Source organism: Kribbella sp. NBC_00382, assembly GCF_036067295.1.
Taxonomy (GTDB): Bacteria; Actinomycetota; Actinomycetes; order Propionibacteriales; family Kribbellaceae; genus Kribbella.
In genome coordinates, this window is record NZ_CP107954.1 from 8,012,267 (window position 1) to 8,125,085 (window position 112,819).

Below are 112,819 nucleotides of genomic sequence, written 5' to 3' on the forward strand. Positions count from 1 at the left end.
GCCGAAGCCACCGGCGTACACCTGCTCGCTGGCGATCGCGGCGTACAGAGAATCGATGTCAGAGGCAACGAGTCGGTCCAGCCGGACGATGCCACCGTGGAGGGGGCGGCCGTCGGGTGCGATGGTCATACCGCCATGCAACCCGGCGCCGCCGCATTCGTCAAACGAGTAGATGTAGCAACAGCCAGACCGCCGGAGCCGTTGCCAGCAAGGAATCCAGCCGATCCATCACGCCGCCGTGGCCGGGCAGCAGGTTCGACATGTCCTTGATCCCGAGGTCGCGCTTGATCATCGACTCGGCCAGATCGCCGACCGTCGCGGTCAGCACCGCGATCCCACCGATGATCGCGCCGACCCACCAGTGGCCGTCGAGCAGCCAGACCACGGAGCCGATGCCGGCGCCGATACAGGCCAGAGTGGAGCCGGCGAACCCTTCCCAGGACTTCTTCGGGCTGATCGTCGGCGCCATCGGGTGCTTGCCGAACAGAACGCCGGCCACGTAGCCACCGACATCGCTGGCCACCACGACCAGGAAGAAGGTCACCACGCGCTGCGGGCCGTCGTCGTCCGGCTGGACGAGCAGGATCGCGAACCCGGCCAGCAGCGGCACGTAGCCGATCAGGAAGACGTTGGTGGTGATGTCGCGGACGAAGCCGATCGATCCGCCCGGCATCCGCCAGAAGATCGTCGCCAGCACGGTCAGCGCCATCGCGATCAGCAGCGCCAGCGGGCCGCCGTAGTACGCGGTGATGAGCATCGCCGTCGTACCGATGAACAGCGGGATCCGGGACAGCTTGGCGCCGCTGGCGTGGAACACCCGGACCAGCTCGTCGACGGCCGCGATGACCGCGGCCAGCACGACGAGCACGAACAGAGCCTTGTACCAGAAGAGCGAACCGATGATGACCGCACCGAGACCGACCCCGACACCGATCGCCGCGGGCAGGTTGCGCCCGGCGCGGCTCGGCGCGGGGGTGCTCTGGTCGACGCCCATCACACCTCGAGCAGTTCGGCTTCCTTGTGCTTGAGCAGCTGGTCGATCGAGTCGACGTACTTCTTCGTCATCCCGTCCAGCCGCTTCTCAGCACTCTTGCCCTCGTCCTCGCCCGCTTCGCCGTCCTTGACCGACTTGCCGATCGAGTCCATGGCGTGCCGGCGGATGCTGCGGACCGAGATCTTCGCGTCCTCGCCCTTGGTCTTGGCGACCTTGATGTACTCCTTGCGGCGGTCCTCGGTGAGCTGCGGCATCGTCACCCGGATGACCGAGCCGTCGTTACCCGGGTTGACCCCCAGGTCGGAGTCGCGGATCGCCTTCTCGATCGCCGCCATCGCGCCCTTGTCGTACGGGGAGATGAGGACGGTACGGGGGTCCGGCACCTGGAAGCCGGCCAGCTGCTGCAGCGGCGTCGGCGAACCGTAGTAGTCCGCCACGATGTTCGAGAACATCGACGGGTGCGCGCGGCCGGTGCGGATCGCGGCGAAATCGTCCTTGGCGACCTCCACGGCCTTCGCCATCTTCTGCTCGGCTTCGCGGAGTGCTTCGTCGATCACGACATTCCTCGCTTCCTCGGGGCCGCGTCGGTGCGGCCTGATCCAACCCTACGAACGCTGGTGTACCACTCCACGGACCTGCGCCCGTGTGTTGGCCGTGATCTTAGTGGGTGCGCTACTGCCCCGGGGAGACGACCGTGCCGATCTTCTCACCACGGACGACGCGGGCGATGTTGCCCTCCTCGAGTCCGAAGATCACGATCGGCAGCGCGTTGTCCCGGGCCAGGCTGATCGCGGTCGCGTCGGCGACCCGCAGGCCGCGGGCCAGGAAGTCGTCGTACGACAGCTGGTCGAACTTGACCGCGTCGGGGTTCTTCTTGGGGTCGGAGTCGTAGACCCCGTCGACACCCTGCTTGCCCATCAGCAGCGTCTCGGCGCCGATCTCCAGCGCGCGCTGGGCGGCGACCGTGTCGGTGGAGAAGTACGGCATGCCGGAACCGGCGCCGAAGATCACCACGCGGCCCTTGGACAGGTGCCGGTCGGCCTTGCGCGGGATGTACGGCTCGGCGACCTGGCCCATCGTGATGGCGGTCTGGACCCGGGTCTCGACGCCCAGCTTCTCCAGGAAGTCCTGCAGCGCCAGGCAGTTCATCACCGTGCCGAGCATGCCCATGTAGTCGGCGCGGTTGCGCTCCATCCCGCGCTGCTGCAGCTCGGCGCCGCGGAAGAAGTTGCCACCGCCGACCACCACGGCGACCTGTACGCCGGAGCGCACGACCTCCGCGATCTGCTTGGCGATGGAGTTGACCACGTCGGGGTCGACGCCGAGCTTGCCACCGCCGAACACCTCACCCGACAACTTCAGCAGCACCCGGCGATAGGCCGGGTCGAACGGCTCAGAGGCCGGATTCGTCTCGGTACCCAGGGTTTCCGTCACGACTCCGGCCTCCTCGTCGACTGCTTTTATTGGTGTGGTCGGGGAACCGTCAGGCTCCGACCTCGAAGCGAGCGAACCGCTTGACGGTCACGCCGGCCTCGTCGAGGACCGCCTTCACGGTCTTCTTGTTCTCCTGCACCGACGACTGCTCGAGCAGCACGACCTCCTTGAAGAAGCCGTTCACCCGGCCTTCGATGATCTTCGGCAGTGCCTGCTCCGGCTTGCCCTCTTCGCGGGCGGTGGCCTCGGCGATCCGCTTCTCGCTCTCGACCGTCTCGGCCGGGACCTCGTCGCGGGTGGTGTAGAGCGGACGCATCGCGGCGGCCTGCATGGCAGCGCCACGGGCGGCCTCGGCGTTGTCGCCCTCGAACTCGACCAGCACGCCGACCTGGGCCGGGAGGTCGGCGGCACGCTTGTGCATGTACGCGGCGACCTTGCCGTCGAAGACGGCGACCTTGCCGAGCTCGAGCTTCTCACCGATCACCGCGGCCAGCGCCTCGATGTTCTCGGCGACGCTCTTGCCGTCGGCCAGCTTCTCGCCGAGCAGACCCTCGACGTCGCCGACCTTGCTGGCCGACGCGTGCGCGACGATGTCGGCCGCGAGCTGCTGGAACTGCTCGTTCTTGGCGACGAAGTCGGTCTCGCAGTTGAACTGGACCATCGCGTTCTCCGCGGCGGCGACCAGGCCGTTGGTGGCGGAGCGCTCGGCGCCACGCTTGGCGGCCTTGGCGGCGCCGTGGATGCGCAGCTCCTCGATCGCCTTCTCGAAGTCACCGTCGGTGGTCTCGAGTGCCTTCTTCGCGTCCATCATGCCCGCGCCGGTGGCGTCGCGGAGCCGCTTCACGTCTGCGGCGGTGTAGTTCGCCATTCCTCGATCTCTCAGTCTTGTGTGGTGCGTCAGCTGATGGGATTCGCCGCTCGGACTGCGCCGGCGGCTATGTCATCGCCGGGCGCGGGGCCGGGGTGCCGTAATACGGCGACCGGCCTCCGCGCCCAGCGGATGACAGAGCGGTCAGGCCTTCGGAGCCTCGTCCGCGGCCGGTGCCTCGGTCGCCTCGGCGGCCGGAGCCTCGACAGCGGCCTCCTCGGCAGCCGGAGCCTCAACCTCAGCGGCCGGAGCCTCAGCGGCGGGGGCCTCGACAGCAGCCTCGGCGGCGGGCGCCTCGACAGCGGCAGCCTCAGCGGCGGGGGCCTCGTCGGCCTTCGCCTCCGTGGTGGCGCCGTTCTGGCTCTCCAGCAGCTCGCGCTCCCAAGCGGCCAGCGGCTCCTCGGCACCCAGCTCCTCGCCGGCCGCGGCCGCACCCTGGCCACCGCGCGACATCAGACCATCGGCGACGGCGTCGGCGACCACGCGGGTCAGCAGGCCGACCGAACGGATCGCGTCGTCGTTGCCCGGGATCGGGAAGTCGACCTCGTCCGGGTCGCAGTTGGTGTCCAGGATGCCGATGATCGGCAGCTTGAGCTTGCGCGCCTCGTCAACGGCGAGGTGCTCCTTCTTGGTGTCGACGATCCAGACAGCGGCCGGAACCCGGCCCATGTCGCGGATGCCGCCGAGGGTCTTGAGCAGCTTGTCGTGCTCGCGACGCTTCTGCAGCAGCTCCTTCTTCGTCACACCGGAGGCGGCGACGTCGTCGAAGTCGAGCAGCTCGAGCTCCTTGAGACGCTGGAGCCGCTTGTTGACGGTCTGGAAGTTGGTGAGCATGCCGCCCAGCCAGCGCTGGTTCACGTAGGGCATGCCGACCCGGGTCGCCTGCTCGGCGATCGCTTCCTGGGCCTGCTTCTTGGTACCGACGAACAGGATCGCGCCGCCGGAGGCGACGGTGCTCCGGACGAACTCGTAGGCGCGGTCGATGTACGACAGCGACTGCTGCAGGTCGATGATGTAGATGCCGTTGCGCTCGGTGAAGATGAATCGCTTCATCTTCGGGTTCCAGCGACGGGTCTGGTGCCCGAAGTGGACGCCGCTCTCGAGCAGCTGCTTCATGGTCACGACGGCCATGAGGTTCCTCCTGTCGTGCCGGCCCGGCGTTGCACACTCGGACGGCACAGTCTCGGTTGGTCCGCAGCGGACCGGGTTTGGTCCGTTGCGCCTGACGCCAGCGCGCACCGACCCCGGAAAACCGGGACCGAGTGGTGCGCCCCCACCGCCTCCAGTCAGTACTGAAGTCAGGTTCGGGGCATGCGGGCGTGCGAAGTCGCCCCACTCACGTGGGACGCCACCAAAAGTCTACGGGAAACCCGCCACCCAAACCTAACCGGCCCCACTTGTCCACACCCCACCAATTCCCCACCCGCATCCCACCCTCCCAACGGCACATTCCTTGTATGACCCCTTTCCTCCTCGCCGCCGCCTTCCTCCTGCCCTCAACCGCCCCCTCCACGCCACCGACCGCCGGTCCGCCAACCCCGCTGACCGCCGCCCCGGCGCAGCCGGGCGCGGTGTGGCCGCTCACCCCTCGACCCGAGGTCGTCCGCGGCTTCGAACCACCGCCCAAGCCCTGGCTCCCCGGCCACCGCGGCCTAGACCTGCGCGGCTCCCCCGGCCAGCAGGTCCGCTCCGCCACCTCCGGCACGGTCACGTACGCCGGCCCCCTCGCCGGCCGCGGCGTCATCGTCATTACCGACGGCCCACTCCGCACCACCTACGAACCGGTCATCCCCACAGTCCGCAAAGGCACCCACGTCACCCCAGGCACCCCGCTAGGCCACCTCTCAGCAGCCGCCTCGCACTGCACCCCAGCAACTTGCCTCCACTGGGGCCTACTCCAAGCAACCACCTACCTCAACCCACTAACCCTGCTCCCCCACCGCCCAGTCCGCCTACTCCCGAACACTCCACACAGAGCTCCGCCACTCCACCCCACCAACACGCCGACCGACCCTGCCGACACTCAGCCGAGCGGCACCCCACAACCACGCCCACCTCAGCGCACCCAGCCGACGGCGCAAGCCTCTCCCCAAGGCGGCCTCGCCTCGACCGTGGTCGTCGGCCTGGCAGCCGCGGCCACCCTCATCGGCAGCATTCTCATCAGGCGGCACTGATGCCCCGCCAAATCGACCCCGGATCAGCTGCCCGGGACTCGTGCCTGCCAGGCGTCTTCGTCTTTCGAGCGGCGCTCGACACCGGCCGGCAGCTTGCCCTTGGCCAGGTCGGTCAGCGTCGTGTGCTCCAACACGTCCCGCAGGCTCGCCCGCGCCGCGATCCACACCCGCTGCAGCACGACAGCCCGCTCGTTGTACGCCACGCTCTCCGGCCGAACCCCCGAAATGCTCACGATCGGCCCGTCCACCGCCCGCATGACGTCGGCCACCGACACCTCGTTCGGGTCGACGGCGAGCTTCCACCCGCCGGACTGACCGCGCTGGCTCGACAACACGCCGGCCCGCCGCAGGTCGGCGAGGATCCCCTGCAGGAAGCCGTGCGGAATCCCCTGCGCCCGACTCAACTCCTCGGCCGACACCACCGAAGGATCGTCGGCCACCCACCGCTGGGTGATCTCGATCAGCGCCCGCAACGCATAGTCAGACTTCGCCGAAACCCGCATACTCCGCAGTCTGCCGTATCGAGGCCCTCGGTCAGGCCCGTGGATGCGCTTGTTCGTAGGCGCGTCGCAATCGATCCCCCGACACGTGGGTGTAGATCTGCGTGGTCGCCAGCGAAGCGTGACCGAGCAACTCCTGCACGCTGCGCAGGTCCGCACCGCCTTCGAGCAGGTGCGTCGCCGCCGTATGCCGCATGCCGTGCGGCGAGAGATCCGCGTCGACCGCCTCCATCCGGGCATGCACGAGCCGCCGCACGGTCCGCTGGTCGATCCGAGCCCCGCGCGCTCCGAGGAACAGCGCAGGCCCACTTCCCGGCCGGAACAACTTCGGCCGCGCCCCGTCCAGCCACCCGTCCAGAGCAACCCCAGCCGGTACGCCATACGGCACCGAGCGTTCCTTGCGGCCCTTGCCGAAGACGCGGATCACCCGCCGGCCCGCGTCGACGTCGTCGACATCGATCGCGCACAACTCCCCGACCCGGATACCCGTTGCATAGAGCAACTCCATGATCGCCAGATCACGAAGCCCGACCGGGCTCCCGTCATCGGCGGCGACCGCCGCGGCGTCGAGCACCGCCCGCGTGTCGGCCTGCCCCAGTACGCCGGGCAACGACTTGTGCGGTTTCGGGCTGGCGAGCAACGCGCCGGGATCGGTCTCGATCCGCCCGGTCCGCTGCGCCCAGGCGGTGAAGACCCGGGCGGCGGTCGCGCGCCTCGCCATCGTGCTGCGCGACTTGCCGAGGCTCTGCTGCTTGGCCAGCCAGGACCGCAGACCACGGATGTCGAGCCCGCTCAGATCATCGTGACCAAGCCGAGTCAAATGCTCGATTAAATCCATCACATCGCCCATGTAGGCTCGGACCGAGTGTTTGCTGAGGTCTCTTTCCGCCGTCAGATGCCGTTCGTAGTCAGCCAGTAACACAGCGAAATCTTCCCGCCTGGAAGGCGTTGCACTGACCTCGTCCGGCACCATGTGCTGACCATGCGGGAGTGGCCACGGCATCGCAAGCCACCGCGCGGCAGAACCGAGGAGGTCTGGCCCGAATCCCCACTGGTCGACTACTGTTCGGCCCGATTGCCCTAGTAGCAACGGAGGCACCCCTGACCATGGCCCCCTCAGCGAACGGACAGACCGTAGGCCGGCGCCTGCCGGTCGAGTCGGCGTTCACTCGAGTCGAGGATGCGCGGCACCGTCTGCCGCGCTTGTTCGGTCGTCGCGACCTAGTCGTACTTGGACTGGGTGTGATGATCGGGTCCGGCATTTTCAGTCTCAGCGGTAAGCAGGCGGCGAACGTCGCCGGCCCCGCCGTGATTGTGTCGTTCCTGATCGCGGCGGTGGTTTGCGTATTGGCTGCGGCCTGTTACGCGGAACTGTCGTCGACGATCCCCGTCTCAGGTAGCGCGTACACCTTCAGCTATGTGACCTTTGGCGAGATGTGGGCCTGGCTGGTCGGCTGGGCCCTGGTGCTCGAGCTCGTCACCGCCGCCGCCATCGTGGCGCGGGTCTGGTCGGCGTACTTCCTCGCGACCCTGGACGGGTTCGGCGTCAGCTTGCCCGCCAGCGTGGCCCAGTTCTTCGGCCCCGACGCCAAGCTGAACCTGGTCGCGCCGCTGTTGCTGCTGGTGCTGACCGCGCTGATCGTCACCGGCACCAAATTGTCGTCCCGCGTGCTCACCGTCGTCGTGATGGCGAAGGTGGCCGTGATCCTGCTGGTCGTCGTCGTCGGCGCCACGCACATCAACTTCGACAACTACAAGCCGTTCGTCCCGGACGCGCGCCCCGCACCGGCGACGGCCAGCCCCACTCTGCTGAGCTGGATCCTGGACTCCTCGTTCGGCTCGTTCGGCCTGATGGGCATCTTCACCGCGGCCAGCTCGATCGTCTTCGCCTTCATCGGCTTCGACCTGATCGCGACCGCGTCCGAGGACGCCCGCAGCCCGCGCAAGACCGTGCCGCAGGGCATGCTGCTCGGCGTCGGCGCCGTCACGATCCTGTACGTCGCGATGGCGGTCGTCCTGGTCGGAATGCGCCCGTCCAGCCAGCTGGGCGGCGCCGCGCCGGTGTCGGAGGCGATGTCGGCCGTCGGCGAGGGCTGGGCGGCGAACGTGGTCAATCTCGGGGCCTTGCTCGCGTTGATGACGGTGATCATGGTCGTGTTGATCGCGCAGAGCCGGGTGCTCTTCAACATGGGCCGTGACGGCCTGCTGCCGAAGAGCCTGGGCCGGGTCAGCCGGGTCTACTCCTCGCCCGCCCGTGCGGCCACCGCGGCGGGAGCGGCGGCGATCGCGCTGACGCTGTACCCGAAGGTGCTCGACCTCGAAGAGCTGCTCGTCATCGGTGCGCTGTTCTGCTTCGCGTTCTGTGCCGTCGGAGTGCTGACGCTGCGCCGGACCGAGCCGAACCTGGAGCGTGGCTTCCGGGTCCCGATGGTGCCGCTGATCCCGCTGCTGTCGCTGGCCGCGACACTGTGGCTGATGCTCAACCTGCGGACCAGTACGTGGACGAAGTTCGCGATCTGGATGGCGGTCGGCCTAGCGATCTACGGCCTGTACGGCCGCTGGCACAGCCGGCTGGCGAACGAGGACAGCTGGGACTTCGACATCGGCGACACGGACCCGGGCACGGGCGGTCTGCAGGCGATCCGGAGCGAGTCCGACACCGGCGAACTCCGGGCGATCCGGACGCCACCACCGTCGAAGCAGTCGACGCGCGGCAAACACATGCGGAACTGACGACTTCGGGGCCTGTTATCCACAGGCCCCGAAGTCGTTTTCGCGATCGGTACGAACCTCGGCATGTTCTTCAGCCGGAGGTGGTCATCGATGCGAACCACGGATGCGGTCGGGAAGTACGGCGAAGATCTCGCCGCCAGGTACCTCGTGGAGAACGGCTTCACGATCCTGGAGCGCAACTGGCGCTGCGGCCAGGGCGAGATCGACATCGTCGCCAGGGAGCACCGGACCCTCGTCGTCTGCGAGGTGAAGACCCGGCGCGGGCTGGGCTACGGCAGCCCGCTCGAATCCATCACGTACCGCAAGCTCAGCAAGCTGCGCCAACTGGTCGGCCACTGGCTGCGGGAGCACGACGTGCGGCCCGGCGAGGTCCGGATCGACGTCGTCGCCGTGCTCCTCCCGTACCGCGGCGCGCCGAGCGTCGACCACGTCAGGGGCGTGGCCTGATGCCGCTCGCCCAGGCCTGGTCGGTGGCCCTCGTCGGCCTGGAGGGCCACCTCGTCGAGATCGAGGCCGACATCGCGCAAGGCTTACCGAAGACCACGCTGATCGGCCTGCCCGACACCTCGCTGTCCGAGGCGCGCGACCGCGTCCGGGCAGCCGTCGTCAACAGCGGCGAGAAGTTCCCGGACCGCAAGGTGACCATCGGCCTCTCCCCCGCGACCTTGCCGAAGACGGGGTCGCACTACGACGTCGCTATCGCAGTCGCCCTGCTCGCAGCCGCCGGCGTCGTCGACAACGAGCGCCTGCGCCACGTGGCGATCATCGGCGAGCTCGGCCTGGACGGCCGGATGCGGGAGGTGCGCGGCGCGCTCGCGATGACCCTGGCCGCCTCCCGGTCCGGCTTCGAACGCGTCGTCGTCCCCGAGCTGAATGCGGGCGAGGCGCGGCTGGTGCCGGGGATCGAGGTCTACGGGATGCGATCCCTGCGCCAGGTGCTCGCGTTACTCCGCCAGACCGAGATGCCCGACGAGGACCCGCCACGGGCGGAGCCTCGGCTCATCTCCGAATCGCTGACGCGGGTTCCCGAGGTCGATCTGCACGACGTCCTCGGCCAGCGCGAAGGGCGCAAGGCGATCGAGGCGAGCGCCGCCGGCGGCCACCACATCTTCCTGCACGGCCCGCCTGGCTCAGGCAAGACGATGCTCGCCGAACGCCTGGCCGGCCTGTTGCCGGATCTCAGCACTGACGACTCGCTCGAGGTGTCCGCGGTCCATTCGCTGGCCGGGCTACTCACCAACGACGCCGAACTCGTCGTGCGGCCGCCCTTCATCGCTCCCCACCACACCGCGTCCTTGCCCAGCCTGATCGGCGGCGGCTCCGGCATGCCACGCCCCGGCGCGATCAGCTGCGCCCATCGAGGGATCCTCTTCATCGACGAAGCACCCGAGATGCATCCACTGACGCTCGACACGCTGCGCCAGCCACTCGAGTCGGGCTTCATCGAGGTGCACCGGGCGGCAGCGGTCGCGAAGTTCCCAGCCCGCTTCCTGCTGGTCCTCGCGGCCAACCCCTGCCCCTGCGGCCTCGCCGGCACGCCGAACAACATCTGCAACTGCACACCGCAGAACCTGAAGCGCTATCGCCAGCGGATCAGCGGCCCGATCAAGGACCGCCTCGACATCCAGCGCCAGATCCTCCCCGCCGCCCGAGGCGAAGGCGAGGGCGACCGCCCCGAATCCACCGCCGAGGTCGCAGCCCGGGTCCGCCTTGCCCGCGAACGCCAAGCCCACCGCTACCAAGGCACGTCCTGGTCCCTGAACAGCGAGATCCCCGGCCCGATCCTCCGCCGCGAATACCCCATCGACGAAGCCAGCCAACGCCTCCTGGAAGACCTCTACGCCGACGGCCGCCTCACCGCCCGAGGCTTCGACCGAGTCTCCCGCCTCGCCTGGACCCTCGCCGACCTGGCCGGCGCCCCCATCCCCACAGTCCCCCTAACCCACACAGCCTTCCAACTCCGCACCGGCGCCCCACTAACCCCCTTAACCGACGAACGCCCCCTCAGAAAGCCCACCTCATGAACACGTCTACGCAGTTCTCGTCAGTCAACTCCTCGGATGCAAGGTACGAAGCAGAGCGGTTGGCTCGGGCTGGGTTGGTTCGGGTGGTGGAGCCGGGGGATCCGGCGGCGGCTTCCGCGTTTGAGGGGATGGAGGTGGTGGAGCTGTGGGAGGCGTTGCAGGAGGGGCGGCCGATGTTCGAGCGGTGGTCGGCTCGGGTGGCGGAGGCGCGGCCGGAGGTTGATCTCGAGCGCGCGGCGGCGGCTGGGGCACGGTTCGTCATCCCAGGTGATGACGAATGGCCGGAGCAGGTGGAGGTGCTGGCCGACGCCGGTCTGCAGAGCCGTCGGGGCGGGGTGCCGTTCGGGCTGTGGGTTCGGGGCCCTGCGCAACTGCGGGAGACGCTCGCGAAGTCTGTTGCCGTGGTGGGCGCTCGTGCCTGTTCGGCGTACGGGGAGAACGCGGCCTCCGAATTGGCTGCGGGGCTTGCTGATGAGGGCGTGACGGTGGTCTCCGGAGGCGCTTATGGCATCGATGCCGCGGCGCATCGCGGAGCCCTCGCGAGTGGCGGTCCGACCGTGGCGGTGCTCGCTTGTGGAGTCGATGTCAGCTATCCGAAAAGCAACACGGCTCTGTTCGACCGGATCGCCGAAACAGGCTTGCTGGTCAGCGAACTTCCGCCCCGGTGCTCGCCCACCAAGCTACGTTTCCTCGCCCGCAACAGACTCATCGCGGCCACCACTCTCGGCACCGTCGTCGTCGAGGCGGCCATCCGGAGCGGCGCATTGAACAGCGCAGGCTGGGCCGAGCAATGTGGCCGCCAGGTACTAGCCGTCCCCGGCCCGATCACCTCCCGGATGTCCGAGGGTGTCCACCTCCTCATCCGCGAACGCAACGCCGCCCTAGCCACCAACGTCGCCGACATCCTCGAAGCCATCTCCCCCATCGGCACCCACACCAGCACCTATCCCCACGCGCCAGCCACCATCACCGACCACCTGGACCACGACCTCAACCGCACCCTCGACGCCGTCCCCGTTCTCCGCCCCGCCGACGCCACCCGCATAGCCACCACAGCCGGCCTCGACGTGGACACCACCCAGGAATGCCTAGAAACCCTCGCCGAGTCCGACCTCATCGAGTACACCCCCACCGGCTGGCGCCTCTCCCCCACCCACCGACAATCCCTCTAACAAGAGCTATGGGGCTTGGACACCGCCTCACTTGGTCGGATCGCGTTGCGCTATTCGAAGTGCAGGTCTAGTTCGGCCTTGAGATTAGGGAGGTGGGTGGCGACGGCTTTGATGAGGGCTTCGCCGACGGCGCCGGCGGAGGCGCGGTCGATCGTGATGGGCAGCGACCTGTCCGACAGGCCGGGGAACGCCGCACGGGCGGGGACCTTCGCCACCGCGGGGTTGCTGGTCGTCAGGTTGACGATCAGGCCGGCCTGGGGCGCGGGGGCGGGCAGGCAGAGGATCAGGGTGACTTTGTCCTTTCCGCTGGGTACCCGCCGCGACGGAGCGCCCTTGAAGGACATAGGCGCTGAGAGCACCTGGATCTGGAGAGTGTCCCGGATCCGGGCGATGGGAACTGCGTAGCCCTTGCTGTAGTCCTCCGTCGCCGCCACCAGGAGTCCGACCACCTGATTGTTGAGGTTCACCACGACCGAGCCCGAATCACCGTGCTCGGCGAACGGTCCCTCGTTCGCGGTGATCTCGAGCAGGCCGGTGAGTTCATATGTCCGGTCGCCGTCGACGAACGACACGGTCTGATGGCTAGCGGTGACCTTCCCGTGCGTGATGCCGGTCTCCGAACCGCGCTTGCTGACCGGGTAGTGCCCGACCTCGTCGTCACTGACGTCGTGCTCACCCAGCACAACTCCCAGCCCGATGATCTGTGCCAGGAACTTGTCGTCGTACTGCAGCAGATCGCGAAGTCCCCGTGCTCGTCCTCCTTGCCGCTGACGGCAAGCTGCACCCAGCCGATCCGGTCGTTGTCGATGTCGTACGGCTGACCGACCCCCGTACCGATTGCCCCAATGACGTGCTCGGCGGACAAGGCGTACGTACCGCCGTGCTTCAGCGCCGCGTTGTTCCCGTCCGGCCCGCCGTCGGGTCCGGCGTATGTCACCGCGCAACCAAGACTTCCGTAGATGATGTCCACCCCGGACACCCGCTCGGTATAACAGCCACCCTGCAGCGGCCGGATCTTGTCCTTGTCGTAGTACGCGTCCACCTCGACAACGTCCTCAACACCCACGGGCTAGGTTCGACGAGTGGCGACTTATGGGGATCTGCCAGTGGAGCTGGAGACCGAGCGGTTGCGGTTGCGGCGGTGGGTGGTGGCGGACGCTGAGGAGTACCGGGGGTTGTGGCTTGAGCGGGATCCACGGGCGGTACGGCGGATCGATGCGGAGGGGCGGCCGACGGTTGAGGAGATTCGGGGGTGGCTGCTCGAGAATCCGCTGGCGGCGGAGCCGGGGTTGGGGTTGTTGGTGGTCGAGCGGCGCGATAACGGGGAGTTCGTCGGGTACTGCGGGCTGACCGTGGGACGCGGGTCGTTCGAGGAGCCTGAGATCGCGTACGAGTTGGCTCGGCGGGCTCACGGGCAGGGGTATGCGACGGAGGCGGCATGGGCGATTGTCGAGGCCGCGGCGGCGACGGGGCGGCTTCGGCTGTGGGCGACTGTGCGGGAGTGGAATGCGGCGTCGTTCCGGGTGCTGGAGAAGCTCGAATTCCAGGGCAGCGGGCGGGTCGACGAGGACGCCGAGCGCGGCGACACGATCTGGATGACTCGCGAACTCGCCGGCCATAACCGGTGACCTTGAACAGGTTCTGGTGACCTTGGACAAGTTATTTCTTGTTCAAGGTCACCAGAGGGTGTTCAAGGTCACCGGTTACGGCTGGTCAGCGGCCGAAGTCGCTGTCTTTGGGGACTTCCAGGTCTGACTTGGCGAGTTCTTCGATGTTGACGTCGCGGAAGGTGACTACCTTGGCGTTCTTCACGAAGCGGGCCGAGCGGTAGACGTCCCAGACCCAGGCGTCGGCCATGGTGACTTCGAAGTAGACGTCGCCGCCTTCGGTGCGGACCTTCAGGTCCACCGCGTTGCACAGGTAGAAGCGCCGTTCGGTCTCCACGACGTACTTGAAGATCCCGACGACGTCCTTGTACTCCCGATAGAGCTGTAGCTCCATATCGGTTTCGTACTTCTCAAGGTCGTCTGCACTCATCGGCTCTCCGCTCCGGTGGGACTGGACACATTCTGTCCCATATCGGGCCGCATACTGCGGCGGACATTCTCGAACCGCCGTCGATGTTGTGGACACGGGCCGTATTCGTCCAGCGCCGCCTGGTGTTCAGGGGTGCAGTACCCCTTGTGAATCGCGAAATCGTACTGCGGGTACACGTCGTGCCAGTGCTGCATGATCCGGTCCCGGGTCACCTTGGCGATCACCGAGGCCGCCGCGATACACGCCGCCACCCGGTCCCCCTTCCAAACTGCCAGACCTGGTACGCCGAGCCCGTCCACCCCGAAGCCGTCCGTCAGCACGTACTGCGGGCGCAGGTCGAGCAGGAAGATCGCCCGGCGGAGCGCCTCCACGTTGGCGACGTGCATGCCCAGCCGGTCGCATTCGGCCGCCTCGATCGAGACCACCGACCAGGCCAGGGCGCGTGACCGGATCTGCTCGTAGCACCGGTCACGTGCCTTCGCCGTCAGCAACTTGGAGTCGGCGAGCTCGGGGATCTGACCGCGCTTGCCGTCCGGCAGGATCACCGCGGCCGCGACCAGCGGGCCGGCACACGGTCCGCGGCCGGCCTCGTCGACGCCTGCGATCGGGTCGAGGCCGACCCGGCGCAGGGCACGTTCGTACCCGTAGAGCCCGGCGTCACGCCGGATGGTGCTGCCGCGCGGTAGAGCGCTCATCCATCAACTCACTCGAGAGGCGGTCGCCAGCGAGAGGCTCACTGGTGAGGCGGATAGCTCACTTGGGAGGTGGTGTGAGGGAGATCGAGGGTTTGTCGGGGGCCGGACCGGGTGCCGGTATCGCCTTGAAGGTATCCGGTACTTCGAGTTTGTCGAACCGGTTGGCCGGCCAAACCACCAGAATGGCCCGCCCGGTGATCTTGTCCATCGGTACGAAGGCAGCGTCCCCCGGATTGCCACCGTCGGGACCGGTGTCGCTCAGGTGCACCCGGGAGTCACCCGACTCGGACCGGTGGTCGCCCATCACGAAGACCCGGCCGGCCGGAACGGTGACCTGGAACTCCATCGCCGACGGCGCGTCACCCGGATACAGGTAGGTGCCCTCTTCGAGCGGCTGGCCGTTCACCATCAGCCGGCCCTTGGAGTCGCAGCAGGCGACCTTGTCCCCCGGCATCCCGATCAGGCGCTTGATCAGGTGACCGTGGCTGGAGTCCGGCAGCAGGCCGACGACCTCGAAGAACCGGCCGATCGACCCACGCTTCTGGCCGCTCTCCTCGTCGCCCAGCCAGCCGCCCGGATCCTCGAACACGACCACGTCGCCGCGTTTCACGTCGGTCAGTTTCTCGACCACGACGCGGTCGCCGACGAGCAGCGTGTTCTGCATCGACTCGCTCGGGATGATGAACATCTGGCCGACGAAGGCCCGCAGGATCGACGAGACGATCAGAGCACCGACCACGATCAGCACGAACTCGCGAGCAGCTGCCGCGAGGCCTGAGCGGTGGGCGGGTTTCTCTTTCGTCGCGGTCGGTGTCTCAGTCACTTCTTCAGCCCCGGCTTCTTGAAGGTTTCCGGAGGACGCAGCATCGTCATCCGGTCAGACGGCCAGATTACGCAACAGGCACGGCCAACCACGTTGTCGACAGGGACGAACCCGCCGCCGGGCCCGCCCATGTGGGCGCGGGAGTCCGCGGATTCGGCCCGGTTGTCACCCATGACCCACAGTGAACCAGGCGGCACAACGACGCTGAACGTCGTGGTGGACGGTTTGGCGTCCTTGAGCAGGTACTCGCGCTCGTCGAGCGGGATCCCGTTGACCGTGATCCGGCCCGCCTTGTCGCAGCAGACCACCTTGTCGCCGGCCACGCCGATCACCCGCTTGACCAGGTGACCCTCACCGCTGCGCGGCAGGATGCCGACGAACTCGCCGACCTGCCGCAGCGTGCCGGGCTCCTTCTGCTCCTCGTTCAGCCAGTGGCCGGGGTCCTTGAAGACGATGATGTCGCCCCGGTCCACGTCACGGTGCAGATAGCTGACCTTCTCGGCCAGGATCCGGTCGTTCGTGGTGAGCGTGTCGTACATCGACTCCGAGGGCACGTAGAAAGCCTCGGCTACGAAGAGTCGCAGCACGACGGTGATGACCAGCGCGAGCACTGTCACGGTGGTCATCTCCAGCAGCAGGCTCATCAGCGGGTTGCGCTGTTTGAGCCTGCGGTGTCGTCCTTTACTGCGACGAGCCCTCCTGGCTGGCGGGCGAGCGCGCGTCGCGGTGCTCGGCGCCATTCCTGACCGTCGTCAGTAGACGATCAGGAGGCCGGGATGTCCCGCTTCTCCTTGATCTTGGCTGCCTTGCCGCGCAGCTCGCGCAGGTAGTACAGCTTGGCGCGGCGCACGTCGCCGCGGGTGACGACCTCGACCTTGTCGACGATCGGGGTGTGCAGCGGGAAGGTGCGCTCGACACCGACGCCGAAGCTGACCTTGCGGACCGTGAAGGTCTCCTGCAGGCCACCACCGTGGCGACGGATCACGACGCCCTTGAACACCTGTACGCGGGAGCGGTTGCCTTCGACGACCTTGACGTGCACGTTGACCGTGTCGCCGGCGCGGAAGGCGGGGATGTCGTCACGCTTGCTCGCGTTGTCGAGCTCGTTCAGGATGTTGCTCATCAGGTGTCTCTTCCTCGCGCGTGCCACAGGTCACCCACGAATGCTCGTTTGTGAGAGTCGAAGATTGTTGTCATGCGGTGGTCACCCCCTGTGGCAGGAGCACCGAACGGCAACAGCGACCAAGTTTGCCACACGGCGCTCACGCCACGAAATCAGCCCGGGCTCAGCGCCGCCGGCGACGCTTGGCGAGCAGGACCAGCACGACCTTGTCCGTCTGCTGTTCGCGCCCGGTCTCGCGGTAGCCGGCGTTGCGGTACAGCTGCAGGTTGCGCTCACTCTCCGCGCCCGTGGTCAGCTCGTACGTCGTGACTTCGGCCGGAGCCGTCTTCTCGGCCACCTGCAGCAACTTGGCGGCGATCCCCTGCCGCTGCCAGTCCGGAGCGACCATCAGCCGTCCGATACGGCCCACTGAGCCGTCTATGCCCAGTTGGACCGACCCGACGATCCTGCTTCCCGCCATGGCCTTCCAGACCGGCCCCTGGGCGAAGCGGGCGACACACTCCTCGAGAGACTCCTGCAGGGGCGGAATGCGGAGGTCGCCGTAGACCTGTGCCTCGGTGATGAAGGCGGCCCGCTGCAACGTCAGCAGCTCCCCCGCGTCCTCCGGAGTCGCCGGGAGCACCCGCACCTGCGCAGCCGGGTCATCCTCAGCAGGCATGGAGCTGCCCCAGGCGGCCAGCAGGTCAGGCCTGCGCTCGGCAGTACGGCGTACGGACTCGTCGTGGCGCCATTCGGAGATCAGCTTGTGGTTGCCGGACAGGAGGATCTCCGGTACTTCGTGCCCGCGCCAAGCCGGTGGCTTCGTGTAGACCGGGTACTCGAGCAGGCCATGCCCTGAGTGCGACTCCTCGGCCAGCGACTCCGGGTTGCCGATCACCCCAGGCAGTAGGCGAGCAATCGCCTCCACCATGACCAGTACTGCGACCTCCCCGCCATTGAGCACGTAGTCCCCGATGGAGACCTCATCAACGCGCATCCGCTCAGCAGCGTGCGCAGCGACTCGCCCATCGATCCCTTCGTACCGTCCGCAGGCGAAGGCCAGCCACGGCTCCGCCGCGAGCTCGTACGCCAGGTCCTGACTGAAGGGCCGACCAGCAGGCGTAGGCACGATCAACCGCGGCTGCGACGGACCATCACCGGGCATGACCGTGTCAAACGCCTCGCCCCACGGATCCGGCTTCATCACCATGCCCGCGCCACCGCCGTAAGGGGTGTCGTCGACAGTGCGGTGCCGGTCGTGGGTCCAGTCGCGCAGGTCGTGCACACGGACGTCCAGCAGACCGCTCTTGGCCGCCTTGCCGACCAGCGAGACGTCCAGCGCCGCCAGGTACTCCGGGAAGATCGAGAAGACGTCCAGCCTCATCGGCCCGAGTCTCCAGGCTCCGACGGGACCACCTCAGCACCCTCGGGATCGAGCAGGCCGGGCCGGTCAGCCACCACCACGTAGCCGGTGTCGAGGTCGATCGACGGGACCAGCTCCTCGACCAGTGGGACCAGTACTGCGTTGCCGGCCGGCCGACGGATCTCCAGCAAGTCCTGCGAGGGCAGGTGGATCACATCGATGACCTCACCGGCCTCCACCCCATCGGTGGTCCGCACCTTCAGGCCGATCAGCTCGCGGTCGTAGTACTCCTCCGGGTCCTCGGGCCGCTCGTCCTCGGCGATCTCGGCCTGTACTTCCAGGTTCCGCAGGTTTTCGGCGGCGGTACGGTCGGGCGACCCGACGAACTTCACCAGCAGCCGCCCACTGTGCCAGCGACTCGACTCCACGGTCAGCGTCCGCGGCGGCGTCGAGACCGTGACGAGCTGCGCGCCGTCCGCGAACCGCAGATCGGGGTCGTCCGTCCGGACGATCATGCCGACCGCGCCCTTGATCCCATGCGCCCGGCCGATCCGGCCGACAATCACCAGCACTTGCGGTTCCTACTTTCCAGAAGAGCAGTGAAGGGCCGCACCCAGTGGGTACGGCCCTTCAGGGACTGAGTGAGGGTGTCTGGGAACTCCGCGCCGTAGCGAGCATGTGCTCGGTGCGGTAGCTCGCCGTGCTGGAGGGAAGGCCTCGATGTTTTTCCATCGTGGCCTTTGCTCCAGTGCGGCGAGGTGCCGTGCCGAGTGCAGCGCAGTAGGCGCGGAGTCCCCAGACACCCTCAAAGTTCAGCGGCGCGGGCGCCGGTTGAACTCGTCGACGAAGTCGATGCGGACCGACTGCTCGGAGCTGAGCGCCCCGACCACGGTACGGATCGCCGTCGCCGTCCGGCCGTTGCGGCCGATCACCTTGCCGATGTCGTCGGGGTGCACGTGCACCTCGAGAGTGCGTCCACGCCGCAGGTTGCGCGACCGGACGCTGACCTCGTCAGGGTTGTCCACGATGCCTCGGACCAGGTGCTCGAGCGCCTCGGTCTCCATCATCGTCAGGCCTTGGCGTCGTCGGCCGGAGCCTCGGCGGCAACCTCAGCGGCCGGAGCCTCTTCGGTCTTCGCCTCGACGGCGTCGTCCTTCTTATCAGCCTTGGCCTCGGCCTTGTCAGCCTTCGGCTCCGCCTTCTTGGCGGCGGCCTTCTTGGTCGTGACGGCCTCGGTCTTCAGCGTGCCGTGCGCCTCGGCGAGGGCCTCGTTGAAGATCTCCTGCTTGTCGCGCTTGGGCTCCTTGACCCGCAGCGGCGCCGGGGCGTCGAGGCCCTTGAACTTCTGCCAGTCACCGCTGGCCTTGAAGATGGCCGCGACGGCCTCGGTCGGCTGCGCGCCGACGCCCAGCCAGTACTGCGCCCGGTCCGACTCGACGTGGATGAACGACGGCTCAGCCTTCGGGTTGTACTTGCCGATCTCCTCGATGGCGCGACCGTCACGCTTGGCGCGGGCGTCCATCACGACGATGCGGTAGTGCGGCGCACGCTTCTTGCCGATGCGCTTCAAACGGATCTTGACTGCCACGTTTGTGGTGTCTCCCTCGGGATTCATGTCTTGGTTGAGCGGCACACCGGCGTCGTGGGGACAACGGGTGACCACTCGGATGGGCCGAACCGGGACGTGGAGTTAGAGGGCTGCACGCGATCCGGACGGACTCAGCCCATCATTCTGCCAGATCAGCCGCCCGGCGACCAATCCGCCCCAGCCCCGAAACGCCCGGGCGCGGGGTACGGGCTCTCAGGCGGCACGGAGTCGCCGGTACTACGGCCCGTCAGGCGCGGAACGCGGCCAGCTCGGGGAGCTGGTCGACGTACCCGTCGAGGAGCTGGTGAGCCGCCGTGACCGAGTCGATCAAAGGGTGCCAGGCGAAGGCCCGGATCGCCGCCGAGCGGGAGCCGGAGGTAGCCGCCTCGATCGTCGAGCGTTCGACGGCCTTCACCGCGCAGACCAGCCCGGCCTGGTGGTCGGTGAACTGCGAGACGGTCACCGGCCGCGCGCCGTTGGCGTCGACCGTACAAGGGATCTCCACGACCGCATCCGCGTCCAGATGATGCAGAGTGCCCCGATTGCGGACGTTCAGGATCAGCGATGCCCGCTCGTTGTGCGCGATCGCCCGCATCAGCGACAGCGCGACCTGCTCATACCCACCCGCTGACATGTCCCGCTCGTCGCGCTCCCCCGCGTCGGCGATCTCGCGACTCTCGACCATGTACGTCGATTCGCGCTCGGCCCGCGTCTTCTGCCACAACTCCAAGGCGTTGCCCGGCTGCTCCGCCGTCTCCGCATAGAACCGTGACTGCTGCTCCAGCAAGAACGTCCCCCGCGTCTGCTCCACCGCCTGTACCGCGGCCAGCGTCTCGCGAGCGAAGTAGTAATAGTGCAGATACTCGTTGGGGATCGACCCCAGCGACCGCAGCCACTCGACCCCGAAGAGCCGCCCCTCCTCGAAGTCGCCGAGCGCTGCCGGGTCAGCCAGCAACGCCGGCAGATGATCGACCCCACCCGACTCCAGTCCGCGAAGCCAGCCCAGATGGTTCAGCCCTGCGTAGTCGTAGAAGACCGACGAAGGGTCCAGCCCTAAGGACAGAGCGGCCCGGCGCCCGAGCCCGGACGGCGAGTCGCAGATCCCGATCACGCGATCACCCAGGTACGGGATCATCGCCTCGGTCACCATCCCGGCCGGGTTGGTGAAGTTGATGACCCATGCCTCCGGCGCCAGCGCGGCGATCCGCTGGGCGATGGCGGTCGCCACCGGCAACGTCCTCAACGCATAGGCGATCCCACCGGCACCGACGGTCTCCTGACCCAGTACGCCGAGATCGAGCGCGACCCGTTCGTCGATCGTGCGCCCTTCGAGCCCACCGACCCGGATCGCGGAGAAGACGAAATCGGCGCCCCGGATCGCCTCGTCGAGGTCGGTCGTCTCGGTCACCACCGGCGCATCGGAGTACAGCGCGGCCTGCTGGCGGAGTACCGACCCGATCGATGCCAACCGCGAACGATCGGTGTCGTAGAGCACGACGGAGGTGATCCGGCCGTCGCCGCGATCGCCGAGCAATGCCTGATAAACAAGGGGAACCCGGAACCCGCCGCCCCCCAGAATGGTCAGTCTCACGCGAGCACCACCTCGACCCCTGCCTCGACTAGTTGGGCCCGGGTCGCCGGATCGGCGTCGGGCTCGGTCACCACCATGGAAAGTTCGGTCGGCTCGCACACCTTGGCGACGCCGTGGCCGGGGAACTTGGTCGCGTCGGCCAGCAGCACCACCCGGTCGGCGGCCTTGATCATCGCCCGCTTCACCGGTACTTCGATCATCGTGCTGTCCATCACCCGGCCGTCGGGGCGCACCCCGCTGGTACCGAGGAACAGCCAGTCGACATGGATCTGGCGCAGCGACTCCTCCGTCAGGTATCCGACGAGTGACCGGTAGCTGCGCCGGACGAAGCCGCCCAGGATGATCAGCTCGATCTGCTCGTCGTTCTGCAACTCCTCCAGGACGGCGAGGTTGCTCGTCACGACGGTCAGTGAGCGGCCGTGCAGCTGCTGGGCGACGCGCAGCGCCGTAGTACCGATGTCGAGCAGCAGTGACTCGCCGTCTGCGACCAGGGCGGCCGCGCGGCGGGCGATCCGGTCCTTCTCCGTGGCGTGCACGGCGCTGACCTCGGCGAACGGCTCGTCACCGCCGTCGACGGCGAGCGCTCCGCCGTACACCCGGGTCAGCCGGCCCTGCTCGTGCAGTTGCTCGAGATCGCGCCGGATCGTCGCCTCGCTGACCCCGAGCTGGGCAGCCAGCACTTTCACACCCCCGGCCCCGTCGGCCCGAAGCGCGCGAACGATCTGGTCCTGCCGCTGCTTTGGCAACACACGGAGACGGTATCACGCAAACTCCGTCACACTCGCGCATCAATTTGCAGAGGTATTGCGTAGTTTGCTCAAACGATCCACACTGGCTGCACGAATTTGAGCGACCCTGCAGGAGTGTGCTGCTGATGAGTGAGCTGGACGTGGTGGTGTCCGGCCTGGTCTTCCACGACCTGGTGCTCGGGCTGCCGTCTGCGCCGCGCCCCGGCACCGAGGTCTGGGCGGACGCCTCCGCCGAGAGCCCGGGCGGGATCGCCAACTTCGCGGTCGCGCTGGCCCGGCTCGGGCTGCGCACCGGACTGGCCGCGACCTTCGGCGCCGACGATCTCGGCGGCCGGCTCTGGGACCGGCTGACGCAGGGCGAAGGCATCGATCTGACCCTCTCCCGCAAGCTCGACGGCTGGCAGACCCCCCTCACGGTGGCCCTTGCCTACGACAACGACCGGGCACTGGTCACCAGGGGTACCCCTCCCCCACTGTCGGCCGACGAGCTGCTCACCACGCCGCCGGCGGCCAGGGCCGTCGCCGCTCACATCGGTCCCTGGCCGAACGAGTGGCTCGCCAAGGCCCGGGCGGCCGGCAGCGTGGTCTTCGCCGACGTCGGCTGGGACCCCACCGAGCAGTGGGACCCCGCAGTACTCGACCAACTGGAGCACTGCGACGTGTTCCTCCCTAATGCGGGCGAGGCGATGAGTTACACCCGCACGAGTACGCCGACCGAGGCGCTCGAGCGGCTGGCCGAGAAGGTACCCCTGGTGGTCGTCTCCGACGGCGCCAACGGAGCACTCGCGCTCGACGCGGGCTCCGGCGAGCGGGTCGTAGTACCGGCCGTACAGGTCTCGGCGGCGGACACCACCGGGGCGGGTGATGTGTTCGCCGCCGGGTTCATCGCGGCGACCCTGTGGGAGCTCCCACTCGCGGAGCGCCTCAGGTTCGCCGCACTCGCCGCGGCGCTGTCCGTCACCAAGCTGGGCGGCGCCGACGCGGCCCCGACCTGGGCCGACCTCAGGGCCTGGCACCAGCAGCACCCAACAGAACAATCTCTTTCAGGTCAATCCCTTGCCGCGCTGATCAGCGCACACTTCGGTCCCGCACCGCTGCGCGACCAGTCAGGAAGGTAGAACCATGGAGCTATCCCGTCGGACGCTGCTCGCCGGAGGCTTCGCGGCCATGCTCGGCAGCACAGTCGTCGGCTGCTCGTCGAGCATCAACACCGGCTCGACCAAGAAGAACGCGACCGGCAACATCGCGCTCTGGTGCTGGCCGGGCGGCCTGGGCAAGTCGGTCCTGGACGACACGATCGCGCACTTCCCCGACCAGCACATCAAGTACTCCGAGGTCGGCGGCGACTTCAAGCAGAAGCTGCTCACCACCTTCAACGGCGGGACGTCGATCCCCGACATCACCGGCGTCAAGGGTGAGGACATCGCCTCCCTGCTGCCGCAGGCCGACCGGTTCGTCGACCTGAAGACGATCGGCGCCGACTCGATCCTGGGCGACTACCTGGAGTGGAAGGTCAAGCAGGCCACCACGTTGGACGGCAAGGTGATCGGCATCCCGATCGACATCGGGCCGACCGCGCTGTTCTACCGCGAGGACGTCTTCACCGCCGGCGGGCTGCCCGGCGACCCGGCCAAGGTGGCCGAGCAGCTGAAGACCTGGGACGACTTCCTGGCCGCCGGTGTCGAGCTGAAGAAGTCCAACCCGAAGGCGCCGATCGTCGCCGACGCCACCGACCTGTACGGCACGATCGTCAATCAGGGCACGGCGCGGTACATCGACAAGGACAACAAGTTCATCGGCGACCAGGACCACATCCGCAGGGCGTGGGACATCGCGGTGAAGGCGGTCACGCTGAAGGTCGACGGCAAGGTGCTGGGCGGTTCGGCGGACTGGAACGCCGGCCTCGACCAGGGCACGGTGCCGACCATCGTCGGCGCGGCCTGGGTCGCACTGGACATCAAGTCCGCGTGCAAGACGAGCGTCGGCAAGTGGCGGGTCGCCGCGACGCCGAGCGGCCCGGCCAACTTCGGCGGCTCCTTCCTCACCATCACCAAGAACGCCGCCGATCCGGCCGCCGCGCTCGAGGTGATCAAGTACATGCTGAGCCCGGACAACCAGGCCAAGGCGTTCGCGGACGCGCAGATCTTCCCGTCCGCGCCGGCCGCCTACGACAAGCCGCAGCTCAAGGCGGCCGACCCGTTCTTCGGTGGGCAGGTGCCGATCGAGGTCTTCGGCCCGGCGGCGAAGGCGATCCCGATCGCGTACGAGGCTCCCCTCGACAGCGCACTCGCCACCCCGTTCACCGACGGGCTCAAGCTCGTCCAGGCCGGCAAGAAGACGTCGGACGCGGCCTGGGCGGAGGCCGTCTCGAAGGCGAAGCAGATCGGCAAGCGTCAGGGCGTGCAGTGACTCTGACCGCGACAGCCCCCAGCAGACCGGCCGGTACTACGAAACCGCGGCGCCGGCGCAGCATCCGGTCGTACTGGCGCTTCTACCTGGCGCTGTCGCCGTTCTACGTGATCTTCATCGTCTTCGGGCTGTACCCGGTCGCGTCGACGATCCTGCTCGCGTTCCAGAAGTGGGACGGCCTCGGCCCGCGGACGATGGTCGGGTTCCAGAACTTCCGCTTCCTGGCCGAGGACAGCACGTTCTGGCTCGCGCTGTGGAACACGGTCGTGCTGTTCGTCATGTCGACCGTGCCCACGCTGGTGATCGCGATGGCGCTCGCGGTGATGCTGCATTCGGCGGTCCGGTTCAAGGGCGTCTACCGGATCGCGTACTTCATCCCGAACATCACCTCGCTGGTGGCGGCGGCGATCTTCTTCGCCGCTGTCTTCAGCACGAACTTCGGCCTGATCAACTCGATCCTGCGGTCCCTCGGGCTGCCGACCGAGGACTGGCTGCGACAACCGTGGGGGATCAAGATCGCGATCTCCACGATGATCGTGTGGCAGTGGGCCGGGTACAACACGATCATCTATCTGGCCGGGTTGCAGGCGATCCCGACCGAGCAGTACGAGGCCGCGAAGGTCGACGGCGCCGGACCGTTCCGGACGTTCTTCTTGATCACGCTGCCGCAGCTCCGGCCGGTCGTGCTGTTCACGGTGATCATGTCGACGATCGGCGGGCTGCAGACCTTCACGGAGCCACAGGTGATGGTCGGCAACACCGGTGGTACCGGGCAGAGCGGCATGACGGTGGTCATGTACTTCTACCAACAGGCCTTCTTCGCCAACGACTACGGGTACGCCGGGGCGATCGCGTTGAGCATCTTCATGCTGGTGCTGCTCTTCACGGCGATCAACTGGAAGCTGCTCGGCGGAAGGGGACGCCAGTGAAATCGCGGATTCGTTGGCCTGGGCTGATCATGCATGTGGTGCTGGCGATCGCGGGGCTGCTGTGCCTGTTCCCGTTCTATTGGACGCTGGTGATGGCGACCAATACGACGTCGGACATCTATCGGTACCCGCCGAAGTTCACCTTCGGGTCGCAGCTCGACGACAACATCCACGAAGTCCTGCAGAACGTTGCGTTCTTCTCGTCGATGGCGAACACGCTGGTGGTGGCGGTCTCGACGACATTGCTGGTGCTGTTCTTCGATTCGCTGGCGGCGTTCACGTTCGCGAAGTTCCGGTTCCCGGGGCGGAACGCGTTGTTCGTGATCCTGCTGGCGACGATGCTGCTGCCGGCGCAGCTGGGCGCGGTACCGCAGTTCCAGACGATGGCGGCGTTCGGCTGGGTCGGGTCGTTGAAGGCGCTGATCATCCCGGCGTCGGCGAACGCGTTCGGGATCTTCTGGTTGCGGCAGTACTTCCAGAACTCGATCCACGACGAGTTGGTGGAGGCGGCGACGCTCGATGGCTGCGGGTTCTTCGGGATCTACCGGAATGTGGCGTTGCCGTCGGCGCGGCCGGCCTTGGCGTTCCTCGGGATCTTCACCTTCGTGGCTTCGTGGAACGACTACTTCTGGCCGTTGATCGTGCTCACCAATCCCGATCACCTGACGCTGCAGGTGGCGTTGTCGTCGCTGAACCGCAGCCACGGGGTCGACTACAGCATGGTGATGACGGGTGCGCTGATGGCGATGGTGCCGCTGATCATCGTCTTCGTGATCTTCGCCCGGCAGTTCATCAAGGGCGCGACAGAAGGAGCTATTCGAGGATGAATGGGCGGCGGGTTGCGTAGGCGACTCCGGCGATGACGAGCAGGTTGCCGAACAGACCGGCGAGCAGGTCGGACGCCGACTTGCCTTCGGTCAACGCCGGTACCGCGGCGACCATGCTGATGACGGCGTAGGTGACCGCGGTGGCGGTGAGCCAGCTCCTGGTCCGCGCCTCGATGGCGGCGATGGCGAGCCAGCCGAGCGCCACGATGACGAACGGCTCCAGCAGGGCGAGCTTGGTGACGGTGGAGAAGGAGATGCCGTCGTTGTGCTGGACCAACGTCCCCAGCAACAAAACGATGCCACCAGCAACGATCAACGCGAAGGCGGGCGCCCGGACCGGCCACGGTCGCGGCTGTGGTTTGAGCACGACGACGATGGCCACCGCCAGGATGAGCGCGACGAAGCCGGCGACGAGCCACTCGGCGGTCTCCTCCGCGGCCAGCCCGCCGGCCAGGAACAGGAAGGCATCCTCGCCGATCGACAGGACCGCACCCAGCGCGATGCCCATCGCAACCGGCATCCACCGCGCCGCCAGACCCGCGGCCAGCACGACGACCGAGGCAAGAATCTCCGGATCGAACCAACTCCGGTAAACCCGCCACCCGGTATTCGAGTCATCCGACCAGATCCGCCGAGAATCAACAGCCCCCGGCCAGTTGACGATCACCAGCACCACCGCCCCCACCACCAAAACAACAACCACCCACCACGGAACCACCGAGGATGCCGGTGCCGCCGCCGCGGGTGCTGGAGTCGCCGCCGCGGCGGGTGGCGTGGTCGTCGAGGCAGGTTTGGGGAGGGGGTGGGCGTTGGCTAGGTCTCGTAGTGCCTGTTGGTTGCGTTGGGCCTTTGCGTGTTGCTGGGCGGCGTACGAAGGTGGTGGTGCGGGCGGAGCAGCGGCGGGCGCGGCTGCCGGCGGTACGGGCTTGTTGGGCTGGGCTGAGCCTCGTACTAGGTCTTGTAGGGCGGGTGGGGTGTCGGTCAGCGCTCGGGTGGCGGCTTCGGAGACCTTGCGGCTGTCGTCGTTCGTCAGTTGTGTGAGGGCTTGGTAGGCGGCAAGAGCCAGGCCCTGGTCCTCGCTGGTGAGGCGTTCGCGGAGGTAGTCGACTACGCCGAAGCGGGCGGCCGACAGGGGGCTTGCCATCGCTTCGAGCAGCTCGGGAGCCAGTAGCCGCGGGGTGATTCTGTTGGAGCGGGCGATCAGGAGTTCGCCTTGGGAGCCGAAGGTCCACATCTGGGGATTCTGGTTCGGGGTGATGCGGTGGACCTGGTCCGTCACGTAGCCGACCAGTTCGGTGAGGCCTACCCAGCCGTCGCCGTCCTTGTCCGCATCGCCGGACTTGAGGCCGTCCACGACAGCACTGGTGAAGACGGACGGCTTCGGCGTACCGGCAGCCAACTGCCCATCCTCGAAGGCGTACTCCATCGCGCTCGACGCAGTGACGACCACCCGCCCGCGCCCGCCACCAACCCGATCCTGACCGGCGAACGCGTCGCGCACCTGCGCCTCACCCGTCGCGCGCACAACCAGTCCGCGCGGGAATGCACCGCCGTAGCAACAATCCAGGAACAACGCGATCCGCTGCGCCCGACTGTCTGCCATCTGCCGGTTCACGAAGTCCGCGGCAACCGCCGTCGACGCCAGCCGCGTCGGCTTGGTATCCGCGACCGCCAGGAACAACTCACCGGCCGCGTTCTTCACCCCGTGGCAGGAGAAATGCAGCAACAGCAGATCCTCCGGCGACCGATCCGAGAAGAAGTCCTCGACGGCGTACCGGATCGTCTGCGCCGACTCGTTCTGCAACACCCGCACGTCGAACCCGCCGACCTCCGGATCCCCCAGTACGCCGGCCAGCGCAGCCGCATCCCGGGCCGGCGCCATCAGCCGGCTCAACCCGGGATCGTTGTACTCCGCGTTCGCGATCACCAACGCGATCCGCGCCCCACCCATGTCAAGCCCTCCCCGTCCCCCTCCCCAGGTCGACACTCCAACAATGCGCCGGTGTCAGCCTCGACCACAAGGCGTGACGCCTGTCCGAGCCAGGAAGGGGCCGAGGCGGGCTCCGGGCGAACTAAGCTGCGGGAACCGTTTGGTGCAGGGGTTACGTCGGAGGGGCGTCATGGTTGGCAAGCGAGGGCGCGTGATCGGCCGGATCGCACCGGGAATCGTCGGCGAGGTGATGTTGCCGGTCCGCGGTGCCACCGAGGCCTTCTACGCTTACCCCGCGACCGACGAAGTGATCGAGGTCGGCACCCCGATCGTGGTGGTCGAGTACGACCCACCACGCACGGTCTACGTCGCCCGCGCCATCTGAAGAATTCTGTTCCCTGGAGGGGAAATGCTCTGGACGTACCTGATCACCGGCGCCGTCGCGCTGGTGGTCCTCCTGATCCTGTTCCGGATGGTCTGGCGGGTGGCAGAGCCGAACGAGGCGCTGATCATCTCCGGCCTCGGCGCGCACTCGAGCCAGGAGCAGATCAACGAGACGCTCGGCTTCAAGATCGTCGTCGGCCGCGGTACCGCCGTGCTGCCCGGCTTCCAGACCGTTCGCCGGCTGCCGCTCGACATCCGGGCCACGCCGCTGACGGTCACCTGCGTGTCGAGTCAGGGCATTCCGCTGCACATCAAGGGCGTCACGGCGTACAAGGTCGGTGACGACTACGGCTCGATCGCGAACGCGGCCCGGCGGTTCCTGGAGCAGAGCGACGAGCAGGTGATGAGCACGATCCACGAGCTGTTCGCCGGTCACCTGCGGGCGATCGTCGGTTCGACCACGGTCGAGGAGATGCTGCACGACCGGGAGACGCTGACCACGAACATCCGCGGCTCGCTGGCCGGTGACATGGAGAAGCTCGGCCTGGTGGTCGACTCGCTGCAGATCCAGGAGATCGACGACGAGTCCGGCTACATCAAGAACCTCGGCCGTCCGCAGGCCGCAGCCGTCGAGGCAGCGGCCCGGATCGCCTGGGCCGAGCGGGACCGGGAAGCCACCGAGCGCGAGCAGGTCGCCGAGGCGGCCAAGGCGGCTGCAGTACGGCAGAGCTCGATCGCCCGCGCCGGGTACCAGGCCGAGGTCGACCAGGCGAACTCGAAGGCGTCGCAGTCCGGCCCGCTGGCCGAGGCGCTGGCCCGCCAGGAGGTCGTGGTCGCCGAGACGGAGACCGCGAAGCTGAACGCGTCGCTGGCCGAGAAGCAGCTGGAGTCGTCGGTACTGAAGCCGGCCGATGCCGAGGCGTACAGGCAGCGCACGCTGGCCGCCGCCGACCGCGACGCTCAGATCGCCGCTGCCGAGGCGCAGGCTCGCGAGGTCACCCTTCGCGGTGAGGCGCAGGCGAAGGCGACCGAGCTGAACGGTAAGGCCGAGGCGCTCGCCGTCCAGGCCAAGGCGATGGCCGAGGCGGCCGGTATCAAGGCACGGGCCGAGGCCCTGGCCACGAACACCGACGCCGTCGTCGCGCAGCAGCTCGCCGAGGCCTACCCGGAGATCGTTCGCGCGGCCGCGTCGTCCTTCGAGAAGGTTGGCAACATGGTCGTGCTGAACGGTGCCCAGGGCATCGAGGACACCCTGGTCAAGACGATCACCATGGGCGGCTCGGGCTTCGCGCTGGCCAAGCAGCTGATCGAGTCGCTGTCCAGCAACGGCAAGACGCCGACGCTCGAAGCGGTACCGGACGAGAACACCCCGGCCTGACACCTGTGGGAAGCCTTTCGACCACAGGTTAATCACTAACGATTCACCCGCGTGATCAGTTCCTAAGTCACGAAACCTGCGTTAGCTTGTGAGCACATCACTCCAAGCGTCAGGGATCTCACCATCCGTGACAGGTCGCCCCGAAGGACTGATCACCGTGCCCGTCCGACGAATTCTCGCTGTTCTAGCCTCGCTCCTGGTCGGTGCCGCCACCCTGGTGGCGGTACCGACCGAGGCGATGGCCGCGCCGAACTTCAAGGCCCCGTTCCCGTGTGGCCAGCAATGGACCTACAGCCACCACTCGGCCGAGGTCCGCCGCGCGCTCGACTTCATCCGCTCCGACGGCGGAGTCACCAACGGGACTCCCGTACTGGCCTCCGCGGCCGGCACCGCGCACCGGTTCTCCCAGCCCAGTGGAGCCGGCAACTACATCGCCGTCGAGCACGGCGGCGGCTGGAAGACCTACTACTTCCACCTCTCCTCGTACTCCGTTGCCGAGGGCGCCCAGGTCTCCCAGGGCCAGCAGATCGGCGTGACCGGTGCCACCGGCAACGTCACCGGCCCGCACATCCACTACGAGCAACTGCTCAACGGGGTCGGCCAGAACATCGTCATCAACGGAACGGGCCTGTCCTACCCCGGCTCGTACGGCTCGGCCTTCCTGACCAGTGACAACGGTTGCGGCAGCCAGCCCGGCAAGCCCTTCATGACCTGGGGTTCCGGCGTCCGGGTCCGCTCCGACGCGCACCTGAGCTCGCCGGTCGTCGCCACCCTGAGCGGTCCGACCTCGGTCCGGGTCCTTTGCCAGAAGCAAGGAGACACGGTCAACGCGGAGGGCTACACGAACAACTGGTGGGCCAAGCTCGCCAGCCCGGCCGGGTACATCAGCAACATCTACATCGACGATCCGAACGCGGTACTGCCAGGCGTTCCGACCTGTTGAGTTGAGGCGGGCCGGGCCCACACCCTGGGGGTGGGCCCGGCCATCCTGCTATGCGGTGTGCAGTGTGAGCCCGTACGTGCTCAGGATCTCGTTGACCGGCTGGAACCAGGTCTCACCACCGCTGCTGCAGTTGCCCCAGCCACCAGAGGTCACGCCCTGGGCCTGGTCACCGGTGATGAACGAGCCACCCGAGTCGCCGGGCTCGGCGCACACGTTGGTCCTGGTGGCGCCGTAGAAGAGCTGGCCGTTGCCGTAGTTCACGGTCTCGTTCTTGCCCGTGACGGTGCCGCAGTGCCAGTGCGAGGTAGAGCCGCTGCGGCAGACCGACGTACCGATCGGAGCTTCCCAGGAGCCGCGGACCAGCGCGTCGCTGACCTGTCCCCAGCCGAGCACTACCGGTACGGTCCACCAGCCACTGTCGATCTGAACCCACGAGTAGTCGTTACCGGGGAAGGACGAGCCCCGGAAGACGCCCTGGTTCGAGTGATCCCAGCCGAACGTCCTGGCGCCGACACCAGGCGAGCAGTGGCCGGCCGAGACGAATCCGCCGTACACGGAGAAGCCGATCGAGCAGCGGACGTTGCCGGTGTAGTACGGGTCTCCCCCGACCGTACCGGCGGCGAAGGTACGCGGCGCCTGGGCCGTGACCTCTTGGACAGTGACCGCTCCGGCCTTCGACAGCTTGACCACGAACGCATTGACGGCCTGGGAACGCTTACCTGCTTGGACATTCACGACGACACTGCCTGTACGAGGGTCAGCAGCCCAGCCACTCACTGCGGCCGGTACTGCCTTCCCAGCCAGCTTGTCGACAGCAGCCTTGCGCTGGTCGAGCTGCTTCGCAGTAGCCGGTACTACCGACACGTCGGCGCCAGTAGCCCGTACTGCGTCCGCTACGGCTGAGCTGGTCACTCCGACGACCAGTCGCTGCCGAGCGGCGTCGTACCAGGTACCACCGAAAGCGGCTCCCGCTGCGCGCTGGGCGAGCGGGACGAGCTTGGTGGCGACCGACTCGGCCTTGAGCCGGTCCTTGGCCTGCTGCTCGGTCAGACCGAGGTCAGCCTGCATGGCGGTCGCCTGCTGCGGTACTGCGAGTGGCTGGTCAGGCGATGCGGCCATCGCTTGGGATGGGACGGCTACCGCGCTCGCTACAAGCACGGCGACAGCAAATACCTTCATCGGACTCTCCTCACCTAGGGGCGGTTCGGTGCGGTGAGAGCGCTCTCGAAACCGAGAGTGTCCTAGTGATTACAAGTCGTCAAGGTGTTGACCGAAAGCGGTCAGAGTCCCAGGTGGGCGAGGACGGCGAGGACGCGGCGGTGACCCGAGTCGGTCGGCGGCAGGTCGAGCTTGAGGAAAACGTTGCCGACGTGTTTGTGGACGGCGCCTTCGCTGATCACCAGCTTCTGCCCGATCGCGGTGTTGCCGAGCCCCTCGGCCATCAGCGCGAGCACCTCGCGTTCGCGCGGCGTCAGGCGTTCCAGCGGGTCGCTGCGCTTCACCATCAACTGGCTGACGACCTCGGGGTCGAGGACCGTGCCGCCGGCGGCGACCCGGCGTACGGCCTCCATGAACTCGTCCACCCGGGAGACCCGGTCCTTGAGCAGGTAGCCGACTCCCTCGCTCCCGGCGGCCAGGAGCTCGGCGGCGTACACCTCCTCGACGTACTGCGAGAAGACGAGTACCGGGAAGCCAGGTCGCAGCCGGCGCGCCTCGATCGCGGCGCGCAGCCCCTCGTCGGTGAAGGTCGGTGGCAGCCGGACGTCGACCACCGCGATGTCCGGCTGGTGCTCGGCCACCGCCTTGGCGAACTCGTCCGCGTCACCCGCGACAGCGGCCACCTCGAACCCGGAGTTGCCCAGCAGCAGGCCGAGCCCCTTGGCAAGGATCGGGTTGTCCTCGAGGATCACTACGCGCACGGCAGGATCACCTCGACCGTCGTCGGCCCACCGATGGGGCTCTGCAGTTCGATCTGACCGTCGATGGCTTCCACGCGATGCACCATGCCACGCAGCCCGCTCCCCCGGCCCAGCAGGTCGGCCTCCTCGTTGATCCGGGCGCCGCCGATGCCGTCGTCCGTGACGGCCAGGTAGAGCTCAGGGCCGCGCCGCTCCAGCAGTACGTCGACATGGCCGGCCGCGGAGTGCTTGGTGATGTTGGTGAGGGATTCGGCGACTACGAAGTACGCAGCGGCCTCTACTGGCGCCGGGACCGTGCCGAGTTCGCCTACGCGCAGTTCAACCGGGATGGGGCTGCGGGCGCACAGTGCAGCGACCGCACCGGCCAGACCGCGGTCGGCCAGGATCGGCGGGTACATGGTTCGCAGTACGCCGCGTAGCTCGGTCATTGCTTGCTCTGCACCGTCCCTGGCATCGTCGAGGATCTTGGCGGCCTTCTCCGGGTCGTCTGCCATTACCTGCTTGGCGACCCCGATCCGCATGGCCAGCGAGACCAACTGCGCCTGCGTACCATCGTGGAGGTCCCGCTCGATCCGGCGCAGCTCAGCGCCGTGCGAGTCGACAGCACCGGCCCTGGTGCGGGTCAGCTCCTCCACCCGCTGGCTGAGCCTCGCCGTCTCCAGCTCCTGGGCACTGGGCGCCAGCAGGCCGAGTACTGCCTTGGCATGACCGCGTGCGGTGGCCGGGGCGACCCAGCCGAGGAAGGCGATCCCGACCAGGATCTGCAGCGGGCCGAAGGTCAGCGCCTTCCACCAGGAGTCGATCGGGACGCCCAGAATGTCGGCGTCTCCGCCGGCGAACGGCCAGATCACCATGCTGATCACCGCTGACGGCACCGAGAAGATCGCGAAGATCGCCACGAAGAACTCGACGATCACCACTGGGGGCATCAGCAGGAGCCGCAGGCTGCGGATGAACGACTTGTCCTTGAACAAGGTCACCACATCGCCTGGCTGCCGCGGCAGAGCGTCAGGCAACGAAACGGCGTCCGGCAGCTTGAGGTAGCGCGACGCCCGGTACCGCTCGCTGTTCGCCAGCTTGACCAGCCCGGCGGTGGCGCCGGGGATGAACCAGCCCAGCAGCAGGCTGATCGGGAGTGCGGCGAGCAGCGTGATGCCCTTCAGGTACCGGATGAGCAGGTACCCACTGGCCGGCCCACCGCGGGCCAGGATCTTCGTCAGCATCACAGGAGCCTTTCCGTCGTCGTCAGTATCGATCCTGACGCAACAGGGCGGCTCACGTCGGTACAGCAGGCTCTACTCTTCACCCGGGTGCCCGGGGCCCCATCATGCCTGGGACCCCGGGACCGGCGGTGCTACGCGCAGACAGGAACCCCAGGAAGTTTCGGGTTCGGGTCGGAGATGTAGATGTTGGACATATAGCCGCCCTGGTCGCGCAGCTTGGCCCACCAGTTGTTGGTGGTGCCCTCCGCGGTGACCGTGTCGCCCTGCTTCTGGCAGGTCACGAAGACCTGGGTCGGGCCGGGCAGTTCCGTGATGATCGAGGCGGTCAGCTTCGGCTCCGTACGGACCCGGACGCCGGAGCCGTAGGTGGTGAAGTTGTACGTCGGCGGGTTGCCGCCGTTGACCAGCTGCATGTAGTAGGTCCAGTTCCAGTTCGGACCGGGGTCCGTGTGGGTCTGGTTCGGCAGCTCGGAGTGACCCTTGATGTGGGCCCGATCCTTCGGGATGCCCCGGCGCTCGGCGATGTTCCTGGTCACTGCCGCCGACGAGCGGTACATGGCGTCGGTGAACCAGGACGGCTGGTCCACGAAGCCCTCGTGCTCGATCCCGATCGAGTACCCGTTCTCGGAGCCGACGTGCCAGGCGGTGTCCTTCTCGGCCACCATCTGGGTGACCTGGCCGTCGCTGGACCGGATCACGTAGTGCGCGCTCACCTGGGCCGCGGAGTTCTTGAACCAGCTGATGGTTCCGGCGTACGAGCCCTGGGTGACGTGGATGACGATCGTGGTGATCGCCTTGGTCCGGCCGACCCGGTAGTTGCAGGTGCAGGCCGCGTTCCAGATCGCGCCCGGGTAGTCGACCGCCTGGATCGACGACGGGCTCTTGGTGCCGAGCGGGGCCACCTTGGCGTACGCGCCGCGGTCCGGGGTGACCTTCTTGGGCTGGGTGCCGACCGAGCCGACGCCCTCACCGATGATCCGGTAGACCTCGTCGGTGTAGAGCCGGCCGGTCGGTGCGTCGGCGGAGTGCGAGTACTTCGCGACGACGGAGTACCACTTGGCCAGGTCGGTGCGGGCATTCCCGCTGAGGCCGGCCTGGTCGGCGTACGAGTCGAGGACGGCAGCGGCGCCGGTGATGTTGGCCGCCGAGTCCTTGGACAGCTGCTCGACCGGCAGGCCGGTCAGCTTGGCCGCCTCGGACAGCGTCGGGTTCTGCGGGTTGCTGGCCAGGTGCATCAGGCCGTAGCCGTTGTCCTGGCTGGGCAGGCCGTTGTGGCCGTCCAGGTGGGACTCGGCATAGCCGATGCTGACGAGTACTTCACGGGGTACGTCGTACTTGATGGCGGCTGCGTTGAAGGCCTGCGCCAGGTCACCTGGCACAGCCGATCCGGTCTGGGGGCCGGTTGGTTCGGGCGCTGGTGCGGCAGTGCTTGGGAGCGCGCCGCTGAGGGCGATGGCTCCGGCAGCGGCTGCGGCGAGCAGCGCGGTCAGTCTGGGCACTCGGGCGGTCTTACCCATGGGGGTTCGTTCCTTCCCTTGCGACGTCCACCGCGCCTCCCGCGACGGACGTCCCACCGAGGGGCGTCGGCGGGTGCGACTCACGGTAGGGCAAAAACTTCCGTCGCGGCCAGTAGTTACGTGAATATTTCCCGTCACGGGGTGAAATTGTTCGATCACTCAGCTGTTTCGCCGTGATCCTGCCACTTTTGCGTGTCAGGGGCGGTAGACGCGGCCGCGCAGGACGATGCACTCGGGGTGGCTGAGGACGGCCGGGTTGGCGCGCGGGTCCTCGGCGTACACGACGAGGTCGGCCGGGTTGCCGGGGGTGAGGTCGGCGGGGGCGCCTAGCCAGGTACGGGCGGCCCAGGAGCCGGCGGCGAGGGCCTGTTCGCCGGACAGGCCGATGGTGGTGAGGGCCTGGATCTCCTGGGCGACCAGGCCGTGCCCGAGTACGCCGCCTGCGTCGGTCCCCGCGTAGACGGGCACCCCTGCCTCTACGGCGGAGCGCAGGGTGTCGCGGCGACGGGCGTACAGGTCACGCATGTGGTCGGCGTACACGGGGAACTTGCCGGCGGCCTGGTCGGCGTACAGGGGGAAGTTCTCGAGCTGGATGAGCGTCGGGACGACGGCAACGCCACGGGCGGCCATGTCGTCGAGCATGTCGGGCAGTAGGCCGGTGCCGTGCTCGATGCAGTCGATGCCTGCGGCCAGCAGGTCGGGTAGGGCGTGTTCGCCGAAGACGTGCGCGGTCACCCGGGCGTTGAGCTCATGGGCCCGAGTGATCGCTGCAGTGAGCGCCTCCAGCGGCCAGCAGGCGGTCAGGTCGCCCGCGTCGCGGTCGATCCAGTCCCCCACCAGCTTGACCCAGCCGTCGCCGCGGCGGGCCTCCTGCTCGACGTACGCGACCAGCTCCTCCGGCTCGATCTCCCAGCCGTAGTTGCGGATGTAGCGCTTGGATCGGGCGATGTGCCGGCCGGCCCGGATGATCTTGGGCAGGTCCTCCCGCTCGTCGATCCAGCGGGTATCAGCGGCCGAGCCCGCGTCCCGGACCAGCAGGGCCCCGGCATCCCGGTCGACAGTCGCCTGCTGCTCCTGTACGTCCCGGTCGACCGGGCCATGGCTGTCCAGGCCGATGTGGCAGTGCGCGTCCACCAGGCCGGGCACGATCCAGCCGCCCGTACTGACGGTGGTGACATCAGCAGTGGCGGGCCGGTCGACGACCAGCCCGCCACTGAGGTGAAGCTCTTGCTGCTCACCGGCCGGCAGTACCGTGCCGGCGAGCCGTAGTACACCGGTCTCGGTCATTGCCAGACCGTAACCGGTACTGCGTTATCCGTGCGAGCCGCTGCCCTGGGTGCAGGGCGTGGGGTTGGTCTCGGCCGCGCAGGGCGAGCCGGACGGGGTCTCGGTCGGGGTCGGCGTCTCTGTCGGGGTGGGCGTGGGGGTCGGAGTCGGGGTCGGCGTCGGAGTCGGCGTCGGGGTGTCCGTCGTCGGCGGCGGCGTCGGCTTGCCGGTCGGCGTGTGCGTCGGACGGCTCGTCGGGCGGCCGGTCGGCGTCGCGATCGGGTCCGGGATCGTCGGCGGCTTGTCGGTCGACGCCGGCACGCTCGGCTTCGTGGTCGGCGGTACGGGGGTGGTCGGGTCGTCCGGCACCTCCGGCACCTCGCGCGGGTCCACGTTGGTCTCCACGTTGCCGGTCGTCTTGGGCGTGGCCAGTTTGCCGGTGAGGTTCGGCACCAGGACCGCGCTCTTGCTGTAGACGCGCATCCAGCGCAGGACGGTGGCGACGAAGTCCTTGGAGTGCTGGTACCGCAGCAGCGAGGCGACCAGATCGCGCGGGCGCTTCAGGTCGTCGCCCTCGGAGCACAGGTAGACCGCGACGGTGGTGACGGCGTCGTACACGTTGTTCGGGTTGCGGAAGCCGTCGCCGTTGCCGTCAGCCCCGAACTCGTTCCAGACGCCCGGCACGATCTGCATCGGGCCGACGGCGCGGTCCCAGACCAGGTCGGCGTCGTACCGGCCCTTGTCGGTGTCCTTGATCCGGCCGATGCCGCGCTTGCCGTTCAGCACCGGGCCGAGCAGCTTGCCACGGGTGGTGCCGGCCACGTCGACCCGGCCACCGGAGGCGTGGTCGGACTCGACCTTGCCGATCCCGGCCAGCAACGGCCAGGTGAGCCCACAGTTGGGGCGGACCACGGCGAGATTCGCGGTGGCGCGGCGGTAGGCGGGGAAGACCCCGCGGGGGATGCCGTTCACGGCACCGGGTCGTCCCGGCCGGACCACGGACCGGCCGTCGGTGGCTCCCTGGACGGGCACGTCGGCCCGGGCAGGTTTGTCAGATCCGATCCGGCCGTCCACTCCTGGACGCTGCGGGACGATCATGGTCAGTTCGTCGAATTCACCGCTGTTCAGTCCGGCCCCAGGCGAAGGGGCGACCGGGCTGTCCGCCGCGAGCTGGCCGGAGGCACCGGCTCCGCCCGAAGCGACTGTGACGATCGCCCCTACCAGCAGGGGGGCCGTGCACAGTGAAGCGATGATTATTTTGACCCGACGGTTTCCACTACGGGTTAGGCGCATAGTTCCCCCAACGACCCACGCGCCAGAAAGTTACCGAGAGTCGACGGAAAGTTACCTGAGCCGATAGCCCAGCGGTCCGAGATTTGCGCCGAACGGCTGACCGTCACGCTCAGCAGGGCCCTGTCAGACCCTACGGATCAGCCCCAGCGATGGGAAATCTTAACGGTTCACGACCCGATTCCGGTCTCAGGGACCGGTCAGCGGGCCGTTTCGGGCCCCGGCCCGGCCTGCGAACTCAGGCCTCGGTCGCAGCCTCAGGCCGGGTGCAGCCTTGCGAGTTCAGGCCGGGGTGGAGGTCAGTGAGCTCGCCGGACTCGGTGAGCCCGTCTCCGACGGCGCCGGGGTCGGCGAGTCGCTGTCCTGCGGGGCCGGGGTGGTCGGCGGCACGGTGCAGGTCGGGTCCGGCGCTGGCGGCGCGGTCGGCGGCGGTGTCTCGTCCGGCTTGCACGGAGTCGGCGTCGGGGTGGGAGTCGGCGTCGGGGTCGGCGTGGGCGTGTCCGTCGGCGGCGTCGTCGGTTGAGTGGGCGGCGTCGTCGGCTTGGTCGGCGGCGACGTGGGCGAGGTCGGCGTCGTCGGCCTGGTCGGCTGAGTCGTCGGCCTGCTCGAAGTACCGCCGTTCGGGCCCTTCGTCGGCTGGGTCGTCTTGGTCGGGCTCGGGGTCGGCGTCAGCGTCGGGGTCTTGCTCGGCGTCGTGGCCGGGGTGGTCGGCGGCGTCGTCACCGGGGTGTTCGGCGGCGGGGTCGGGTCGTTCTGCACGTTCCCGTTGTCGTCCGGCGGGGCGATCGGGTCGGTGCTGTCCGGGATGGTCACGGGGGTCGCGCTGTAGGTCTGCATCCAGCGGAGCACGGTGGACACGTAGTCCATCGAGTGGTTGTAGCGCAGTACCGCCTGGACCAGGCCCTCCGGGTCCTTCAGGTTCGCGCCGCCGGCGCAGAGGTAGTCACCAGCCGCACGGGCCGCGTCGAAGATGTTGTGCGGGTCCTTGACGCCGTCGCCGTTGCCGTCCGCGCCGAAGGACTTCCAGGTCCCCGGGATGAACTGCATCGGGCCGACTGCGCGGTCCCACTTGGTGTCACCGTCGTAGACGCCCTGGTCGGTATCGGCGATCGCCGACATCCCCGGGCCGCCGTCGAGCACCGGGCCGAGGATCTTGCCGCGGGTGAGACCGTTCGCGTCGACCCGGCCACCGCTCGCGTGAGCGGACTCGACCTTGCCGATGCCGGCCAGCAGCGGCCAGGTGATCCCGCAGTTGGGCTGCGCCACGGCCAGGTCGTTCGCTGCCTTCTGGTACGCCGCCAGCACGGTGCCCGGGATGCCCGATACGTCGCCCGTGACGCCGGTGGTCGGCTGCTGCGGGCTGTCCACTGCTCCGGTGACCGGAACCTCGATCTGGGACCGCTGCTCGGTCGGGATGCTGCCGTCGACGCCCGGGCCGGATGGCAAGGTACCGGCCAGCTCGTCGAAGACGGTGTCCTGGCGCGGCTGACTCAGCGCCTGGGCGTCGACGATGAACGTGTTCGAAGTGACTCCACCGGCCACGAACACGACGACCAAGGCGGTCGGCGGCGCAATACAGACCCAGACGGCGGTCAACTTACCCCGCCACGTGTCCAGGTTCTTGAACTGCTGCCTCATCCGAACCGTCCCTCACGACGTAGTCCGCAGTACATCAGTGCTTCGGGCGTAGTGATGATCTTAGCGGTCGGTGGGGCCTGGGCAACCGGGGACGATCGGGCCCGTGTTGCTGGCCGATCGGAGACTTGCGCTCTGTAACCGATCGTGCGGGCGGAGCGGGCGGCTACCTGGCGTGGCGGTCGCCCGCTCCCGGTCAGTTCCCGCCCAGCATCTTCTTCAGGTCGTCGGGCAGCTCGAAGTTCCCGTCCTTACCGCCTCCGCCGAAGGCCGCCGGGAGCTGACCGGCCGCAGGTGCGGCGGGCTCGCTCGGGCCCTGGTTGGCGCGCTTGGCCGGGTTGCCCGAACCGCGCTTGGGCTTGCCCTTCTTGGCCTGCTGCTTGGCCTTCTTCCCACCGCCGGCACCACCCATGCCAGGCATCCCGGGCATACCGGGCATTCCCTTGCCGGACGCCATCGCGGACATCATCTTGCGGGCCTCGAAGAACCGCTCGACCAGGCCGCTGACGGTGGCCACCTCGGTGCCCGAGCCGTTCGCGATCCGGAGCCGGCGGGACCCGTTGATGATGTTCGGGTCGGTCCGCTCGGCCGGGGTCATCGAGTGGATGACCGCCTCGATCCGGTCGATCTCGCGCTCGTCGAAGTTCTCCAACTGGTCCTTGAACTGGGCCGCGCCGGGCAGCATGCCGAAGATCTTGGTCAGCGGGCCCATCTTGCGCACCGACTGCATCTGGGCGAGGAAGTCGTCCAGGGTGAAGTCCTTGCCGCCCTTCTTCTGCAGCTTGGCGGCGGTCTTGGCCGCCTCCTCGGCGTCGAACGACTTCTCCGCCTGCTCGATCAGGCTCATCACGTCGCCCATGCCGAGGATGCGGGACGCCATCCGGTCGGGGTGGAAGACGTCGAAGTCCTCGAGCTTCTCGCCGTTGCTGGCGAACATCACCTGGCGGCCGGTGACCTGCGCGATCGACAGCGCGGCACCACCACGGGCGTCACCGTCGAGCTTGGACAGCACCACGCCGTCGAAGCCGACGCCGTCGAGGAAGGCCTGCGCGGTGGTGACCGCGTCCTGGCCGATCATCGCGTCGACGACGAACAGGATCTCGTCCGGGGTGACCGCGTCGCGGATGTCCGCGGCCTGCTTCATCAGCTCCTCGTCGACACCCAGCCGGCCGGCCGTGTCGACGATGACGACGCTGTACTGCTTGCTCTTGGCCTCGGCCATCGCCTGCCGGGCGACGTCGACCGGGTCACCGACACCGTTCCCCGGCTCGGGCGCGAACACCGGTACGCCCGCCCGGTCGCCGACCACCTGGAGCTGGGTCACCGCGTTCGGGCGCTGGAGGTCGGCCGCGACCAGCATCGGGGTCTGGTGCTTGGTCTCCTTCAGCCACTTCGCCAGCTTGCCGGCCAGCGTCGTCTTACCGGCGCCCTGCAGACCCGCGAGCATGATCACCGTCGGCGGCCGCTTGGCCATCCGCAGCTCACGCGTCTGGCCACCGAGGATCGTGACGAGCTCCTCGTTCACGATCTTGATCACCTGCTGCGCCGGGTTCAGCCCGCCGCGCACGTCGGCGCCGCTGGCCCGCTCCTTGACCGCCGCGATGAAGTCCTTCACCACCGGCAGCGCGACATCGGCCTCCAGCAACGCGATCCGGATCTCCCGGGCGGTCGCGTCGATGTCGGCGTCGGTCAGCTTGCCCTTGCCGCGCAGATTCTTGAAGGCGGCGGACAGGCGATCAGAAAGCGTGTCGAACACGAGAACACAGTCCGTTTCTTCCGGTGGAGCAGAACGTCACCAGTACCCCTCAGGCAACTCCCCGAGTCTACCGGCCCCGGTAGTACCTCCGCCGTCCCGGCATCCTGTGGATAACAAACGGCGCCGATCGACGGCGGTCGCTAGCCTCTCAGGACACACGAGTTGGACCAGCAGGGGTGACCGACGATGCTCGGCGACGAGTTCAGCCTGCACTACGTGATGGCGTTCCAAGCGCTACAAGTCACGGTGATGACCGAACTGCTGCAGGTCCAACGCGAACTGCTGGACCTGGCAGACACCCTGTCGGATGAGACAGATCGGTCATATGCCCTCGAACGAGTACATCAGCTGGCCGAGGATTTCGGACTGAAACGGATGAGCCTGGAGCGGCGCGAGGCCGAAATCGTGCTGTACTCCATGGACCATCGTGCTGGAACCAAGGCTGAACGACTGGCCACGATTGCTTCCACGCGTCAGAAGATCTGGGAAATCGCCGACCGGGCCGGCGATGACGCACACGCGATCCGCTATATGACTCGCACCCTCGATGGACTGGAAACGACATCGAGTTCAGCAGCAGCTCCCCCTGGAACGACGACTACGACCCACGAGACGTCTACAACCCGCCGCTGCGCCCTGTGGATAACTCCAACCACTCCTCAGAGCCCGCCGATATCGTGTCCCCCATGCCACTGGACATCGCCGCGTTCAATTCGGCGTTCTCGCGTGCCCGGGACAAGATCAGGACGGAGCCGGAGACGGACATCGCCGCGCAGCAGGCTGCACTTCGCCTGCTGGTGCCAGATGACGCGTCCGAGCACGATCGCTCGTGGACCAAGATCCTGATCGACCGACTGGCCGAGCCGCCTGACCCAGAGCCGGAGTGGAGTGCTCTTTACCACGAAGCCGGACAGGTTCACGCGGATGCCTATCGCTTCGGTGCTCCGGTGGAGGAACAGATCGCGGCGCTGGAGGAAGCCCGCCGCAAGATCTTCGAGATCGCCGACCGGGCGGTACCGGAGGAGGCACCTCATATCCGCGCGATGACGCGGTCGCTGGAGCACATCGAGCGAGAGTTGCGCGAGCCCAGTTGGCCCGTGCAGCCCACGCCCGATCAGACGGAGTAGCCGATGGCGGATGTCGGCGACCTGGTAGCGCGAGACTCCGCCGTCTACCAGGAATTCGCGCGGCTGTATCAGCTGGCGCGGGATCTGCGGCCCACCGGCACCGATCGCTGGAGCGGCAACCTCTATGCGACGCCAGGTGGAAGCTGGGGCGGCTACAACCCCAGCACTGGCGACATTCGCTTGTCCGGTCCGCTCGTACTTCGCCATCTCGTCGACCCGTCCTCGACCGCACAGGAGCGTGCCGAGGCGATCGCGACCGTGCTGCATGAGGCAACTCACGCTGGGATGGCCGTGGACGCGCCGAACGAACCGAACGCGGTACGGACCGAGCACTCGATCGGCGCCATCGAGGGATTCGCCGAGCTCCGGACGATGAGCGATTTCGACCTGTACGCCGCCCAGGCGGGGTACCCGGAGCTGAAGCTACGCAAGCCCCAGTACCCCGGCGCCTTCGCCGCGATGGACAGCCTCGCCGAGCAGGCTTCCGGACCGGCGAAGGATCGTGACGCCTTCATCGCTGAGGGCACTCGCGGGCCGGGAGTCATGCATTTCGATCAGTTGGCTGATGGAGTGGTGCGTAACCGGTTGGCCGAGGTCGTTCCCTTTCATGAAGAGCATCGGCGCGCGGTACGGGCGGCGTTGATCGGGGCGATGTTGCATCGAGGATGGCCGGTGCTCAAGCACATGCCGGCCGAGACCGGGGTGACCATCGCTGGGGAGATTCGGCAGAAGCTGAATTCGAAGGTTGATGAGATTCGGCGGCATTACCGCGCATCGCCTGGGGAGGTGTTTCCGGTGGATGCTCCTAATGCGCAGGTGGGGCGGGAGAGGGTGCTTGATCGGGCGAAGGGTGGGGCGGGTCCGCGGAGGCAGGTGGATGGGGCTGGTCGCGCAGGATCTGCCAAGACCGGGCCGGGGAACACGGGACCGAGGAATACGGGGCCGGGAAATACGGGGCCGGGGAACGCCGTGGCTGGGAAGGGAGATCCGGGTGTGGGGCATCCGAGTCTGCGGTTTTTGAGTGGGCAGGCTGGGGCGGCGGGGGCTGTTCGGGGGCGGCCGGTGTTGGGGGATGGGGCTCGGGGGCGTGGGACTGGTGGCGGGCCTGGGCAGGGGCGGGGTGAGCCGGAGCGGGGGTAGGGTCTCTGCTAACCGGAAGATTTGGGTTAGTGGTTAGGGAGGGTGTTGTGGGGCGGGACAGGGTTGTGGTGGATGGGCCTTCTAATTTGGGGTTGCGGCCGCCGGTTTCGGGGGCGGTGCCGGGGTGTTACAAGTTGGCGGGGGCAGTTCGGGATCAGGGGTTTTTGGGGCGGATCGGGGCGGGGGACGCGGGGGTTGTGACGCCGCCTCGGTATGACCGGGGGGATTGGCAGCCTGGGGATGGGGTGTTCAACGCGGCGGCGATGGCGGGCTACACGGTCAAGTTGGCTGATCGGGTTGGTGCGTTGGTTGATGAGGGCAAGTTCGTGGTGTTGCTTGGTGGGGAGTGCAGCAACCTGCTCGGGCCGACGCTCGCGTTGCGGCGGCGGGGGCGGTACGGGGTGGTTTATCTGGACGGGCATTCGGATTTCCGTACCGTCGACAACGACGCGTATGTCGGGGCCGCCGGGGGCGAGGCGCTCGCGTTGGTGACCGGGCGCGGGCAGGACGATCTCACCGATCTCGAGAACCTCAAGCCATACGTGCGCGACACCGACGCCGTGATGCTCGGCTATCGCGAGGACGAGGCCTACCTGGACAGCCTCAGAGCAGCGGGCATCCCGGACTGGTCGGCTCGCACGATCATCGACAACCCGTCAGCCGCGGCGATCGGCGTGCTCAAGCATCTCGAGCGCGATGACCTGGACGGCTTCTGGGTTCACCTCGACGTCGACATCCTCGACGCGGAGGTGATGCCAGCCGTCGACAGTCCGGACCCAGGTGGGCTGCAGCACGAACACCTGCGCCAGCTCCTCAGGCCGATCCTCGCCTCGCCGAAATGCGTCGGCTTCGACATCGGCATCTTCGACCCGGACCTGGACCCCGACGGCCGCTACTCCGCGGAGCTCACCGACACCCTGGTCGCAGTACTGACGGACTAGAAGGCCCGCCATCCACGGAAGAACTCAGAACCTCCAACACCCTCCGGTGACCTTGAACACGAAATAACGTGTCCGAGGTCGCCACGAGGTGTTCAAGGTCGCCACAACTCCCTCCCTCGGTACGGGGTGGCATGGCGGTGGTGAGTCGGAGGCTCATTCCCAGCGGACCGGTAGGCCGTGTGCGCCCGAGCTGCCCAGGACCTGCCGCGAACCGCCCGGCCAGGTCTCGAGCACGATCAGGAACTCGACCTCCGAGTCGGGTGTACGCCGGTCGTGCTCGAGCCGTAGATGCGCGAGCGGCGCCGAGTCGCGAGCCTGCTCCCCCAGAGCCGCGATCAGCCCGAGAGCCTCCGTCTGCTCCTCAGCCCGAAGGTAGAACCACATGACCGAGTGCCAGATGACCGTGACGTGCCCCTCGGACAGTTCGACGTTGCGCAGGAACGACACCGCATCCTCACGCCGTACGTCGGCAGGCACCGACCGGGCGATCGCCAAAGCACCCCGCAGCCGCTCCAACCGCTCAAGCTGATCAGGCCACACGTAGGAGGTCAGCGTCAGCGCACCGTCCTCACTCAACGCATCCACCGGAGCAACGTCGCTACCGACCCGCTCAGCGATCCGCAACCCCGGTGCGGGCACCATCGCCCGCCCCGACCAGGCATCCGCAAACACCACCGGGCTATCCGCCTGCCCGAAGCTAACCCCATTCACCAGGTAGCAGTACTGGTCCGCCCGCAGGTTGAGCCCAGCACTGGACCCGATCTCCAACAGCCGCACCGGCAACTGCACATCCTCCAGCAACCGGAGCAACCCACCGTAGAGAGCGATAGACCGCCCGACCTCGTTCGTCTGCGGCACCTGGCTCAACAGGCTGCGTAGCTCCGGCACCCGCGCAGATAGCAGCTGCTCGAACGCCTCCCAGCCGAGCACGGGGTCCCACTCGCCCCCGACGCTCGGGTAGAACACTGCAAGCTCAGGAGCCTCCCTTGCCAGCACCATGCGATGCACGGCGCCCAGCAAAGGCAGCGCGACCACGTAGTCCTGTGGCAGGTCCTCGCAGCCGGCCAGGATCCGGCTGGACACGCCACCGAGCTCATAGTCGTCCACGACCCGCCGGAGCAGGTCCGCGTACATAGGCGAGCCAAGCTCTTCGAACTGCTCGATCTGGCGCTGGAAGTTCGCTACGAGGTCCACCTGGACGAGACTAGAAGCTCAAGCGATCCAGCACCGACTTGGCCGTCGTGCGCGCGTCCTCGTCCTCCAACGGCGAGCCATCGCGATCAGTCAGGTAGAAGACGTCCACACACTCCGCACCGAGTGTGCTCACGTGCGCCGACCTCACGTCCGCCCCTGTCGCGGCAATGGCGGCAGTGACGTCGTAGAGCAGCCCTGGCCGGTCATGCGCCCGCACCTGCAGCACAGTCGCCGTCTCGGATGCCCCTGGCAACAAGTCGACTCGGGAGGCTGCACTCTTGCCCCGGGAGGCGTCCCGCGCGGCCAACCGGCGTACGAGATCGCTGTCGTCTCGCAGAGCCACCGCAAGCCGGTCCCGCAACCGCACTGGGTCAGGTGCCGCACCAGCGACGGACCACTGCGAGATCCCCAGCCCCTCAACAGACGTAACAACAGCAGACCGTACTGCGAGACGCTCCACCGCGAGCACTCCGGCCACCGTCGACAAGGTCCCCACCTGGTCGGGTACGGCGACGTTGACCCGAACATCGCCACGATGCTCCGACACCGTCACACCCAGCCGTCCCACACCGACCACCTGGTGCAACTCGGGCACCGGGATCGGCGGAGCGTCGGTCCACAACCCAGCCCCTCCCCCGGACAACTCACCACGCACGCGCCGAGCCAACTCGCCCACCAACCGCATCCGCCAAGGCGAGGCGGCAGCCGGACCGGCAGCCCGTGCATCGGCGTAGGTGAGAGCTTCCAGCAGGTCAAGCGTCTCGGTGTCGCCCACGATGCCCGCGACCAGCTCCACGGTCATCGGATCGTCCAGGTCGCGCCGAGTTGCCACCTGCGCCAGCACCAAGTGCTGCCGGACAAGCAGGGTGATCGTGTCGACGTCCGCCTCAGCAAAGCCCAGCCGGCGAGCGACAGTGGTTGCGATGACCGCTCCGGTAACACTGTGGTCGCCCTCGACCGCCTTGCCGAGGTCATGGACCAGTGCAGCGACCAGTAGTAGGTCAGGGCGCCGTACATCCCGAACCATCTTGGATGCCTCGACACAGGTCTCCAGCAAGTGCCGGTCAACCGTGTAGCGGTGCACTGCCGACTGCGGCGGCCGGAAGCGAACCAGGTCCCACTCGGGCAGGATCCGCGTGATGTACCCAGCCTGGTCCAACGCCTCCCAGACCTCCAGGAGACCCGACCCAGCTCCGATCAGCGCACAGAGCAGCCGCCGAGCCTCAGCAGGCCAGGGCTCCGGCAACAGCGCAGCAGTGCCCGCCAGGCGAGCACAGACGGCCGGAGACAGCACGAGGTCCCTGTCGGCAGCCACAGCCGCAGCACGCAGTCCAAGCGCCGGATCCCTTTCAGGGCGGGCATCCGGCATCAGGACGACCTCGCCCTCGTGCTGCCCGACTCCCTCGTCCAGTGCCAGCAGCAACGGTCCACCGGTGCGGTTACGGCGTCGTGAGCGAGGCGGACGGGCCATCAGGCTCTCGATCCGCCGCCACGACACATCGCACACGTGCGCCAGGGTCCTGCCGGTCGAATAGATGTGCCGCAGCAGGGCATCGCGATCCGGCAGGCCAAGCCCAGCAGCGACTTCACCAGCCAGGTCAGCGACCACCCGGTCCGTTGCGCGGCCGGCGACGGAGTGCAGCTCGTCCCTGATGTTCAGCAGGTCCAACCGGGCCCGCTCAACCACCGGATGCGGTACGTCGATAAGCCAGGAGGCGACCAATGCCCGCAGCACGACGGCGTCCCGCAGCCCGCCGTACGCTTCCTTCAAGTCAGGCTCTGCGAGGTGGGCGAGCTCCCCGACCGTGTTGGCCCGGTCCCGGCACGCCTCGGCCAGCGCGGGCAGCCGCGTCTTCGCAGTACGACGCCAGTCCGCCATCAGCAGCGACCGGAGCTGCAGTGTGAGGTGTGAGTCGCCCGCAACGTGCCGCGCGTCCAGCAGCCCCAGGGCGACTCGTACATCATCCGCTGCGGCCGACGAAGCCTCAGCGATGGTCCGGACGCTGTGGTCCAGCTTGGTCCGCGAGTCCCAGAGCGGGTACCAGATCTGGGCGGCCAGTTCGTCGATCTGCGGGTATCCCTCGGTGTGCAGAAGCATCACGTCGAGATCGCTGTACGGCGAGAGCTCCTCCCGGCCGTAGCCGCCAACTGCGACCAGGGCAACGCCCTCGGTAGGAGTACCGAGGGCGTCACACGCCTTGGAGAGGAGCAGGTACAGCAGCGCGTCGGCCTCTTCGGCACGCACGCGCCGCTGTGCTGCTCGATCAACCATCTACAGCGCGTCTCCGTCCAGCTCACCGGTACGGACCCGGACGATCGTCTCGACCGGGGTCACCCAGACCTTGCCGTCACCGATCTTGCCGGTCTGCGCGGCCTTCACGATCACGTCCACCACGTCGGCGCCGTCACCGTCCTCGACGACCACCTCGAGCCGGACCTTCGGGACCAGGTCCACCTCGTACTCCGCACCTCGGTAGACCTCGGTGTGGCCCTTCTGCCGGCCGTAGCCGCTCGCCTCGGTGACCGTCATGCCGGTCACCCCGAACGTCTCCAGCGCGGCCCGGACGTCTTCCAGCTTGTGCGGCTTGACCACCGCGGTGATCAGCTTCATACGTTCGCACCTTCCTTCTCAGCAGCGTCGGTCTCGGTCTCGGCGGCCACCGGCCGGGCGATCGCACTGTGCCCCCGCAGCCCGGAACCCGCGGCCAGGAAGTCGTACGCCGTCTCCGCGTGCTCGACCTGGTCGACACCGGCGACCTCGTCGTCCTCGCTGAGCCGGAAGCCGATCGTCTTGTCGATCACCTTGCCGAGGATGAACGCCACTGTGAACGAGTAGACACCGACGACCACGTTCGCCAGCGCCTGCTTGCCGAGCTGGCTCACGCCACCACCGTAGAACAGGCCGTTCACCGCGGACGGCGCCGCGGCGCTGCCCAGGAAGCCGATCGCCAGCGAGCCGAACAGACCGCCGACCAGGTGCACGCCGACCACGTCGAGCGAGTCGTCGAAGCCCAGCTTGTACTTCAGCGAGACCGCGAAGGCGCAGATGGCGCCGGCGAGCACGCCGAGGATGATCGCGCCGACCGGCGTGACCGCACCACAGGACGGGGTGATCGCGACCAGACCTGCCACAGCACCGGACGCCATCCCCAGCGTGGTCGCCTTGCCGTGCCGGATCCGTTCCACGATCAGCCAGCCGATCACGGCGGCGGCCGTGGCGACCTGCGTGTTGACGAAGGTGACCGCGGCGGTCGTACCGGCGCTCAGCGCCGAGCCCGCGTTGAAGCCGAACCAGCCGAACCACAGCAGGCCGGCGCCGAGGATGACCAGCGGCAGGCTGTGTGGACGCATCGGGTCCTTGCGCCACCCCACCCGGCGCCCGAGCACGAGGGCCAGCGCCAGCGCGGCGGCACCCGCGTTCACGTGGACCGCGGTACCACCAGCGAAGTCGATCGCTTTCAGCTTGTCGCCGATCCAGCCGCCGTTGCCGTCGTCGAGGAACCAGACGGAGTGCGCGACCGGGAAGTACACCAGGCAGGTCCAGCCCGCGACGAAGGCGATCCAGCCCCGGAAGGTGGCCCGGTCTGCGATCGCACCCGAGATCAGCGCCGGGGTGATGATCGCGAACATCAACTGGAAGGCGACGAAGGCGAGCGTCGGAATCGTGCCACTGACCGCGTCGGGAGCGATCAGGCCCTTCAGGCCGACCGCCGAGAAGTCACCGATCACGTGCCCGTTGTCACCGGTGAAGGTCAGCGAGAAGCCGACCACCACCCACAAGATGGTGACGACGGCGATGGTGATGGCACTCATCATCATCATGTTCAGCACGCTCTTCACGCGCACCATGCCGCCATAGAAGAAAGCCAGGCCCGGTGTCATCAAGAACACCAGCGCGGCACTTACCAAGACCCAGGCGGTATCGCCGGCGTTGATCTCCATCAACGTCATCCCTTCCATCGATCTGGGGGGTGGCCCGCGTCCTCATCAGGGGGAGCTCCACAACGCCGGGAAGCCCGCGCACGGCCACACCGCAAACGGTGTCGGCGCGCCGTTTCAGAAGATCGGTCCTGATGTTTCAGGGATGTGACAAAGCGCCGCCTTAAGTGACATCGGCGTGACATCGGCCGTCTTGTGGCACTCTGGCCTCACCACACGGCCCGCAGCCGCGCCACTGCGACCGTCCGAAGCTGGGGAAGTACGAAATGGGGAACAACAGCGGGGAGAGGCCACGTCGAGGCAGGCCGCGGGACCCGGACGCCGAACCGAGGATCCGCCGGTACGCCGTGCAGTTGCTGCTGGAGCGCGGGTTCGACGGGATGACCGTCGACGACGTTGCCGAGGCGGCCGGCGTCGGCAAGGCAACGATCTACCGGCGATGGGCGAGCAAAGAGCTCCTCGCCAACGACGCGATGGCCCAACTGTTCGACATCGAGATCCCGGACGCCGATACCGGGTCGATCGCGGGTGACCTGCGCCAGGTCTACCGCGACGCCTTGATGTTCGTGAACACCAAGGAAGGCGTCGCGCTGATCCGGCTCGCCGTCACCGAGATGAACCGCGACGAGCAGTTCACCGTGTTCTACCGGGCGTTCCTGCAGAACCGGATCGCCTTGACGGCGGCCGCTCTGGAGCGGGCCCGGCAGCGCGGTGAGCAGATCCGGCCCGGGGCCGATCCGGTCCTGATGGTGCAGTGGCTGGCCGGCGTCCTGATCCTGCGGGCGATGACTGGTGAGCCGATGCCGGCCGTCGAGGACACCGACCACCTGGTCGAGATGACGATGAGGTCGATCGTGGACGGTTAGAACAAGCTCACAGCCGCAGACGGTCAGCCTCGGATGCCTGGTCCGAGGGCGAGGCCGTCGAGGTTGAGTTCGGTGACCCGGAGGACCTGGCCGGTCCGCAGGTTCCAGGCCAGCAGCCAATCGGTGACCTGGAACAACGCGGTCTCGCTGTCGTACCAGCCGAGCAAGAAGCAGCAGCCTGGTTCACGGATCCGGTCCGGAGCGGTCCGGCCGGGCGTCGGCGTCGCCGCCGGAGTCTCGCCGAGAACGAGCAACCGGTCGTCGCGCGGTTCGAGGGTCGAGATCGCGGCGATCGCCTGCGGGCGGGACACGACGGTGGGCACCTGGGCGATCTGGTCCGCGACGAACATCCGCCCGACCATGTTGCCTCCAGCAAACGTTTGACCGGCCCACTGGGCCACCGGCAGCCGCGGCCTGCTGACCTCGACCCAGCCGTTGTTCCCGGCGTACTGGCGCAGCGCCACTTCCCCCTCCCCACCGTCCAGCCGGTACGGCGCGGTCACCTCCTCGGCATCGTTGCTCACGGCAACACCTCCGACGAGAGGCTGCTTGGTCGCCGCCACGTCGACATCGAGCTGGTACGCCGTACCGGGACCGCTCACCAACAGCCGGATACTGTTCGCCAGCCAGGACACGCTGCGAATGTCCTGCGAGGGCAACGGGATCAGCCGCGTCTTCGCGGTACTGGCGTCGACCACGTACACCCCGCCGGGCTGCGGGAAGGCGGCAAGCTTGCCGTTGGGCGCGACGGCTCCCGTGCTGAGTGGCCGGCCGCTCGCGATCGGCCGCAGCTCGCGATCGTCGCGCGCCCAGTGCGATTCGGAGCTGAGGAAGAGCGGCAAGTAGTTGCCCCCTCGCGACGCCACCGTCACGGCCGCGATCCGGTCCATCGGCCTGGTGCGCAGATCCGGGGTGTCACCCGGCAGGCTCAGCAGTTCGCCCAGCGGCGTCGACACGCGATCGAGGAAGCGTTCGCTGCCGGCGGGTGGGGCGTTCCAGTACGTGATGCCTGAGATCTCACCGGCCGGCGGGATGTAGCCGGGCGGGGTCGGCGTGGTGTCGGGTGGGGTGATCGCGCTGTTGCCGCCGCCCAGTGTCATCACGAGCACCCCGGCGACAACCACCAGCAGCAAGGCGATCAGCACGGCGATGATGCTGCGCCGCTGCCGGCGGCGATGGGCGAATCCAGCCGCCCAGGCCGCGTCGGCCAGCTCGGGTTCGGGGAGCCGGTCGGAGGCCTGTCTCAGCATGAAGGGGACCTCCTCGCGCTTCACCGCGGTTCCCTTCCGGTGACGTCGCGCCAGTCCGGAGTACCGAGCTCTAGCCGGAACCGGCTGAGGGAGGACATACCGGCGGTGTGCACGGCGGAGCTGGACATGCTCAGTACTTCGGCGACCTCGAACTCAGTGAGCTCCTCCAGGTGCAGGAGCACCAGTACCGCGCGATCCTTCGGGGTGAGAGCCGCCAGCGCGATCTTGACCGGATCCTCTTCGTCCTCGAAGGGCTTGACGCTGCGCGACCACCGCGACATGGCCGCGTTGTAGAGGTGCCCGAGCACAAAGGCATCCGGGTCGTCGACCTTGCCCCAGCGCAGCGACAACCGGGTGAAGGCATGCAACAGCTCCTCCTCGGCCCGGTCGAGCTCGCCGTACACGAGGTACGCCGCACGAAGCCACCTGCCTTGCCGCGCATCGACGTACGCGGCGAACTCTGGGTCGACTATGTCGCGCATCCACCCTCCCTAGGTCATTCAATACCCAATTGGGACGGTTGTGACCGCACGAGACGCCGGAGGTTCGGTTGGAGAGTTGCCAGGACGCCGGCCGCGACTCCACAGCCGATCCACAAACCGGTCGGGCCCACTACTGAGAGGAGTTGAGTGCCGAGTAGTGGGGCCACTGCGGTGGCTACACCCCAGCTGAGGCCGTAAGTAGCCAGGTAGCGGCCCCGGGCGTGCTCCGGAGCTATCTCGGCGACTACTGAGAGGGCGCGGCCGATCAGGATCAGGTCGCCGAGACTCCAGACGACAGCGGCTGCCAGGAAGGCGGGCAAGCTGTGGGAGAAGCCCGTGGCGACTAGACCGGCTCCTAGCAAGACGTAGCCCAGGGTCAGCGCTTGGAAGTCGTCGAGCGCCAGCAGCCGGCGGGTTCGGAGTACCGGCTGTACTGCGACCTGCGCGATCGCAGAGACGGCCAGGATGATCCCGACGCCCGAGGCCGACACGCCCCGGTCGAGCAAGGTGAGAGGTAGCCCGAACACGATCACCATGGCGAGTACTGCGAACACCGTGCCCGATCCCAGCACCCACAGCAGCCTCCGGTCGCGCCAGACCGCCGCAGCCGCCGGTGCCACCTGCACCCCGCCCGGCAGCGCGATAGCGACCAGCACCGCACAGGCCAGACAGCTAACGGCATCCGCGACGAACAGCCACCGCAGATCCCACTGCCCCAACCAGGCCGCCAGCAGGCCGGCCACCACAGCCGCCACCGCCATCACCGCGCCCAACAGCCCGTACGCCGCCGGCCGGTCCACAGGCTCGGTCACATCGGCGATGATCGCCTGACTGGGTGGCTCATAGATCTCGAACGCCAACCCCAGCACCACTACGGCCGGTACCGCGGACCACATGCTCCCCGACGCGGCGATCCACAACTGCCCGACCGCACAGCCCACCAGGCCGAGCACGATCGTCCACCGCCGCCCCAGCCGATCAGCCAGGTGTCCACCGAACACCCGCGATGGCAGGGTCGCGACGCCGAAGGCCGTCAGAACCAGTCCTGCCTCCGCGACGCTCGCGCCGAGCTCCACCGTCAGCACCACGGCCAGGAACGGCAGCGTGAACGCCCCCAGCCGATTCACCCCGCGCGCGATCACCAACACCCAGACAGCGGTAGGCAACCTGTGATGACTAGCAAAGCCGGTATGGTTGGTCACGACAGCGACCCTACGAAACCCCGGAGTGACTGGTCAAGTGAACTTCGATAGTCACATCCTCAACACGCTGACCGCCGCCGTGGCGCTGGTCAACCGGCTGACGCCCGGCCAGTCCGGCGGCGCGCCCTTCGCGGTCCCGGCGGACCTCACCGAAGCCACGGCCGACGCCCTCGGCGACGACGGCCGGCGCAGACCGACGGTGACCACCGCCGATGCGGAGCAGCTGACAGCAGTGGCGACCAGGATGCGCGTCATCTTCGAGGCCTCGCATGGAGGCGATACTGATCGCGCAGCCAAGGAAGTCAACACTCTGCTGCTCGACACCAACGCCCGGCCGCAACTGGACCGCTCCGGCTCCCCCGGCTGGAGCCTCCACTTCCACGGCGCCGACGACACCCTGGCCAACGGCTGGGCGGCCGGCTGCGCGGCAGGGCTCGCCATGGCTCTCGGCAGCGACCTGGCAGGCCGGCTCGGAGTCTGCTCCGCGCCGGCCTGCGACCGGGTGTTCATCGATGCCTCCCGCAACAGTGCGCGGCGGTTCTGCTCACCTCAATGCCAGAGCCGCGTCAAGGCAGCAGCGCACCGGGCTAGGCAGAAGTAGCTCCCCGGGTGCGGTAGGCCTCCACGGCATTGCGGGTCTCCTCCCCGATCAGGTCGGCGTTGATGGCGGCACCCGCCGTCATACCGGCGGCTGCGGAGGTGATGACCTGGCCCATCGGGTCGGTGACATTGCCGGCTACCCAGACACCGGGGACCTCGGTAGCGCCCATGGGGTCCGAGTCGATCGCAGTACCGACTACTACTCCCCTGCCTTCACGTGTGGTCGCCTTCAGCCCCAGGTCGGCCAGGAAGTCCGCACGAGCCTCCAACTGCGTCTGTATGGCGAGCGCCTGTCGCGGGATGACCCTGCCACCATCCAGGCGAACCCCTGTGAGCTTGTCGTCGGTCACCTCGAGCGACGCGACTTTCCCTTGCACCACAGAGATCCCACGAGCAGCGAACTCCTCCCACTGCTCCTCGGTCGGCTCCAGCACGTCATTGAGGAACAGCGTCACGTCCGAGCTCCACTGCCGGAACAGCAGCGTCTGATGCCCAGCCATCACGCTAGTAGCCAGTACGCCGATCGCCTGGTCGCGTACCTCCCACCCATGGCAGTACGGGCAGTGCAACACGTCCCGCCCGAACCGCTCGGCCAACCCGGCCACCTCGGGCAGTACATCGACCACGCCAGTAGTGACCAGCAACCGCCGAGCCTCCACCGCCTCGCGCCCAGCCAGCTCCACCACGAACCCGTACTCCGAACTGCCCGGCCGCACGCCCGTCACGGTGTCGGTCACCACCTCCCCGCCGTACCCGCTGACCTCAGCACGCCCGATGGAGTAGAGCTCCGCAGGCGGGACACCATCCCTGCTCAAGTAGTTGTGCACGTGCTCTGTCGGCGCATTGCGAGGTGTGCCGTTGTCGACCACCAGCACCGACCTGCGCGCCCGGACCAGCGCCAGCGCACCACTCAACCCGGCGGCTCCCCCGCCGATCACCACCACGTCGTACCGCTTCACGGTGAACTCCTTCGTCGTCGATCTCCTGTCCCGACCATCCGCCGTTTTCTCGAAAACGACAAACTTCTTTGCCAGAATGGCAAGATGGAACCTGATCTCGACGATGTCCTCGAAGCAGTCGGTCCGCGCCTGCGCGCACTCCGGGTCGAGCGCGACACCACGCTCACCCAGCTGTCGGAGACAACCGGCATCTCGGTCAGCACGCTGTCCCGGCTGGAGTCCGGCCAGCGCCGCCCGACGCTGGAACTGCTGCTACCGCTAGCCCGTGCCCACCAAGTGCAGCTGGACGAGCTCGTCGACGCGCCACCGACCGGCGACCCGCGGGTGCACGCCAAGTCGTTCAAGCGGAACGGCGCGACGATGATCCCGCTGACCCGGCGTCCAGGTGGCCTGCAGGCGTTCAAGCAGATCGTCCCGGCCGGCTGGAATGGCAACGACGTGGAGCAGCGCGTGCACGAGGGCTACGACTGGATCTACGTGCTGTCCGGGCAGATCCGGCTGGTGCTCGGCGATAAGGACTTCATCCTGCATGAGGGCGAGGTAGCCGAGTTCGACACCCGCGTGCCGCACTGGTTCGGTAACCCCGGACCTGGCCCGGCGGAGATGCTCTGCCTCTACGGTCCCCAGGGCGAACGGATGCACGTCCGCGCCCGCTCCAAGTAGGTAGTACTCTTCCCGCTGCGTTTTGCTTGCCCCACCCCACCGCCCCGAGCGCGTGACCCTATGAGAGGACCTCGTCCCGTGAGCGTTGCGTTGTTCACCCTCGGCGGCACCATCTCGATGGCAGGCCGGACACCCGATGGCGTGGCCCGGCTGACCGGTGCCGACCTGACCGAGGCAGTACCCGGCCTGGCCGGCCTACCGGTACCACTGGAGGTCCAGGACATCGAGGCGGTACCGAGCGCCAACCTCACCCTCGCCAAGATGCTCGACGTAGTCGACGCGGCCTCGAAGGCGATCAGCAACGGCGCTACCGGTGTCGTGGTGACCCAGGGCTCGGACACCTTGGAGGAGACGGCCTTCCTGGTCGACCAGGTCTGGCCGCACTCGCAGCCGTTCGTACTCACCGGTGCCATGCGCAACCCGACCCTGGCAGGCCCTGACGGCCCGGCGAATCTCCTCGCCGCCGCCCGGGTCGCCTGCTCCCCCGCTGCCCGCGATCTAGGTGCACTGGTCGTCTTCAACGATCAGATCCACGCAGCGCGTTGGGTACGCAAGACCCACAGCACCAGCACCGCCACCTTCGCCTCCCCCAACGCAGGGCCTATCGGCCAGCTTGTCGAGGGACAGGTCCGCATCCTCACCCGCCCGAGCCGGCAGGACGGAGTACCGGGTCGCGCTGAGCCTGCGGATCTCGATGCCGCGCAGGTGGCGCTCTACACCGTCACGCTCGACGACGACGGCGTACTGCTGAAGGGGCTGGCCGATACACATCAAGGGCTCGTCGTAGCGGCGTACGGCGTCGGCCATGTCCCGGCAGCCCTGGCACCCGTGCTCGGCGAGCTGGCTGAGCGCATCCCCGTCGTACTGACGTCACGTACCGGTGGTGGGTCCGTACTGCGTAACACCTACAGCTCACCTGGCTCCGAGTCGGACCTACTCGCTCGCGGCCTCATCGACGGCGGTTTCCTCGACCCCTACAAGGCACGGGTGCTGTTGAGGTTGCTACTGGCAACAGGCGAGGGGCAGGACGAGATCATCGGAGCTTTCGCGCAGCATCACTGACCTGGGCCGCCTTGGTGGTCAGGTAGTTCTGCTCCGGCAAGCTGGTGGTCCGCCGGGCCGCCGCCGTGAAGTGTGCCGCGGCGGCCTCATAGTCCCCGAGCATCTCGTACAGATGCCCACGTACTGCGTCCAGCCGGTAGTGCCCGTCGAGCTTCTCGTCCAGCGGCTGCAGTAGCGCCAGCCCCGCCTCCGGGCCGGACACCATCGCCTGGGCGATCGCACGGTTCAGCGTGACCATCGGGTTGCCCGACAGCTGTTCGAGCAGGCCGTACAGGCCGAGGATCTGGGCCCAGTCGGTGTCTTCCGGCCGGGCCGCCTCGTCATGCAGGGCAGCGATCGCGGCCTGCAACTGGTACTCGCTCAGTGGGCGCTGCTGGAACGCCTCCACCGCCAGCGCGACCCCTTCGTCGATGTACTCCTTGTTCCACAAGGAGCGGTCCTGCTCGGTCAACGGGATCAACTCACCCGCCGTACCGGTCCGGGCCAACCGCCGGGCGTCGTTGAGCAGCATGAGCGCCAGCAGGCCGGCGACCTGAGCATTGTCCGGCAGTAGGTGATGCACCATCCGGGTGAGCCGGATGGCCTCGCCGGACAGATCAGTGCGGTGCAGGTCGGCGCCACTGCTCGTCGTGTAGCCCTCGTTGAACACCAGGTAGAGCACGTGCAGCACCTGCGCCAGGCGCTCCTCGTCCTGCGACAGCTCGAACGGCAGCCCCTTGAGCTTCTGCTTGGCCCGGCTGATCCGCTGCGCCATCGTTGCCTCAGGCACCAAGTATGCGGTGGCGATCTCGGCCGTCGTGAGACCACCGACCGCACGCAGCGTCAGCGCGATGGCCGAGGCCGCGGTGAGCGCCGGATGGCAACACAGGAAGAGCAACCGCAGCGTGTCGTCCTGCTCCTCGACCTCCTCGGCCGGCACCTCCCGGTACGCCGCCAGCTCCTCGCGCTTGCGTCGTGCCTGCTCCTGCCGGATCTCGTCGATGAACCGCCGCGACGCCGCCTGGATCAACCACCCACGGGGGTTGTCCGGCACGCCGTCGGCAGGCCACGTGCGAGCCGCCGCGATCAACGCCTCCTGCACAGCGTCCTCAGCCGCGGTGAAGTCCCCGGTACGCCGTACCACCGCGCCAAGCACCTGCGGCGTCAGCTCGCGCAACAGGTCCTCGAGTCTGGTCTCCTGGGCAGTCATCTCTCTCCGGATATGCTCGCGGGTATGGCTGGGGACAAGGTACGCGCTTTGACGTTCGGCGAGGTCGCTGAAGAGTACGACCGGGTGAGGCCGGGCTATCCACCCGAGCTGTTCGAGGCCGTGCTTGCCTACTCGTCACCCGCTACGGCGCTGGAGATCGGGGCCGGTACTGGTAAGGCAACCATCGTGTTCGCGTCCGGTGGCGTACGGGTCGTTGCCCTGGAGCCCGATCCCGGCATGGCGCTCGTACTGCGGCAGCACGTGGCTTCGCTCCCGGTGACGATCGCCATGGGTTCGCTGGAGTCGTACGAGCCCGAGGAGCCGGTCGATCTCGTCTACAGCGCCCAGGCGTTCCACTGGACCTCCCCGGCGACCCGCTGGGCTCGTACTGCGGCTGCGCTGCGGCCCGGCGGCTCATTGGCGCTCTTCTGGAACATCGAGCGGCTGGCCGACTCCGAGGAGCGCAGGCAGGTCGAGACGATCCTGAGCGAGTACGAGCTGAAGTGGCCCGGCGAGTGGCCGGAGTCGGATCACCTGGAGCCGTACGCGGAGATGGCGGAGCTGCCGGAGTTCGGCGAACTCAGGCAGGAGATCTACCGCTGGCAGCGCACGCTGGCGACGGCCGACTACCTGGCGCACCTGGGCACCCAGTCGGCGTACCTGATGCTGGAGGACGAGGAGCGCGACGAGCTGCTCGACCGGCTGCGCGCAGTACTGCCCGAGCCGGTCACCCTGGAGATGGCGACGATCCTGTACCTCGCCAAGCGGGTCTAGCTACTCGAGCCAGTACTAGTCGAGCAGGGCGTCGACGAACTGCTCGGCGTCGAAGGGGGCCAGGTCGTCGGCGCCTTCGCCGAGGCCGACCAGCTTGACCGGGACGCCGAGCTCACGCTGGACGGCGATCACGATGCCGCCCTTCGCGGTCCCGTCGAGCTTGGTCAGCACCAGGCCGGTCACGTTGATCACCTCGGCGAACACGCGGGCCTGGGTCAGGCCGTTCTGGCCGGTGGTGGCGTCGATGACGAGCAGCACCTCGTCGACCTCGGCGGTCTTCTCGATCACCCGCTTGACCTTGCCCAGCTCGTCCATCAGGCCGGTCTTGGTGTGCAGGCGACCGGCCGTGTCGATCAGGACGACGTCGGCGTGCTCCTCGATGCCCTGCTTGACCGCGTCGAACGCGATGCTGGCCGGGTCGCCACCCTCGGGTCCGCGGACGGTCCGGGCGCCAACTCGCTCACCCCAGGTCTGCAACTGGTCGGCCGCGGCCGCACGGAACGTGTCAGCGGCGCCCAGCAGAACCTGCTTGTCCTCCGCGATCAGCACCCGGGCAAGCCGGCCGACCGTGGTGGTCTTGCCGGTGCCGTTGACGCCGACCATCAAGACGACGGCGGGCTGGCCGTCCGTGCGGTCGACCTTCAGCGAACGGTCCAGCGTCGGGTCGACGAGCGCGATCAGCTCCTCGCGCAGGATCGTCCGCGCCTGGTCGGCGGTGACACCCTCGACGCGGACACGGGTCCGCAGCTTCTCGACCAGCTCCTGGGTCGGCGCGACGCCCACGTCGGCGGTGATCAGGGTGGTCTCGATGTCCTCCCACGCCTCGTCGTCCAGCTTGTCGCGGGACAGCAGCGCGAGCAGGCCCTTGCCGAGCGACCCCTGCGAACGCGCCAGTCTCGCCCGGAGGCGGACCAGGCGGCCCTGTGCCGACTCGGGCTTCTCCAGCGTTGCCGTGGCGGGCTCGGGCAGCTCGGTGTCCTCAAGCGTCCGCGTCGGCGTGTCCCGCGGCTCCTCCGCGTCGTCGCCGACCCTGGGCTCGGTGAGCTCGGGCGCCGGCTTGGCGGCCGGCAGCTCGGCCTTGCGGCGACGAGAGACGACCAGACCGGTGGTACCACCGACCAGCAGGACGACGACCACCACGATGACGGCGATCAGCGCCTGGTCCGCGAGCAGAGTGACTAGCTGAGGGTTCGACACGCCCCCCATCCTTACAGACCACGCGATCCACTCCGGCAATCACCGCAGAAGTGCGGATTTAAGGAAGTCTGAAGAGTGCGCAACAGGATGGCTCCCAAAGCCGGTACGACACCGGCCACGAACAGGGGGATGTCATGCTTCGCACAAGGAACAGAGTGACGGCCGTCGCTGTCACCGCGGCGGTGCTGACCGCTGCCGGAGCGGTCGCGTACGCGGCGATCCCGGACGCCAGCGGCCGGGTCAGCGGCTGTTACACGACCAACACGACCCTTCTCGGCCCGGCCAAGGGCTCATTGCGAGTCGTGGACAGCGGTGAGCAATGCCGCACCGGTGAGACCCCGATCACCTGGAGCCAGACCGGCCCGCAGGGTCCGGTCGGAGCCACCGGAGCAACGGGCGCCACCGGCGCGACCGGTGCGCAGGGTTCGACAGGTGCGCCAGGCGCCACCGGCCCGGCTGGACCCGTAGGACCTGCCGGGGCGGACGGTTCGCCGATCTGGGCCGTGATCGAGGACGGCTTCAACGGTCAGGGCCCGACCGTCCGAGTGGCCTACGGCAGCCACGCGACCGGCGCCGAGTTCACCTCCAACGGCAGCAGCGTGGTCACCTTCGACCAGCCCGTCGCCCAGTGCGCCATCCAGGTGACGGCGCGGGCCGACCACCCCGCGATCACCGCGCGGCCCTCCGACCAGAACCCCAACCAGGTGCAGGTCGTCCTGCTGGGCGACAACGGCGCGGTCAACCGGCCGTACTCGATCACCGTCTCCTGCTGAGCCGGTAGCTCATTGGGCGTCCGAGACCGCGTAAAGGGTCTCGGACGCCAACGGGAGTGCCAGCGTGTGGGTCGAGGACGGGGCCTGAGCTGGGTGGTGGGTGAGAAGCAGGACGGAGCGGGCGCCGGCTGCGGCGTACAGGTCCGCCAGGAGGGCTCTGCCAGTCTCGTCGTCCAGGTGCTCGGTCGGCTCGTCCAGGACCAGGATGTCGAAGTCGGCCAACAGCAGCCGGGCAAGGGCGAGCCGCTGTCGTTCTCCGCCGGACAGGCGGGCGCCGTGCTCGCCGACCATCGTGTCGAGGCCGTCGGGCAGGCTCTCGACGAAGTCGCCCAGACGGGCTTGGTACAGGGCCCGCCAGAGTCGTAGGTCGCTGGCGCCGGGCCTGGCGAGCAGGAGGTTCTCGCGGATGCTCGTGTCGAACACGTGGCTCTCCTGGGTCAGCAGACCGATCACCGAGCGCACGTCGTCGCCGTTGAGGTCGGTGATCCGGGTGCCGCCCAGTGCGACTTGACCGGCGGTGGGCTCGAGGAAGCGGAGGAGGACGGAGGCCAGGGTGCTCTTGCCTGAGCCGCTCGGGCCGGTCACCACCACTCGGCTGCCGGCGGCGACGGTGAGGCCGACATCCCGTAGTACCGGGCGGTCGGGGTAGCCAGCGTCCAGGTGGCTGATGACGAGTTCGCGGCCTACTGGTAGCTCGGTTGGGGTGGTGGGCTCCGTGACTGGGGTTGGGGCGCTCAGGAGGTCCTGCACTCTTGTCAGGGAGGCTTTGACCCGTGTGGCGATCTGAGCCGTCGCGGGGATGCCACCGAGCGCGTCCGCGAGGGCCAGCGGAGTCAGTACCAGCACCGCGAACACCGGCCCCGAGATGTCGGCCTGACTGCCGAACACCAGTCCAGCGAGGCACGCTCCGCCGACACAGAGCACCAGCAGCGCGTTCCCCAGCCCCGCACTCCAAGCGGACCGCCGCTCAGCCGCCGCCAGCCGCGCATCCGCCGCCGCAAACTCGGCCAGTACCGCGTCCGTCGCATTAAAAGCGACCACATCAGCCGCAGTCAGCAGCGTCTCAGTCGCCCCAGCCGCAACCTCTCCCCTATCCCCCGCAATCGCCTGCTCAGCCCGCCTAGCACTACGAGCCGTAACCCAAGGCACCACCGAGCAAGCAACCGCCACCGCAACACCCACCGCGGCTCCCGCCGCTGGCAGCAACACCACCAACAACCCCACCGTCGCCAACGCCGTCACCCCGGCCACCACCACCGGCAACACCACCCGCAACCACAGGTCCAACACCGCATCCACATCAAGCAACAACCGAGCCAGCAAATCCCCACGCCGCAAGCTCCCCAGTCCAGCCGGCGCCAACTCCTCCAACCGCCCAGTCACCCGAGCCCTAGTAGCCCCCAACACCCGATACGCCGCATCATGCGCCGCCAACCGCTCGACATACCGGAAAACTCCCCGCCCCACCCCAAACGCCCGCACCCCCACAATCGCCACCAACAACACCAACACCGGAGGCTTCGCCGCCGCGGTGGTGATCAGCCACGCAGAGGTCGCCAACAACCCAACCGCTGCCCCGGACGCCAACACCCCAGCCATGACAGCCAACCCCAACCGCCACCGAACCCCCCGCTCCGGCCGCACCAACCCCAACCACCCAGCCCCGCGCCCACCCCATCCCACCAAGCTGCTCACCTCGCGACTCCTATTACCGATCCGAGGCTCTCCCGAAGGCCGAGCGAGGGCTGGGGGTTGGGCTGGCCCACCTCGATCACCCGGTCGGCTGCGGCGAGCAGCGCCGGTCGGTGGGCCACCATCAGCACCGTGCGACCTGAAGCTCTCAGGCCGCTCACCACCGTCGCCTCCGCCTCGGCGTCCAGCCCGGCGGTGGGCTCGTCGAGCAGCAGCACCGGCGCCTCGGTGACGAGTGCTCGGGCAAGAGCGACCCGCCTGCGTTGGCCTCCCGACAGCAGTTGCCCGGCTTCACCGACCTGCTGCGCCGGATCCAGCTCCGAGGCTCCTGCATCGGCCAGCGCACGTAGTACCTGGGTGTCGGTGGCGTCCGGGCGGCCCAGGCGGATGTTGTCGGCGATGGTGCCGGTGCGAAGCCCCGGCCTCTGTGGCACCCAGGCGAACTGCCGGCGCCAGTCCTCGGGGGTGAACTCGTCGGCAGCACTCCCACCCGCGATCACCACCCCGCGCTCGGGTACGACGAAGCCCAGCAGAGCAGCAAGGACAGTCGACTTCCCAGCACCGCTCGGCCCGGCGAGAGCGACCACCTCGCCTGGCCAGAGGTCTAGATCGAAGCCGTCCAGGGCAGCCTCGTCCCGGCCGGGGTACCGCACGGTCACGTCATGCAGGTGCAGCGAAGTCACCCGCAAGTCCGGTACGTCGGTACGCCCGCCCCTCTCCGGCAGCGGCGTCTCCAACACCCGGAAGACCTCTTCGCTAGCCGCAACCCCATCGGCGCTCGCATGGAAGTGCGCACCGACCTGCCGCAGCGGCAAGTAAGCCTCCGGCGCCAAGATGAGCACCAGCAACGCCGTCTCCAGCCCCAGCTTGCCGTCGATCAGCCGCAGCCCGACACCGACCGCGACGAGCGCCACCGAGATGCTCGCGAGCAGTTCCAGCACGAACGACGACAGGAACGCCAGCCGCAGACTCTTCATCGACGCCACCCGATGCCGGTCCGTCACCTGCCGGACAGCCCTCACTTGTCCCTTCGCCCGCCCGAACAGCTTCAGCGTCGGCAACCCAGCAACCACGTCAGAGAAGTGATGAGCCAGTACTGCGAGCGCATGCTGCCTCCGACGACTGTGCGCCTGCGTAGCCCAGCCCACCAACGCCATGAAGACCGGGATGAGCGGCAACGTCACCACCACCGTCCCGGCCGCGATCAGGTCACCAGTAGCCATCCACCCGACCACACCGGCCGGCACTGTCGCCGCAAGCACCAACTGCGGCAGGTACCGAGCGAAGTACGGATCCAGATCGTCCAAACCCTTGGTGAGCAAGGTGGTCAGCGCACTACTCCGCTCACCGCTCAGCCAAGCCGGCCCCAGCTTCAACGAGTGCTCCAGCACCTGCCGCCGCAACGTCGACTTCACCGCAGCCGCCGCCCGCTGAGCCACCACCTCCTGCACCCACACCAACACCGCCCGAGCCGCCACCACCCCCGCCAGCAGCCAAGCCACCCGCCCGACCCCATCGCCCCGCAGCACCACCCCCGCGATCGCATGAGCGAGCAACACCGCCTGCACCACGATCAGGAACCCGGTCGCCACCCCGATCACCACAGACCCGACCAAGAACACCCGCGCAGCCTTGGCCCGCCGCAACAACCGCGGATCCAACGGCTTCACGACACCGCCACCCGCTCCACACTGACCCGCTTCTTGAACACCCAGTAGGTCCAGCCCTGGTACAGCATCACCAGCGGCGTGAAGATCCCCGCGATCACCGTCAACACCTTCAACGTGTACGGCGTAGAACTGGCGTTGGTAACCGTCAGACTCCACGCCGGGTCGAGCGTCGAGGGCATCACGTTCGGGAACAAGGCCACGAAGAGCGAGACGACACCCAAAGCGACTGCGGCGGCTGTTCCCACGAATGCCCAGCCCTCCCGGGCCATCCGATTGGCAACCAGCCCAGCGACCAGAGCGACTGCCGCCAGCCCAGCAACCACCGCCGAAGCCCCGCTTCCGTACTGCGAGTGCGCCCAGGCCAAGAAGCCCACCACCAGCACCACGGCGGCCAGGCCTGCCATCGACGCGAGTCGGTTGGCTCGCTCCCGCAGATCGCCGGTCGTCTTCAGGGCCAGGAAGATCGCGCCGTGGGCGATGAACAACGCCGTGAACGCAACCCCGCCCAGCAAGGCGAAGGGGTTGAGGACAGTGCCCAGGTTGCCGACGAACTCATGTGAGGCGTCCAGCGGCACACCGCGGACGAGGTTCGCGAAGGCGACACCCCACAGCAGCGGCAGCAGCGCGGAGCTCGCCGTGATGATCGTGTCCATCCGGCTGCGCCACACCAGATCGTCACGCTTGCCGCGGTATTCAAGGGCAACCCCGCGCAGGATCAACGACACGAGGACCGCGAACAGCGGCAGGTAGAACGCGCTGAAAAGGGTCGCGTACCACTCCGGGAAGGCGGCGAACGTCATCGCGCCGGCCACGATCAGCCAGACCTCGTTGCCGTCCCAGACCGGGCCGATCGTGGTGATCACCGCACGCCGCTCCGGCTCGTCCCGGCCGAGCACCCGGAGCAGGATGCCCACCCCGAAGTCGAAGCCCTCGAGCACGAAGTACCCGATCCACAGCCCCGCGATGATCAGGAACCAGACAGTTGTGAGTTCCATTGAGATCCCCTAGTACGCGAACGAGAGCGGCTTGTCGGCGTCGTCCGGCGAATCGCCGGGTGGATCGCCCGGCGCCGGCGACGTACCGGCGAGCCCGGCCCGGATCGACTTGAGCATCAGCTTGACCTCGACCACCGCCAGTACGCCGTACAGCAGCGTGAACCCGATCAGCGAGATCAGCACCTCGGACATCGTCGTGCCCGGCGAGACCCCGGCCGACGTCGGCAGCAACCCGAACACCAGCCACGGTTGCCGCCCCGTCTCGGTGAACACCCACCCGAAGACGTTCGCCAGCAACGGCAGCAGCGGCAACGGCACCGCCAGCCAGACCAGCAACCGATGCGGCGCCCGGCCCTTCCTGGTTGCCCAGAGCAACAAAACGGCAAGCGCGGCGGCGGTCATCCCGACCCCGATCATCAGCCGGAAGGTCCAGTACGTGAGCGGGACGTTCGGCTTGTACGAGCCGGGGCCGTAGAGCTTCTCGTACGACTCCTGCAGATTGTTGATCCCCTTGACCTCACCGTCGAAGTGCCCGGTGGCGAGGAAGGACAGCAGGTACGGAACCTTGACCGAGTAAATTTCGCGAGAGCCATCCAAAGTTCCCACGGTAAAGATCGAGAACGGGGCAGGTTTCTCCGACTCGTAGAGTGCCTCGGCCGCCGCCATCTTCATCGGCTGCACCTCGGTCATCACCTTGCCCTGCTGGTCACCACTCAGGGCGACCCCGGCGCCGGCCACGATCAGCATCACCGCGCCGAGGCGCAGCGCAGTACGGAAGGCGCCGGTGTCGACGCCCGGCCGGCGGACCAGGTGCCAGATCGCCACCGCCGCGACGAACGCGCCGCCGACCATGAAGGCCGCGAAGATCGTGTGCGGGTAGGTGACGAGCACGACCTTGTTGGTCAGCACCGCCCCGATGTCGGTCAGCTCGGCGCGGCCGCGCTCGGCGTTGTAGCGGAAGCCGACCGGGTTCTGCATCCACGAGTTGGCGGCCAGGATGAAGTACGCCGACAGCTGGGTGCCGAGCACCACCATCCAGATGCACGCCAGGTGAACGCGCCGAGGCAACCGGTCCCAGCCGAAGATCCACAACCCGATGAAGGTCGATTCGAGGAAGAACGCGAGCAGCCCCTCGAGCGCGAGCGGCGCTCCGAAGACGTCGCCGACGAAGCGCGAGTAGTCGCTCCAGTTCATCCCGAACTGGAACTCCTGGACCAGCCCGGTGACGACGCCCATCGCGATGTTGATCAGGAACAACTTGCCGTAGAACTTGGTCAGCCGCAGGTACTTCTCCTTGCCGGTCCGGTACCACGCGGTCTGCAGGCCGGCCGTCACAGCGACCAGCGACAGCGTCACCGGGACGAAGAAGAAGTGGTACACGGTGGTGATCGCGAACTGCCAGCGAGCCAGGTCGAGCGTGTCCATCGGAGCCCTCCCGGGCGATCTACGACGTTACGTAGTAGATGCTAGCGCAGATCTACTACAACGCGTAGTTATACTGGCCACATGTCCGCCGACGAGAAGGCTCCCCGCCGCCTTGGAGACCTCGAGCGGCTGGTGATGGAACAGCTCTGGGCCGCCGACGGCGCGCTCACCGTGCGCGAGGTGCACGAACGGCTGTCCGGGACCCGCGAGCTCGCCTACACCACCGTGATGACCGTGCTGGACCGGTTGGCGAAGAAGCGGCTGACCGAGCGCGAGCGCGACGGCAAGGCCTGGCGCTACAAGGCAGCCGCTCCCCGGGAGGAGCTGGCCGCGGACCTGATGAAGGACGCACTCGACCGGGCCGGCGACAGGCGTGAGGCCCTGGTCCGGTTCGTCGGGCAGGTCAGCGACGAGGAAGCAGCGCTGCTCCGGGACGCGCTGGCTCGGCTGGAGGCGCGGGAGGGGTGATCGCCCCGCTCGTACTTGCGGCTCTGGCCCTGGTGCTGACCGGGCCGGTCCCCGCGTTCATGGCTCGCGCCGGGTGGCCGTACCGGATCCCCCGGGCCGCAGTGGTCCTGTGGCAGGCGATCGCGCTGGCCGCAGTACTGGCTGCCTTCGGGGCTGGGATCGCACTCTCGTACTCGACAGCTGGTGAGCCTGGTGAGCCACGGTTCGACCCGTCGTCACCACGAGACCTTGCTGCGGCTCTAGTACTGGCCCTGACCGCCCTGGTCGGCATCCGGCTGCTCTGGGCGGTCGGACGCGTCGCTGTCGGGACCAGAGCGCGCAGGAAGCGTCACCGCGACCTGGTCGATGTACTGGCGACACCGGACGGGCTGATCCCCGGTCTGCGGGTGCTGGCCGAGGAGACGCCACTCGCCTACTGCCTGCCGGCCCTGCGCGGCGCCCGGGTGGTCGTGTCGGTGGGTGCGCTCGACAGGCTCGACGACGGCGAGCTGCGCGCAGTACTGGCGCACGAGCAAGCGCATCTGCGGGCGCGGCACGACCTGGTACTGGAGGCCTTCACAGCACTCCACATGGCCTTCCCCCGCTTCGTCCGGAGCGACGTCGCGCTCGACCAAGCGCGCACGCTGGTCGAACTGCTCGCAGACGACGACGCGCGACGCCGCAACGGCCCACTCCCGCTTGCCCGGGCACTGGTCGCACTAGCGGGCTCCCCAGCACCAGAGGCCGGCCTAGCCGCCGCCAAGTCCTCCACTGTGCTCAGAGTCCAGCGACTGGCCGACCCTGCCCCCAACGCAACCCTGCTGTCGACCGCCGCCTACACAGCAGCAGTACTCCTCTTGGTAGTCCCCACCTTCACCGTCGCAGCACCGATCGTGAAGGCAGTCATCCACGCGGTCAGCTAGGCGCGTACCGGAGCAAGACCCCGTTGGTCGCCCACGGACCGGCCTCGATCAGCTCCAGCGAGAACTGGCCACTGGGGAACACGCTCTTGCCGCCGCCCACCACAACCGGGCAGACGCGCAGTTGCACCTCGTCGACGAGTCCAGCCGTCAGCAAGCTGTGGAAGAGCGAGATGCTCCCCCACAACACGATGTCCTTGCCCTCCTCGGCCTTCAGCGCCGTCACCGCGGCCACCGCGTCCGGGACGACCTCACCCGGCTCCCACTCACCCCAGGGCGCCGCCTCAAGGGTCGTCGAAGCGACCACCTTGCGCAGCGCGTTCAGCCGCGGCGCGAGCCGATCCGTTGCCGTCGGCCAGTAATCGACGAAGAGCCGGTAGGTCGTCGCACCGAGCAGCATGGTGTCGACGCTCTCGAGCAGCGCCAGGTTGTCGTCGTCACTCTGATCGGTGACCGCGGCGAAGAAGTCGAGCGAGTCGCCCGGCCCGGCGGCGTACCCGTCGAGCGTGACGAATTCCTGGAAGACGAGTCGTCTCATCCCAGCAGACTAGAGGCCGATCTTCTTACCTTCACCCCGAGCGACCGCCAGCAGGACGAGGCCTGACAGAACCAGCAGGATCACCATGGTCAAAACGAACGTCAGCACTTGCTTACTTCTCCCCGTTGCATTGCCCTACCCGAACCCTCACACCAGGTGGACGTCCCTACCCGCCGAGAAGTTCCCCGAAACCCTTGGCTACTTCATCAATTCGCCAGTCCAGAGTCCCCGGCGTCACGACGAGCTCGACCCATGACCAGCCCGGTACGTCGGCCGCCTGCCACGTGTACGACAGCGACTCACGCGTCGCCTCCATCCGCAGTACCGACGCCAGCTCGATCTCGGCGGCCGGTCGCGGCGCGTAGACCCGGAACGAGTTGGTGTGCGGCGGCTCCGGAAACACCCGGAATCCCGTGCCCTGCAAGGCTTCTGCCAACTCGACCGCCCGCTGGTGGAGCTCATCCATCTGCGGCAGCACCGTCCGCAGACCCTCGCGCGCGGACACGGCGTACGGGAAGAGCGTGTAGACGTTCCCACCGAGCCGGCGCTGCCAGCGGCGTACCTCTGCGATCACATCCTCGGGCCCGGCGAGTGCTGCTCCGCTCAGGCCACCCAGTCCCTTGTAGAAGGAGACGTAGACAGTAGCGGCGAGTGCGGCGACCTCTGCCAGGCTGTGCTCCAGGTACGGCGTGCTCTCCCACAGGCGAGCGCCATCCAGGTGCAGTGGAACGCCACGCTCCTCACAAGCCGCAGCAAACACCACCAGCTCGTCCCAGGTCGGCAGTACGAACCCACCGTCGCGCAGTGGCAGCTCCACCGTCACCGCAGCCAGCTTGCCCGGGATAGCGGCAAGCTCATCCGGCCGCGGCTGCCGCGGCTCGGACGTCATCCGCTCCATCCGCAGGTGGTGCACCTCTTCCAGCGCGTTCAACTCATGCACCAGCAGATGAGACAACCCGTGTACTGCGATGCGCTGCGTCCCCGCGCGATCCGCGAACACCCGGAGCACACTCTGCTGAGCGAGGATTCCACTGGGCAGGAAGACGGCAGCAGGCTTGCCGAGCAGCTCGGCGACCTCCTGCTCGAGCAACTCGACCTCACCGCCGTTGCCGTAGCCGTCCCGCTCATCCGACGTCGCCGCGTCCGCGAGAGCCCGCAAGGCGTCGGCCGGCGGGACCAGGCGGCCGCCCAGCCAACGGGTGCAGTCAGCGGCCGCTGCCTTGCGTCGTGCTTGCAGATCCTCGGATGCGTCGGTGGTCGCGTAGTTCACGCTATCCATCCTCTCGGACGAGGCAACCCGATTTCAGACCTGGGTGGTGACGATGTGCGCGCCCTGGACGGTTTTGATCTCCACCGACTTCACCTGGTCGATCGGTACCAGCACGCCACCGCCGAAGCGGCTGCCTTCCTTGGCGGCCTTCTCCGAGATGACCCAGCTACCGGCCACGTAGACCCGGCCGGTCTTGTCGGTGATGAGCATCTCGCACTTGTCGCCGGCCTTCAGGTTCGTCAGCTGGACATTGACCCAGGCCCAGCCGGCCCGCGGCTCGACCGTCGTCGCCATCGTGACCTTGGTCTTGGCGTCGGTGGCCGTCGCCTGCTTGGAGCCCGCCGGGGGTGGCGTCGCGCCGGCGACCGGCTCGTCGACGGACTGGCGGCCGATCAGTACGCCGCCGCCCAGTGCTCCGGCCACCACTACAACTGCCGCGGCGACCAGCAGCCACGGACCCCGCTTGCGCGAGCCCCCGGCGGTCTGCTCGGCTACCTGGTGCCCAACAGGCTCGGCCTCGGCAGCCTCAGAGCGCACCTGGCGCAGCGTGCGCTGCAGCAGCAGGTCACCGTCCTCCGGCGGCCCGTCGAGGAACGCCTCGGGCGGTACCTCACCGAGGAACTCCTTCATCTCCTCGAACCCGGCCAGCTCCTCGCGCGCCTCGGCGCAGCCGGACAGGTGCTCGTCGACCTCGCGGATCTCGTCCGGCTCCAGCCCGCCCAGCACGTAGGCGCCGAGCTGCGAGTGATCGTGCTCGCTCATCGGGCCACCTCCGCTTCCGGTCCTGCCATCACCGCGCGCAGTGCTCGGAGGGCGTAATACGATCTCGATTTCACGGTACCCGGCGGAACACCGAGTTCCTTCGCGGCCTCGGTCACTGACCGGCCGCGGTAGTACAGCTGGACAAGTACTTCGCGATGCTCGGGTGACACCTGGTCGAGTGCGTCCATCACCACCATGGTGTTGACGACGGACTCGGAGTGATCACCCTCCACCGGCGGCCGGTCCTCGACCTCAGCCACCTCGGCCGGCCGGACTGCTCGCGCCCTGGCCCGGTCGGTGACCAGGTTGCGCGCGACCGTCAACAGCCAGCCACGTACCGACCCCTTGCCGTCCATCAGGTCGTCTGCGTGCTTCCACGCCCGGACCAGAGTCTCCTGGACCACGTCCTCCGCGGCAGCCCGATCGCCGGTCAGCCGGGTCGCGTAGGCCAGCAGGCTGCGGCCGTGTTCGGCGTACAGGGAGCGGATCAACGCCTCGGCCGCGTCCGGACGGCGGTCCGTGTCAGCCACCGCAGTCCTCCCGACCTCGATCGACTTGGTCGATCGTACGATAGGGGATCGCGCCGCAGGACCCCACGCGGGGCCCTGCAGTACGCGGCAGTCGGCTGTGGCCATCACGTCAACTCGCCAGAGCTCAGTAGCCGTAGCCGGCGCCAGAGTCCGACGAGGTGTCGGTGGTGATCTTCTTGCCGTCCGCGCCGACGACCCACCAGGTACCGCCGACGGCCTGGCCCTTGGCTTCCCCTGCCTTGCCGTCCTTGGCGAACTCGTACACCGGCGAACCTGCCAGCGTGAGCTGCTTGCTGCCGTCGGTACGCGTGACGGTGCCGACGAGGGACGCGTCCACCCCGGCCAGTTGCGGCGTACCGGATCCGGCCAGTACTGGCGGCCACATCGCCGCGCAACCGCCGTCGCAGTTCGACTTCGACGGGTCGGACGTGTCGTTGTCGAACACGTACAGCGTCCGGCCGGTGCCGTCGACGACGACCTTGCCGAGGTTCCCGACGTCGGCGGTGGCGAGCTTGGTCTGCGACGACGCCGCGTTGTTGGAGGCCGCGGCGGGCTTGTCGTTGCCGCCACCGCACGCGGTGAGGGCAGACAGTCCGAGGACTGCCGTTCCGACGACGATGGCAAAGCGCTTCATGGTCCTGCTCCCTTGGATTGTGTGTCTGTTCGACACCATCCACACGGATGCCTGAGCCAACCGGTTCACGGGAGAAGGCCTGGTTATCTTTACGTTATGAGCACTCAGGAGAATCTGCCGGCCGCTGTCCGGCGAGCACTGGCCGCGGTCGACGCCCTCGACGCCGACGCCTTCGTCGCGGCGTTCGCGCCGGACGGGTTCGTCGACGACTGGGGCCGGCAGTTCCGCGGCCCGGAGCGGATCCGGTCCTGGAGCGACAGTGAGTTCATCGGCAAGAACGTCACCTTCACGAGCACCGAGGTGTCCACGCCCGGGAACCCGGTCACCGTCGTCACCCAGGTGGGTGGCGACGGCTTCAACGGGCCTTCACACTTCACGTTCGACGTACAGGACGATCAGCTCGCGTCGATGACGATCACGGCCTGAAGACGATCTTCCCGGTACGACCTGGCCGCCGCGCGTGGTCGAGTGCCTCGCGGTACTCGGTCACCGGGTAGCTCGCCTCGACCTCGGCGCTGAGCACCCCCTGGGCAACCAGTTCCGCGAGCTCGCCGTACGTCGAGGCGATCTCTTCCGGCGTGGAGTTCTGCAGCCAGTTGACGATCCAGATCCCCCGCAGCTTCAGCTGCCGGTAGATGGAGTCGCCCAGCCCGACCGGCACCGGCTGACCGGTGACGGACGAGTAGCTGACCAGCGTCCCCTCGAACTCCAGCGCCGACGCCAACGCACCGACCGTGGCATCGCCGGCCCCGTCGAGTACCAGCTTGAGCTGCTGCCCGCCGAGCTCCGCCTTGATCCGCTCAGTCAGGTCGTTGCCATCGACAACAACCAGGCCGGCGCCCTGACGACGGAGCCGATCCGCCGCCTCTTCACTCCGTACGACGCTGAGCACCTTCAGTCCGGCCCGCTTGGCCAGACCAAGCACGTACTGTCCGACCGTCGAACTGCCCAGGTTCTGGCCGACCCAGTCCCCCGGCTGCAGGTCGACGTACCGGGTGAGCAGCAGATGCGCGGTCAACGGGTTGGTGGCGACCAGCGCGAGCTGCGCGGGATCCCCCTCGTCCGTCACCGGTACTACGTTGCGCGCGTCCACGACAACCTCGTCGGCCCAGGTGCCTTGCTGGTAGTTCGGCAGGATGATCACCCGGCGGCCGACCAGTGCCTGGTCGACCGACGCCCCCGCGGCGGTCACCCGGCCGACACCCTCGGTGCCGAGCGCGAACGGCGGCTTCGCCTGGAAGCCGTACTGGCCGGCGGCGATCATCAGGTCGACCGGGTTGATCACCGCGGCCTCGATCGCGACCAGCACCTGGTCCGCACCGACGGTCAGATCAGGATCGGTGACCAAGGTGATGTCCTTGTCGATGTCACCGATGGCGTTGAGAATCAGCTGGCTCATATCTGTAACCCCTCTTGGATTGTCAGTTCTTGATGCTGAGGACCATGCGGAAGCGGGCCGCGCCGGACAGCATCCGGGCGTACGCGTCGGCCGCGTCCTCCAGCCCGACCGGCTCGACCATCGGCCGGACGTCGTGGGCGAGGCTGAACGCGAGGTTCTCCTCGTTCTCCAGCGGGGTGCCGGTGAGCGACCCCTTGATGCTCTTGTTCCCGAAGAGCAACTGGACGGTGGGGACCTCGATCGGGTCCATCGCGGCGCCGACGACCATCAACGTGCCGCCCCGGACGAGTCCGTCGAGCAGCGGCGTCATCGACGCGCCACTGGAGGCGGTCGGGATGATCACCTTGGCGCCGCCGAGCGCCTGCAACGCCGCGGCCTGGTCGACCGCGGTGCTGTCGATGTACTCGGTCGCGCCGAGCTTCAGGGCCAGCTCGCGCTTGTCCTCACCGCGAGCGATGGCGACGACGCGCAGGCCGAGCTTGGCGGCGTACTGGATCGCCAGGTGGCCGAGGCCGCCGATGCCCTGGATGGCGACCAGGTCGCCGGGCCAGAGGTTCGACTTCCGCAGCGCGTTGTAGACGGTGATACCGGCGCACAGCAACGGCGCCGCCTCGACCGCGTCGAACTCCTCCGGTACTGCGACCAGCCCCGTGGCCCGCGTTGTCACGTACTCCGCGTAGCCGCCGTCGATCGAGTCGCCGAGGATCTGCTGGTCGGTGCAGTAGACGAACTCACCACGCCGGCAGGACTCGCAGACGCCACAGTGGCCGCCGAAGTACCCGACGCCGACCCGCTGGCCGACGGTCCAGGTGGTGACGCCCGCGCCGAGTGCGTCGACCCGGCCGACCACCTCGTGGCCCGGGACGATCGGCGTACCGACCGGGTGGTGATGGAACAGGTTGTCGACGCCGACGACGTCGCTGTGACAGATGCCGCAGGCCTCGACGGCGATCCGGACCTCACCCGGTCCCGGGTCGGTCAGTTCCCGCTCGGCCAGGCTGAAGACGCCCTCGGTGGCGTGCACCGCGCGATAGGTGGTCATTATTACTCCTAAGACGGTCGGTCATCTTGCGATGGTCAAAGGAAACCCCTCGTCGACCGAGGGGTTCTGGGTCAGCCCTTGAACAGGCTGGCGAAGGTGATGCTGAAGAAGCTCTCGAAGGGTTCCGTCGACTTGTACGCGCGAGCCTGGATCAGCGTGCCTTCCCAGGCGCTCAGCAGGTAACGCGCGGTCTGGTCAGCGTTGAGCTCCTTGCGGATGCTCCCCGCCTCCTGCCCCTCGGCGATCGCGCCGGCGAGCAGGCCGCTCCAAACCTCCAGACCGGTCCGTACGCCGATCCGGATGGGCTCGCTGTGGTCGACGATCTCGGTCCCGAAATTGCCCAGCAGGCAGCCCCGGGTGATCCCGAAACTGATCACTTCGTCCCGAAGGAACTCGAAGTGCTTGCGAATCCGGGCCACCGGCTCGACCGACTTGTCGGCCAGATCCCCCAGCCGCCGCCCGTCGCCATAACGCTCCAACGCCACGATCGCGAGCGCTTCCTTGCTCTCGAAGTGGTTGTAGAACGACCCCTTCGGAACACCCGCCCGGTCCGTGATGTCCTTCACCGCCGCCGCATTGAACCCCCGCTCATGAAACTGAGCCAGCGCCGCCTCAACAATCTCTTCCCGCATACTCCGCCGTGCCATGAACCCAATATGACCGACCGTCTTGAAATAGTCAAGGTAGGGTCCCCGACCATGACTTATGGGTGGGGACCCGGCGAGGGCGCCGAGGGGCCGGGCAGTGGTGGTTCGCCCTGCTGTGCCGCCCAGAAGCGCGCAAAGCTCTCAAAGCCGATCTACCGAGAACTGTGGCGAAACTCCGCGGTCTGTTCGGCTGACCCACCCCAACGCTCAGCGTCTGGTGCCGTCACCACGCTGCCCTGGGGAATCCTCGCCGGACCTGGGGTGGACTCTGCCGCCGTGGCTCAACCGGTTTGGGGAGGGTTCTGTCCGGAACCGGGGAGCCGAATGTGCCGATCAGGGTGCATTTCCCTCCCCACTCGGGCAAATCGCGAGCGGCGGCCGGGGCGGCTTCAGCCTCCCGTGCGGCCCGGACGGTGCCCATTGTCGCAACCGAAGAAATCGTCCGCTTCCCGGGCCATTTCGCAAGCATCGACTCTTCGTAGTCGCTGGTGCTGTGCGACCAGCTCCTCGGCAGTCATCCGTTGCCGGTGGGCCAACGGGCGCAGCTCAGCGACTTCGGTGCCGTTTCTGGTGATGCGATAGGTCTCGCCTGCTTCGACGGCAGCTAGCACCACGGTGGATCGATTGCGGAACTCGTTCTCCGTGATGACCCTCATCCGACCAGTCTGTCAGGCGGGTTCGTGCTCGCGGATTCGCTGGCTGATGACCGCGGAGACGCCGTCGCCTCGCATGGTGACGCCGTAGAGGGCGTCGGCCACCTCCATCGTGCGCTTCTGGTGGGTGATGACCAGGAGCTGGCTGTTCTCGCGGAGTTCTTCGTAGATCTCCAGGAGGCGGCCGAGGTTGGTGTCGTCGAGGGCAGCTTCGACCTCGTCGAGGATGTAGAACGGCGACGGACGGGCCTTGAAGAGGGCGACCAGGAAGGCGACCGCGACCAGGGAGCGCTCACCGCCGGAGAGCAGCGAGAGCCGCTTGACCTTCTTGCCGGGCGGGCGGGCCTCGACGTCGATACCGGTGTTGAGCATGTCGTCGGGATCGGTCAGCACGAGCCGGCCCTCACCACCGGGGAACAACCGGCTGAAGACGTGTTCGAAGGCGACCTCGACGTCGCGGTAGGCCTCGGTGAAGACCTGCTCGACCCGGTCGTCGACCTCCTTGACGATGTCCATCAGGTCCCGCCGGGACTTCTTCAGGTCCTCGAGCTGCTCGGCGAGGAAGCGGTGCCGCTCCTCCATCGCGTCGAACTCCTCCAGCGCGAGCGGGTTGATCCGCCCGAGCTGACCGAGCGCGCGCTCCGCCGTCTTGAGCCGCTTCTGCACCTTCACGCGGTCGAACGGCTCACCCTCGAGCTCGAGCGTGTTCTCGTCCCCGTCCTTCACCAGCGGCGGTACCAGCTGATCCGGCCCGTACTCCGCGACCAGCGCCTCGACCTCAGTGCCCAGCTCGCTGAGCGCCTTCTCGTACAGGGCCTCCAGGCGCATCTTCTGCTCGGCCCGGGCCAGCGCATCGCGGTGCACGGTGTTGGTGAGCTGCTCCAGCTCGCTGCTCAGGTTTCGGGTGGCAGAGCGGGCCTGTGCCAGCGCCTGCTCTCGCTCGGCCCGCTGAGCCTGGATGGCCGACCGCTCGGTCGCCGCAAGCTGCAGTGAGTTCTCCAGGCGAGCCAGTACGTGACCAGCAGCCAGGTGGACGGCCTGCGCGGCCTCGGACTGCCGCGCCCGCCGAGTCGCCCTAGCGATCGCCCGAGCCCGGGCCTCCCGCTCCTGGCGAGCTGCACGCTCCAGTGAGTCGGCCCGGCCGGACAGGGCCCGCGCACGCTCCTCAGTGGTCCGCAGCGCGAGCCGTGCTTCCATCTCGCCCGCACGGCCTGCCTTGGCGGCCTCGGCGAGCCGGTCACGCTCGGTCGGGTCGGGCTCGTCGCCTTCGTCGTCGCCGTACTGCTCGACGTCGCTGAGACGCTTCTCCAAGTCAGCGAGGCCGGACAAGTTCTTGTCGCGCTCCTCTGCGGCCGCAGCGATCGCCTCAGCCATCCGCTGGGCCTCACCGCGAGACGCCTTCGCCAGCGACCCGAACTGGGCCAGCTGCTCGGCCACCGCGGCCATCGAAGCGTCCGACTCGTGCAGCCGGGCCAGGGCGATCTCGACGGACTCCTTCTGGCTCCCCCGCTCACGCTCCATCGCGGCCAGCTCGAACCGCAGCCGCTCACTCCGGGCAGTGGCCTCGGTCAGCTTCTCGGACGCCTCGTCGACGGCCGACTGCACCTCGATCAAGCTCGGTGCCGCGTCAGAACCGCCGTACGCGAAGTGCGCACCCAGTACGTCGCCAGCGCGGGTCGCCGTGGTGATGTCGGGCAGGTGCTGGACCAGCGAGCGCGCAGCCGGTACGTCCTCGACGACAGCCACCTTGCGGAGCAGCCGCCGGAGCGCCGGGCGCAGTGTCTCGGGGCAGTCGACCACGTCGACCGCGTAGGTCGCGCCGTACGGAAGTGAGGGCCAGCTGGAGTAGTCGTCGGCCGGGGCGTCCCCGAGGAGCAGCCCAGCGCGGCCGAGGTCGTGCTCCTTGAGGTGCCCGACAGCGTTCAGCGCGGCCTGCGTGTGGGTCACTGCGACGGCGTCGGCCGCCTCGCCCAGCGCTGCGGCGATGGCAGTCTCATAGCCGGCGCGGACGCTCAGCAGCGCCGCCACGGAGCCCATCAGGCCGGTGATCTGCTCGGAGGCGGCCAGCAGGGCGCCGGCGCCGTCCTTGCGGTTGAGGCCCATCTCCAGGGCGTCCTTGCGGGCCGTCAGCCCAGCGCGCTCGCGCTCGGCGTCGCGCTCCTCGGCGCGGAGCTTGGTGAGGCGCTCGTCCAGCTCGTCCAGGACGCTCTGGGCTGCCTCGTACTCCTCGTCCAGCCCGCGCTCACCGGCATCGAGGCCGGCCACCTGGGTCTCAAGAGCGGTGAAGTCGTGCTGCGCCTTGGCGGCTCGCGCCTCGGCTTCGTGCTGGTTGGTGGCGAGTCGGCCGATCTCGGACTCGGCGGCGGCCGCGCGGCTCTTCAGCGCGTTCACCTGGCCGGTCAGCCGGGCCAGACCCTCGCGACGGTCGGCGGCGGCCCGGATCAGCGCCGCGATCCGCTTCTCCTCCTCGGCGTGCTCGGCCTCCAACTTCTGCCGGTGCTCGATCGCCTGCTGCAGGAGCTCGGAGTGCGCCTCGACCTCGGCCTCGATCTGCGCCTCGGTCTCACGGACCCGGGCAGCCTCCAGCTCGAGCTCTTCGGGGTCGCGTCCGCTGCGGGACTCCTCGGCCTCGTCGTTGAGCGAGCGGATCCGGTCGGCGGCGATCCGGGCGGTGCCCTTGATCTTCTCGCTGAAGCCGGACAGGGAGTACCAGGTGTCCTGCGCGGCCTGGAGGGCCGGCGCGTCGGTGCGCAGCGCGTCCTCCAGCTCGGCCTCCATGTCCCGTGCCTCGCGCAGGGCGGCCTCGATCTGGGCGCGCTTCTCGGTCAGCGCCGCCTCGTCCTTCAGCTCGGCCTCGAGCGCGGACTGGGCCTGCACGATGTCGTCGGCGAGCAGCCGGGAGCGGCCGTCGCGAACCTCGGCCTGAATGGTCACCGCGCGCCGGGCGACCTCTGCCTGGCGTCCGAGCGGCTTCAGCTGGCGACGGATCTCGGCGATCAGGTCGCCGAGCCGGTGCACGTTGCCCTCGGTCGACTCCAGCTTGCGGAGCGCCTTCTCCTTGCGCTTGCGGTGCTTCAGGACGCCGGCGGCCTCCTCGACGAAGCCGCGGCGGCCCTCGGGGGTCGCGCGCAGGATCGAGTCGAGCTGGCCCTGGCCGACGATGACGTGCATCTCGCGGCCGATACCGGAGTCGCTGAGCAGCTCCTGGACGTCGAGCAGCCGGCAGTTCTGGCCGTTGATCTGGTAGTCCGAGCCGCCGTTGCGGAACATCGTCCGCGAGATGGTGACCTCGGTGTAGTCGATCGGGAGCGCGCCGTCGGTGTTGTCGATGGTCAGTACGACCTCGGCCCGGCCCAGCGGGGCGCGGCCGGACGTACCGGCGAAGATGACGTCCTCCATCTTGCCGCCACGCAGCGACTTGACGCCCTGCTCGCCCATCACCCAGGCGAGACCGTCGACGACGTTGGACTTGCCGGAACCGTTGGGCCCGACGATGCAGGTGATCCCCGGTTCGAAGTTCATCGTCGTGGCCGACGCGAACGACTTGAAGCCTCGGAGCGTCATGCTCTTGAGGTACAAAGCGATTGCTCCCAACCCGTGAAAGGACAGACGATACCGAAAGGAACCGTCATAACCGCAATCGCGCCACTTGACGCCCTGTGACGCTGCCGCTACCGGGGGAAGTAGTTCCAGAAATCACTGTACCTACAGCGGACGCGCAGAATCCGCAAGGAAACGCGGCGGAGGCCCGGACGGGGGCCGCCGCCGTCTGTCAGTGCGGTCGGTAAAAGGTGGTGCGGCTTCGGTGGGTCAGACCGAAGCAGGCTCGCGCAGAGCCTCGTCCACTGTCAGCAGACGCCCGTCGTGTACGGCTGCGACCAGATGGTCGTTCTCAGCCTGCAGGCGCATCACGTGCGCCTCCAGATCGGCGACACGCCGGTTGAGCAGACGTACCTGCTCGAGCATGCGCGGGTCAGTGCCTCCAAGGTGCCCTAAAAGAGCCTTGGCCATTGTGCTGTCCTCCGGAAGGGTTCTGGCAGGTGGCGCCCCTGGGGTCCGCGGAGCGCAGAATTGTGTGCCGTCTTTCAGGGTGACACCGGGATCGGGTTGGGTCAACCTGGGCTACTGGAATTAACGATTTCCCGCTCACCACCGGGCGTGTCGCGGTACCGGCTGACACTTCGGGCAGCGGAACGAGGAACGGTTCATGAACGGTTCCCGACGGATCGGGCGGCCGTCGCGCGGACAGGGCGAATCCTCTTGCCCGTAGACTGCGAGACCCCGCTCGAAATAGCCGGATTCCCCGTTCACGTTGACATACAGGGCATCGAAGCTGGTCCCGCCGACGGCCAGCGCCTCCCCCATCACCGCCTTGGCGTGACCGAGGATTTCCCTTGCCTGCAAGGGTTTCATCGTCTCGGTCGCCTTGGCGTAATGCAGCTTGGCGCGCCACAACGCCTCGTCGGCATAGATATTCCCGATACCGCTGACCAGCGTCTGGTCGAGCAACGCCCGTTTCAAGCCGGTTTTCTTGCGCCGCAGCGAGGCGACGAAAAGCGCCTCGTCGAACAAAGGATCGAACGGATCCCGGGCGATGTGCGCGATCTCGCCGGGCAGTTCGGCGCCGCCCTCGGAGTACGACAGACCACCGAACATCCGCTGGTCCAGAAAACGGACCTCTCCGCCCTCATCGGCGAACCGGAATCGGATCCGCAGGTGCTTCTCGTCCGGCGCACCGACCGGCTGCACCCGGAACTGCCCGCTCATCCCCAGGTGCGCCAGGACGGCGTCCCCGGACTCCAGCGGCAGCCACAGGTACTTCCCACGCCTCGCCGGGGCCGCGAACGTCTGGCCCTTGAGCTTGGCGACGAAATCGTCCGGCCCGGCGAGGTGCCGCCGGACCGGACGTGGATGCAGTACTTCGACGGCGTCGATCGTCCGCCCGGCGGTGAAATCCGCGAGTCCGCGGCGAACGACCTCTACCTCCGGAAGCTCAGGCACCTCAGGGTTGCTGTGAGGGGTCTGTGCTGTCGGGGTGGGCTGCCCTGAGCGCCTTCCAGGCGGTCTCGGCAGCTTGCTGCTCGGCTTCCTTCTTGCTCCGGCCGATGCCGTGCCCGTAGGTGTCCGAACCGATCCGCACCCGCGCCTCGAACGTCTTGGCGTGGTCAGGACCGGACTCGGCGATCACGTACTCCGGGACGCCGACACCCAGCTGGGCCACCAGCTCTTGCAGGCTGGTCTTCCAGTCCAGGCCGGCGCCCAGCCGCGCAGACGACTCCATCAGCTCGTCGAACAGCGTGTGCACGACCCCGCCGGCCACCTCGAAGCCACGGTCGAGATAGACCGCGCCGATCAGTGCCTCGACGCAGTCGGCCAGGATCGACGACTTGTCCCGCCCGCCGGTGGCTTCCTCGCCACGCCCGAGCCGAAGGTACTTACCCAGCTTCAGCTCGCGAGCGACACCCGCCAGCGCGCGCATGTTGACCACAGCGGCGCGCAGCTTGGCGAGCCGGCCCTCGGAGAGGTCCGGATGGTTGCGGAACAACGACTCCGTGACGATGACGCCGAGCACGGAGTCCCCGAGGAACTCCAGTCGCTCATTGGTCGGCAACCCACCGTTCTCGTACGCGAACGAACGGTGGGTGAAGGCGTGCTCCAGTAAATTGTCAGCCAGCGATACGCCGAGCCGCTGGTTCAGCTCGGCGTAGAGCCCCGATTCGTTGGCAGAGTTCACTGGGTTGGTGCCGTTTAGCTCTCGACGACCTGGCGACGCTCACCCTTGGCGCCGTACTGGCCGCAGGTGGGGCACACGGTGTGCTGCAGGTGCTTCGCGCGGCAGGCGGGGTTCACGCAGGTGACCAGCGAAGGCGCGGTGGCCTTCCACTGGGCCCGGCGGTTCCGGGTGTTGCTGCGCGACATCTTCCGCTTCGGAACGGCCACGGTTATGACTCCTCGGTTCGGCCGGGGGCTTGCGACCCGGCCGGCTGGCTGGTGACTTGGAAAAGCTTTCGGGAACTGCTGGTACTACTGTTTTTCATCCTGCGGGAGCAGGCCCTGCAGAGCGGTCCAGCGGGGATCGACGCCGTCCTCGTGCTTGTGACCGGGCTCGTCCGCCAGCCGCACCCCACACTCGGGGCACAGACCCAGGCAGTCGTCCGAACACAAGGGCTGGAACGGCAGCGCGAGCACCACCTGGTCCCTCAACGCCGGCTCGAGGTCGATCAGATCGCCCTCCATCCGGCTGGCCTCGTCCGGCTCGGCGTCGCTCTCCGGGTAGACGTACAGCTCCTGGACGTCAGCGAGGAACTCGTCCTCGATATCGACCAGGCACCGCGCGCACTCCCCGACCAGCCGGCCACTGGCCGAACCGGACACGAGCACCCCTTCGACCACCGCTTCCAGTCGCAGATCGAACTGGATCGGTTCGCCTTCGGGAACACCGATCACGTCGATTCCGAGGTCGGCCGGTGCCGGTGCCGTGAAGGAGACTTCGCGCTGGGACCCGGCGCGGCGTGACAGCTCGTGGGTATCGATCACGAGTGGGGACCGCGGGTCCAAGGCGCTCAGGACATCCCTTTCAGGCGTAGGCAGGCAGAATCTCGGTCTCAACAAGACCAGTGGACAACATTACCAACTCCGGCCCGTCTGACCCAATCCGGGGCAGCCTACAGCGTGGCGAGCAACTTCGTGTGAACGCTCGGAGGCAGGAACTGGTCTACCGGACCGCCGAGTTTCGCAATCTCCTTGACCAGGCTGGAGGAGATGAAAGCGTTCTCCGGCGCCGTGGGCACGAAGACGGTGTCCACGCCGGACAGCTTGCGGTTCATTTGGGCCATCTGCAGCTCGTAGTCGTAGTCGGCCCCCGACCGAAGCCCCTTGACGATCACACCGGCGTTCTCGGCCCGGCAGTAGTCGACCAGCAGCCCCTCGAAGGTGCCGACCCGGACGTTGCCGTACGGCGCGGCGATCTCGGTGAGCATCGCGACCCGGTCCTCGACCCCGAACAGCCGCTGCTTGGACTGGTTCACGCCGGTCGCGACGATCACCTCGTCGAAGGCGGCCGACGCCCGGGCGATCACGTCCAGGTGGCCGTTGGTGGGCGGGTCGAAAGTACCGGGGAACACAGCCCTACTCATGGCGGTGACCGTACCAAAGCCGGGCCTCGCCGTACTTGCGATCCCGCAGCGCGGCGAACCCCTCGGGCCACTCCCACGGCTCGCGCTTGGCCCGCTCGACCACGACAACTGCGTCCTCGGCCAGCCAGCCGCGTTCCACCAGCGTCGTCAGGACTTCCTGCAGCTCGGCGGTCTCCAGCTTGTACGGCGGATCGGCGAAGACCAGGTCGATCGGGTCGCCCGAATTGGTGCCCGTGGCAACCTTCTCGACGGGTCGGGTGAGGAGGGTGGCGCCGGGGAGCCCGACCGCCTTGATGTTGGCCGAGATCACCTCTGCTGCCTGGCGATCGGCCTCGACCAGGACGACCCGGGTGGCCCCGCGGGACAACGCTTCCAGGCCGACGGCGCCTGATCCGGAGTACAGGTCGAGGACCTGCAGGCCGTCGAAGCTGCCGAATTCCGCTTCCAGGGAAGAGAAAAGCGCTTCCCGGACCCGATCGGCGGTCGGCCTGGTTCCGTTGCCAGGTGGGACGGCGATGCGCCGACCGCCCGCCACTCCCCCGACGATGCGCGTCACGTTTTCTCCAGGTAGTCGGTGGCTTCTGACTCCAGCGCGCTGCGCACGAAGGCCCGTAGTACGGGGTACTCCGTGAGCTCGGCGTCGACCGAGATGAGCGAGTGCGCGACGTGCCTGGCCGTCAGGATGATCTCCTCGTCGCGGAGCACGCTGAGCAGCTTGAGACTGCTCCTGCGGCCGGACTGAGCGACGCCGAGCACGTCGCCCTCACGCCGCGTCTCCAGGTCGATCCGGGACAGCTCGAAGCCGTCCGTCGTCGCCGCGACCGCCTCCAGCCGCTGCATGGACGACGAGCCCGGCCAGACGTAGCTGACCAGCAGGCAGAGCCCAGGCACCTTGCCCCGGCCGACCCGCCCGCGGAGCTGGTGCAGCTGGGAGATGCCGAACCGGTCCGCGTCCATCACCACCATCGTCGACGCGTTCGGCACGTCGACGCCGACCTCGATCACGGTGGTCGCGATCAGTACGTCGATCTCGCCGGCCGCGAACCGGGTCATCACCGAGTCCTTCTCGTCGGCCGGCAGCCGCCCGTGCAGGATCTCGACCCGCAAGTCGCCCAGCGCCGTCTCGAGCACCTCGGCCACCTGGATCACCGAGATGGCCGGCCGGGTCTTGGCCTTGGACTCGCTCCGCCCGTCGTCGCCGTCGTTGAGCTCGCCCTGGGCGAATTCGCCTTCCTCGTCGGCGGCGTTCTTCACGTCGTCGCCGATCCGCGGGCAGACGACGTACGCCTGATGGCCCTTGCCGACCTCCTCACGGACCCGCTGCCAGGCGCGCTCCAGCCACTCCGGCTTCTGCAGCGCAGGTACGACGTTGCTCTTGATCGGCGACCGTCCGGCGGGCAGCTCGGTCAGCGTGGAGACCGCGAGGTCGCCGAAGACGGTCATCGCGACCGTCCGCGGGATCGGCGTTGCCGTCATCACGAGGGTGTGCGGGGTCGCGTCGCCCGACTTCTGACTCAGCGCGGCCCGCTGCTCGACGCCGAACCGGTGCTGCTCGTCGACCACGACCAGCCCGAGATCGGCGAACTGCACCTTGTCCTCGAGCAGCGCGTGCGTGCCGACGACGATCCCCGCTGCGCCGCTGGCCGCGTCCAACATCGCCGTACGCCGCGCTGCCGCGTTCAGCGACCCGGTCAGGAGTCCGACCCGGGTCGCCTGCTCGGCCCCGCCGAGCATGCCCTGCTCGGCCAGCTCACCGAGCATCTTGGTCAGCGTCTTGTGGTGCTGGGTCGCGAGCACCTCGGTCGGGGCGAGCAGTACCGCCTGGCCGCCGGCGTCGACCACGGACAGCATCGCCCGGAGCGCCACGACCGTCTTGCCGGAGCCGACCTCGCCCTGCAGCAGCCGGTGCATCGGGTGCGCCCGGCTGATGTCGGCGAAGATCTCGTCGCACACCTCGGTCTGCCCGTCGGTGAGCTTGAACGGCAGCCTCTTGTCGAACTCGTCCAGCAGGCCGCCCTTGGTTCTTTGCCGCGGAACGGCCTTGAGCGCATCCGTGACCGCCCGGCGCTGGGCCAGGATCGTCTGCATCACCAGCGCTTCCTCGAACCGGAACCGCTTCTGGGCGATCTCGATGTCCTTCTCGGTCTCCGGCAGGTGCGCCTTCTGCAGCGCCTCGCGCAGGCCGATCAGCTTCTCCTTGCGCAGGATCAGCTCGGGGATCGGGTCGTCGACGTCCTCGAGGTTGTCCAGCACGATCTTGACGCTGCGCTCGATCGTCGCCGTCGGCAGCTTCGCGCTGGCCGGGTAGAGGGGCCGGAACGGCTTGGCCCGGCGCTCGATCTCCTCCTCGGTCAGGTCCTCCTCGTCGAGGATCTCGGTGCCCGGGCCCTTGAGCTGCATGGTGTCGCGGAACATCGTCACCTCGCCCCAGAACAGGGCGGCGGTACCCGCGACCAGCTTGTTGGCCAGCCAGGGCTGGTTGAAGAAGGCGAGCTCGAGGTCGTTGCGGCCGTCGGTGACGACCACCTTGGTGATCGTCTTGTGCCGGCGGAACTTCTGCACGTCGTCCGGGCGGATCTCCTGCTTGGAGTCCAGCGAGCGGACGGTGACCTTCTTGACCCGGCCGCTGACGGTCGCCTGGTCGCCGACCTGCAGCTCGTCGAACGGGGTCAGCTCGCCCTTCTTCAGGTACCGCCGCGGGTAGTGCCGCAGCAGCTCGCCGACGGTCTCGATGCCGAGCACCTCGGAGAAACTCTTGGCCGTCTTCGCCCCGACGAAGTCGCGGAGCTTGCGGTCGATGTCGGTCTTCATTCCACCCCGATCAGCAACGGGTACCTTTCCTGTCCTCCGTCGTACACCACGACATCGACATCCCGGCGAATCCGCCGCACGTGCCGCACCACCGCGTCGACCAGGCCAGCCTCGACCTCGCGGCCGGTGACGACCGTCATCAGCTCGCCACCGCCGCCCAGCAGCCGGTCGACGACGCCGGTCGCGGCGGTCTCCAGATCATCGGTGATCAGGCTGAAGTCGCCGTCCACGACGCCTAGCGCGTCGCCGATGCGGCAGGTGCCGGCCATCGTCCAGGCGTCCTTCACGGCGATCGTCACAGCGCCGTGGCGGGTCTGCCCGGCGGCGGCCGATAGCTGGACTACTGCGTCGTCGAAGCTGCGCTCGGGGTCGTGGACCGCGATGGCCGCTAGTCCTTGCACCTGGGCGCGGGTGGGGATTACTGCTACCCGGATGCCGTCTTGTCTTGCCGCTGTGGCTGCTGCCTCGGCTACTGCGATGGAGTCGCTGTCGTTGGGGAGGATGACGATCTCCGGTGCGCCGGAGCGCTCGATGGCCTTCAGGAGCTCGCCTGTCGAGCACCGCCGGCCGGGGCCGCCGCGGACGACCACTGCGCCCGACTCTTCGAACAGGTCGGCCAGCCCGTCACCTGCGGCCACGGCGATCACTGCACGGTTCGGGACCGGCTCGCGGTGGGCCATGTCGGCGAAGTGGGTGACTCTGATGCGGTACGGGCGTCCGATCCCGATGCCGAGCTCGATGGTCGCGCCGACGTCGTCTGTGTGCACGTGGACGTTCCAGAGCTCGTCACCGCCGACCACCACGACCGAGTCGCCCATCCCGGCCAACTGCTTGCGGAAGTCGGTGATCTGCTCGTCAGGCGCCTCCAGCAGATACATCACCTCGTACGCCGGTCCGTCTGGGTCCAGGTCGGTCCCAGCCGCCCCTACCAACTCCTGCGGCGCCACCCGAGCCGGTACGCCGCTGGTCGCCGCCGGAGCTCTGCCCGACAGCACCGACTCCATGGCGCCCAAGATGACGACCAGGCCCGCGCCCCCGGCGTCCACCACACCCGCACGGCGTAGTACCTCCAACTGCTCGGTCGTCTTGGTCAGCGCCACCCGCGCGGCTGCCACAGCCGCCAGACACACCTCTGCCAGGCTCTTCCCCGCATTAGCAGCCTCCAGGGCCGCCTCTCCGGCCCTCCGAGCCACAGTCAGCATGGTGCCCTCGACAGGCTGCGCCACCGCGCTGTAGGCCGCGTCAGCCGCAAACACCAACGCATCCGCAAACGCCGCAGCCTCACTCATCCGAGCATCCGCCAACACACCATTTGAAGTCTCTTGCTCTGGTGGGAGGTTCTCTGCCAGGCGGAGACCGCAGGCGCGGACCAGCTGGGAGGTGATGACGCCGGAGTTGCCGCGGGCGCCTAGGAGGGCGCCTCGGCCGAAGGCTTGGACTGCTTCGGCGAAGGTGAGGTTGCCGGCCGGGAGGGCGTCGCAGGCGGCTTCCCAGGTTAGGTACAGGTTGGTGCCGGTGTCGCCGTCGGGGACCGGGTAGACGTTGAGTTCGTCGATCTCGACCCGGGCGCGCCCGAGCTCGGACAGCGCGGTACGGGCCCAAGCTCGCAGTACCGCCGTCGTCAGCACCTCTCCACGCACATCCACGCCCGGAAGGCTAACCGGTCCGGGCCTGCCGGCGGACGTCCTACCATGTGGCGTGCTCTCTTCGCTCTTCTCGGTGGCTACCGACAGCTATGACTTGGCGGTCCGCGAGATCCGGGACGAGTTCGGCCCCCGGGTGAAGGTCGAGCGGGTCAGCGGCGACCTCGGGCGGATCACCGAGAACGGGCCGCCGATCGAGGAGCTCGCCGCCGCCTGCAACGACGGGCGGATCGTCTTCATCCGGCATCTGACCACCGAGATCGCCGGCTTCGGCGTCAGCGAGGTGCCGCCGGGACACGAGTTGGCGGAGCTGATCCTGGCCGAACTGCCGCGCCATCCGCAGGCTCTCGCGGTACAGACCTGGACAGACGGACCAAGCAGCGGTGGCTCGTACTACCACCTGCTGGAGCCTGCGCTGACTGAGCGCGGGATCGAGGTCAGCCGAGCCGGTCAGGAGCTCGTCGTCTCCTGCTTCGCCTCCAAGAAGACCGTGCTCATCGGCCTCAACCGCCTGAACCTCAGCCTCTCCGACTGGCCCGGCGGCCGCATGCGCCTCGCACGCTCGGACGACCGGGTCTCACGCTCGGAGTTCAAGCTGGAAGAGGCGATCCAGACCTTCGACCTGCAACTCCCCCACGGCGGCAAGGCACTCGACCTGGGTGCCAGCCCCGGCGGCTGGACCCGGATCCTGCGCCAGTACGACCAAGAGGTCTGGTCCATCGACCCCGGCGACCTCGAGCGCCGGGTAGCCGCCGACCGCGGCGTCCACCACGTCGCCACCACCGCCGGCGAGTTCTTCCGCCGCAACCAGCTCCGCTTCGACGTCGTCGTCAACGACATGCGCATGGACCAGCTGATGAGCGCCCGCGTCATGCTCGACGCCATCCCCCACCTCCGCCGCGGCGCCCTAGCCGTAGTCACCCTCAAAGGCGGCGCCCGAAACCCCCTCGACGCCGCCCGCCGAGGCATGGACGTCCTCCGCAAGAACTACGACATCCACTCAGCCCGCCAACTCCACCACAACCGCAACGAGCTGACGGTGATAGCCAGAGCCAGGTGACTGCTACGTCACCTGGAAGTCCAGGGTTTTGGTCGCTTTGGGGCCGGCGTCCGTCGTGACGGAGATGGTCACGTGGTACAGCCCCCGGACCTTCAGCGAGTCCCTGCTGATGTCGATGCCGCTGCCGCAACTCTCTCCGCGCACGCTCTGCACGGTGGTGCTGCCTCGCTTGACCACCCACGTGGGGTAGCAGCCCTTGCCCAGTTGCTGCCCTGACTCGTCGTTGACCCTCGCATAAGCGGTTGGCGCCGACCCGGCGCGGTACTCGTTCGGCCCGATCTTGCCGTTGGTGGTCATCAGGACGGTGATCGCCAGGGTCCCCGGCGGCGGTACGCCGACGCTTGACGAGGTCGAGGAATCCGGCGACGACGTCTCCTCGGTCGGAGACGGGGTGACGGTCTGGGTGGTCGTCTCGGTCGCGGTGACCGTGGCGGTGGTGGTCTCGTGCGCCACCACGGTGGTCGGTGGCGGGGCCGGGTTGATGCTTTCCGGGAGCTTGCCGTTCTGGCCGGCGACGATGGTGAGCACGGAGCCGATCAGGGCTCCGATCACCGGGATGGTGGCGATCAACGCCGGATGCCGGTGCCAGGCATAGTCCTTGGCCGGGTCCTTCGCAGGCCCCTTGGCCGGGCCCTTGGCTGGTTTCTGGGCAGGCGCGGGCGCCTTGGTCTGATCCACTGTGGTTCCCCCCACATGCGAAAAAGTGAAGGCACCACCTTGGACCCAAACGGCGTGGGCGTCCATAGCGGAGAGTGACGGGAACAGCAGTAGGCGCCCGGGATGTTCCCGGGCGCCTCTGGGGCCCTACACGGAGGACGGCCTGGTGAGGCCGGTCGTACTAGCCGACTACGCGCTGAACCTTGCCCGCCTTGATGCAGGACGTGCAGACCTTCAGCTTCACGGGCGTGCCCTTGATGACCGCGCGGATCGGCTGGATGTTGGGGTTGAAGCGACGGTTCGTACGAGCCTTGACCCGACGGATCATCGCGCCCTTGCCCAGCCGGGCAACGCTCTTGCCGAACATCGGCTTCTTGTCGCAAATATCGCAAACTTTAGACATGATTCTCCGTGATTAGGGTCGAGACACCGACAGACCATGTTACACAGCTGCTGATGCGTCCACCAATTCGGTGTCAGCCGAGGTCCGCGGCTGTCAGCCAGGTCACATCCTGGGCCGACAGCTCCACCGACAAGCCAGGCAACGAGGTCCGCGTCTCGCTGAGCTGACGCGGGCCGATCAGCGGAAACACCGGGTACGGCTGGTGTAGCAGCCAGGCCAGCGCGATCGCCGTCGCACCCACACCATACTTGTCGGCCAGTTCCTCCGCGCGCCGGAGTCGCTCGAAGTTGCCGTCGGAGTAGAAGCAGCGCGCCAGCTCCTCGTCCGACCGGTCCTCCGGCTTGGCCCGTCCGGTGAAGAACCCGCGCGCCTGACTCGACCACGGGAACAGCGCGACCTGCCGCTCCCGGAGCCACGCCTGCGACTCGTCGTCACTGACATGACGGCAGCCGGCCCACGGTACGTCGTACGCCCGCGCCAGACTCAAGTGATTGCTCAGCAGCGTAAAGGCCTGCTTCCCCTGAGCCGCCGCATACGCATTGGCCTCGTCGAACCGAGCCGTCGACCAGTTGGACCCACCGAACGCCTTGATCCGCCCGGCCTGGAAATGCGAGTCCAGCACATCGACGAACTCCCCCACCGGGATCTCTTCGTTGTCCCGATGCATCAGGTAGAGGTCGACGTGGTCGGTCTGCAGCCGCTCCAGCGACTCGAACAGCTGCCGCGTGATCGACTCCGGATCGCAGTACGGCGTATGCGCACCCTTCCCGATCAGCACGATGTCGTCCCGGTTGCCCCGCGACTTCACCCACTGCCCGAGCAGCTTCTCGCCCCGCCCGCCGCCGTAGACGTACGCCGTGTCGAAGGTCGTCCCGCCGCGCTCGACGAAGTCGTCGAACATCGTCGCCGCGTGCGGCAGCGTCAACTGGTTGTCGACGCCCATCACCAGCCGCGACACCTGCTTGCCGAGCCCTGGTACCTCGCCGTACGTCATCGACGCATCGTCACGCCGTGCCAGCGGCCGCCCGGTGGTCGTCGGGATCAGGACGTCGTCGCGCTCGCTCGCGTACTGCTGCCCGATCAGCTTGCGCCACTCGTCCTGTACTTCGAGATTGCCCAGCGTGTCCGACCACGCCATCTCCGGCGCCTGGCGCGACTCGATCGCCGCCGCCACCGCGTCCGCCTCGGCCGTGTAGATGAAGGCCGGCTCCGCGGAGATGTCCCGCGGCTCCTCCCCCACCTTGTGCAGCGTCACGTGGGTCGGCTTGCCGTCGCCACCGAACCACGGGTCCTCGATCACGAGGTACCCCTCGCTGCCGAGCACCCGTACCCGGTTCTCGTCGTTGAGCCGGACGCCGGTGCTCACCTGAGCGGTCATCCCGCTGTCGAAGAAGAGCGTCGCGACCGACCATTCGTCCACCCCGGTCTCGCCGACCTGACCGACCGCGGTGACCGCCGCCGGATCGGCGTACGGGGCTCCGATGGCGGCGCCGGCGATCAGTCGCGCGTACGAGACCGGGTAGCCGCCGACGTCGAGGATGCCACCGCCGGCCAGGTCGTTGGCGAAGATCCGGCTCTCGGCGTTGAAGGACGCCTGGAACCCGAACGACGCCTGGATCTGGTGCACCTTGCCGACCGCGCCGTCACGGACCAACTGGGCGACCAGCTTGGTCTGCGGCAGGCAGCGGTACATGTACGCCTCCATCAGGAAGACGTCGTGGCGGATCGCGGCCTCGATCATCGCCGCCGCCCAGGACCGGTTGATCGCGAGCGGCTTCTCGCAGAGCACGTGCTTGCCGGCCTCTGCGGCCTTGATCGCCCACTCGGGATGCAGCGGATGCGGGGTGGCGATATAGACGGCATCGACGGTGTCGTCGGCGAGCAGGTCGCCGTACGACGCGTGCCGGTGCGGGATGTCGTACTTGTCGCCGAACGCGTCGGCCGAGGTCTGGCTGCGGCTTCCGACCGCGGCCAGTTCACCGGTCGCGGACGCCGGGATCTGGCTGGCGAACCTGGACGCGATGTTTCCGGTTCCCAGAATTCCCCAGCGGAGTTTGCTGTTCTGCACAGAGGTTCCCCTCATCGAGGTGCGGTCAATTGGGTCAGAATTTCATGGCACCGGCGGCGATGTCGGCGATGAAGTGGCGGCCTCCGATCAGGAAGACCCCGATCAACGGAATCACACTCATCAGGGCACCCGCCATCACCATGCTGTAATCGGTGCCATAGACGCCGTTCAGCTGCTGCAAGGCGACCTGCAGGGTGAGCTTGTTCGGGTCCGTCATCACGATCAACGGCCACAGGTAATCGTTCCAGACGTTGATGAACGTGAAGATTCCGAGGAAGGCCAGGCCGGGCCGCAGGACCGGCAGTCCGACGGTCAGGTACTGCCGGAAGAAGCCGGCGCCGTCGACCTTCGCGGCCGAGATCAGCTCGTCGGGGATCGCGCCCTTGGCGTACTGGCGCATCCAGAAGATGCCGAACGCGTTCGCGGCGCCCGGGATGATCAGCGCCTTCAGCGACCCGATCCAGCCGAACTCGGCCAGCGTCACGAACTGCGGCACCAGCGACAGCTGGGACGGGATCATGAAGGTCGCGAGCAGCAGCCCGAAGAGCAGGTTCCGGCCGGGGAACTCGTACTTCGCGAACGCGAACGCGGCCAGCGAGTCGAAGAACAGCACCAGCACGGTGACGCCGAGGCTGGCGATCAGCGTGATCAGCATCGAGCCGAAGAAGTCGATGTTGTCGAGCACGTGGCCCATGTTCTCGAACAGGTGCGAGCCGACGAACAGCTTCGGCGGGTAGGTGAAGATGTCCGAGGTGGTGTTCGAGGCCATCACGAGCATCCAGTAGAACGGGAAGATCGAGACCAGCACGCCGAACATCAAGACGACGTGGCCGACGACGGTACGGATTCTCTCAGTGCGCATCGGTCAGCTCCTTGTCCTGAGCCCTGTCGCGGGCGACCTTCGCGTCGATCCGGCGGGCGGCTCGCTTGGTGATCCGTTCGTCGTCGTTGCCGCCGATCAGCCGCCAGTTGATGATCGAGAACAAGACGATCAGGATGAACAGCGCCCAGCCGATCGCGGCGCCGTAGCCGAACTGGTGCTTGCCGAACGCGCTGTCGTACAGGTACGAAACGATCGTCAGACCGCCGTCGCCGGGGCCGCCGATCGCGCCGCTGCTGCCGAACAGCACCTGCGACTCGGTGAAGATCTGCAGCCCGCCGATGGTGCTGGTGACCGCGGTGAAGAGGATGACCGGACGCAGCAGCGGCACGGTGATCCGCCAGAACGTCTGCCGCGGTGAGGCGCCGTCCATCTTGGCCGCCTCGTAGACGTCGGACGAGATCGCCTGCAGACCGGCCAGGAAGATGATCGCGTTGTACCCGGTCCAGCGCCACAAGACGATGCTCGCGATCGCCACCTTGATCCCCCACGGCGCGCTCAGCCACTCGATCTTCTGCAGCCCGACCGACTGCAGGAAGGCGTTCAGCAGGCCGAAGTTGTTGCTGAAGACGGAGCCGAAGACCATCGTGACGGCGACCACCGAGGTGATGTTCGGGACGAAGTACGCGATCCGGTAGAAGCTGCGGAACCGCGTCGCGTTGTGCAACGCGTTCGCGATCACCAGGGCCAGCAGCAGCATCGGAACGGTCGAGATCACCCAGATGATCAAGGTGTTGGTGATGGACTTCCAGAAGCTCGGATCGGTGAGCAGATAGCTGTACTGCTCCAGCCCGACCCATTTCATCTGGCCGATGCCGTCCCAGGAGTGGAACGACAGCCAGATCGAGAACAGGATCGGGAACGCGCCGAAGACCGCGAACAGGATGAAGAACGGCGACACCGCGGCGTACTGCGGGAGCGCGCGACGGTACTTGCCCGGCGGCCGGTCCGGCGCTGTCTCCTTGGTGGACACCGCTGAGGTGCTGATCGCGTTGCTGACAGCCATCTCAGATCGCCCCCGCCCTGGTGAGTTCGCGCTTGACCTGGATCTGGCCGTCTTTCCAGGCCTGGTCGGACGACTTGCCGCCGACCTCGACGTTGACGAGTTCGGCCGCGATCGGATCGCGGATGATCGAGTCGTACGGGCTGAAGTACGCGCCCGGGTACTTCTTGGCGGAGTCGGCGAAGACGTCGACGATCCGCTGCCCGCCGAAGAACGGGTCGGGCGCGGTCAGCCGCGGGTCGGTGTAGCTCGCGGGCGTGGACGGGAAAAGTACTGGGTCCTTGAACGCCTCGGCCTGGTTCTTGGACGACTCCAGCCAGCTGATGAAGGCGAACGCGGCCGCGGGATCCTTGCAGTACTTCGTGATGGCGAGGAACGACCCACCACGGTTGCCGGCGCCGCCCGGGGTCGCACACACCCGCCATTGCCCCTTCGTCTTGGGGGCGGCGTTCTTGGGACCGAGCTGTGCCCACCAGACCGCACCGACGTACGCGACGAGCTGGCCGTTGGTGACGACCGCGTTGGCGTCGGTACTGCCCGACTGGGCGTTGGCCGACAAGCCGTCCTTGACCACCCGGACCGCCAGGTCCCAAGCCTGCCTGATGTGATCGCCGTCGCCGATGTACTGACCATCCGGGGTCATGTAGCGCTTGGTGAGCTGGGCGATCGCGTAGTCGAAGACCGAGGTGATGTTGTCGGTGATCGACGACCCCGGTACCGCCTGCTTGACCTTCTTGCCGAGCTGGATGAAGCCGTCCCAGTCGGGTGCCGCGGCCTGCACGTCAGCGGGCTCGGTCGGTACGCCGGCCTTCTCGAAGATGTCCCGCCGGTAGAACAGCGCGGTCGGGCCGGTGTCCATCGGGTAGGCCATCATCTTGCCCTGCGGTGTGATGCCGAGCTTCCACTTCCAGTCCAGGAAGTCGCCCTTGAGCTTGTCCGCGCCGAGCTCGTTGAGGTCGTGGAACTGGTCCGCGTTCGGGAAGTAGGTGGCGACGTCGTCGTTGATCGCCATGATGTCCGGGACCAGCGACTTGCCCGCCAGCGCGGTCAGCACCTTGGTCTTGTAGTCGCCGCCGATCCGGGTCATCGAGAGCTGCTTGCCCGCCGCGCCGGGGATCGCCTTCTCGGCCTCGCCGATCAGGGAGTCGTTGACCGAGCCGACCCAGGTCCACATGCTCAGCTGGTCGGCGGCCCCGAGCGAACTTCGTGATCCACAACCGGTCAACCCGGCCGCCGCGGCGCCCGCCCCGGCGCCGAGCACCAGGAACTGTCTGCGTGTCACTGTCATGAACCGCCTCACCTACACCTTCATCACTGACCGGTTGGGGAGTCCTCGTGTTCATTTCCGCTAGAACTTGTCCACAAATGTTCGGACATGCTTAAGGTAAGCGCATACCAACTGAACCGGTCAAGGGCTCATCCTGTGCCCGACCGAGCCAGTCGTGAACGCCAGTCTGGAACGACCGGGGCGCCTGACAGGATGGATGCCATGCCGCTTGTGGAGATCGAGACAGTTCTGTTCGACGCCGATGGAGTGATCCAGCAGCCGACCGTGGACTGGCGCGGGACGCTGTCGGGGTTCGTCGCGGCGGAGTCGGCCGACGAGTTCGTGCTCGACCTGATGGTCTCGGAGCGGCCTTCGATCGCCGGCAAGGGCGACTTCCGCGAGGCGGTCGCCGAGGTGCTCGAGCGCTGGTCCTCTTCCGCGTCGGTGGAGGACGTACTGCAGTTGTGGCACCGCTTCGAGGCCGACCCGGTGGTGGTCGGGTGGATCCAGGAGTTGCGGGCGGCTGGGATCGGGTGTCATCTCGCCACCAACCAGCAGTCGTACCGGCGGGCGATCATGAACGACGAGCGGCACTACGGCGACTGGTTCGACCAGAGCTTCTACTCGTGCGACCTCGGCCTGGCCAAGCCGGATCCGGCGTACTTCCGCGCGATCCTGACCGCGGTCGGCAAGCCTGCGGCGACGACGCTGTTCATCGACGACAACCAGCCCAACATCGACGGCGCCCGCGAGGCCGGGTTGCATGCCGAGCTGTACGACCTGTCCGAGGGGCACGAGGTTTTGCGTGCACTGCTCGCGCGCTACGGGCTGACGGTCTCCCTCGCGTGACCGCGGCTCAAGGGGCGGCTGACGAGGAAGAGCGCGACCAGTAGCGGCAAGGTGACCAGGAAGGCCGTCCGTAGGTCGACCACTCCCGCTAGTGCGGCCAGTACGGCCGGGGCGAGCAGGATGGCCACGCCCGACGCCGAGGCGCCGAGTGCTGCGAGCCGGGCCGAGCTGAGTCCCGGGGTGGCGACCAGTGCGGCCAGGGTGACCGGGTAGAGCGGTGCGACGCCGATTCCTGCCAGTACTAGGCCTGCTGTGACCACTGCCGGAGTACCGAACAAGCTGACCAGCAGCGTCCCAGCGACCGCCAGCAGTCCACCCGGCACGATCGGAGACCAGCCGCGGACATGTACCGGTCCTATTGCCCGCCCTACGGCCATACCGATCGGAAAGGCGCTCCCCAGCAAGGCGGCGCCGGCAATAGTCAGCCCCGAGTCCAACAGCCGGGCCACCGCCCAAATCACAAAACAAAACTCCACCGCAACCGCTAGTACCACCCGAGCCCACCCGCGCCCGACCTGCATGAGGACGCGGCGCTCCAACCGCTGCGGCGCTACGACGGCCTGTTCGTGAGTTACCCCCGGACGCGCAATGACAGCCAGCACCAGCAGCGGAGGCACAGCTACAAGCATCGCCAACCGCCCAGTCGAAACCACCTTGTCCGCCGCCCCAATAGCCAGCGGAGCCAAAATCCCGGAAGCGCTAGCGAACGCGTTAACGCGGGTCAGCTGAGCCGCCGCCGTTGGCCCGCTCAACAACAACGGCGCAATCAAAATCAGCAACGCCCCACCCAGCCCAACCCCCAGTCCCCCGGCGATCGCCAGCCCATACGTCGGAGCCACCGCGATCAGCACCCCGCCCACCGCACAAACAACCGCCCCAACCCGCAACACCACCCCGATCGCCAAGACTTTGAGCACCCGCGGCCCCACCACCGCCACCACCAACAACCCCACCGCAAACGCCGAAGACAACAACGCCAACCGATCAGCCGGCAACGCGAGATCCCGAGCCAGCACAGCCACACAGGCCCCCAACCCCGCCAGCAAAAACCCCAACGCCGAAAGCCCCACCCCAATCTCAACCCCAGCAGAAACCCCACCCCACCCACCCAAACCACCGCGCCCTACCCACCCGCCCGCAGCACCGGCCCCATCTCGCCCACCCGCAGCTCCGCCCCCACCCAGCCCGCCCGCGTCACCGGTTCCGGCTTGCATCTCGGGGCGGGTCGCCTCTGCGTTTCCGCTCCGTTCTAGGCGGCTCACTCCCCCGTCCGGTTCAGTAACTCGGCTAGGTCGTGCAGGTCGGCTAGCTGGATGTCGCCGTCTAGGCCCTTCAGGGCTGCGGTTATCGCGCCAGCGGCTCGGCCGGCCGCTAGACCGACCTCGGCGTCTTCTACCACCAGGCAGTACTGGGCATCGACGCCGAGTAGCTCTGCGGCGCGGAGGTAGCCCTCGGGGTCTGGCTTGCCTTGGGTGATGTCTTCGATGGCGATCAGGAGGGGCGGCTCGATGCCGGCGGCTCCGAGGCGGGCCTTCGCCAGTTGGTGGTCAGCGCTCGTCACGACCGCCCACGGAAGGGCGCGGCGGTCTAGGACGGCGAGTACTTCGAAGGCTCCGGGTGCGGCAACTACGTCGGAGAGGTCGTCGTACTGGAGTTCCATCTGGCGGGCGGCTGCTGCCAGCCAGGCGGCGCGGTCGAGATGCGGGAGCATTCGGACGGCGGTTGATTCGGCGGGAGCGCCGTGGGCCTGCGAGAGCACCTCCACCGGGTCTACGCCGTACTCCGCCGCCCAGGTCGTCCACGCGCGCTCGACAGACGCGTCCGAGGTGACCAAGGTGCCGTCCATGTCGAACAACACGGCTCGCAGTTGCCCCAACTCCATCGACGCCTCCATTAAACTCGTACTCCGAGCATAAGCCAGGGGGGACCCATGACGGCAAGAGGCGACGTGAAACCGGCAGTGCGACGCGGCCAGTGGCAGACGGCCGCCGACGTCCTGGCCCTCATCGCGCGCCAGCCCGGCATCACCCGCGCAGCCGTCGCCAGGGAACTCCGCCTGAGCACCAGCTCCACCACCGAGCTCACCGCCCGCCTCCGCGACCTCCACCTCCTCACCGAGACCCCTGCCCCGAGCCAGGGCCGCGGCCGGCCGACGACCGTACTCCGCCCGCATCCGCGGGGCCCGGTGGTCCTGGCGATGGAGCTGCAACTGGCCGACTGGCAGAGCGCAGTCGTGTCGCTGGACGGCGTACTGATCGAGCAGCAGTCCAAGCGCCACCGCAACCGCCGGCCTGACGCAGTACTGGCCGTACTGCGAGCCGAGGTCGAGCGAGCCAAGGCGCAGTACGGCGAACGCCTACTAGCCGTCAGCCTCGCAGTGGCGGGCACTGTCCGCGAGAACCGGCTGATGCAGGCCACGACGCTCGGCTGGAGTGAACTGGACCTCAGCCCGGTAGTAGCCGGCACCGGTCTGCCACTGCTCGTCGGGAACGACGCAACCCTCAGTGGAGTGGCCGAGGCGCGCACTGGAGCAGCAGCCGGGGCAGGGACCGCGCTGCACCTCATAGTCGAGGTGGGCGTCGGCGGGACGCTCATCCTCGACGGCATCCCGGCCAGTGGGGCGACTGGCGCCGGGGGCGAGTACGGGCACATGCCGTTCGGTGACCGCAGCCGCTCCTGCCCCTGCGGCGCCCGCGGTTGCTGGGATCTCGAGATCGACGGCCGGGCGCTCGCCCGCCACCTGGGCGATCCGGCGCCCGACGACCCCTATGCGTACGCCGAGGAGCTGCTCCAGCGCATCGCCGAGCAGCCCGTCCGGCGCGCCGTCGACCGGGTCGTCACCGCACTCGCGGAAGGGATCGCCGGCCTGGTCAACGCGAACGACCCCGCAGTGGTCACCATCGGCGGCCTGGCTATCCCCCTGCGCGCCGCGGCCCCGGCCGTCTTCGCCAATGCGTACACCGACGGCCTGATGACCTTCCATCGTTCCGCGCCGCCGCCGGTTCTCGACTCGACCCATCAGGAGACCGGCCCACTCCTGGGTGCGGCCGCGCTCGGCCTCGACCACATCACCACCGAGTCCACGCTGGCCCACTGGAATGACCGATTCTCCAGAACCTGATCGGCCGGATCTGGGCGGCAGGCGGCCGAGCCGAGCTCCACGTCTGGGCCGGCGGCTTCCACGGCTTCGACGCCGTCTTCCCGCAAGCCCAACTCTCCACCGAAGCCCGCCACACCCGCACCGCCTGGCTAGCCCGCACCCTCACCCGACTGCCCGCGACCAATCAGCCCAGCAGTCAGACCAGTCGTCGACCCACCAGCCGACTCAGTCTCTTTCGGCGGCAGCCGGATCCTCGGCATCGCCGGTGAACTGATCCCCGGCCTCGCCGCTCCCGATTCCGGCCTCGCCAGCCCCCGTCCCGCCGGTCCCGGTCTCCGACTCGGAGACCTCCACCCCGGTCCCGTCCTCAGATTCGGGCGTGGGCTCGGGCTTGGGGGCCGGGATGATTGGGGGTTCGAGGACGGCGAGGATTTTGATGATGTCGTGGCGGTGGTGCTGGATCTCGTGGGCGGTGTGGCGGATGATCCAGCTGAGCGAGCGGGGCGCTCGTACCGGGTAGTTGTAGAGGCCGAGCTTGCCCAGCTGTGGCGGCGTCAGCACCCGAGCAGCAGCCCCGAACTCGCGGGCGAACCGCATCAGCGCGGCCGCCACCTCCATCGGGTCCTGATCCTCGTACTTCTCCTGCTTCACCCGTCCGGTCCGGTCCATCGGCGCGTACACCGGCCGGTCCTCGGCCAGGCACTGCGCGATCCGGAAGCGCTGCGTCTCCAGTACGTCGCGCACGTGGCAGGCGTACTCGATCGCCGACCAGACCTCCGGCTCCGGGCGGATCCGTACGACGCCCGGATCCTTGCTCGCGGCCGCCTTGGTCAACGCCATGCTGCTCTCCGCCGACTGCCGGATCAGCGTCGTCACCGTGCCCTGCAGGTCACCCGTGTCGTAGTTGAATCCGCATTCGTCGCACAGTCCGTCCACCGGGGGGCGGCTCTTGGTCACTGATCACTCCTGTTTCGAAACTCCCACGCGTGGTCCACCGGCCCGATCCCACCACCGAGCGCGAAACCGGCCGCCACCGCCCCACTGATGTAGTCCTTCGCGGCGCCGACAGCAGCCGGTACGTCGTACCCGCGGGCCAGGTACGACGCGATGGTGCTCGCCAGTGTGCACCCAGTCCCGTGCGTGTGCTGGTTATCGGCTCGCGGCGCACTGAACTCCAGCCGTACGCCGTCCCCGTGCAGCACATCAACAGCCAACGAGCCGCTGTCATGCCCGCCCTTCACCAGCACCCAGGACGCCCCTGCGTCGAGCAGTACCTTCGCCGCGATCTCGCGATCCTCGAGACTGTGAACCTCGACCCCCGCCACTGGACCCAACTCGGTCAGGTTGGGCGTGAGCACCGTCGCCAGCGGAACGATCTCCGCCCGCATCGCCGTCATCGCGTTCCCGGCGAGCAACGCATCCCCATGCTTCGACACAGACACCGGATCCACGACCACCGGAACGCCGTCAGGCAACGTCCGCAGCAACCCAGCCACCACCCGAACCATCCCCGCCGACGCCAACATCCCCGTCTTCACCGCGTCGACCCCGATGTCGTCCACCACACTGCGGAACTGCGCCACCACCTGCTCCGCCGGCAACTCCCAAGCCCCCTGCACCCCAACACTGTTCTGCGCCGTAATCGCGGTAACCACGCTCATCCCATGCACCCCATTGGCCAACATCGCCTTGAGATCAGCCTGAATCCCCGCTCCCCCACCGGAGTCGGACCCGGCGACGGTGAGCACCCGCGGCGGCGCGGCATTCATAAAAGTTCCTCAGCTCCGGAAGTGGGTGTGGCCGGTGGGGCCGGTGTAGGGGGCGCCGTCGACGGTGACGGTGCCGGAGGGGTGGATTTCATTGCCTACGGCAACGGTGCCGATGACGGTCCAGGTGTCGGGGACGTCGGCTGGTTCGAAGGTGCCGACCAGGGCATGGTCCTCGCCGCCGGTGAGGACGAAGGTGAGGGCGTCGGCGCCGGTTGCCGCGGCGACCGCTTGGAGGGGTTCGGGGATGGTGAGGGCGGCGGAGCGGATGTCGATCAGGACCTCGCTGGCGACCGCGATGTGGGCGAGGTCGGCGAGCAGGCCGTCGCTGACGTCGCACATCGAGGAGGCTCCGGCCAATGCGGCGCGCACGCCCTCGGCGTACGGGGGTGCGGGCCGGCGATGCGCCTCGACGACGGTACGGGGCGAACGGAAACCACGGTTGAGGACGGCGAAACCTGCCTCGGCCCAGCCCAGCCGGCCGGCCACAGCGACCTCGTCGCCGGGGCGCGCGCCGGAGCGGAGTACCGGAGCTCGGCCGTCGAGGGAGCCGAAGGCGGTGACCGAGACGATGATCTTGTCCGACTGGACGGTGTCGCCGCCGACGATGCTCACGCCGAGCAGCTCGCACTCGTCGCCGAGGCCCTGCTGCAGCTCGAGCGCCCAGGCGGTCGGCAGGTCGGCCGGCCCGCCGAAGCCGACCACGATCGAGGTCGGCCGGGCGCCCATCGCGACGATGTCGGCCAGGTTCTGCGCGGCGGCCTTGCGGCCCACGTCGTACGCCGACGACCAGTCCTGGCGGAAGTGGCGGCCCTCCACCAGCAGATCGGTCGTGATCACCATCCGGCCGTCCGGCACGGCCACCACGGCCGCGTCGTCGCCCGGTCCTACCAGGACGTCCTCACCTTGGGGAAGGCTCTTGGTGGCGGCTTCGATGAAGCCGAACTCACCGGTGCTTCCCAACGTCTCTGTCACGTCAACAGACCTCCCATATGCCAGGGGCGAGTCTAGGCGGTACGGTGACGTGGCAACGACGAGTACGCCGGACCCTTGCGCAGTACTGTGGTCCCGACCAGCTGAGGACGACTGAGTGGAGAACGACGTGGTGGTCCAGGCCTACATCCTGATCCAGACCGAGGTCGGCAAGGCGGCCGACGTCGCAGCCCAGATCGCCGAGGTCCAGGGCGTCACCCTGGCCGAGGACGTCACCGGTCCGTACGACGTGATCGTGCGCGCCGAGGCCCGCAACGTCGACGAACTGGGCAAGCTGGTCGTGGCCAGGGTGCAGAACGTGCCCGGTATCACCCGCACGCTGACGTGCCCCGTCGTCCACATCTGATCCCGATCGCCGCGGTCCACGGTCGGCGCGCCCGTCTCGGTGCCGCGTCGGCCGTCATCGTGTTCGCGCTGGCCGGCTGCAGCCCCGGGCCGGCCAAGATCGCCGTACCCTCACCGGGGCCCGAGGTCGCTGACGCCTGTACCGCGCTCATCCAGGCGATGCCGGCGAAGGTCCTCGACGCCAAGCGCCGCAAGGCCGAGCCGGCGAGCGCGCTGACCACGGCGTACGGGGATCCGGCGATCGAGGTGACCTGTGGCGTCGCCCCGCCCGCCGGGATGGCAGCGGCCCAGTCACAGTGCTTCGAGGTGAACGGCGTCGGCTGGTACGCCCAGCAGGTCACCAACGGCTACCTCTTCACGACGATCGGCCGCAAGCTCTACCTCGAGCTGGCCGTCCCGAACAAGTACGCCCCCGAGGCCAACGCCCTCACCGACGTCTCCGACGCGGTCAAGGCGCACAACACCCTGATCACTCCCTGCACGTGACCGCCCTGGAAAAGTCAGTGCGAGTGCACGTCCGGTTCCTGTCGAGGGCATCGACGTAGCTGGTGAGAGGCACCAGAGTTGGTGCCAGGAGACGGGAGACACCGATGAAATACATGATCCTCACCTACGCCTCGCAGCAGGACTACGACGGCATGGGCGGCAAGGACACCGGCAAACCGGCCTGGACGAGCGAAGACTTCGCCGCGATGGGCGCGTTCATGGACAAGTTCAACGCCGACCTCGCCGAGTCCGGCGAACTGGTCGAGACGCGCGCGCTGGCCGCGCCCGTGCTGACGAGAAGGTTCGGCTCGAAGGACGGCGCGTCAGTGGTGACCGACGGCCCGTACGCCGAGACCCAGGAAGTCCTGGCCGGCTACTGGATCGTCGAGTGCGAGAGTTTCGACCGCGCCACCGAGATCGCCGCGCGGCTGGCCGACACCCCCGTGCCGGAGTTCGTCCGGGCCACCGCGTACGCCGATATCCGGCCGATCGCGGAAGGCCAGGAGGACTTGGTCGGCTGATGGCCGAGCCGGTGGCGGAGGAGCTACTGCGGGAGCTGGCGCCGCAGGTCCTGGGTGCGCTCGTCCGGCGCTACGGGCACTTCGACACCGCGGAGGACGCTGTCCAGGAGGCTCTGCTCACGGCCGCGCGACAGTGGCCGGAGCAGGGTCGACCGGACGATCCGCGTGCCTGGCTGATCACCGTCGCGTCCCGGCGGCTGATCGACCTGCTCCGCAGGGAACAGGCGCGGCATCAACGGGAGGACACGGTCTCGCAGTGGGTGCTTCCCGACGAATGGCTGGCGCCGGCCGCGGACAGGCCGGTCGAGGCTTCCGACGACACCTTGATCCTGTTGTTCCTGTGTTGCCATCCAGCACTGTCGGCCGCCTCACAGATCGCGCTCACCCTGCGCGCGGTCGGCGGGCTGACCACGACCGAGATCGCCCGGGCCTTCCTCGTTCCCGAGGCGACGATGACCCGACGGATCACCCGGGCCAAGCAAGGCGTGCGGAATGCCGGGGCCCGGTTCTCGCTGCCACCGGACCATAGCGAACGCCTGGAAGCTGTGCTGAAGGTCATCTACCTGATCTTCAACGAGGGCTACGCCAGTACGGCCGGGCCGGAGTTGCAGCGGGTCGAGCTGGCAGCTGAGGGAATCCGGCTGGCCAGGATGCTGCACGCATTGTTGCCTGATGACAGCGAGGTGACGGGCTTGCTCGCGCTGATGTTGCTCACCGACGCTCGCCGCCCGGGTCGGACGGGTGTGAACGGCGAGCTGATCCCGATGGCCGAACAGGACCGCTCACTCTGGCTCCGCGGCAGTCTTGACGAAGGTGTCGGGCTCATCACCGGAGCACTGCCCCGCGGGCCGGTTGGTGAGTATCAGCTACAGGCGGCGATCGCTGCGGTTCATGGCGAGGCACCGTCCTGGAGCGATACCGACTGGCCGCAGATCGTCGCGCTGTACGAGGTACTGCTGCGACTGAGCGACAACCCGATGGTCGCGCTGAACCATGTAGTCGCGGTGGCGATGGCGCAAGGTCCGGAGCGAGGACTGGAGTTGCTCGGTGAGATCGAGAGCGATCAGCGGATCGCCCAGGATCACCGGTTGCATGCCGTACGGGCCCACCTGCTGGAGATGTCCGGCGACCCGGCCGGCGCGCGGACGGCGTACGAGCTGGCGGCAACCCTGACCACCAGCCTGCCCCAGCAGCGCTACCTCAACGGGAAGGCTGCCGCAGCCAGCTCGAGCTGAGGTGTGCCCTTCGGGGCAGTCAGCGCAGGCCGGTGGGTCGGGTCATTGCGAGGGTGAGCAGGCGGTCGACGAGTTCCTTGTAGTCGACGCCTGAGGCCGCCCACAGTTGCGGGAACATGCTCTTCGGGGTGAAGCCCGGCATGGTGTTGATCTCATTGATGATCACCCGCTGGTCCTCGTCGAGGAAGAAGTCGACGCGCGCCAGCCCCTCGGCCTCGATCGCGTCGAAGGCGGTCAGCGACTGGGCCCGGATCTCCGCCGCGATGTGCTCCGGCAGGTCGGCCGGGATCGACAGCGCCGCGAACTCGTCGCCCTCGGGCAGGTACTTGGTCTCGAAGTCGTAGAACTCGTGCCCGCCACCCGAGACCGCGATCTCACCACAGACGCTGGCCGCCGCGGGGGCGTCGTTCAGCCCGCCCAGGACCCCGACCTCGATCTCGCGCGGGTGCTTGGCGGCCGCCTCGACCAGCACCTTCGGATCGTGCGCCCGCGCCTCGGCGACAGCGTCGTCCAGCTCGTCGAGGCTGTTCACCTTGCTGATCCCCAGGCTGGAACCGCCACGGGCCGGCTTCACGAACACCGGGTACCCGAGCTTGTCGACCGCCTCGCGGCAGGCCTGCGGGTCGCGGCTCCAGTCGCGGTCGCGGATCACGACGTACGGCGTGACCTCGAGTCCGGCGGCCGCGAAGACGACCTTCATGTAGTGCTTGTCCATGCCGACGGCGCTGGCGAGCACTCCCGAGCCGACGTACCGGATGTCCGACATCTCGAGCAGACCCTGGATCGTGCCGTCCTCGCCCCACGGGCCGTGCAGCAGCGGGAAGACGACGTCCACCTCGCCGAGCGTGTTCGGCACCTCGCCGGGTTCGTGGACGACCAACTCGCGATCCCCGCTGAACACCACCGGCATCGCGGTCACGTCGACCTCGGGCAGCTTGCCGTCGGTGATCGACAGCCGGTCGGGGTCGCCGCTCTCCAGCACCCAGTGTCCGCTGGCGGTGATACCGACCGGTACGACGTCGTACTTGTCCCGGTCGATCACCTGCAGCACGTTGGCCGCGGTGATGCAGGAGATCGCATGTTCGCTCGACCGCCCACCGAACACGACGGCGACCCGGGGCTTGCTTCGTTCGTTCGAGTACTGACTCACCGAGTCGACGATAGCGTCAGCTCAGCGGTCCCAGGTGACGGGTAGGGCGGTCACGCCGTACACGAGGGTGTTGTCCTTGTAGGTGATCTCCTCGAACGGCACGGCCAGTCGCAGCGTCGGGATCCGGGTGTAGAGGCGGGTGTAGACCTCCTGCAACTCGACCCGGGCAAGTTGTTGCCCAAGGCACTGATGTGCGCCGAACCCGAAGGCCAGGTGCCGGGAGGCCTTGCGGGAAAGGTCGATCCGGTCCGGGTCGGCGAAGGCCTGCTCGTCCCGGTTGCCCGACTGGATCGCGGCGATCAGGAACTCGCCGGCCTTGATCGTCTCGTCGCCGATCTCGATGTCCTCAAGCACGTGCCGGAAAAGGCCGAACTGGACGACGGTCAGGTAGCGCAGCATCTCCTCGACCGCTGACGGCCCCAGGTCGGGGTCGGCGCGCAAGGCGTCGAGCTGCTCCGGGTCGCGCAGCAGCGCGAGGGTGCTGAGGCCGATCATGTTCGCGGTGGTCTCGTGGCCGGCGATCAGCAGGGTGATGGCGAGCGTGACGAGTTCGGGCATCGTCAGCGGCTGGCCCTGGTCCTCGGCCCGAGTGATCAGGCGGGACAGGAGGTCGTCCTCACGGTTCTCGAGCTTGGCCGTCACGAGGCGGGCCATGTAGTCGTTGATTTCGTCGCTGGCTCGCATCACCTCCTCCTCGGGACGGTCGACCGAGACCAGGATTGCGCTGCGCGCCTGGAACTCGCTGCGATCGGCGTACGGGACACCGAGCAGCTCGCAGATCACCAGCGACGGGATCGGCAGCGCGAACGCCTGGACCAGGTCGACCGGTCCCTCGCTCGCCAGCATCGCGTCGATGTGTTCCTCGACCAGCTCCGCGATCCGGGGCCGCAGCGCTTGGATCCGCCGTACCGTGAACTCGCTGGTCAGGAGGCGGCGCAGGTACGCATGCCGCTCGCCGTCGGCCTGCAGGATCGACCCGGACTCGACTTCCCGATCCAGGTCCGCACCCGGTACTACGTGAGCCGACGGCGCGGACCGCGAGCTCAATCGCGCATCGGGCAGTACCGCGCGCACATCGGCGTACCGGGTGACGAGCCAGGCGTCGATACCGGCCGGGGTTGAGACCTTCGTCGGGCCGTCGGCCTCGCGCAGCTTGGTGAAGCCGCTCGCCGGGTCGAACGGACAACCGGCCGGACGGGTGGCGGGGAAGTCGGTCATCGGCAGGATCCTCGCTGTCTATGGTTTGAACACTGGCAGAATTTTGGTAGTAACTACCATATGACTGTATTGACCATTTGAACCCAGCTGTCGGCGTGTTCGGATCCGTTACGCTGCCCGCACGTACTAGCAAGGGGCACGGCTATGGGGCTTCGGGAGCTGAAGCGGGAACGGACCCGCCGGCTGATCTCGGACAAGGCGTTCGAGCTGTTCACCGACCACGGCTTCGGCCGGACGACGGTCGAGCAGATCGCCGCGGCCGCGGAGGTCGGGCCGAGCACGCTGTACCGGTACTACCCGACCAAGGAGACGCTGGTCCTGGAGTTCGTCGAGGACAGCATGTTCGGGGCGCTGAACTGGTTCCGCGAACAGCCCGCCGAGCTGGACCTGCCGGACGGCCTGCAGCGGGTGATCGAGCTGGTACTCGACCAGTTGGAGCGCAACCCCGACCGGGTCCGGGCCGTGTACGAGCTGGCCGCGGCGACGCCGTCGGTGGGTGCACGTCTGGCCGAGGTGACCTGGCGCTGGCGCAACGAGCTGACCGTGGAGCTGGCCGGGCGGCTGGCGGGTGACTCAGTGGAGTTCACCGCTGCACTGGCGGCGGGCGCGGTCATGAACATCATCGAGGTGGTCGTGCAGACCTGGGTGGACAACCCGGACGGCACGGAGGTCAAGGACCTGGCGCACGAAGCGATGGGCCTGCTCCGCGGTGGTGGGATCCCGCTGCCTACAGTGCAGGCATGACGCCTGACCTCGACCCCTCGACCGTTGTTCCCGCTGGCATGACGCCTGATCTCGACCCTTCCACCGTTGTCGTCCACGCCGGCCGCCCCGCTCGGGTGCCGGATGCTCCGCTGGGTGAGTCGCCGGTGTTCAGCTCGACGTACATCGCGGGTGGGAACCGGGGGTACGGGCGCTTCGACAACGACGCGTGGGCCGCGCTCGAGACGACGCTCGGGGCGCTTGAGGGTGGGCGCGGGCTGAGCTTCGCTTCCGGTATGGCGGCTGCGGCTGCTGTTTGCGACCTGGTGCCGGTGGGTGGGCGGGTGGTTGCGCCGCAGCACGCGTATAGCGGAGTACTGGCTCTGCTGGATCAGCAGGCGGCTACTGGGCGGCTGACCGTCACGCGGGTGTCGATCACTGACTCTGCGGCGGTGTCGGCGGCTGTGGTCGGTGCGGACATGCTGTGGATCGAGTCGCCGACTAACCCGGCTATGGAGGTCGCGGACATTCCACTACTGGCCGCGGCGGGGCGTGCTGCGGGGGCGACGGTTGTAGTCGACAACACCTTCGCGACGCCGCTACTGCAGCAGCCGTTGTCGATGGGGGCCGACATCGTGATGCACTCGGCGACCAAGTTCATTGCTGGGCACTCGGACGTAGTACTGGGTGCTGTCGTCACTGCGTCCGATTCCCTCTGGACTGCTCTGGAGTTGCGGCGCCGGAGCCTGGGGGCGATCCCTGGTCCGATGGAGGCGTTCCTGGCTCTCCGTGGGCTCCGTACGCTCGCCCTGCGTCTTGAGAAGGCACAGTCCAATGCAGCCTTCCTGGCCCAGCGCCTGCTGGAACACCCCCGGGTAAGCCTCGTCCGCTACCCCGGCCTGGCCGACGACCCCGGCCACGCTCTCGCCGCGACCCAGATGTCCGGATTCGGCGCCATCCTCGCCTTCGAGGTGGGCGGCGATGCCGCCTACGCCCAGAAGATCTGCGAGAGCACCACCCTCTGGGTCCACGCCACCAGCCTCGGCGGCGTCGAATCCATGCTCGAACGCCGCCGCCGCTGGGCCATCGAGGTCCCCACCATCCCCGAAGACCTGATCCGCCTCTCAGTAGGAATCGAACACCCAGCTGACCTCTGGGCCGACTTGCACCAGGCACTCAGCTAGCCCACGCGACTTGCCGAAGCTGACTGCGAGGGAGTTGCTGGCGGATCCGGCGCCCCGGGGCGGGCCGAAGCTGGTGAGCTGGAGTTGGCCGGGGTGCTGGTGTTGATGGCTCCTGTGCACGCCGACAGGAGGTAGTCGGCTAACCGAGGTGCTGCTGCGCTTGAACAAGCGGTCGCACAGCACCGATCGGCGACTACCTCCTGTCGGCGTGCACGGAATCTCTCAGCGCTTCATTACCGAGGCTGAGGCGACGGTGATGGCGCAGAGGGCGACCGGGAGGATGAAGGCGATGTTCAGCGGCATCCAGTGAGCCAGGCCGCCGATTAGGGCGGGGCCGGCCAGGAGGCCTACGTAGCCGAGGCCGACCACCTTGGCCATCAGGGCTCCGGAGGCTCGGGTGTCGAGGTTGCCTGCTGCGGTGAAGAGTTGGGGGACGCCGCCGGAGAGGCCTAGGCCGAAGAGGGCCCAGCCGGCTAGGGCGACCGGCACCCACGGGACCACGATGACGGTAGTGAGACCGATGGCGGCCAGCAGGGCGCCGTACCGGACTATGGCTGCTGGGCCGACGATTGCGGCGACTCGGTCCGTGGCGAAGCGGCCGATGGTCATGGCGACGGCGAAGGCGCCGTACGCGTAGGCCGCGGTGCTGGTCGACGTACCGAGGACGTCTCTGAATTGCAGTGCCGCCCAGTCGTTGGCAACACCTTCCGCAAGCATCAGCGCGAACGCCAACGCGCCAAGCTTCCACACCAGCTTGCTCGGTGGAGCAACCCGCTCCGGCTCATCGGCAGCGGCCTCCGGCTCGGCAGGCGCCTCGATCAGGAAGCGACCGGCAGCGAGCGAAACGATGATGACGACCACCCCGGACACGCTCAAAGACACAGCAGTCGGTACGTCCGCCTTCAACGCCGCCGCTCCGATCAGCGCCGCGAACGCACCACCGATCGACCACATCGCATGGAAGGCAGCCATGATCGGCCGCGGGTACGCCCGCTCGACGACAACCGCCTGCGAGTTCATCGCGACATCGATCGACCCGTTGCCGAATCCAACCGCCAGCAACGTCAGCCCCAGCGTCCACCAACTGTTGGCCAGCCCCGGACCGAACAACGAAATGCCCAGCAGTACGCCAGCAGCAGGCACCAGCCGGCGTTGACCAAGCCGGTCAGCCAGTGGCCCCGCCACCTGCATCCCGATGAACGCCGCGCCACCCAGGATGAGCAGCAACAGTCCGAGCGTGCTGTGCGAGATACCGGTCGCGTGCTCGACGTTCGGGATGTGCACGACCCACATACCGACCGAGAAGCCGTTCAGGCCGAAGTAGATCCACGTGGCCACCCGGGCCGCGCGCGGCGGCGCGGCAGTGGCGGTATCGACGCTCAAGAGAGCCCTTCTACGGTTGGCTGTGTCATTTCCAGGTGGGCAACCTCGACCAGTACTCCGCGCTGCGCGAGCAACGTGCGGGACTCCTCGGGTGCGGTGGAATCGGTGATGATCAGGTCGGGACGGTCGGCCGGGCAGACATACGCGAGCGCAGCGCGATCCCACTTGGCGCCGTCTGCCAGCACCATCGAGCGCGTGGCCACCGCCATCGCCTGCTGCTTGACCTCAGCATCCCCAAGGTCGAACGCGGTCATCCCCGCATCCAGGCTGAACGCGCACGGGCTCAACACCGCCACGTCGAACCGCAAGGCCCGCAGCGAAGCCAGCGTGAGGGGCCCGACCATCGCCAACTCCCCCGGCCTCGGCTCGCCACCCGGCATCAGGAGCCGCACCCGCGGAGCATCGATGAGCTCCTGCGCGACATGCAGCGACAGCGGCATCACCGTGACCGCGCGATCGCGGAGCAGCTTGGCGACCTCGAGAGCCGTCGTACCGCTGTCCAGCACGATCGTCTCGCCGTCCTTCAGGTGCTCGACCGCGGCCCGCGCGATCGCCTGCTTCGACCCCACCTCGGCGGTCGCCCGCGCAGCGAACGGCGGCTCGATCCCAGTCGGCATCGCGGCGACCGCGCCACCGTGGACGCGCTTGAGCACACCCTGCGCCGCGAGGTAGTCGAGATCACGCCGGACCGTCATGTCCGAGGCGCCTGTCGCGGTCACCAGTTCGGCGACGCCGACCCGGGTTTCGACCCTGAGACGCTCGACGATGACCCGCTGCCGTTCCGTACTCTTCACCTGAGGAAAACTATCATCGGCATGTTCATTCAAACAACCTGATTGTTTGAATGGTGGAACCCAGTGTGAGGTTGGCCCCCAGTGAACGAGCTCCGCAAGGCCCGGTACGCCGTTGCCGCGGTCTTCTGTGTGCACGGCTCGGTGGTCGGATCGTTCGCGACCCGGGTGCCGTGGATCCAGGACCATGCGTCGGTGAGCCCCGGCCAGCTCGGTCTGGCGCTCGCCTTCCCGGCGGTCGGCGCCTCGCTGGCGATGCCGCTGGCGGCGCGGATCACCCACCGCTTCGGCAGCAGGACCGCCCTGCGCGGGCTGATCGCCCTCTTCACGCTCACCTTCGTCCTCATCTCGCTCGCGCCTAACCTGGTTACCCTGTGCGGCGCACTGTTCGTGTACGGGGCTACAGCGGGCATGGCCGACGTCGCGATGAACGCCCTGGGCGTCGAGGTCGAGCAGCGGATGGGCAGGTCGATCTTGTCCGGCCTGCACGGCATGTGGAGCGTGGGGACACTCATCGGCTCCGGGGTCGGCACACTGGCGGCCCACCTCGATGTGAGCGCCCAACTGCATCACGCGGTCGCTGCCGTAGTACTGACTGTCGCCGGTACTACGGCCTGCCACTGGGTGCTCGACCTGCAGCCGACCGAGGACGAGGAGGCGCCTCCACGCTTCGCCCTGCCGCCCAAGTCCGCGTGGTTGATCGGTGCGGTGGGCTTCTGCGCCGTCTTCGCCGAGGGCGCCAGCCTGGACTGGTCTGCGGTTTACCTGCGCGATGTGCTGACCACCTCGGCCGCTGTGGCCGCAGCAGCCACCACAGGCTTCGCATTGACGATGGCCGCGGCCCGGATCGCCGGTGACGCAGTGGTCGACCGCTGGGGCGCAGTACGGACCGTACGGATCAGCGGAGCCGTCGCCACGCTCGGCGGCGTACTAGTGGTGCTGGCCGGCCATCCACTGGTAGCTATGGCCGGCTTTGGCCTGCTGGGGCTGGGGGTAGCGGTGGTGGTGCCGCTGGCCTTCGCCGCAGCCGGTCGTACCGGCCCCAACGCCAGTCAGGCGATCGCCGGAGTCGCCACGGTCACCTACACCGCGGGCCTGATCGCTCCGTCGATCATTGGCGGCATAGCCCAAGCCAGCAACCTCACCATCTCCTTCATCCTGGTGACGCTGCTCGCAACGGGTATCGCGGTCTTCTCCTCCGTCCTACGGCCTGCCGGCGTGCGGGACACTCACCTCGACGGTTGAGACCAGTCCGGTGCGCTCCGGACTCAGCATGTGCTCGAAGCCGCGCCACTGGGCGCTGAGCATGTACAGCGTGGTGCCGTCGGGCCCACCGAGCATGCAGGAGAAGGCGCCTCGGTCGAGGTCGACCGTCTCGAGCACCTCGCCGCGCTCCCGCACGCGGACGCATCGTTGGGCGGGCACATCGGCGTACCAGGCAGCGCCTTCGGCATCGAGGCAGATGCCGTCGGGGTGACCGTCGGGGAGGTCGGCCCAGACGCGGCGGCTGGACAGGCTGCCGTCGACTGCGATGTCGAAGCCGGCCAGCTGGCCTGCGTGCGACTCGGCGACGATCAGCGTCGAGTCGTCGGGCGTGATCGCCATGCCGTTGGCGAACCTGATGCCGTCGGCAACTTGCCGGGCCTGCCCGTCGGGCGTCACGACGACGACCACGCCGGGCTGGCTGAAGTCGAACCAGCCGCCGTTGACGAAGACGTTGCCACGGCTGTCGACCACGATCTCGTTGAACATGTCGGCCAGCCCGCGCAGGTCGGCGTACGGGACCAGGTTGTCGTCCTTGTGCTGGAACAGCGTCGTGCCGGCGATCACGAGCAGCGTGCCGCCGGGCGTCCAGTCGATCGAGAACGGGATCGTGTCCTTTGGCACGGTGACGACTACCTCACGCACGCCGTCCGCGTCGATGGCGAGCACCTCGCCGGTCCCCCAGTTCGCCAGCCACAGCCGCCCGTCGTGCCAGCGCGCCGATTCGCCGTACCCGAGCCCGTCCACCAGAAGCTTTGTCATACCTCTAGTACGAAACGGGCGGTCGGGTTTCGACATCAACTGCGCCTGGCTGTCACGATCGCGTACTCGTTGGAGACCTTGAAGGCCGCCGGGTCCTCATTGATCTCTTGTACTGCGGCCAGCAGGCGCCCGTCGAGCTCGGCCCGCAACTCCGCGCCGTCGGGGCGCGAGGCCAACGCCTGCGCCGCACTCACTGCCATCGGGTGCTGCGCCGACTTCTCCAAGTACTCCTCGGCCGACGTCCCGGTGAGGTTCATCGAGCGCACCTCGACCTCAACCCCGAACCCGTACTTGCCGAAGGCGTCTCGCAAAGCCGCCTCGTCGTGCCAGGCAAGCGGCTTGGGCGCGGCCGGGTCAGCAGGCTTGGGGGCACCGAAGACCTCGGCCATGAACTTGCCGGCGGTGTTGTTGATCGCCATCATCGAGCCGCCGGGGACCCACGAGGTCAGCCGGATCAGCCCATCGGGCGCCGTCACCCGGGTCATCTCGGCGATCGCCGCGTCGGCGTCCGGCGCGAAGATCACCGCGAAGATCGACAACAGCAGCTCCGCAGTACCGTCCTCCACTGGGATCGAAGCAGCATCGCCGGCGATGAACTCAGCCTGCAACCCGCGCTCGGCAGCACGCTTCCGAGCGACCTCCACCAATCGAGCGGCCGGGTCGACTCCCGTCACCACCGCGCCACGCTCGGCAGCCAGCAGCGCCGCGTTGCCCGTCCCGGTCCCCAGGTCGACGACCCGCTTGCCCGCCAGCGGCTCAGACATCGCCACCACAACCTCAGAGATCGGCAGCAACGCCTCCCCCGTCGGCTCGTACTGCCCCAAACCCCAGTCGAGCTCCACAGCCCACTCCCTCTACCCCGAAGACCTGTCCGCCCCAGTAGACCACCACCCCTTGCAGCCAGCACC

General features: G+C 68.0%; 115 protein-coding genes (1 of these 115 only partly in view). 36 read left to right on the plus strand and 79 right to left on the minus strand.

The features are described 5' to 3' along the window. From OHA70_RS37555 to rpsB, 6 genes are all read right to left on the minus strand, one after another. On the minus strand, positions 1-129 hold the beginning of the coding sequence (locus OHA70_RS37555; protein ID WP_328326240.1) for a GNAT family N-acetyltransferase. It extends 480 nt beyond the left edge of the window; the window shows 129 of its 609 coding nt (coding positions 1-129); the start codon lies at positions 127-129; its stop codon lies off the left edge, out of view. Positions 130-160: 31 nt separating this feature from the next. Further along, positions 161-994, minus strand: a complete 834-nt coding sequence (locus OHA70_RS37560) for a phosphatidate cytidylyltransferase (protein ID WP_328326242.1) — start codon at positions 992-994, stop codon at positions 161-163. Next, entirely contained in the window at positions 994-1,548 is a 555-nt protein-coding gene (gene frr / locus OHA70_RS37565) for a ribosome recycling factor (RefSeq protein WP_425552180.1), read from the minus strand. Before frr ends, OHA70_RS37560 begins: the two co-directional genes overlap by 1 nt. A gap of 118 nt (positions 1,549-1,666) precedes the next feature. Continuing rightward, complete coding sequence (pyrH, locus tag OHA70_RS37570; RefSeq protein ID WP_442913855.1) at positions 1,667-2,428, minus strand: UMP kinase; 762 nt, start codon at positions 2,426-2,428, stop codon at positions 1,667-1,669. 49 nt (positions 2,429-2,477) lie between these two features. Further along, positions 2,478-3,296: a translation elongation factor Ts gene (gene tsf / locus OHA70_RS37575; RefSeq protein ID WP_328326246.1), complete on the minus strand. Its 819-nt coding sequence runs from the start codon at positions 3,294-3,296 to the stop codon at positions 2,478-2,480. A 144-nt stretch (positions 3,297-3,440) separates the two neighbouring features. Next, positions 3,441-4,427, minus strand: a complete 987-nt coding sequence (gene rpsB, locus OHA70_RS37580) for a 30S ribosomal protein S2 (protein WP_328326248.1) — start codon at positions 4,425-4,427, stop codon at positions 3,441-3,443. Between the two features lie 326 nt (positions 4,428-4,753). Here rpsB and OHA70_RS37585 point away from each other — a divergent pair, with 326 nt between their 5' ends. Next, a complete protein-coding gene (locus OHA70_RS37585; protein ID WP_328326251.1) occupies positions 4,754-5,470 on the plus strand; it encodes a M23 family metallopeptidase in 717 nt (238 codons plus the stop codon). Positions 5,471-5,493: 23 nt separating this feature from the next. Here the strand turns inward: OHA70_RS37585 and OHA70_RS37590 are convergent, their stop codons facing one another. After that, positions 5,494-5,973: an RrF2 family transcriptional regulator gene (locus OHA70_RS37590; protein WP_328326253.1), complete on the minus strand. Its 480-nt coding sequence runs from the start codon at positions 5,971-5,973 to the stop codon at positions 5,494-5,496. 31 nt (positions 5,974-6,004) lie between these two features. After that, positions 6,005-6,943, minus strand: coding sequence for a tyrosine recombinase XerC (locus OHA70_RS37595; protein ID WP_328326255.1), 939 nt, complete (start codon positions 6,941-6,943; stop codon positions 6,005-6,007). Positions 6,944-7,077: 134 nt separating this feature from the next. Between OHA70_RS37595 and OHA70_RS37600 the strand changes: the two genes are divergently transcribed. From OHA70_RS37600 to dprA, 4 genes are all read left to right on the plus strand, one after another. Continuing rightward, a complete protein-coding gene (locus tag OHA70_RS37600) occupies positions 7,078-8,703 on the plus strand; it encodes an APC family permease (RefSeq protein ID WP_328326257.1) in 1,626 nt (541 codons plus the stop codon). Positions 8,704-8,793: 90 nt separating this feature from the next. Next, the gene (locus tag OHA70_RS37605) at positions 8,794-9,150 is read left to right on the plus strand and encodes a YraN family protein (protein WP_328326259.1); all 357 of its coding nucleotides are present in this window, start codon (positions 8,794-8,796) and stop codon (positions 9,148-9,150) included. Then, positions 9,150-10,727: a YifB family Mg chelatase-like AAA ATPase gene (locus tag OHA70_RS37610; protein WP_328326261.1), complete on the plus strand. Its 1,578-nt coding sequence runs from the start codon at positions 9,150-9,152 to the stop codon at positions 10,725-10,727. Before OHA70_RS37605 ends, OHA70_RS37610 begins: the two co-directional genes overlap by 1 nt. After that, entirely contained in the window at positions 10,724-11,899 is a 1,176-nt protein-coding gene (gene dprA / locus OHA70_RS37615) for a DNA-processing protein DprA (protein ID WP_328326263.1), read from the plus strand. Before OHA70_RS37610 ends, dprA begins: the two co-directional genes overlap by 4 nt. A gap of 50 nt (positions 11,900-11,949) precedes the next feature. Here dprA and OHA70_RS37620 read toward each other — a convergent pair whose 3' ends face one another. Then, a complete protein-coding gene (locus OHA70_RS37620; RefSeq protein WP_328326265.1) occupies positions 11,950-12,582 on the minus strand; it encodes a hypothetical protein in 633 nt (210 codons plus the stop codon). On the opposite strand from OHA70_RS37620, the gene OHA70_RS37625 reads away from it, so the two are divergent. Then, the gene (locus tag OHA70_RS37625) at positions 12,568-12,720 is read left to right on the plus strand and encodes a hypothetical protein (protein ID WP_328326267.1); all 153 of its coding nucleotides are present in this window, start codon (positions 12,568-12,570) and stop codon (positions 12,718-12,720) included. The genes OHA70_RS37620 and OHA70_RS37625 overlap by 15 nt on opposite strands. A gap of 261 nt (positions 12,721-12,981) precedes the next feature. Beyond that, positions 12,982-13,527, plus strand: coding sequence for a GNAT family N-acetyltransferase (locus OHA70_RS37630; RefSeq protein WP_328326269.1), 546 nt, complete (start codon positions 12,982-12,984; stop codon positions 13,525-13,527). Between the two features lie 85 nt (positions 13,528-13,612). Here the strand turns inward: OHA70_RS37630 and OHA70_RS37635 are convergent, their stop codons facing one another. The 11 genes from OHA70_RS37635 to OHA70_RS37685 form a co-directional block, all read right to left on the minus strand. After that, a complete protein-coding gene (locus tag OHA70_RS37635; protein WP_012922325.1) occupies positions 13,613-13,936 on the minus strand; it encodes a DUF2469 domain-containing protein in 324 nt (107 codons plus the stop codon). Continuing rightward, complete coding sequence (locus OHA70_RS37640) at positions 13,933-14,631, minus strand: ribonuclease HII (protein ID WP_328326271.1); 699 nt, start codon at positions 14,629-14,631, stop codon at positions 13,933-13,935. Before OHA70_RS37640 ends, OHA70_RS37635 begins: the two co-directional genes overlap by 4 nt. Positions 14,632-14,689: 58 nt before the next feature. Next, positions 14,690-15,454, minus strand: a complete 765-nt coding sequence (lepB, locus tag OHA70_RS37645) for a signal peptidase I (RefSeq protein ID WP_328326273.1) — start codon at positions 15,452-15,454, stop codon at positions 14,690-14,692. Continuing rightward, positions 15,451-16,098: a signal peptidase I gene (gene lepB, locus OHA70_RS37650; protein WP_328326275.1), complete on the minus strand. Its 648-nt coding sequence runs from the start codon at positions 16,096-16,098 to the stop codon at positions 15,451-15,453. Before lepB (OHA70_RS37650) ends, lepB (OHA70_RS37645) begins: the two co-directional genes overlap by 4 nt. A gap of 119 nt (positions 16,099-16,217) precedes the next feature. Then, complete coding sequence (gene rplS / locus OHA70_RS37655; protein ID WP_328326277.1) at positions 16,218-16,577, minus strand: 50S ribosomal protein L19; 360 nt, start codon at positions 16,575-16,577, stop codon at positions 16,218-16,220. Between the two features lie 163 nt (positions 16,578-16,740). Further along, positions 16,741-17,940 (minus strand): tRNA (guanosine(37)-N1)-methyltransferase TrmD, encoded by a 1,200-nt coding sequence (trmD, locus tag OHA70_RS37660; RefSeq protein WP_328326279.1) that lies wholly within the window; start codon positions 17,938-17,940, stop codon positions 16,741-16,743. After that, on the minus strand, positions 17,937-18,491 hold the full coding sequence (rimM, locus tag OHA70_RS37665; RefSeq protein WP_328326281.1) for a ribosome maturation factor RimM: 555 nt from the start codon (positions 18,489-18,491) through the stop codon (positions 17,937-17,939). The genes trmD and rimM overlap by 4 nt, the downstream gene beginning before the upstream one ends. Before the next feature lie 240 nt (positions 18,492-18,731). Further along, positions 18,732-18,983: an RNA-binding protein gene (locus OHA70_RS37670; RefSeq protein WP_328335296.1), complete on the minus strand. Its 252-nt coding sequence runs from the start codon at positions 18,981-18,983 to the stop codon at positions 18,732-18,734. Positions 18,984-18,988: 5 nt separating this feature from the next. Beyond that, positions 18,989-19,507 carry a 30S ribosomal protein S16 gene (rpsP, locus tag OHA70_RS37675; RefSeq protein WP_328326283.1) on the minus strand — a complete coding sequence of 173 codons (519 nt, stop codon included), beginning with the start codon at positions 19,505-19,507 and terminating at the stop codon, positions 18,989-18,991. Between the two features lie 247 nt (positions 19,508-19,754). Then, entirely contained in the window at positions 19,755-21,098 is a 1,344-nt protein-coding gene (locus OHA70_RS37680) for a 6-phospho-beta-glucosidase (protein ID WP_328326285.1), read from the minus strand. After that, positions 21,095-21,847 (minus strand): DeoR/GlpR family DNA-binding transcription regulator, encoded by a 753-nt coding sequence (locus OHA70_RS37685; RefSeq protein WP_328326287.1) that lies wholly within the window; start codon positions 21,845-21,847, stop codon positions 21,095-21,097. The genes OHA70_RS37680 and OHA70_RS37685 overlap by 4 nt, the downstream gene beginning before the upstream one ends. Before the next feature lie 125 nt (positions 21,848-21,972). On the opposite strand from OHA70_RS37685, the gene OHA70_RS37690 reads away from it, so the two are divergent. Genes OHA70_RS37690 through OHA70_RS37705 form a run of 4 tightly spaced genes read left to right on the plus strand, consistent with a single transcriptional unit; the run spans position 21,973 to position 26,012 of the window. Next, positions 21,973-22,965: a carbohydrate kinase family protein gene (locus tag OHA70_RS37690; RefSeq protein WP_328326289.1), complete on the plus strand. Its 993-nt coding sequence runs from the start codon at positions 21,973-21,975 to the stop codon at positions 22,963-22,965. A 4-nt stretch (positions 22,966-22,969) separates the two neighbouring features. Further along, positions 22,970-24,256: an ABC transporter substrate-binding protein gene (locus OHA70_RS37695; protein ID WP_328326291.1), complete on the plus strand. Its 1,287-nt coding sequence runs from the start codon at positions 22,970-22,972 to the stop codon at positions 24,254-24,256. After that, positions 24,253-25,185, plus strand: a complete 933-nt coding sequence (locus OHA70_RS37700; protein WP_328326292.1) for a carbohydrate ABC transporter permease — start codon at positions 24,253-24,255, stop codon at positions 25,183-25,185. The genes OHA70_RS37695 and OHA70_RS37700 overlap by 4 nt, the downstream gene beginning before the upstream one ends. Next, positions 25,182-26,012 (plus strand): carbohydrate ABC transporter permease, encoded by an 831-nt coding sequence (locus tag OHA70_RS37705; protein ID WP_442913856.1) that lies wholly within the window; start codon positions 25,182-25,184, stop codon positions 26,010-26,012. Before OHA70_RS37700 ends, OHA70_RS37705 begins: the two co-directional genes overlap by 4 nt. On the opposite strand, the gene OHA70_RS37710 is transcribed toward OHA70_RS37705, so the two are convergent. Further along, complete coding sequence (locus tag OHA70_RS37710) at positions 25,999-27,963, minus strand: caspase family protein (protein ID WP_328326294.1); 1,965 nt, start codon at positions 27,961-27,963, stop codon at positions 25,999-26,001. The two genes, OHA70_RS37705 and OHA70_RS37710, sit on opposite strands and share 14 nt — an antisense overlap. 169 nt (positions 27,964-28,132) lie before the next feature. Between OHA70_RS37710 and OHA70_RS37715 the strand changes: the two genes are divergently transcribed. The 3 genes from OHA70_RS37715 (at position 28,133) to OHA70_RS37725 (ending at position 30,647) form a co-directional block, all read left to right on the plus strand. After that, positions 28,133-28,327: a hypothetical protein gene (locus OHA70_RS37715; protein ID WP_328326296.1), complete on the plus strand. Its 195-nt coding sequence runs from the start codon at positions 28,133-28,135 to the stop codon at positions 28,325-28,327. A gap of 24 nt (positions 28,328-28,351) precedes the next feature. Beyond that, positions 28,352-29,704, plus strand: coding sequence for a flotillin family protein (locus OHA70_RS37720; RefSeq protein ID WP_328326298.1), 1,353 nt, complete (start codon positions 28,352-28,354; stop codon positions 29,702-29,704). A 157-nt stretch (positions 29,705-29,861) separates the two neighbouring features. Next, positions 29,862-30,647 carry a M23 family metallopeptidase gene (locus OHA70_RS37725; protein ID WP_328326300.1) on the plus strand — a complete coding sequence of 262 codons (786 nt, stop codon included), beginning with the start codon at positions 29,862-29,864 and terminating at the stop codon, positions 30,645-30,647. Positions 30,648-30,695: 48 nt separating this feature from the next. Here the strand turns inward: OHA70_RS37725 and OHA70_RS37730 are convergent, their stop codons facing one another. From OHA70_RS37730 to ffh, 8 genes are all read right to left on the minus strand, one after another. Beyond that, the gene (locus tag OHA70_RS37730; RefSeq protein ID WP_328326301.1) at positions 30,696-31,826 is read right to left on the minus strand and encodes a S1 family peptidase; all 1,131 of its coding nucleotides are present in this window, start codon (positions 31,824-31,826) and stop codon (positions 30,696-30,698) included. A 101-nt stretch (positions 31,827-31,927) separates the two neighbouring features. After that, positions 31,928-32,566, minus strand: coding sequence for a response regulator transcription factor (locus tag OHA70_RS37735; RefSeq protein WP_328326303.1), 639 nt, complete (start codon positions 32,564-32,566; stop codon positions 31,928-31,930). Next, positions 32,557-33,789 (minus strand): sensor histidine kinase, encoded by a 1,233-nt coding sequence (locus OHA70_RS37740; protein WP_328326305.1) that lies wholly within the window; start codon positions 33,787-33,789, stop codon positions 32,557-32,559. Before OHA70_RS37740 ends, OHA70_RS37735 begins: the two co-directional genes overlap by 10 nt. A gap of 131 nt (positions 33,790-33,920) precedes the next feature. Next, the gene (locus tag OHA70_RS37745) at positions 33,921-35,306 is read right to left on the minus strand and encodes an N-acetylmuramoyl-L-alanine amidase (RefSeq protein WP_328326307.1); all 1,386 of its coding nucleotides are present in this window, start codon (positions 35,304-35,306) and stop codon (positions 33,921-33,923) included. A gap of 195 nt (positions 35,307-35,501) precedes the next feature. Beyond that, complete coding sequence (locus OHA70_RS37750) at positions 35,502-36,593, minus strand: amidohydrolase family protein (protein WP_328326309.1); 1,092 nt, start codon at positions 36,591-36,593, stop codon at positions 35,502-35,504. Between the two features lie 24 nt (positions 36,594-36,617). Then, positions 36,618-37,670 carry a lytic transglycosylase domain-containing protein gene (locus tag OHA70_RS37755; protein ID WP_328326311.1) on the minus strand — a complete coding sequence of 351 codons (1,053 nt, stop codon included), beginning with the start codon at positions 37,668-37,670 and terminating at the stop codon, positions 36,618-36,620. Between the two features lie 474 nt (positions 37,671-38,144). Further along, complete coding sequence (locus OHA70_RS37760) at positions 38,145-39,500, minus strand: lytic transglycosylase domain-containing protein (RefSeq protein ID WP_328326313.1); 1,356 nt, start codon at positions 39,498-39,500, stop codon at positions 38,145-38,147. Between the two features lie 193 nt (positions 39,501-39,693). Then, positions 39,694-41,253: a signal recognition particle protein gene (gene ffh, locus OHA70_RS37765; RefSeq protein WP_328326315.1), complete on the minus strand. Its 1,560-nt coding sequence runs from the start codon at positions 41,251-41,253 to the stop codon at positions 39,694-39,696. 686 nt (positions 41,254-41,939) lie between these two features. On the opposite strand from ffh, the gene OHA70_RS37770 reads away from it, so the two are divergent. The 3 genes from OHA70_RS37770 to OHA70_RS37780 all read left to right on the plus strand — a co-directional run bounded on the left by OHA70_RS37770 (position 41,940) and on the right by OHA70_RS37780 (position 44,461). Next, a complete protein-coding gene (locus tag OHA70_RS37770; protein ID WP_328326317.1) occupies positions 41,940-42,380 on the plus strand; it encodes a hypothetical protein in 441 nt (146 codons plus the stop codon). Positions 42,381-42,383: 3 nt separating this feature from the next. After that, positions 42,384-43,520, plus strand: coding sequence for a pentapeptide repeat-containing protein (locus OHA70_RS37775; protein ID WP_328326319.1), 1,137 nt, complete (start codon positions 42,384-42,386; stop codon positions 43,518-43,520). Between the two features lie 245 nt (positions 43,521-43,765). Beyond that, positions 43,766-44,461 carry an arginase family protein gene (locus OHA70_RS37780; protein ID WP_328326321.1) on the plus strand — a complete coding sequence of 232 codons (696 nt, stop codon included), beginning with the start codon at positions 43,766-43,768 and terminating at the stop codon, positions 44,459-44,461. A gap of 153 nt (positions 44,462-44,614) precedes the next feature. Here OHA70_RS37780 and OHA70_RS37785 read toward each other — a convergent pair whose 3' ends face one another. The 4 genes from OHA70_RS37785 to OHA70_RS37800 are packed head-to-tail and all read right to left on the minus strand — an operon-like array spanning position 44,615 to position 49,606. Beyond that, entirely contained in the window at positions 44,615-45,655 is a 1,041-nt protein-coding gene (locus tag OHA70_RS37785) for a DUF2332 domain-containing protein (protein ID WP_328326323.1), read from the minus strand. A gap of 10 nt (positions 45,656-45,665) precedes the next feature. Further along, complete coding sequence (locus OHA70_RS37790; protein ID WP_328326325.1) at positions 45,666-47,927, minus strand: [protein-PII] uridylyltransferase; 2,262 nt, start codon at positions 47,925-47,927, stop codon at positions 45,666-45,668. Continuing rightward, positions 47,928-48,266, minus strand: a complete 339-nt coding sequence (locus OHA70_RS37795; RefSeq protein ID WP_325036050.1) for a P-II family nitrogen regulator — start codon at positions 48,264-48,266, stop codon at positions 47,928-47,930. Next, the gene (locus OHA70_RS37800) at positions 48,263-49,606 is read right to left on the minus strand and encodes an ammonium transporter (RefSeq protein WP_328326327.1); all 1,344 of its coding nucleotides are present in this window, start codon (positions 49,604-49,606) and stop codon (positions 48,263-48,265) included. The genes OHA70_RS37795 and OHA70_RS37800 overlap by 4 nt, the downstream gene beginning before the upstream one ends. 254 nt (positions 49,607-49,860) lie before the next feature. On the opposite strand from OHA70_RS37800, the gene OHA70_RS37805 reads away from it, so the two are divergent. Further along, positions 49,861-50,460, plus strand: a complete 600-nt coding sequence (locus OHA70_RS37805) for a TetR/AcrR family transcriptional regulator (RefSeq protein WP_328326330.1) — start codon at positions 49,861-49,863, stop codon at positions 50,458-50,460. A gap of 23 nt (positions 50,461-50,483) precedes the next feature. Here OHA70_RS37805 and OHA70_RS37810 read toward each other — a convergent pair whose 3' ends face one another. Genes OHA70_RS37810 through OHA70_RS37820 form a run of 3 tightly spaced genes read right to left on the minus strand, consistent with a single transcriptional unit; the run spans position 50,484 to position 53,394 of the window. Next, on the minus strand, positions 50,484-51,710 hold the full coding sequence (locus tag OHA70_RS37810) for a hypothetical protein (protein WP_328326332.1): 1,227 nt from the start codon (positions 51,708-51,710) through the stop codon (positions 50,484-50,486). A 20-nt stretch (positions 51,711-51,730) separates the two neighbouring features. Beyond that, positions 51,731-52,192, minus strand: coding sequence for a sigma factor-like helix-turn-helix DNA-binding protein (locus OHA70_RS37815; RefSeq protein WP_328326334.1), 462 nt, complete (start codon positions 52,190-52,192; stop codon positions 51,731-51,733). A 14-nt stretch (positions 52,193-52,206) separates the two neighbouring features. Then, a complete protein-coding gene (locus tag OHA70_RS37820; protein WP_328326336.1) occupies positions 52,207-53,394 on the minus strand; it encodes an MFS transporter in 1,188 nt (395 codons plus the stop codon). 37 nt (positions 53,395-53,431) lie between these two features. Between OHA70_RS37820 and OHA70_RS37825 the strand changes: the two genes are divergently transcribed. Next, on the plus strand, positions 53,432-53,995 hold the full coding sequence (locus OHA70_RS37825; protein ID WP_328326338.1) for a CGNR zinc finger domain-containing protein: 564 nt from the start codon (positions 53,432-53,434) through the stop codon (positions 53,993-53,995). On the opposite strand, the gene OHA70_RS37830 is transcribed toward OHA70_RS37825, so the two are convergent. Further along, entirely contained in the window at positions 53,982-54,953 is a 972-nt protein-coding gene (locus OHA70_RS37830; RefSeq protein ID WP_328326340.1) for an NAD(P)/FAD-dependent oxidoreductase, read from the minus strand. The genes OHA70_RS37825 and OHA70_RS37830 overlap by 14 nt on opposite strands. An 84-nt stretch (positions 54,954-55,037) precedes the next feature. Between OHA70_RS37830 and OHA70_RS37835 the strand changes: the two genes are divergently transcribed. Then, positions 55,038-55,616 carry a helix-turn-helix domain-containing protein gene (locus OHA70_RS37835; protein ID WP_328326341.1) on the plus strand — a complete coding sequence of 193 codons (579 nt, stop codon included), beginning with the start codon at positions 55,038-55,040 and terminating at the stop codon, positions 55,614-55,616. A gap of 78 nt (positions 55,617-55,694) precedes the next feature. Further along, positions 55,695-56,678 (plus strand): asparaginase, encoded by a 984-nt coding sequence (locus OHA70_RS37840; RefSeq protein ID WP_328326343.1) that lies wholly within the window; start codon positions 55,695-55,697, stop codon positions 56,676-56,678. Here OHA70_RS37840 and OHA70_RS37845 read toward each other — a convergent pair. Beyond that, a complete protein-coding gene (locus tag OHA70_RS37845; protein WP_328326345.1) occupies positions 56,650-57,867 on the minus strand; it encodes an RNA polymerase sigma factor in 1,218 nt (405 codons plus the stop codon). The genes OHA70_RS37840 and OHA70_RS37845 overlap by 29 nt on opposite strands. A 24-nt stretch (positions 57,868-57,891) precedes the next feature. Here OHA70_RS37845 and OHA70_RS37850 point away from each other — a divergent pair, with 24 nt between their 5' ends. Next, the gene (locus tag OHA70_RS37850) at positions 57,892-58,641 is read left to right on the plus strand and encodes a class I SAM-dependent methyltransferase (RefSeq protein WP_328326347.1); all 750 of its coding nucleotides are present in this window, start codon (positions 57,892-57,894) and stop codon (positions 58,639-58,641) included. 15 nt (positions 58,642-58,656) lie between these two features. Here the strand turns inward: OHA70_RS37850 and ftsY are convergent, their stop codons facing one another. Beyond that, positions 58,657-59,838 (minus strand): signal recognition particle-docking protein FtsY, encoded by a 1,182-nt coding sequence (ftsY, locus tag OHA70_RS37855; RefSeq protein ID WP_328326349.1) that lies wholly within the window; start codon positions 59,836-59,838, stop codon positions 58,657-58,659. A gap of 155 nt (positions 59,839-59,993) precedes the next feature. Between ftsY and OHA70_RS37860 the strand changes: the two genes are divergently transcribed. Beyond that, a complete protein-coding gene (locus OHA70_RS37860; protein WP_328326351.1) occupies positions 59,994-60,611 on the plus strand; it encodes a hypothetical protein in 618 nt (205 codons plus the stop codon). 9 nt (positions 60,612-60,620) lie between these two features. Here OHA70_RS37860 and cydC read toward each other — a convergent pair whose 3' ends face one another. The 4 genes from cydC to OHA70_RS37880 are packed head-to-tail and all read right to left on the minus strand — an operon-like array spanning position 60,621 to position 66,393. After that, positions 60,621-62,306: a thiol reductant ABC exporter subunit CydC gene (gene cydC / locus OHA70_RS37865; protein ID WP_328326354.1), complete on the minus strand. Its 1,686-nt coding sequence runs from the start codon at positions 62,304-62,306 to the stop codon at positions 60,621-60,623. Next, positions 62,303-63,973: a thiol reductant ABC exporter subunit CydD gene (cydD, locus tag OHA70_RS37870; RefSeq protein ID WP_328326356.1), complete on the minus strand. Its 1,671-nt coding sequence runs from the start codon at positions 63,971-63,973 to the stop codon at positions 62,303-62,305. Before cydD ends, cydC begins: the two co-directional genes overlap by 4 nt. Further along, positions 63,970-64,968 carry a cytochrome d ubiquinol oxidase subunit II gene (gene cydB, locus OHA70_RS37875; RefSeq protein WP_328326358.1) on the minus strand — a complete coding sequence of 333 codons (999 nt, stop codon included), beginning with the start codon at positions 64,966-64,968 and terminating at the stop codon, positions 63,970-63,972. Before cydB ends, cydD begins: the two co-directional genes overlap by 4 nt. A 9-nt stretch (positions 64,969-64,977) precedes the next feature. Then, positions 64,978-66,393: a cytochrome ubiquinol oxidase subunit I gene (locus OHA70_RS37880; protein ID WP_328326360.1), complete on the minus strand. Its 1,416-nt coding sequence runs from the start codon at positions 66,391-66,393 to the stop codon at positions 64,978-64,980. A gap of 81 nt (positions 66,394-66,474) precedes the next feature. On the opposite strand from OHA70_RS37880, the gene OHA70_RS37885 reads away from it, so the two are divergent. Then, positions 66,475-66,861: a BlaI/MecI/CopY family transcriptional regulator gene (locus tag OHA70_RS37885; protein WP_328326362.1), complete on the plus strand. Its 387-nt coding sequence runs from the start codon at positions 66,475-66,477 to the stop codon at positions 66,859-66,861. Beyond that, positions 66,858-67,763, plus strand: a complete 906-nt coding sequence (locus tag OHA70_RS37890; protein ID WP_328326364.1) for a M56 family metallopeptidase — start codon at positions 66,858-66,860, stop codon at positions 67,761-67,763. The genes OHA70_RS37885 and OHA70_RS37890 overlap by 4 nt, the downstream gene beginning before the upstream one ends. Here OHA70_RS37890 and OHA70_RS37895 read toward each other — a convergent pair. From OHA70_RS37895 to OHA70_RS37915, 5 genes are all read right to left on the minus strand, one after another. Next, entirely contained in the window at positions 67,756-68,298 is a 543-nt protein-coding gene (locus tag OHA70_RS37895; protein WP_328326366.1) for a dihydrofolate reductase family protein, read from the minus strand. The genes OHA70_RS37890 and OHA70_RS37895 overlap by 8 nt on opposite strands. Before the next feature lie 166 nt (positions 68,299-68,464). Continuing rightward, entirely contained in the window at positions 68,465-69,568 is a 1,104-nt protein-coding gene (locus OHA70_RS37900; RefSeq protein ID WP_328326368.1) for a threonine aldolase family protein, read from the minus strand. Positions 69,569-69,601: 33 nt separating this feature from the next. Further along, positions 69,602-70,330, minus strand: a complete 729-nt coding sequence (locus tag OHA70_RS37905; RefSeq protein ID WP_328326370.1) for an anti-sigma factor family protein — start codon at positions 70,328-70,330, stop codon at positions 69,602-69,604. Further along, positions 70,327-70,860 carry a sigma-70 family RNA polymerase sigma factor gene (locus tag OHA70_RS37910; RefSeq protein WP_328326372.1) on the minus strand — a complete coding sequence of 178 codons (534 nt, stop codon included), beginning with the start codon at positions 70,858-70,860 and terminating at the stop codon, positions 70,327-70,329. Before OHA70_RS37910 ends, OHA70_RS37905 begins: the two co-directional genes overlap by 4 nt. Before the next feature lie 124 nt (positions 70,861-70,984). After that, positions 70,985-71,494: a hypothetical protein gene (locus OHA70_RS37915; protein ID WP_328326374.1), complete on the minus strand. Its 510-nt coding sequence runs from the start codon at positions 71,492-71,494 to the stop codon at positions 70,985-70,987. A 96-nt stretch (positions 71,495-71,590) separates the two neighbouring features. Here OHA70_RS37915 and OHA70_RS37920 point away from each other — a divergent pair, with 96 nt between their 5' ends. Then, the gene (locus OHA70_RS37920) at positions 71,591-71,920 is read left to right on the plus strand and encodes a nuclear transport factor 2 family protein (RefSeq protein ID WP_328326376.1); all 330 of its coding nucleotides are present in this window, start codon (positions 71,591-71,593) and stop codon (positions 71,918-71,920) included. On the opposite strand, the gene OHA70_RS37925 is transcribed toward OHA70_RS37920, so the two are convergent. The 14 genes from OHA70_RS37925 to OHA70_RS37990 all read right to left on the minus strand — a co-directional run bounded on the left by OHA70_RS37925 (position 71,910) and on the right by OHA70_RS37990 (position 86,828). Continuing rightward, positions 71,910-72,893 carry a zinc-dependent alcohol dehydrogenase family protein gene (locus tag OHA70_RS37925; RefSeq protein ID WP_328326379.1) on the minus strand — a complete coding sequence of 328 codons (984 nt, stop codon included), beginning with the start codon at positions 72,891-72,893 and terminating at the stop codon, positions 71,910-71,912. The two genes, OHA70_RS37920 and OHA70_RS37925, sit on opposite strands and share 11 nt — an antisense overlap. Positions 72,894-72,915: 22 nt before the next feature. Further along, complete coding sequence (locus tag OHA70_RS37930) at positions 72,916-73,935, minus strand: alcohol dehydrogenase catalytic domain-containing protein (RefSeq protein WP_328326382.1); 1,020 nt, start codon at positions 73,933-73,935, stop codon at positions 72,916-72,918. 71 nt (positions 73,936-74,006) lie between these two features. Next, a complete protein-coding gene (locus OHA70_RS37935; protein ID WP_328326384.1) occupies positions 74,007-74,582 on the minus strand; it encodes a TetR/AcrR family transcriptional regulator in 576 nt (191 codons plus the stop codon). Positions 74,583-74,971: 389 nt separating this feature from the next. Further along, positions 74,972-75,238, minus strand: coding sequence for a type II toxin-antitoxin system Phd/YefM family antitoxin (locus tag OHA70_RS37940; RefSeq protein ID WP_328326386.1), 267 nt, complete (start codon positions 75,236-75,238; stop codon positions 74,972-74,974). 12 nt (positions 75,239-75,250) lie between these two features. After that, complete coding sequence (smc, locus tag OHA70_RS37945; RefSeq protein ID WP_328326388.1) at positions 75,251-78,799, minus strand: chromosome segregation protein SMC; 3,549 nt, start codon at positions 78,797-78,799, stop codon at positions 75,251-75,253. A gap of 246 nt (positions 78,800-79,045) precedes the next feature. Beyond that, positions 79,046-79,201 (minus strand): hypothetical protein, encoded by a 156-nt coding sequence (locus tag OHA70_RS37950; protein WP_328326390.1) that lies wholly within the window; start codon positions 79,199-79,201, stop codon positions 79,046-79,048. 180 nt (positions 79,202-79,381) lie between these two features. Next, positions 79,382-80,236 carry a bifunctional DNA-formamidopyrimidine glycosylase/DNA-(apurinic or apyrimidinic site) lyase gene (mutM, locus tag OHA70_RS37955; RefSeq protein WP_328326392.1) on the minus strand — a complete coding sequence of 285 codons (855 nt, stop codon included), beginning with the start codon at positions 80,234-80,236 and terminating at the stop codon, positions 79,382-79,384. A gap of 1 nt (position 80,237) precedes the next feature. Continuing rightward, positions 80,238-80,969: a ribonuclease III gene (rnc, locus tag OHA70_RS37960; RefSeq protein WP_328326394.1), complete on the minus strand. Its 732-nt coding sequence runs from the start codon at positions 80,967-80,969 to the stop codon at positions 80,238-80,240. Positions 80,970-80,983: 14 nt separating this feature from the next. Next, positions 80,984-81,175 carry a 50S ribosomal protein L32 gene (rpmF, locus tag OHA70_RS37965; protein WP_270137530.1) on the minus strand — a complete coding sequence of 64 codons (192 nt, stop codon included), beginning with the start codon at positions 81,173-81,175 and terminating at the stop codon, positions 80,984-80,986. Positions 81,176-81,259: 84 nt separating this feature from the next. Further along, positions 81,260-81,772, minus strand: coding sequence for a YceD family protein (locus OHA70_RS37970; protein WP_328326400.1), 513 nt, complete (start codon positions 81,770-81,772; stop codon positions 81,260-81,262). A 128-nt stretch (positions 81,773-81,900) separates the two neighbouring features. Further along, on the minus strand, positions 81,901-82,371 hold the full coding sequence (gene coaD / locus OHA70_RS37975) for a pantetheine-phosphate adenylyltransferase (RefSeq protein ID WP_328326402.1): 471 nt from the start codon (positions 82,369-82,371) through the stop codon (positions 81,901-81,903). After that, positions 82,364-82,927 (minus strand): 16S rRNA (guanine(966)-N(2))-methyltransferase RsmD, encoded by a 564-nt coding sequence (rsmD, locus tag OHA70_RS37980; RefSeq protein WP_328326404.1) that lies wholly within the window; start codon positions 82,925-82,927, stop codon positions 82,364-82,366. The genes coaD and rsmD overlap by 8 nt, the downstream gene beginning before the upstream one ends. Beyond that, positions 82,924-85,182 carry an ATP-dependent DNA helicase RecG gene (gene recG / locus OHA70_RS37985; protein WP_328326406.1) on the minus strand — a complete coding sequence of 753 codons (2,259 nt, stop codon included), beginning with the start codon at positions 85,180-85,182 and terminating at the stop codon, positions 82,924-82,926. Before recG ends, rsmD begins: the two co-directional genes overlap by 4 nt. Then, entirely contained in the window at positions 85,179-86,828 is a 1,650-nt protein-coding gene (locus OHA70_RS37990) for a DAK2 domain-containing protein (RefSeq protein ID WP_328326408.1), read from the minus strand. Before OHA70_RS37990 ends, recG begins: the two co-directional genes overlap by 4 nt. Before the next feature lie 52 nt (positions 86,829-86,880). On the opposite strand from OHA70_RS37990, the gene OHA70_RS37995 reads away from it, so the two are divergent. Continuing rightward, positions 86,881-87,885, plus strand: coding sequence for an SAM-dependent methyltransferase (locus OHA70_RS37995; protein WP_328326410.1), 1,005 nt, complete (start codon positions 86,881-86,883; stop codon positions 87,883-87,885). Positions 87,886-87,888: 3 nt separating this feature from the next. On the opposite strand, the gene OHA70_RS38000 is transcribed toward OHA70_RS37995, so the two are convergent. The 6 genes from OHA70_RS38000 to OHA70_RS38025 form a co-directional block, all read right to left on the minus strand. Beyond that, positions 87,889-88,563 carry a hypothetical protein gene (locus tag OHA70_RS38000; protein WP_328326412.1) on the minus strand — a complete coding sequence of 225 codons (675 nt, stop codon included), beginning with the start codon at positions 88,561-88,563 and terminating at the stop codon, positions 87,889-87,891. Between the two features lie 160 nt (positions 88,564-88,723). Next, positions 88,724-88,945, minus strand: a complete 222-nt coding sequence (rpmB, locus tag OHA70_RS38005) for a 50S ribosomal protein L28 (protein WP_328326414.1) — start codon at positions 88,943-88,945, stop codon at positions 88,724-88,726. A gap of 73 nt (positions 88,946-89,018) precedes the next feature. Next, positions 89,019-91,028, minus strand: coding sequence for an aldo/keto reductase (locus tag OHA70_RS38010; protein ID WP_328326415.1), 2,010 nt, complete (start codon positions 91,026-91,028; stop codon positions 89,019-89,021). A 19-nt stretch (positions 91,029-91,047) separates the two neighbouring features. Then, the gene (locus tag OHA70_RS38015) at positions 91,048-91,875 is read right to left on the minus strand and encodes a carbohydrate ABC transporter permease (protein WP_328326417.1); all 828 of its coding nucleotides are present in this window, start codon (positions 91,873-91,875) and stop codon (positions 91,048-91,050) included. Further along, complete coding sequence (locus OHA70_RS38020; protein ID WP_328326419.1) at positions 91,865-92,899, minus strand: carbohydrate ABC transporter permease; 1,035 nt, start codon at positions 92,897-92,899, stop codon at positions 91,865-91,867. The genes OHA70_RS38015 and OHA70_RS38020 overlap by 11 nt, the downstream gene beginning before the upstream one ends. Before the next feature lies 1 nt (position 92,900). Then, the gene (locus tag OHA70_RS38025) at positions 92,901-94,184 is read right to left on the minus strand and encodes an ABC transporter substrate-binding protein (protein WP_328326421.1); all 1,284 of its coding nucleotides are present in this window, start codon (positions 94,182-94,184) and stop codon (positions 92,901-92,903) included. 201 nt (positions 94,185-94,385) lie between these two features. Here OHA70_RS38025 and OHA70_RS38030 point away from each other — a divergent pair, with 201 nt between their 5' ends. Next, positions 94,386-95,012 (plus strand): HAD family hydrolase, encoded by a 627-nt coding sequence (locus OHA70_RS38030; protein WP_328326423.1) that lies wholly within the window; start codon positions 94,386-94,388, stop codon positions 95,010-95,012. Here the strand turns inward: OHA70_RS38030 and OHA70_RS38035 are convergent. After that, positions 94,985-96,034: an MFS transporter gene (locus OHA70_RS38035; RefSeq protein ID WP_328326425.1), complete on the minus strand. Its 1,050-nt coding sequence runs from the start codon at positions 96,032-96,034 to the stop codon at positions 94,985-94,987. The two genes, OHA70_RS38030 and OHA70_RS38035, sit on opposite strands and share 28 nt — an antisense overlap. A gap of 236 nt (positions 96,035-96,270) precedes the next feature. Further along, positions 96,271-96,894 carry an HAD-IA family hydrolase gene (locus OHA70_RS38040; RefSeq protein WP_328326427.1) on the minus strand — a complete coding sequence of 208 codons (624 nt, stop codon included), beginning with the start codon at positions 96,892-96,894 and terminating at the stop codon, positions 96,271-96,273. 48 nt (positions 96,895-96,942) lie between these two features. On the opposite strand from OHA70_RS38040, the gene OHA70_RS38045 reads away from it, so the two are divergent. Next, a complete protein-coding gene (locus OHA70_RS38045) occupies positions 96,943-98,133 on the plus strand; it encodes an ROK family transcriptional regulator (protein WP_328326429.1) in 1,191 nt (396 codons plus the stop codon). Positions 98,134-98,337: 204 nt separating this feature from the next. Here the strand turns inward: OHA70_RS38045 and OHA70_RS38050 are convergent, their stop codons facing one another. Genes OHA70_RS38050 through OHA70_RS38060 form a run of 3 tightly spaced genes read right to left on the minus strand, consistent with a single transcriptional unit; the run spans position 98,338 to position 100,853 of the window. Beyond that, positions 98,338-99,069: a DinB family protein gene (locus OHA70_RS38050; RefSeq protein WP_328326431.1), complete on the minus strand. Its 732-nt coding sequence runs from the start codon at positions 99,067-99,069 to the stop codon at positions 98,338-98,340. Next, positions 99,066-99,881: a bifunctional hydroxymethylpyrimidine kinase/phosphomethylpyrimidine kinase gene (gene thiD / locus OHA70_RS38055; RefSeq protein ID WP_328326433.1), complete on the minus strand. Its 816-nt coding sequence runs from the start codon at positions 99,879-99,881 to the stop codon at positions 99,066-99,068. Before thiD ends, OHA70_RS38050 begins: the two co-directional genes overlap by 4 nt. Positions 99,882-99,890: 9 nt before the next feature. Beyond that, a complete protein-coding gene (locus OHA70_RS38060; RefSeq protein ID WP_328326435.1) occupies positions 99,891-100,853 on the minus strand; it encodes a thiamine-phosphate kinase in 963 nt (320 codons plus the stop codon). A gap of 127 nt (positions 100,854-100,980) precedes the next feature. Here OHA70_RS38060 and OHA70_RS38065 point away from each other — a divergent pair, with 127 nt between their 5' ends. From OHA70_RS38065 to OHA70_RS38080, 4 genes are all read left to right on the plus strand, one after another. After that, positions 100,981-101,217, plus strand: a complete 237-nt coding sequence (locus OHA70_RS38065; RefSeq protein WP_184806149.1) for an Lrp/AsnC family transcriptional regulator — start codon at positions 100,981-100,983, stop codon at positions 101,215-101,217. Next, complete coding sequence (locus OHA70_RS38070) at positions 101,196-101,702, plus strand: DUF3515 domain-containing protein (RefSeq protein WP_328326437.1); 507 nt, start codon at positions 101,196-101,198, stop codon at positions 101,700-101,702. The genes OHA70_RS38065 and OHA70_RS38070 overlap by 22 nt, the downstream gene beginning before the upstream one ends. 104 nt (positions 101,703-101,806) lie before the next feature. Next, entirely contained in the window at positions 101,807-102,223 is a 417-nt protein-coding gene (locus tag OHA70_RS38075; RefSeq protein WP_328326439.1) for a YciI family protein, read from the plus strand. Continuing rightward, the gene (locus OHA70_RS38080) at positions 102,223-103,458 is read left to right on the plus strand and encodes an RNA polymerase sigma factor (RefSeq protein ID WP_328326441.1); all 1,236 of its coding nucleotides are present in this window, start codon (positions 102,223-102,225) and stop codon (positions 103,456-103,458) included. The genes OHA70_RS38075 and OHA70_RS38080 overlap by 1 nt, the downstream gene beginning before the upstream one ends. A 19-nt stretch (positions 103,459-103,477) precedes the next feature. On the opposite strand, the gene OHA70_RS38085 is transcribed toward OHA70_RS38080, so the two are convergent. Continuing rightward, complete coding sequence (locus OHA70_RS38085) at positions 103,478-104,608, minus strand: D-alanine--D-alanine ligase family protein (RefSeq protein ID WP_328326443.1); 1,131 nt, start codon at positions 104,606-104,608, stop codon at positions 103,478-103,480. Positions 104,609-104,629: 21 nt separating this feature from the next. Further along, positions 104,630-105,826 carry a cytochrome P450 gene (locus OHA70_RS38090; protein WP_328326445.1) on the minus strand — a complete coding sequence of 399 codons (1,197 nt, stop codon included), beginning with the start codon at positions 105,824-105,826 and terminating at the stop codon, positions 104,630-104,632. A 144-nt stretch (positions 105,827-105,970) separates the two neighbouring features. On the opposite strand from OHA70_RS38090, the gene OHA70_RS38095 reads away from it, so the two are divergent. Both OHA70_RS38095 and OHA70_RS38100 read left to right on the plus strand, forming a co-directional pair. Then, positions 105,971-106,570: a TetR/AcrR family transcriptional regulator gene (locus OHA70_RS38095; protein WP_328326447.1), complete on the plus strand. Its 600-nt coding sequence runs from the start codon at positions 105,971-105,973 to the stop codon at positions 106,568-106,570. Beyond that, a complete protein-coding gene (locus tag OHA70_RS38100) occupies positions 106,567-107,712 on the plus strand; it encodes a trans-sulfuration enzyme family protein (protein ID WP_328326449.1) in 1,146 nt (381 codons plus the stop codon). The genes OHA70_RS38095 and OHA70_RS38100 overlap by 4 nt, the downstream gene beginning before the upstream one ends. 222 nt (positions 107,713-107,934) lie before the next feature. Here OHA70_RS38100 and OHA70_RS38105 read toward each other — a convergent pair whose 3' ends face one another. Both OHA70_RS38105 and OHA70_RS38110 read right to left on the minus strand, forming a co-directional pair. After that, the gene (locus tag OHA70_RS38105) at positions 107,935-109,095 is read right to left on the minus strand and encodes an MFS transporter (RefSeq protein WP_328326451.1); all 1,161 of its coding nucleotides are present in this window, start codon (positions 109,093-109,095) and stop codon (positions 107,935-107,937) included. Continuing rightward, complete coding sequence (locus OHA70_RS38110) at positions 109,092-109,889, minus strand: DeoR/GlpR family DNA-binding transcription regulator (protein WP_328326453.1); 798 nt, start codon at positions 109,887-109,889, stop codon at positions 109,092-109,094. Before OHA70_RS38110 ends, OHA70_RS38105 begins: the two co-directional genes overlap by 4 nt. Positions 109,890-109,970: 81 nt before the next feature. On the opposite strand from OHA70_RS38110, the gene OHA70_RS38115 reads away from it, so the two are divergent. After that, positions 109,971-111,131, plus strand: a complete 1,161-nt coding sequence (locus OHA70_RS38115; RefSeq protein ID WP_328326455.1) for an MFS transporter — start codon at positions 109,971-109,973, stop codon at positions 111,129-111,131. Here OHA70_RS38115 and OHA70_RS38120 read toward each other — a convergent pair. Together OHA70_RS38120 and OHA70_RS38125 are read right to left on the minus strand one after the other, a co-directional pair. Continuing rightward, complete coding sequence (locus OHA70_RS38120; protein WP_328326457.1) at positions 111,090-111,911, minus strand: SMP-30/gluconolactonase/LRE family protein; 822 nt, start codon at positions 111,909-111,911, stop codon at positions 111,090-111,092. The genes OHA70_RS38115 and OHA70_RS38120 overlap by 42 nt on opposite strands. A 35-nt stretch (positions 111,912-111,946) precedes the next feature. Next, the gene (locus OHA70_RS38125) at positions 111,947-112,753 is read right to left on the minus strand and encodes a class I SAM-dependent methyltransferase (RefSeq protein WP_328326459.1); all 807 of its coding nucleotides are present in this window, start codon (positions 112,751-112,753) and stop codon (positions 111,947-111,949) included. Between the last annotated feature and the right edge of the window lie 66 nt (positions 112,754-112,819).

What these genes read in the sequence shown, in the direction of transcription:
- OHA70_RS37560 (WP_328326242.1), bottom strand. Translation starts at nt 994, where the DNA reads ATGGGCGTCGACCAGAGCACCCCCGCGCCGAGCCGCGCCGGGCGCAAC.
- tsf (WP_328326246.1), bottom strand. Translation starts at nt 3,296, where the DNA reads ATGGCGAACTACACCGCCGCAGACGTGAAGCGGCTCCGCGACGCCACC.
- rpsB (WP_328326248.1), bottom strand. Translation starts at nt 4,427, where the DNA reads ATGGCCGTCGTGACCATGAAGCAGCTGCTCGAGAGCGGCGTCCACTTC.
- OHA70_RS37585 (WP_328326251.1), top strand. Translation starts at nt 4,754, where the DNA reads ATGACCCCTTTCCTCCTCGCCGCCGCCTTCCTCCTGCCCTCAACCGCC.
- OHA70_RS37590 (WP_328326253.1), bottom strand. Translation starts at nt 5,973, where the DNA reads ATGCGGGTTTCGGCGAAGTCTGACTATGCGTTGCGGGCGCTGATCGAG.
- OHA70_RS37595 (WP_328326255.1), bottom strand. Translation starts at nt 6,943, where the DNA reads ATGGTGCCGGACGAGGTCAGTGCAACGCCTTCCAGGCGGGAAGATTTC.
- OHA70_RS37600 (WP_328326257.1), top strand. Translation starts at nt 7,078, where the DNA reads ATGGCCCCCTCAGCGAACGGACAGACCGTAGGCCGGCGCCTGCCGGTC.
- OHA70_RS37605 (WP_328326259.1), top strand. Translation starts at nt 8,794, where the DNA reads ATGCGAACCACGGATGCGGTCGGGAAGTACGGCGAAGATCTCGCCGCC.
- OHA70_RS37610 (WP_328326261.1), top strand. Translation starts at nt 9,150, where the DNA reads ATGCCGCTCGCCCAGGCCTGGTCGGTGGCCCTCGTCGGCCTGGAGGGC.
- dprA (WP_328326263.1), top strand. Translation starts at nt 10,724, where the DNA reads ATGAACACGTCTACGCAGTTCTCGTCAGTCAACTCCTCGGATGCAAGG.
- OHA70_RS37635 (WP_012922325.1), bottom strand. Translation starts at nt 13,936, where the DNA reads ATGAGTGCAGACGACCTTGAGAAGTACGAAACCGATATGGAGCTACAG.
- OHA70_RS37640 (WP_328326271.1), bottom strand. Translation starts at nt 14,631, where the DNA reads ATGAGCGCTCTACCGCGCGGCAGCACCATCCGGCGTGACGCCGGGCTC.
- lepB (WP_328326275.1), bottom strand. Translation starts at nt 16,098, where the DNA reads ATGAGCCTGCTGCTGGAGATGACCACCGTGACAGTGCTCGCGCTGGTC.
- rplS (WP_328326277.1), bottom strand. Translation starts at nt 16,577, where the DNA reads ATGAGCAACATCCTGAACGAGCTCGACAACGCGAGCAAGCGTGACGAC.
- trmD (WP_328326279.1), bottom strand. Translation starts at nt 17,940, where the DNA reads ATGAGGCTGGACGTCTTCTCGATCTTCCCGGAGTACCTGGCGGCGCTG.
- OHA70_RS37670 (WP_328335296.1), bottom strand. Translation starts at nt 18,983, where the DNA reads ATGGAGACCGAGGCGCTCGAGCACCTGGTCCGAGGCATCGTGGACAAC.
- OHA70_RS37690 (WP_328326289.1), top strand. Translation starts at nt 21,973, where the DNA reads ATGAGTGAGCTGGACGTGGTGGTGTCCGGCCTGGTCTTCCACGACCTG.
- OHA70_RS37695 (WP_328326291.1), top strand. Translation starts at nt 22,970, where the DNA reads ATGGAGCTATCCCGTCGGACGCTGCTCGCCGGAGGCTTCGCGGCCATG.
- OHA70_RS37710 (WP_328326294.1), bottom strand. Translation starts at nt 27,963, where the DNA reads ATGGGTGGGGCGCGGATCGCGTTGGTGATCGCGAACGCGGAGTACAAC.
- OHA70_RS37715 (WP_328326296.1), top strand. Translation starts at nt 28,133, where the DNA reads ATGGTTGGCAAGCGAGGGCGCGTGATCGGCCGGATCGCACCGGGAATC.
- OHA70_RS37720 (WP_328326298.1), top strand. Translation starts at nt 28,352, where the DNA reads ATGCTCTGGACGTACCTGATCACCGGCGCCGTCGCGCTGGTGGTCCTC.
- OHA70_RS37730 (WP_328326301.1), bottom strand. Translation starts at nt 31,826, where the DNA reads ATGAAGGTATTTGCTGTCGCCGTGCTTGTAGCGAGCGCGGTAGCCGTC.
- OHA70_RS37740 (WP_328326305.1), bottom strand. Translation starts at nt 33,789, where the DNA reads ATGCTGACGAAGATCCTGGCCCGCGGTGGGCCGGCCAGTGGGTACCTG.
- OHA70_RS37745 (WP_328326307.1), bottom strand. Translation starts at nt 35,306, where the DNA reads ATGGGTAAGACCGCCCGAGTGCCCAGACTGACCGCGCTGCTCGCCGCA.
- OHA70_RS37750 (WP_328326309.1), bottom strand. Translation starts at nt 36,593, where the DNA reads ATGACCGAGACCGGTGTACTACGGCTCGCCGGCACGGTACTGCCGGCC.
- OHA70_RS37755 (WP_328326311.1), bottom strand. Translation starts at nt 37,670, where the DNA reads ATGATCGTCCCGCAGCGTCCAGGAGTGGACGGCCGGATCGGATCTGAC.
- OHA70_RS37760 (WP_328326313.1), bottom strand. Translation starts at nt 39,500, where the DNA reads ATGAGGCAGCAGTTCAAGAACCTGGACACGTGGCGGGGTAAGTTGACC.
- OHA70_RS37770 (WP_328326317.1), top strand. Translation starts at nt 41,940, where the DNA reads ATGCCACTGGACATCGCCGCGTTCAATTCGGCGTTCTCGCGTGCCCGG.
- OHA70_RS37775 (WP_328326319.1), top strand. Translation starts at nt 42,384, where the DNA reads ATGGCGGATGTCGGCGACCTGGTAGCGCGAGACTCCGCCGTCTACCAG.
- OHA70_RS37790 (WP_328326325.1), bottom strand. Translation starts at nt 47,927, where the DNA reads ATGGTTGATCGAGCAGCACAGCGGCGCGTGCGTGCCGAAGAGGCCGAC.
- OHA70_RS37795 (WP_325036050.1), bottom strand. Translation starts at nt 48,266, where the DNA reads ATGAAGCTGATCACCGCGGTGGTCAAGCCGCACAAGCTGGAAGACGTC.
- OHA70_RS37800 (WP_328326327.1), bottom strand. Translation starts at nt 49,606, where the DNA reads ATGACGTTGATGGAGATCAACGCCGGCGATACCGCCTGGGTCTTGGTA.
- OHA70_RS37805 (WP_328326330.1), top strand. Translation starts at nt 49,861, where the DNA reads ATGGGGAACAACAGCGGGGAGAGGCCACGTCGAGGCAGGCCGCGGGAC.
- OHA70_RS37810 (WP_328326332.1), bottom strand. Translation starts at nt 51,710, where the DNA reads ATGCTGAGACAGGCCTCCGACCGGCTCCCCGAACCCGAGCTGGCCGAC.
- OHA70_RS37815 (WP_328326334.1), bottom strand. Translation starts at nt 52,192, where the DNA reads ATGCGCGACATAGTCGACCCAGAGTTCGCCGCGTACGTCGATGCGCGG.
- OHA70_RS37835 (WP_328326341.1), top strand. Translation starts at nt 55,038, where the DNA reads ATGGAACCTGATCTCGACGATGTCCTCGAAGCAGTCGGTCCGCGCCTG.
- OHA70_RS37845 (WP_328326345.1), bottom strand. Translation starts at nt 57,867, where the DNA reads ATGACTGCCCAGGAGACCAGACTCGAGGACCTGTTGCGCGAGCTGACG.
- OHA70_RS37850 (WP_328326347.1), top strand. Translation starts at nt 57,892, where the DNA reads ATGGCTGGGGACAAGGTACGCGCTTTGACGTTCGGCGAGGTCGCTGAA.
- cydB (WP_328326358.1), bottom strand. Translation starts at nt 64,968, where the DNA reads ATGGAACTCACAACTGTCTGGTTCCTGATCATCGCGGGGCTGTGGATC.
- OHA70_RS37880 (WP_328326360.1), bottom strand. Translation starts at nt 66,393, where the DNA reads ATGGACACGCTCGACCTGGCTCGCTGGCAGTTCGCGATCACCACCGTG.
- OHA70_RS37885 (WP_328326362.1), top strand. Translation starts at nt 66,475, where the DNA reads ATGTCCGCCGACGAGAAGGCTCCCCGCCGCCTTGGAGACCTCGAGCGG.
- OHA70_RS37895 (WP_328326366.1), bottom strand. Translation starts at nt 68,298, where the DNA reads ATGAGACGACTCGTCTTCCAGGAATTCGTCACGCTCGACGGGTACGCC.
- OHA70_RS37905 (WP_328326370.1), bottom strand. Translation starts at nt 70,330, where the DNA reads ATGAGCGAGCACGATCACTCGCAGCTCGGCGCCTACGTGCTGGGCGGG.
- OHA70_RS37915 (WP_328326374.1), bottom strand. Translation starts at nt 71,494, where the DNA reads ATGAAGCGCTTTGCCATCGTCGTCGGAACGGCAGTCCTCGGACTGTCT.
- OHA70_RS37920 (WP_328326376.1), top strand. Translation starts at nt 71,591, where the DNA reads ATGAGCACTCAGGAGAATCTGCCGGCCGCTGTCCGGCGAGCACTGGCC.
- OHA70_RS37925 (WP_328326379.1), bottom strand. Translation starts at nt 72,893, where the DNA reads ATGAGCCAGCTGATTCTCAACGCCATCGGTGACATCGACAAGGACATC.
- OHA70_RS37930 (WP_328326382.1), bottom strand. Translation starts at nt 73,935, where the DNA reads ATGACCACCTATCGCGCGGTGCACGCCACCGAGGGCGTCTTCAGCCTG.
- OHA70_RS37935 (WP_328326384.1), bottom strand. Translation starts at nt 74,582, where the DNA reads ATGGCACGGCGGAGTATGCGGGAAGAGATTGTTGAGGCGGCGCTGGCT.
- OHA70_RS37940 (WP_328326386.1), bottom strand. Translation starts at nt 75,238, where the DNA reads ATGAGGGTCATCACGGAGAACGAGTTCCGCAATCGATCCACCGTGGTG.
- smc (WP_328326388.1), bottom strand. Translation starts at nt 78,799, where the DNA reads ATGACGCTCCGAGGCTTCAAGTCGTTCGCGTCGGCCACGACGATGAAC.
- OHA70_RS37950 (WP_328326390.1), bottom strand. Translation starts at nt 79,201, where the DNA reads ATGCTCGAGCAGGTACGTCTGCTCAACCGGCGTGTCGCCGATCTGGAG.
- coaD (WP_328326402.1), bottom strand. Translation starts at nt 82,371, where the DNA reads ATGAGTAGGGCTGTGTTCCCCGGTACTTTCGACCCGCCCACCAACGGC.
- recG (WP_328326406.1), bottom strand. Translation starts at nt 85,182, where the DNA reads ATGAAGACCGACATCGACCGCAAGCTCCGCGACTTCGTCGGGGCGAAG.
- rpmB (WP_328326414.1), bottom strand. Translation starts at nt 88,945, where the DNA reads ATGTCTAAAGTTTGCGATATTTGCGACAAGAAGCCGATGTTCGGCAAG.
- OHA70_RS38010 (WP_328326415.1), bottom strand. Translation starts at nt 91,028, where the DNA reads ATGAGGGGAACCTCTGTGCAGAACAGCAAACTCCGCTGGGGAATTCTG.
- OHA70_RS38015 (WP_328326417.1), bottom strand. Translation starts at nt 91,875, where the DNA reads ATGCGCACTGAGAGAATCCGTACCGTCGTCGGCCACGTCGTCTTGATG.
- OHA70_RS38020 (WP_328326419.1), bottom strand. Translation starts at nt 92,899, where the DNA reads ATGGCTGTCAGCAACGCGATCAGCACCTCAGCGGTGTCCACCAAGGAG.
- OHA70_RS38025 (WP_328326421.1), bottom strand. Translation starts at nt 94,184, where the DNA reads ATGACAGTGACACGCAGACAGTTCCTGGTGCTCGGCGCCGGGGCGGGC.
- OHA70_RS38030 (WP_328326423.1), top strand. Translation starts at nt 94,386, where the DNA reads ATGCCGCTTGTGGAGATCGAGACAGTTCTGTTCGACGCCGATGGAGTG.
- OHA70_RS38040 (WP_328326427.1), bottom strand. Translation starts at nt 96,894, where the DNA reads ATGGAGTTGGGGCAACTGCGAGCCGTGTTGTTCGACATGGACGGCACC.
- OHA70_RS38045 (WP_328326429.1), top strand. Translation starts at nt 96,943, where the DNA reads ATGACGGCAAGAGGCGACGTGAAACCGGCAGTGCGACGCGGCCAGTGG.
- thiD (WP_328326433.1), bottom strand. Translation starts at nt 99,881, where the DNA reads ATGAATGCCGCGCCGCCGCGGGTGCTCACCGTCGCCGGGTCCGACTCC.
- OHA70_RS38075 (WP_328326439.1), top strand. Translation starts at nt 101,807, where the DNA reads ATGAAATACATGATCCTCACCTACGCCTCGCAGCAGGACTACGACGGC.
- OHA70_RS38080 (WP_328326441.1), top strand. Translation starts at nt 102,223, where the DNA reads ATGGCCGAGCCGGTGGCGGAGGAGCTACTGCGGGAGCTGGCGCCGCAG.
- OHA70_RS38090 (WP_328326445.1), bottom strand. Translation starts at nt 105,826, where the DNA reads ATGACCGACTTCCCCGCCACCCGTCCGGCCGGTTGTCCGTTCGACCCG.
- OHA70_RS38095 (WP_328326447.1), top strand. Translation starts at nt 105,971, where the DNA reads ATGGGGCTTCGGGAGCTGAAGCGGGAACGGACCCGCCGGCTGATCTCG.
- OHA70_RS38100 (WP_328326449.1), top strand. Translation starts at nt 106,567, where the DNA reads ATGACGCCTGACCTCGACCCCTCGACCGTTGTTCCCGCTGGCATGACG.
- OHA70_RS38120 (WP_328326457.1), bottom strand. Translation starts at nt 111,911, where the DNA reads ATGACAAAGCTTCTGGTGGACGGGCTCGGGTACGGCGAATCGGCGCGC.